Raw genomic sequence first — 113965 nt, forward strand, 5'->3', positions numbered from 1 at the left:
AGGGCAAGTTGTCCCTTGATGCGCAATCCCTTGGCGTCCTCGACGATCTCGGTCCAGACGCCAATCGGCTCGGTGGCGTCGTGCTGCCAGAGCATCGCTGGCAAGGTACCGGCAGCCTTATGCGCCTCCAGTGACGCCGCAAAAGCGCTGGCCACGATAATGTCGCCATAGTCGTCGCGCACACCGAATACGGAGCCATAGCCCTCGATGGAGCCATCGTCGCTGGTAGATTTGATCTGCAGCGCGAAGGCCCGGACCACGCGGCCGCCACTGGTGTGGCGCCGCTCAAGGCTTCGTCGTGTCATTGCCGCCTTCTTTCTTGTTTGTATTCATATTCATGGGGGTAAGCGGCTCGTCCAGGCCTGGCAGCGGATCCTTGCCATCCTCGTCCCGGATCTCATTGCGGGTGTATATGCCCGTCTCGGCCATGGTCCGCGCCCACTGCGAGCGATCTGCCATGGAGCCGGCGAGCAGGTAGCGCGTGTCAAACTCGGTGAACAGCGATCCATTGCCGTCGAGCAGGGTTTCGTCGAGACGCTGATTCCATGCCTCGTGCCATGGCGCCAGCGTGTGCTTCATGTGCGCTGAAAAGAACGCCTCGGAGCTGGCGAAAGTGGCCGCCTTGTCGGAATGGCCGACCATGATCGGAAACACACCATAGAACCGGCAAATTTCCTCGATCTGCAAGCGGCGCGTCTCCACGTGCTGCGCGTCGACACCGTTGATCGCCGTGCTCACCCACTTCGCAGCCCGATCCAACACCAGGGGCACGCCCGTATTCCGCACGCCCCCTTTGTCGCGCAGCCACTGCGTCAAGCGTTCGTGCTGCTCCTTGTTCAAATTTCCCTCGACGGAGTAGGCGCCGCTGGTGCGCAGCCCGTTCTCGTGCATGGCTGTCTGGCTCTGCTCGGTCGCCATGGCCAGGCCAATAGCAGAGCGCGCCAACTTCACCGCGTCCAGAGTGGTCACCCAGTCCCACTGCACTCCGTTAAGCAGAAACACGTCGTCCGGAGCGAATTCTCCGATCAAGCCGAACTCGTCCCAGCAGCGGTACACCAACTCGTAACGGGACGTCCTGGTGACGCTCCACTGGCCGGGTTGAACCGGGATCAATTCGCGCACGCGGCGGTCGTCGCCGCGCACCTTGATCGACAGCCCGGTGCCAGTGAGCGCCGCGTGAATGGTCATCTGGCGGCGCCACTCGAAGGAGGTTTGCCACTCGTTCGGCCGGCGTGCCAGCAACCGGTATTCCGGGATGCTGGTTGCCTTCTGGCGACGGCCAGCACTATCCTCGCGGTAGACGTGTAGATCCGGTGTGGCGCAGCCGTCGGCGATCACCTTCACGCACGCCAGCACCGTCGACACCTGCAGCGCGGTCTTGCTGTTGACCGGCAGCCCGGCCACGTGGCTGACGCTACCGCCATCGAGCAGGTCCGCGATCTGGTCGTAACTCAGCTCTTTGGCTTTCATGCCCAAGATTCGCTTGAAAAAATTCACTAGTTATCCCAAAAAGATGCGCCGTTGGGCAAAGGGTTGAGCGCCATCAGCGTCACCGCGTCGAACGCCGCCATCAGGGGATCGATCTTCCCGGTGCCGCTGGCCTGCTTCGTGATCGATATTGCGTTTCCGTTCGGGACCGTGCGGGCATTACCGACGCACCAAGCCATCAATGCTTGACCGCCATGCACAAGTTCACCACCGGCTACCTTGCGCTCGGTAGTCTTGATGGCGCCGTTCAACTTCCAGCCCTGCGAAATGGCCACGATGTCATCGGTCGTAAATTCGCGCACCACTAATTCGTCCACCACGTCGGTGATACCGGCGCCATCCACGCCGATGCCCTGTTTTTCTGGCAAGCGGCCTGCGTCCCTTACCCGGCAGACGATATCGGCCACTGCCGCAACGTCTTGTCCAGGGCGCTCCACCAGCGTGAGTTCGCCAGCGGCAGCGAAGTCTTGAAGCCGCGGCGCAATCTCTGGCCGGCGCTTCAGTACGATCTCGTGCGCCCATGCGTGCGTCCAAAGGAGCCAGCGCCGGGTTTCGCTTTCGCGCCCCAGTACTGCCAGGCCCAGCAAGTCATCTAGGCCGCCGCCGTCGATCCCCACCACCGCCACCTCACAGCGATCGAGAAGCGCGTCTAGCGACAAGCCAGGCTCGGCCGCGGCCTCCCAGAAGTCGGCGCCAGCCCAGCGGTCGGACCGCAGGTTGATACCGATCTCGACGTTCAGGTGTTTGGCAAGGAACTGCTGGAAAGAGCCGTCTGTTTTTGCCAGGTATTTCTTGAGGTTGTCCGCAAGCCACTCAGCGCTGACGGAGCGGCCGATATTCGGGTTGGTGATATAAAAGTATGCCGGGTCGAGATAACCCTTGGATGCCAAAATTGCATCGGGGAATTCGTAGATCACGCCCAAGGTTTTCAGGTCGGCAATTTTTCCATCCCGCACCTCGCGCCAGTAGTCCAGCTTTTCTTTGAAGATGCCGGCCGGCGGCTCATCGCTCTGAGTGGTCAGGTAAATTACCCATCCTTCATCACGCGACACTTGCCCCCCCAGCGCTTCCATGAACATCGCGATCGCTTTGGCTTGCTTGCCGAAGACCCACAATTCATCGACCATGACGCGGCCCGACTTTTTGCCGGATACCGTATCGGTGTCTGCAGCAACCACCTTGAGACTGTTACGGTTCACTCGGTTCGTTATCGTCCGGAGGTGATCCTGCACGTGGAAGAGCGCCTTCAGCTCATCATCCTCACGCACCATCGCGGCCGCCGGCTTAAAGCTGTTGTCCGCCACCTCCTTGGTCGGAGCCAAAATCAAGTGCTCCTCCTCTTCGCGCCAGCAAAGAATGAGCGCGGTCAGCATAATGCCGGCGGCAATCGTGGATTTCGTATTCTTTTTACTGATCAGCAGTCCATACTCGCGAATCAGCTGCTTGCCGTTTTCCGCATCGTAGCCGCCAAAGATCGCGGCAACGAAGTCAAATACCCACTGCTCGGTGCACTCGCCAAAGGTAGGCTTACCTGGTAAGTCCACCACCCGCAACTGCTTGAAAATCGCCAGCGCCTGCTCGGCCTGGTCGGGGAAGATAGGCGGAGGAATGATCGACTCACCTGCCAGCAACCGTTGCTCCCAATCCAGACACTTCGTTGTCCATTCCGGATAAGGCGTCATACTTTTTTACCTCCAGCGGCGGCCAGGCGAGGCGGCGGTGCAGCCTTGAATCGGCTGGCAACCTTTTCTGCCTCTTCTTGCTTCTGCTCCTTTTTACCGCCCTCACCTAATTTTTTGTGCATGAACGGCATTAATGCCTTCGCGGCTTCGACGCGTTGCTTTTCCGCCAACTCACCATCATTCATCGCGGCGATCAAAAATGCCTTGGGATCGGTGAACAGGATCGGATTCGCCGGATCGAACGGACGGGCACCAGGTGTTGGCCGCTGCCCCTCCGGAACCGCAGCGCGGCGCTCAGCGAGGTAAGCTGCCACGGCCGGATCTTTAACAAGTCTCGACCCGGCAGCTGATGCAGTTGATGCGCTGTATCCCGCCTTGATCGCCGCGTTCTTATTGGAGGAACCGGCCAACACGGCATCGGCGAACAGCCGTTTTTTGCCTGTTAAAGCCATTAACATTTCCTTCAAAAGGGAAAAAATCTGCGCGTGAGGAAGTAAGAGGTCTAGGTCTAAAAGGCCCCAGAGATTTACCCACCCCCTCCTATGGGGTCAACGGGCCTCGCGGATAAGGTCTGCGCCGTCGATCGTTTACCCTGCGGCCTCTTCGCGCTGCTTGTCGCGGCTGTGGTGTGTAGTGCAAAGGCTCTGCCAGTTGGTCGAGTCCCAGAACAGCTTCATGTCGCCTTTGTGCGGCACCTTGTGGTCGACCACGTTTGCCATCAGCAGGCCTATGCCCTTTGCCATGCATGCGGCGCCATCAGCTACCACATCATCCGTAAACTCAATCCCGGCATCACGCAGGCAATACACGCAGAACGGATGCTTCACCAGGTAGGCGGCGCGGGCTTGCTGCCACTTGTAGCCGTAGCCGCGCGCGGTGCTGCTTTCTTTGCCTGAGCGCCACGAGTTCGCGCTGACCGTGACCATCCGGCCCGGCAGCGTTTGCAGCTTGGATTTCAGCGTGGTGAGGCGCGGCGCCATCAGTCGCCTGTAACGCCATCGCCCGCAACATCCAGGCCTTCCAGCACCGCAAGGGTAGTGCCGCCATCAACGACCAGGATGCGAATGTCGGCGCCCAGATCGGTGCGAATGCGCTCCTTTATCTTGGTCGCCTGCTCGCGGCTCACCATGCCCGGCACCTTCAATACCAGCACGTCGCCACGAGCAATAGTCATTTTCACCACCGATGGGATTGACTCTGAACAAGCAGAGACTGCTGCTGGCGCGTCACCCAGGAACTCGTCCATTCGGGCGCTGACTGCCAGTGACGAAGACCGCCCAGGCATGAGATCTGCAATCGCAGCAAGGTCGTCAGCCGTAAGCGTGAGCTTCACCTTGACGCCGAATACTTCATTGGCACCAGTGACCATCTCCATGTCAACGTCGGTCGTATCGGGCAACTTGAAATGCTTGGCTACCGCGCGCGCAAACTCAATGCCAGTGTGGAAGTCGTTCTGGTTCATGGTCGTGCCTTTCAGGTGGTGGTGGCGCAAGGCACCAGTGCGGCCGCAGCACTGGCAGTACATGCCGGGCAATGGGTCAGCGCCTGCAGCAGCCGGCGTGCTTCTTCAGCTTGGGCCAGTTGCGCGGCCAGCTGGTCGATGCGGACGTTGTTGCCGGACTTGGTGGCGCGCATGATCTCGTCACGCCAGTGCAGTGCTTGCATATGCGGCCTCAGATAAAAAGGCCGCTAGCGCACGGTTGCGGTCAGCGGCTAAAGCCCAGGGAAAGGCGGATATCTGGAATGCAAAAAGCCCGCAACGTGGCGGGCTTTTCAGTGTGATAACCGCTTGGCGCAGTTATCACGTGTATATAAAATAGGACTATACCGGACACGTTTGTCCGGCGCAAGCCTCTTGCACTAAATCACCGCACATTCCAGCCAGCTGCGCATCAGCGGCGCGCTGGGCGCGACCATCCAATTCCTTGAGCGCTTTGTGGATACGCGCCTTCTGGTCGTATGCAGTGGCCTTCGCCACGTTCAATTCTTTCGCGGCGGCCGTGATCGATACTCCTCGCTCGAAGAACGACCGAATAATCGCGCCGCGCATATTCCTGATGGTCAGGCCTGTGCAAACGCTGAGCGCCCACTCGGCCAGCTCGGCGATTGCTTCCCGGTATTGCTCGGTCATCTTGTCTTTATTCAGGCAGCAAGGGCACTCTTCGTAGCGCGGCGCATAGCGCGCGGTAATGCAGGCCTGCTCCAGCGGCGTCATCTGTGCCAGCCGCATGAGGATAATGCCGGACTGGCCGGCGCCATCCAGCGAGACCAGACCCTTGCCCGATCCGCCCCCGCCGGCCTTCATCAGCTTCGACATGGGCGACAGTGCGTACTGTTGGGATGAATAGTTGTACGCGAACATCAGCGCGTCGTGTGTGTTTTTGAAGAGCTCTTCCATTTCAATCCCTGTGCTGTGTTGCAAATTAATCCGACGAGCAGCTGCTGCCGCTATCCGACGACCCTGACGACGAATCGCTGCCGCTGGAAGAGCAGCCTGATCCGCTCCAGTCGCCGGACGCGCCACCGCCGTCGAATGTACCGCCACCGGCAACCAGGTGCGACGATGTGCTGGCTGGCGCGCTGTCAAAGTAGTTGCGCATGGCCGCCGCCATTGGCGCATCGACCACCGCCTCACCTTGGCGCGACTCGGCCAAGTAGCCATCGAATGGCACGTTGGCCAAGCCGGTGCGGCGCGGTGGCTCGATGGCGCTGGCGCGCGCACGTTGCGCAGCAAGGCGCCGCCGTTCCTCAGCACGTTTTCCAGCATCGAAGATGGCGCTCCAGGCTGCAGCAGCAGCACGCGCTTTCTGTTCTGCTGCCTTGCGCGCTTCGCGGCGCTTGGTCCAGGGGAATGTGAAGTTGAACATTTTTCGTCCTTTCGTTGTTGGTGATGCTTCTAACCGATGATTCACAATAATCATGAAAGTGAGGAAATATGCGGCGTTTCGGGGTGGTCTTCGCCACTTTCCCGCCAACGTTTTTGCAGTTTCCTATGCTGGGTGGTGCATGATGTGCAGCTTCAACTGCGTGGCAATGTGGTGCTCCAGCGTGGCGCCGCGCGACGCCTCCCAGCCTGGCAGCAAGTGGATGCCATCGCACGTCACCAGTTCAGCGATATCGCGCCGCATGCAGATCTCCCAGGCAGCGGTCGTGTCGGGGTTCACCTCGGCCGGGTTGATCACGGTATGGCCCTGGGCCCGCAGCTGGGCGGTGGCCGCGTGAAATGCGGGGAAGTTGAGACCCGGCAAGCCTGTCATGGGGCCGGCGACGTAGATTTTCATGACACGAGATTCCCGCCCGAAAGCGGTGGACACCTTCGGCTTGCAAAGCTCAATCAATCGCTGCTCAGCATCAGCTTTGTCCATACGATGCCAGCGGCGATCCTCGATAATCGCCACCGCCTCACAAACCCCCAGCCCGCCGCGCCCCGCCAAGCGCTTAAGCGTCTGACCATGGTTCGCCATTGCCTGGCGCCCGTGCTCCTCGATTGCAGCCCAAGGAATACTGGTGATAGCTGCGCAACCCATAATCGGCATGCTGGTGCGGTCGGTCATTCTGCTTGCTCCAAAAAAGTGATTTCGCTGGGCTTGCGCGGTGTCGCGTCGCCCATCAGGTAAATAATTGTCGAGATCCCGCCGCCCTGCACCTGGGGATACATGCTGTGCAGGTGGTGCTGCCGGCCAGCGAACAGCACGGGCTGGCAGGTGTAGAGCGCACGCAGCAGTGCGCGATCGCGCTTGTAGGCTGCCTCGGCCGGTGTTTCCGCCGCCTGCGCCGGGGTACGGCCGCTCATGGTGACACCGTCTCGGGTGTCGAATCTGCCGGCGCTGGGAAGTTTGCACGGAAGGCCGACATGTCCTCGCCGTGCACGCGATAGCCGTCTTCGCCAAACACGAACCGCCCCGGCCAGCGGCCACCCGGAAAACTGAAATCGGCAAAGGCGCGCATGCCACCGGCGCCCTCGACCTCTTCCAAGCGCTCGCCGTAAACGTACACGTCGGTCACCCGGCAGCCTGGCAGCCGCGTTTCGACCAGCTCTTGCAGTGCAACTGCCGCTGCGGCATTTGCTCGCTGCTTGAAGAAGTGTCGCGCCATGCAGGCCTGACAGCAATACGCATCCCCGGCCTGGCTGAACACCTTCTCGTCTGTATCTGCGGTAACGGTCTGCCAGCAGCTGATGTTGCTGCATTCAAATCCCCAGCCGGCGGCGATCAGCACGGGCGCTGGCACAGGGCCTGGGGCGTACTGGTCATATTCTGGTTTGCGATGGCACGAATCGACGCCATCCCACTCACAGCCGATTTCACTACCGCCCTCGCGACGGGCGACCGCACTGCTGGCGGCATAGCGGATCACGGTCATGTCGTCGCCGTCACTGACCTGATAGGCCTTGAGGCGTTTCTCCGCACTTGGCGGCAGCAGCCCTGTTTTCTTCTTCAATTTGAACTCCCTTCTGCTGGGTGATCCGGCCCTTCACGCAGGCCGGTTTTGCCATCAACTGATGACTGATGATAATCATGAAGATGCGTATCCATGCGGCTTTGCGGGGTGGCTCCCGCCACTTTCTCGCCACGCCCAAAACCGATTTTCTCGGCGATATCGTTCTGTGCCTGCGCTGCCGTCTCCCGGTTTTTCTCCAGATAGGCCATGGTCGTCATCGGCGACTTGTGGCGCATCACCGCCTGGATGGTCTGGATCGGCACGCCCTGCTCCGACAGCATGGTGGCGAACGTACCCCGCAGCCGGTGCGGCGTGATGCCCTTGATCTTGCAGGCGAGGTTGGCGGACTTCATGGCCTTGCGCGCGAAACCGGGCGGGTGCTGCTGCGCGCCGCCGCGCTTGCCGGCGATCAGGCCTTCCACCTGGCGGTGCGGCGCCAGCTGCTCGATCAGCCAGGCAGGTACCGGCACCGGCTCGGCCTCGCGGCCCTTGGTGATGCCGGGCGTGTACGTGGCGCGCTGCCAGTCCAGCCATTCCCAGCGCGCGCCGGCCGCCTCGGATTCGCGCAGGCCCAGGCCGAACATCAGGCGGATGGCCGTAGCCACCGACGGGTCGGCGCGCGTCACCTGGTCGACCGCAGCGAACCACTCGGCCACCGCGGCGATCGGCAGGATTGAGCGTGGGCGCTTCTGCACCTTCAGCATGCGCACCTGCCAGGGGATCGAGCGGATGATCTCGCGCTTCACCGCCCAGTTGGCGATCAGTTTGAGCACGCGCAGCCAGTGGTTCGCGCTGGCCGGTTTGTGGTCGACCAGGTGCTGGTTGCGCGCCAGCTCTACATGGCTGGTGGTGATCAGGTTCAGCGGCAGGTCGCCCAGGTCGTAGAAGTGCAGCCGGGCGGTGGTCTCGATACTGCGCTGGTGCGCGGTGCTGCTGATCGGGCCGTTCACCTCCAGCCATTCCTGCGCCATGGCCGCCAGTGTCGGTACGACCTTGCCGCCGTTGGTCAGGGTCAAGGCCTCGTCGTACGCGCGCTGCGCCACCACGTTGGCCTTCGCCTTGCTGCTCTCGCGGGTGCTGCGCTGCACGCGCGCGCCGGCGATCTGGAAGCGGTAGTGGTAATTCTTGGCCTTGCCAGCCCGGAACAGGTGAAAGGTCATGCTGCTGCCCGTCCGCGATACGATTCCCAGTCGAACGGCACCCACTGGCCGCCCTCGCGCAGCCGGTCAAAGCTGCGATCGCCCAGGAACGTCTTCAAGCCGTTCCTGCCCTGATTGGTCAGCAGGATGGTCGGCATCAGCGCCCGGTACCGCTTGTCGATGATGTCGAACAGGTTCACCTGCTCGGCCTCGGTGCCGTACTGCACGCCCACCTCGTCGAGCACCAGCAGGTCCACGCCGGCCAGCATGTCGAGCACCTGCGTTTCGGTGCGCTCGGAATCGCGGCGCCAGGTATTGCGGATCATGCGCACGGCATCTATGGCGCTGGTGTAGAGCGCAGTGTGGCCGGCCATGACCGCCTGGGCGATGGCGATCGCCAGATGGCTCTTGCCCGTGCCGGGCACGCCCGAAAACACGATCACGGTACCGCTGCGGCGGTGCGTCTCGAAGTTGGCGGCAAACTCCATGGCCACACACAGCGCGCGCTCCTGTGCATCGTTTTCGACGACGAACGATTCGAATGTTTTACGGCGGTACCGCACAGGGATGCCGGCCTGATTCAGGCTGGACTCCAGCCGGCGCTGCGCCTCTGCCACGCCACGCGCAGCTACTGCCTGGTCCTTCTCAGCCTGGGCCTGCCTGGAGCAGGCCGGGCAGCCCATCCAGTGCGTCACGCGGCCGACAGCGAAGCCTTTGGCAGTGTAGGCACCATGCGTCTCGCACGATGCTTCGCGCTCGCTCTGGGCCACCGTCAGCGCGGCGATGCGGTTAGGTGATTCGGCCATTCTGGATCCCTTCGTGGTAGTTGATTTTTTCAAAATTGCTGTGGCGCGATGTCTGCTGTGGCCCGGTCCGCTGGCCGCTGCCTGCCGGCGGCAAGACCCATTCCGCCTTGAACCCCTGCCAGCCGCGCGTGCAGCACAGCGCCAGTGTCGAGTCCAGGCTCATGCCGGCCGCATCCGCCTCGCGTTTGATCGCGTCCAGGGCTGTCTTGCTCACCGGCGCCTTCTTGGTCTTACGCAGCGCTAGCCAGTCCGCTGCCGTTTGCTGAGTGACGCCCGATGCGACCAGATCCGCTTGTGCCGAATACTTCGGCGCAGCCGCAGCGGCCGGCACGGCCGTATGTTCTTTGTTCTTTTCTGTATCTGTATCTGTATCTGTATCTGTATCTAGGGCGTTACTTTTCTGTTGCGGTAACGTTACATGGCCGTTTCGGGCCGCTTCTTCGGCTGCTTTCTTGGCCGCCCGGTGCTTCGCCACCCTCTGTGCGCTCTTGTCTGAGCTGAACTGGCGCTTGTCCCAGTTCAGCAGCTCCCACGCCTCGTTGATGAAACCTTTCGCGACGAAAAGCGCCTTCGTTTCTTCAAGTTGCGCGGCGTCGATACGCAGATGAAACGCAATCTCGTCTTCCTGTAACGTTACAAGCGCGTTACTGCAACGCATGCACATCAACATGACGTAACGCCTCTGCATTACCTCGGGTAGCATCTGCACCTTCGGGTCGTGCGCGAACTCGGAATACATGCGAAACCAGGGGTTGGACATTATTGTCACTCACCCGATCCGGCATCGACGGCGCGTATCGCATGCGCCTGATCGTTGTTCAAAATCATGTCCAGCCTTCCATCCAGCCGTGAATGGGGTCGGGGCGTGACCGGCGGGCTGGAATCGCCTGGTCGCAGCTGCGCAGCCGCTGCCCCGTTTGAAACTTGTGCCAGCGGGTTGCTGGCGTTTACGCCTATGGCGGCTTGTCCGACTCCGCCATCACCACGTCGGCGGCGTGGCGCAGCCGCACCAGGTTCTCGTAACTGCGCTTACCCGCCGCGCGCCTGGCCGGGTCCTGCGGTGGGCCGCGCTGGCCCATCAGCGCCCGATCGCTCTGGCGCCACACGAGGGCCGCGCGGATCAGGTGCTCTTCTGGCGTCGGCTTCTTCACTTCGCCCATGTGCTGCCTCCTCGTTCGGTACCGGCACTGGCCGGCTTCTTGGTCTGATTTCGTACATATCTGCGTCGACTCCGTTAAACCCGCATGTGCATTTTGGGAACCACGCCAAAGCTCGGACGGCACGGCAGCAACTGGGACCGGCGCCTGTCGCCACTGGGCCCTTCACGGTGGCCGATCGGCGCGCGATGATGGTGCTGCTGCCGGGCCCAGTGCAAAAGCGTCTTACGGGCCTGGTCGCTGCGCGTAACACCAGCGCTGGCGCACGCTTGCAAGATGGTCGTTTCTTCCTCGGCATCGAGGTAGGTCTTCAACAACTTGGTGCGGGTGGTGCTCATGGTTTTTCCTTTTAAAAGTGAATCAGGCTTACGGGTGGTGCAAAAAATAAGGGTGAGGGTTGCCGATGCGCTACAGTGTCAGTCCCACAACATCAACGAGAAGCAAAGGAACCCTCATGGACTACACAAAACTTTTACTCGCCGCGCAGATGCGCAAAGAAATATTGGCGGAAATGGGCATCCCATCGATGAATCATCCCGACAAAAGATTAAAAGTCCAAGATGCAGGAACATACGAAGAGCGTATCTACACTTTGTTTGATGAGATCGTCGAAACAGCAAAGCTAATCGACAACTCAACTCATGCCGGGTAGCCGCGCGCCAAGCGGTAAAACTTTTTGATCGCATGGTTCAGGCGCGAATACTCCAACGACGCGACATCAAGCGCGGCTTGGGCCTGCTTGCGCTCAGCCATTCGCTGAATGCCGACGGCAGCCTTGGCGGCCTCTTTTGTGTCACCAAGGCGCAGGCGAATCTCCAGCAAAATCAGGATCATGGTGTCGGCATCACCAGCGCCTACGTCAGTTGGCAGCGGCGGAATAGCATCGGCCGCTGCGATCGCGTCAGCCTCTGCAACCTTAAGCTGAGCGCGCAGGGCGTCGATATCGATCGCCGCGCCGTGGGTGGCCGCTGACTCGGCGGCCATGCTTTCGGTGGTGCTCATGGTTTTTCCTTTGCATCGGTCGACGGCGAGATGATGTGAGGGAATTTGGCTTCGAAGAATTTCAGCCATGACTTTGGTATTTGGTCGTAAACAACCCACTGGGATATGCGCCCACGGGTGAGCCCTGTCATTTCAATGACGGCCTTACGGCCCCCTGCGGCATCAATTATTTGTTTAGCATTCATGCGGCAAGTATAGTCAGCTAATCAAATGATGTAAAGCCAAATATACGAACTATTTGTTAGAGTCCTATACATGAAAACGATGCAAGAACGAATAGCTCTGATAATTTCTGAAATGGAAGGGCCGGAGCGCGGCAAACAATCCCGTTTAGCTAGGCTGGCTGGATGCACCAGAGGGCTAGTTAACCAATGGCTCTCCGGCACGAACGAGACGACCGACTTTATTTACGCTAAAAATATTGAACAGGAACTTGGATACCGAGCGGAATGGGTCATGCGCGGCACCCCGCCCTTACGTCGAATCGATAGTGAAAGCAAAATAAAGTTGCCAATAAGCACAACTAGCTCGCTCGAAGGTGAGATAGTTATCAACCAGTTCGAAACGGGCGGATCGATGGGCTTGGGCGTGCTCCTTCGCGACCAGCCCGGAGCAATCCACGGCTGGACGGTTACTAAGGAATGGGTTCAAAAAAACGTAAGGAGTCACACTGGCGTGAGCAATTTGGCAATTGTTACTGGTTTTGGCGACTCGATGAGAGGTATGTTTAACCCGGGAGACCCTTTGCTCGTTGATCGCGGGGTAACATCTGTGGATGCGGACGCAGTATATTTTTTTCGTGTTGGCGAAGAGGGATTTATCAAACGCCTTCAACGAATACCTGGTGAGGGGATTCGAGTGAAGTCAGTCAATCCTGACTATGACACCTGGACCATCAAGCCTGAAATGGATTTTGAGGTATTTGCCAGGGTGGTAAAGGTCTGGTGCGGCACAGACTTCTGATTGCGGGCCATCCTGCGTAGATACCGACCGCTTCGGCGGTTTTTTTTCGTCTAATTAAACTCAACCAAAGGACATTAAAAGCTCTTTGTATATTTAACTGTACATTTTATGTATAGTTGAATATACTTAATCCATCGACGCACCACCTCAACCGATGGAGAGAAAATGTCACACGCCGCCAGCAGCACATCAGCGCCCAGCGCCACCGTCAAAATCCCCTTCCTCCTCTGCGCTGAATGCAGCGCAATCATCCAGGCCAATGCCAGCGATCGGCCAGGCGCAAAGCAAGCATCAGCCATCGACCTGATCGCCGACCGTCTGGTCGACGCCGAACTGTGGCCCGAGGACAGCGAGCTTGTCGCCGAGATCCGCGCCATGTTCATGCACAACTGGGGCATGGACCAAGCCCAGGCCGACGCACGTATGTCCCGCTTCAACTTCAAGGCCGCCCTAGCCGCTCTGGAAGGCGGTGCAGCATGAAATTCAAGTTCAACATCTACCTGCTGATCGCTGTGGCCATCATCGGCACCATCACCGGCAGCCTGGCCATGAGCCTGGGCGAAATCGAGCCAGCAGCCAGCGCCGCCATCATCCTCTTGTCCGTGTTGGTGCTGGGCTGGGGCGCCGGCACCATGTCCTCGCAAGCCGAGATCGACCGCCTGACCAGCATCGAGACAGGCCGCCGTATCCAGGCCAGCTGCCTGATCACCACCCGCAACCGGCTGGAGCGCGAGATTGAGCAACTGCTGGATGCGAAAGGCGGTGCTGCATGAACTGCACCTGCGTGAAAGACGTCGAGGGCCGTCTCGCCACCGCGCCATTCATCGTTGCCAAAGCTGGCAACAACATCCAGGTCGAATGCCAGGCGGTCGGATTTTCCGTGACGGAAGACGGCTTGATAAGCACGATCAACATTCCATTTCGCATTCGCGGTACCGGCAAAGGGTTCGCTAGCGCCAAAGGCAAGGAAATGCCTTGCGTAGCCAGCTTCTGCCCGTTTTGCGGCCGCACTACGAGGGACTATCGCGTTGGCGAAGATGCCGGCATCGTTGCAGCTTGGGCAGGTGCGTAATGAAGCGCGACCTCTTCTCCATGGCGCTCGACCTGGGCAATGAACTGATCATCGACAACTTCGCCGGCGGCGGCGGGACCAGCACCGGACTGGAGCAGGCGTTCGGCCGCCCGGTCGATATCGCCATCAACCACGACCCTGAAGCCCTGGCCATGCACGCGGCGAACCACCCGCACACCACGCACCTGTGCGAGAACGTGTGGGACGTCGACCCGATCAAGGTCACGAACAATCGCCCGGTCGGCCTGGTCTGGCTCAGCCCCGATTGCAAGCATTTCAGCAAGGCCAAAGGCGGCAAGCCCGTCGAGAAGCGCATCCGTGGCTTGGCCTGGGTGACGCTGCGCTGGGCAGCCAAGTGCAAGCCGCGCGTCATCATGCTGGAGAACGTCGAGGAATTCAAAACGTGGGGCCCGCTGCTGGTCGAGGCCGACGGCAGCGCCAAGCCGGACCCTGCCAAGAAGGGCAAGACCTTCGACAGCTTCATCCGCCAGCTGCGCGCGCACGGCTACACCGTCGACTACCGCGAAATGCGCGGCTGCGACCACGACACGCCGACAATCCGCAAGCGCTTCTTCCTGGTGGCGCGCCGCGACGGCATCGCCATCAAGTGGCCAGAGCCTACCCATGGCGCGCCCGACAGCATCGGCGTGCGCGCCGGCAAGCTGCTGCCATACCGTACGGCGGCCGAGTGCATCGACTTCAGCCTGCCGTGCCCGTCGATCTTCGAGCGCGACCGGCCGCTGGCGCCGGCCACGCTGCGCCGCATCGCCAAGGGCATCATGCGCTACGTGGTCGACGCGGCCGAGCCGTTCATCGTCGGCGCCGGCGGACCGGCCCGTGCCGGCGAGCCGCGCCCGACTGCGCGCCCGTTCGGCACGCTGCTGGCGCGCAACGACAGCTATTTCTGCGCGCCGACCATCGTCCCGGTCACGCACCAGGGCGGCGACCGGACCGAATCCATCGGTGAACCGTTCCGCACCATCACCGGCGCGCACCGCGGCGAGAAGGCGCTGGGCGTGGCCACTCTGGTGCAGGTGGGCTACGGGGAGCGCGAGGGCCAGGCGCCGCGGGCGCTGGATATCGAGAAGCCGCTGGGCACGGTGGTGGGCGCGGCTGCAAAGCATGCACTGGTCGAGGCTGAGCTTGCGCCATTCGTTATGACCAACACGACCGGCCATCCTGGCGCGGGCGCCGACATGCCGGTGCCGACCATCACTGCTGCCGGCAACCAGGCACTGGTTTCCGCTGTGCTGGTCGATGCCGCCCACGGCGAGGTGTCACCCGGCGGCGTCAAGCGCTGGGGCACTGGTGCGCACGACGTCGAGGCACCGCTGGGCACCGTAACGGCCAGCGGCAACAAGGCCGTGGCCACTGCATTCCTGGCCAAACATTACACGGGCGTCGTCGGCTCGAATCTGGCAGATCCGATCGGTACGGTCACCGCATGCGACCACCACAGCCTGGTGACGGCCTTCTTGACCGAGCACGCCAACGCGAGCAACCAGCGCGTGATGCCGGCGGACGAGCCACTGCGCACGATCTGCGCGCAGGTCAAAGGCGGCCACTTCAGCATGGTGTCAGCGCATATCCAGCGCGACATGGGCGCAAGCGTCGGCCACGCCGCCGATGCGCCGCTCGGCACGGTCACGGCCGGCGGTGGCGGCAAGTCGGCGCTGGTCACGAGCAACATGATCAAACTGCGCGGCACCAGCACGGCGGCCGGCACCGACGAGCCGTTGGGCACGGTCAGCGCTGGCGGCCAGCACCATGCCGAGGTGCGCGCTTTCCTGCTTAGCTATTACGGTACCGACCAGGCGCCGGAGATCGACGGGCCGCTCGCCACCGTCACGAGCCGCGACCGCTTCGGCCTGGTGACGATCCACGGCCAGGATTACCAGATCGTAGACATCGGCCTGCGCATGCTGCAGCCGCGTGAACTGTTTCGGGCCCAGGGCTTCCCCGACGACTACATCATCGGCGACGACCCGGCCCAAGGCCTGAAACTGACGAAGTCGGCCCAGGTGCGTATGTGCGGCAATTCGGTCTGCCCACCCATGGCCAAGGCGCTGATCCTCGCCAACTTCGCGCATGAGCGCGAGATTGCGAGGGTGGCATGACATTGCGAAATTTAGTCGCCCGTCTGGACCAACTCAAAATCACCGTCTGGACGGCCAACGTTCTTCAGCTTGTTTCGATACCCGCAGCGCGGGCAAAGGAAATAGCAGCCGAAGTGGTCGACAGCCGGCTCAACCTCGGAAAACTTCAGATCAACGGTGCATCGTTTGCAGGTCCACATGGTGCGCCTCCATGTAAAAAGGGAATCGTAGCATGATTGCCAACCCGGCTCAAATTACAAGGCAATACCTGGTCAACAAGAAGGGGCCGTTCTACACACTGACGCGTAAGCGCGGCGCCTGCGGCAAGGCCACCACGGCGCGCCAGCTACGCCAGTATGGCCGCTGCGTTACCTGTGTCCGGAGCGCGCCATGACGATCAAAATTCTTATCGGCGACGTGCGCGAGCAGCTGCGCACCTTGTCCGCTGACTCCGTCCATTGTTGCGTCACCAGCCCGCCGTACTGGGGTCTACGCGACTACGGTGTCGACGGCCAGATCGGCCTGGAAGAATCGCCCGCCAAGTTCATCGAGGTCATGGTCGACGTGTTCGAAGAGGTGCGCCGTGTGCTGCGCCCTGACGGCACCTGCTGGATCAATATGGGCGACAGCTACGCCAGCAAGCCAAACGGCCCAGCAGGCGCTGGCGGCCACAAGGGCAACAATCCGCACGTGGCTGTGCGCACGGCGCATGCACGCCGTTCCAGCAGCATTCCCCTGGGCTTCAAGAACAAGGATCTTTGCATGATGCCGCACCGGCTGGCTATCGCGCTGCAGGACGCCGGCTGGTGGGTACGTCAGGACATCGTCTGGAGCAAGCCGAACCCGATGCCCGAATCCGTGCGCGACCGTTGCACCAAGAGCCACGAATACATCTTCCTGCTTAGCAAGAGCGAAAAGTACTTCTACGATGCTGAGGCCATTAAGGAGCCGGCCGCCGGCGCCGCGGACCACCCGCGAAACAGCTTCGGCACCAAGGATTACGACGTGCCGGGCCAGAAACCGCAGAAGCGCACGGCACGCGGCGTCGGGTTTGGTCATGGCACCGATGCCGATGCGCGTCAACGTGGCCGCGTCATTGCGTGCAGCAAGGACGATGGGCGCGAAGAGCAGGGCTTGCGCACGGCCGCGCGCATGGGCGGCGGCGCCGGCTTCCGAGAGGATCCCGCCGCTCGCCCAGATATGCGCAACAAGCGCAGCGTCTGGACTATGGCGACGCATTCGTTCGCCGAAGCCCACTTTGCAACGTTCCCGCCTGAGCTGCCGGAAAACTGCATCCGCGCAGGCTGCCCACCAGGCGGTGTGGTACTGGATCCGTTCTTCGGCGCCGGCACCACCGGTCTTGTCGCCGATCGCCTGCAGCGCGACTGCATCGGCATCGAGCTGAACCCGGCCTACGCTGAGATCGCGCGCAAACGCATCCAGGCAGAGTCGACACTTTTTGCAGAGATTGAGGTGGCAGCATGACTAAATGCATCACAAGCGACAAATGGCGTGGCGAACGCGACGAACCGGTCAATCCGTCGACCGTGCGCTTCATAGCGCAGGAAGCGAACGCTCCCAGCTGCGAGGGCTGCCTGTTCGAGCGCTCCGTGGGCGTGTGCTCAAGCGCCGCGGCGCTGGCAGTGGCCAACGACCAGCCGGACTGCGACGACCACTCGCCGGCCGGCATGACCTACATCTACGTGCTGGATAAAAGCGATCCACGCCAGCTCGACCTGATCAAAGTACTGAAATCGCCAGCACCACACCCACAAGAACAAGGAGCGGAATAATGGATCAACTACTTTACAAAGTAACAACTGTGATGGCTAAGCTGGAAATCTGCCGGGCTACTGTCTACCGCATGGTTCATCGTGGTGACCTCGACCTGGTCAAAGTCGGCGTCGGCGCCACCAGGATCACGGCAGCCAGCGTGGAGCGCGTGGTGGCGGCGGTGAGGCCGGCTAAATAACGCGTGTATCATGCGGCTGAAATAGGGTTCATTGTGGCGCACCTCAAATTTGTAGCTAGATTTGTAGTCAGCCACAATATTTAATATTCACCACCCTTGAAACCAGCTTTAATACTAGATATAAGGTCAAAAATGAAATTAGCCACCTGGAACGTCAACTCGCTCAAAGTGCGCCTGCCGCAAGTATTGCAGTGGCTGGCAGACAACCCGGTCGACATACTCTGCCTGCAGGAGACCAAGCTGACGGACGACAAGTTCCCCGTCGCCGAGATCGAGGCGGCCGGCTACCAGGTGGTCTTCAGCGGCCAGAAGACCTACAACGGCGTGGCCATCCTGTCGAAGCTGCCGATCACCGACGTGGTGAAGAACAACCCGCGCTACGAAGATGCGCAGCAGCGCATCCTGGCCGCCACCATCGCCGGCGTGCGCGTCGTCTGCGCCTATGTGCCGAACGGCCAGAGCGTCGATTCGGACAAGTACGAATACAAGCTGGGCTGGCTGGCCGCCCTGCACGACTGGCTGGCCGAGGAAGCGCGGCAGCACCCGCAGCTGGCCGTCGTCGGCGACTACAACATCGCGCCCGACGACCGCGACGTGCATGACCCGGTCGCCTGGGAAGGCCAGGTACTCGTATCGGACAAGGAGCGCGCCGCCCTGCAGCGCCTGCTCGACATCGGCCTGACGGACGCCTTCCGCCTGTTCGAGCAGGCGGAAAAATCGTTCAGCTGGTGGGATTACCGCCAGCTGGGCTTCCGCCTGAACAAGGGCCTGCGCATCGACCACATCCTGCTCTCGCCCGCCCTGGCGGCCCGCTGCAGCGCCTGCATCATCGACCGCGTGCCCCGCAAGTGGGAACAGCCGTCCGATCATGCGCCCGTCGTGGCCACCATCGACTAGGCACGGCGCGCATCATCGACAGGAGAGCACTCGCCCCGCAGGTGCGGGCGCCCGCCCGGCCACCATCGATTAAGCGCCGCATCTCTCCAGCAAGACCTGCGCATTGATCGCCGGTACGGGCGCGGAAAACAGATAGCCCTGGGCATAGCGGCAGCCGCTCGCCTGCAGCAGGGCGAACTGCTCCTCCGTCTCCACGCCCTCGGCCACGGCCGACAATTGCAGGCTGTCGGCCAGCGCGATGATGGCCGCCACGATGGCGCGGTCTTCCCCGCTGTGTTCCAGGTCCTTGATGAAGGCGCGGTCGATCTTGACCTTCTTCACGGGGAAGCGCTTCAGGTAGGCCAGGCTGGAATAGCCCGTGCCGAAGTCGTCGATCGACAGGCGCAGTCCCATGCCATTGATCTGGCGCAAAATTTCCAGCGTATGCTCGCCATGCTGCATCAGTGCCGTCTCGGTGATCTCGAATTCGAGCAGCGCCGGATCGATGCCCGTCTCGCGCACCACGGCGGCTATGGTGTCCACCAGCCCCTTGTGCATGAACTGGCGCGGCGACAGGTTCACCGCCAGCGGCACCGGCCGCAGGCCCTGGCGCTGCCAGGCCATGCTTTGCTCGCATGCTTGGCGCATGACCCACTCGCCGACAGGCACGATCAGGCCGTTTTCCTCCATGATGGGGATGAAGCGATCCGGCAGCACCAGGCCGTGGCCGGGACGGCGCCAGCGCAGCAGCACTTCCATGCCGTGCAGGCGCCGCGTGGCAATGTCGATGACGGGCTGGTAGAACAGCTCGAACTGCCGCTGCGCCAGCGCCGTGCGCAAGCTGCTTTCCAGGTCGAAGTGCAGCGCCGCCGCGTGGTTCATCGTCTGCGTGAAGAACTGGTAGTTGTTGCGGCCATTGCCCTTGGCGTGATACATGGCCGCGTCGGCATGGCGCATCAGCGAGTCGACATCGCCGCCATCGTCCGGATAGACGCAGATGCCGATCGATGGCGTCACGTGCAGCACGTGGCCGTCGAGCGGAAAAGCGGGCGTCAGGGCCTCGATGATCTTCTCGGCCACGCGCGCCGCCTCGTCGGCGCCGCGGATGCCCGGCACCAGCACGACGAATTCATCGCCGCCCAGGCGCGCCACCGTGTCGCTGGCGCGCACGGCGCGGCACAGGCGCCCGGCCACTTCCTTGAGCAGCAGGTCGCCCGTCATATGGCCCAGCGAATCGTTGATGGTCTTGAAGCGGTCCAGGTCGATGAACATCACGGCCAGCTTGCGCCCGGAGCGCTGCGACGCCAGCATGGCCCGCTCCAGGCGGTCCGACAGCAGCGCGCGGTTCGGCAGGCCCGTCAGGTTGTCGTGATAAGCCATGTGGTGCACGCGCGCCTCGGCCTGGCGCCGCTCGACAATTTCGCCCTGCAGCAGCAGGTTGGCGCCGGCCAGTTCGGCCGTGCGTTCCTGCACCCGCAATTCCAGCTCGTCGCGCGCGCGGCGCACCGCTTCGGCCGCCTCGCGGCGCGCCGTCACGTCGTCGACCAGCCACACGGAGCGGCCATGCGCATGCGCCAGGTCGAACGGACGGCCCGACAGGCGCGCCCAGAAGCGGCTGCCATCCTTGCGCACCAGCTGGTATTCGGACATGTGCACCCTGCCCGCCTCGAAATCGCGCGCCGTCTCGCTGCGCGCCGCCTTCCAGGCCGCCACGTCCGGGTACAGCGCCTGCACCGACAGGCCGTTGATCTCGCCGGGCGCATAGCCGAACAGCTCCTCCATCTTGCTGTTGCTGCGCAAATTGTAGCCGCCCTCCACCACCGAGATGCCCAGCACGGCGCTGTCGAGGATGGCCTGGTTTTCCAGCAGCGCGTTGCGCAGGGATTCCTCGGCGCGCTTCGCTTCCGTGCGGTCCTCGATGATCCAGATGGTGCCGGCGGCGGGATCGTCGGGATTGACGACGTAGGCGATCAGTTGCGCCCACAAGGTGCTGCCGTCGCGGCGCATCATTTCCACTTCCGTCTGGAACGGCTTGGCCACGGAGAGGAAGGGGAAGGCGGCCGCGCCCAGCAGGTCGTAGGACTGCTGCGACACGTACAGCGCGCGCCCTGGCAGCCCCAGCGCCTCGTCGCCGCTGTAGCCGAACATGGCGGCAAAGCCCAGGTTATAGCGCGTGATCAGGCGGTTCTTGGTGTACAGGATGCTCACCGAGGCGTTCGTCATGATGGCCGCCACTTCCATCTGCGTCTGGCGGCTGGCCGTGACGTCTTCCAGGATCCAGATGGTGCCCTGCTCGCTGTGCGCCTGGTCGACGGCCTTGGCGCGGATGCGGCACCAGAACAGCGTGCCGTCGCGGCGGCGGAACAGCGACTCGTCCTGCTCGTACGGCAACCCCTGCCCCAGCAGCGGCGTGGCCTGCACGCCGAATTCCTCGTAGGCGGCGGGCGAGGGAAACAGCGCGGCGGCGGGCAGGCCCGTCATCTCGTCCTGCGCGTAGCCGAACATCTCGGCAAAGCGGGGATTGCAGCGCAGGACCAGGCGCGAACGGGAAAACAGGATGCCGACGGAAGCGTTGTCGAGGATGGCCTGCTGCTCCAGCATCAGCTGGCGCGTCGCCTCCTCGGCCGCCTTCTGCGCGCTGCGGTCGTCGAACAGCCAGATCGTGTCGTGCAGCGCGCGCCCGGGCTGCTGTTCCGGATTGAGCACGTAGCCATAGGCCAGCGCCCAGAAGGTCGAGCCGTCGCGGCGGCGCATCTCCATCTCGCCCTGGAAGGGCAGGCCGCGCCGCAGCAGGGGCGCAGCCTGCCGCACCACGCTTTCGTATGCGGCGCGCGACGGGTACAGGCCGGCCACCGGCAAGCCCACGCCGCTGTCGCCGTCAAAGCCGAAGCATTCGGCGAAGCGCCGGTTATAGCGCAGCACGCCCGTGTCGCGCTGGAAGCCGATGGCCAGCGGCGCGTTGTCCATCACGGCCTGCATTTCCAGCATGGCGCGCCGCAGTTGATCCTCGTCACGCCGATGGTCGCTGATATCCTCGATAATCCATACCGTGCCGTCATGCGTATTGAGCGGATCGACGGCGCGCCCGTGCAGCCGGCTCCAGAACAGCGAACCGTCCTGACGCCGCAATTCCACTTCCGTGCGATAGGGCTTGCCCGTGGAGAGCAGCGGCGCCGCTTCCAGCCCCAGCGCGCGGCAGTGCGCGGCGGAACGGTACAGCACCGCGCCCGGCAGCCCCGTCAGCTGGTGGCGCGCATAGCCGAGCATTTCGGCGGCGCGGCTGTTGCACTCCTCGATGAAGCCGCCCTTGGAAAACACTATGCCCACGGCCGCGCTTTCCAGGATGGCCTGCTGTTCCAGCAGGGTCTTGCGCAGCGCCTGCTGGTCGCGCTGCTGCACGCTGATGTCGGCAAACACGAGGGTCGCGCCGGGCAAGCCATCCTCCACGGGCAGCGGCCTGGCCCACACCTGCACGGCGACGGCGCTATCGGCGCCCTGCAGGCTGCTGTCCCAGTGCCGTTCGCGGCCCGCCGGCCCCAGCGCCGCGCGCAGCATGCTGCTGCTCGAGGCGCGGTAAGCCTGGCTGAAACAGCCGGCCAGCTGGCGGCCCGAGATGTCCATGCCCAGCAAGGCGCACAGCGCATCATTCACCGCCAGCACCGTGCCGCCGGCATCGCAGGCGCAGGCGGGCAAGGCGATCAGCTGCAAGGCATCGGCGATGAAATCGGGACTGGTCGGTACGCGGTTCATGGACACCATGGGTCGGTTGGTAACGGTCGAACATGCGCCTGAGCAATATATTCCATAGGCATCATGGTGCTGCTAGATCATAAACCAGTTTTCCACGCTTTTTTAATATTCCTTCTTGGCAATATCTGAAACACCACAGACCACTTGCAACGCGCCCGTTGCAGCGGCGTTGCAACGCAAAAAAGATGAAACAAATCGTTTAGAATAAAGCATGCGCCGCCCTTCCCATCCCCCGCTCGACCACCGCGACAAACCCGTCATCTGGACCGTCTCCGTCTCGCGCCTGTTCGACCTGTTCCGCGACATCACGCTCGAATACGACGACCTGGCGGCGATCGAACCGATCAACCTGGGCTTCGACGACGCCGTGCGCCACATCCGCGAGCGCATGGCCACCGAGCGCTGCGACGCCGTCATCGCGGCCGGCTCGAACGGCGCCTACCTGAAGGGGCGCCTGTCGGTACCCGTCATCATCGCCAAGGCCAGCGGCTACGACGTGATGCAGGCGCTGGCGCGCGCGCGGCGCATCTCGCCGCAGATCGGCGTCGTCACCTACCAGGACCCGATGCCGGAACTGGCCGAATTTGCCGCCACCTTCGGCTTCCAGATCTTTCAACGCACCTACGCTACGGAAGAAGACGCGCGCGCGCAGATCAATGAACTGAAGGCGGCGGGCGTGAAAGCCGTCGTCGGCGCCGGCCTCGTCACCGACCTGGCCGAGGAAGCGGGACTGGCCGCCGTCTTCGTGTATTCCGCCACGTCCATCCGGCGCGCCTTCGACGACGCGCTGGAACTGGCGCGCCTGACCCAGCTCGAATCGGGCCGCGGCCGGCGCGTCATCGTCGCCGACACCCTGCGCGCGCGGCACGGCCTGCACGACCTGCGCGGCGAATCCGAAGCGATGGAAGCGCTGCGCCAGTCGGTGGTGCTGTTTGCCAGATCGCCGGCGACGGTGCTGATCCAGGGCGAGACGGGCAGCGGCAAGGAACTGGTGGCGCAGGCCATCCACCGCGAAAGCCCGCGCAGCCTGGGCGCGAACCGGCCCTTCATCGCCATCAATTGCGGCGCCATCGCCGAGTCCCTGCTGGAGTCGGAGCTGTTCGGCCACGAGGACGGGGCCTTCACGGGCGCGCGCCGGGGCGGCCATGCGGGCCTGTTCGAGGCGGCCAACCACGGCACCCTGTTCCTCGACGAAATCGGCGAAATGCCGCTGGCCCTGCAAACGCGGCTGCTGCGCGTGCTGGAAGAGCGCGAAGTGGTGCGCGTGGGCGGCACGCGGCCCATCGCCATCAACGTGCGCATCATCAGCGCCACCCACTGCGACCTGGAACAGCGCATCCGCGAAGGCCGCTTCCGCGCCGACCTGTTCTACCGCCTGGCCGTGCTGCGCCTGCATTTGCCCGCCCTGCGCGAACGCGCCGGCGACATACCCGGCCTGGCCGAATGGTCGCTGAAAAACGCCCTGGCCGCGCTGGGCGCGCGCCCCCATCCGAACCTGCATGCGGAGGTGCAGGCCTGCGCGCCCCTGCTGCGCCGCTACGCCTGGCCCGGCAACGTGCGCGAACTGCGCAACCTGGCCGAGCGCCTGGCGCTGTTCCTGGCCGCCGAGCCGCTGCAGGCGCTGACGCCGGCCTTCGTGCTGGGCGTGGCGCCGGAACTGGCGCAGGACACTGTTCCAGCGGTGTCGCCGGCAGCACCGGCAGCCATCACGCCGCGCCCGCAGGACGAAAGCGCCAGCGCCGTGCTGGCCCGCTTCGGCGGACGCCGCGATGCCGCCGCCAGCTACCTGGGCATCAGCCGCACGACCCTGTGGCGCCGCCTGCGCAGCGGCTGACCTTTTTCCCACTTCACGCCCCCAACCATGGACGACTGGCCTCATTTGCACGACTTGTGGCAGCGCTGCACCCGGCCCGCCGGCACGCCCGGCGCGAACAGACTCGCGCGCGACCACCAGGACATCAAGGCGCTGTACGCGCGCGGCATCTCGATGGAAGATGCGCTGCAATTCCTGTACCTGCAGCGGCCCACCCTGGACGCTTTCAAGAGCTGGCTGGCTGACCGCACGCGCGCCCGGCCAGCCCACGCGGGCAGCGCGCACGAGGATGTGCTGTCGGCCGCCGAGGTGCGCCACTTCGAGGAGCACGGCTACCTGCTGCTGCGCGGCGTGGTGCCATCGGCGCAGTGCCAAGCCGCCCGGCAGGCCATCTGGGACTACCTGGGCGCCAGCGCCGGGGAGCCGGCATCGTGGTACCGGCCGCACCCGGGCAAGCGGGGGATGATGCTGCAGTTTTCCGACCATCCCGCCCTCGAGGACATCCGCCACAGCGCGTATCTCCGCCGCGCCTACCAGCAGCTGTATGGCAGCGCCGCCAGCATCTATCCCTCCATCGACAAGGTAAGCTTCAATCCACCGGAAACCCCGCAGGACCGCTTCCTCGGCAGCGCCCTGCACTGGGATGTCAGCCTGAAGCTGCCGATTCCGTTCAAGCTGCAAGGCATGCTGTACCTGAGCGACTGCCCGGCGCGGCACGGCGCCTTCCACTGCGTGCCCGGCTTCCAGCACCGCATCGCCGACTGGCTGCGGGAGCTGCCGCCGGGCGCCGCGCCGCGCGAATGGGCCGCCGCGAACCTGCAGCCCGTGGCCGTCGAAGGCAACGCCGGCGATTTCATCATCTGGCACCAGGCCCTGCCCCATTGCGCCACGCCCAACCGCGGCCCGTCGCCGCGCATGGTGCAGTACCTGACCTACCTGCCCGACCACCGGCCCGACCAGGACGAATGGATCTGAACCATTCATCCCGGCCTGCCGCCGCTCATCCCGCAGCGCTGGCGGCGCGCTGCCCGCGCCGCTAGCATCGTCGTCAAGGAGGAACACATCATGAAACGAACACTGCAAACATTGACCTTGCTCGGTACCCTGCTGCTGGCGGGCGCCAGCCATGCCGCCGCGCCGACGGCATTCAAGGTGGACGTCACGGGCCAGGGCCGGCCCGTCGTCCTGATTCCCGGCCTGGCATCGTCGGGCGATGTATGGCAAGGCACGGTGGCGCGCCTGTGCGGACCGCAGGCCGGGCGCCAGTGCCATGTGCTGACCCTGGCCGGCTTTGCCGGCGTGCCTCCCGTCGCTGGCGACGTGCTGGCGCAGGCGGAGCAGCAGCTGGCCGAGTACATCGTGGCGCAGAAACTGGGCCAGCCGACCATCATCGGCCATAGCCTGGGCGGCTTCCTCGCCCTGAAACTGGCGATCGACCATCCGCAGCAGGCGGGCAAGCTGGTGATCGTCGACTCGCTGCCGGCGCTGGGCGCGACGCAGATGCCGAGCGCCACGCCGCAACAGCTGCAAGCCATGTCCGCGCAGATGCAGGCGGCCATGCGGGCCCAGGACGCGGCGACGGCCAGCGCCAGCCAGCGCCGCAGCATCGCCGGCATGGCGACCGCCCCGGCCGATGTCGAGCGCATCATCGGCTGGGGCCAGCGTTCCGACCAGGATACCGTGATCAAGGCCATGGGCACCCTGCTGGCCAGCGACTTGCGGCAGGACGTGGCGAAAGTGCAGTCGCCCACCCTGGTGCTGGGCACCTGGATCGCCTACAAGGACTATGCGCCGCGCGCTACCATCGAACAGACCTTCCGCAGCCAGTTTGCGCAGCTGCCAGGCGCGCGCATCGAGATGGCCGACACGGCGCGCCACTTCATCATGTACGATGAACCGGACTGGATGTTCGGGCACATCGAACAGTTCCTGAACTAGGCCATGGCCGCGCCGCCCGACAGCCCGCCGCTGCTGGCCAGAGTCAACTGGTACTGGGTCTTCCAGCTGGCCGGCTGGAGCATCATGGCCCTGCTGACCTGGCTCGGCCTGCCCCGCAACGGCGACGGCTGGGCCGTCGTCGGCGTGTGCTGGTGGGGCGCCGCCAGCGGGCTGGGACTGTCGATCCTGTGGCGGCGCTGGCTGCGCCGCCGCGGCTGGGTGGCGCGCCATTTCGCGTGGCAGCGCATCCTGCCTGCCTGCGCAGCGCTGGCGCTCGCGCAGACGGCGCTGGTGGCAGGCGGCTACCTCGTCCTGCGCCCCTTCGGCGCCATCCGCAACCTGGACTGGCTGCCGTTCGCCCTCCTTTCCTGGTTCAGCACCTTCCTCGTGTGGACCATCCTGTACTCGATGATCGTCTCGCTGCGGCGCGGCAACCAGCTGGAAGCCGAGGCGCTGCGGCTGCAGCTGCATGCGCGCGAAGCCCAGCTGCGCGCCCTGCAGGCGCAGGTCAATCCGCATTTCTTCTTCAATAGCCTCAACAGCGTGCGCGCGCTGGTCTACGAAGACCGCGAGGCGGCCGCGCACATGATCGACCAGCTGGCCAATCTGATGCGCCATGCGCTGCAGTCGGGCCAGCACGCAACGGTGCCGCTGGCGGCCGAACTGGAGGCCGTGCGCGCCTACCTGGCCATCGAGCAGTGCCGCTTCGAGGAGCGCCTGCGCGTCGCCTTCGACATCGCGCCCGGCCTGGCGCACGTGCGCGTGCCGCCCATGGCCCTGCAAACGCTGGTGGAAAACGCCGTCAAGTATGGCGTCGAGGCGAGCGCCGGCGGCGGCGACATCCGCATCGCGGCGCGGCGGGCCGGCGACGCCGATGGCACGGCCATGCTGGCCATCGAAGTGGCCAACACGGGCCGCTTGTGCAGCGCGTCCGGCTCCACCTGCGTGGGCCTGCGCAATGCGCGCCAGCGCCTGGAACTGGCCTGCGGCGAGCACGCCAGCCTGGAATTGCGCGAACAGGCGGGCTGGGTGTACGCCACGATGCATCTGCCGGAGCAGCCGTGAGCGCGCGGCGGCTCTCCGTGCTGCTGGTGGACGACGAGCGCCTGGCGCGCGCCGAATTGCGCCGCCTGCTGGCGGCGCATCCGCTGGTGGACATCGTGGGCGAGGCGGCCAGCGCGGCCGAAGCCATCGCGCAGGTCGGCAAGCTGCGTCCCGACCTGCTGCTGCTCGACGTGCAGATGCCGGGCGCTTCCGGCTTTGACCTGCTGGCCGCGCTCGACGACGCGCCCGACGTGATCTTCTGCACCGCCTTCGACCAGTACGCGCTGCAGGCGTTCGAGGTGAGCGCCCTCGACTACCTGCAAAAGCCCGTCCAGGCGGCGCGCCTGGCGACGGCGCTGGCGCGCGTCGGCGCGCGCGTGCAGGCCGCGCCATCGCCGGCGCCGCGCAAGGTGTTCATCAAGGATGGGGACCGCTGCTGGTTCGTCGCGCTGGAAGAGATACGCCTGCTGGAATCGGAAGGCAATTACACGCGCGTGCATTTCGCGGCGCAGCGTCCGCTGATGCTGCGCTCGCTGAACCAGCTGGAGGAGCGTCTTGATCCAGCGCAATTTTTCCGCGCCAACCGGCGCCAGATCGTCAACCTGGCGCTGGTGCGGCACGTCGCGGCCAGTGCCGCCGATGGCCTCGACCTGCGCCTGATGGACGGCAGCACGGTCGAGGTATCGCGCCGCCGCGCGCAGCAGTTCAAGGCCGTCACCGGCCTGTAGGCTGACTACTTCAGCGCGGGGATCGGCTGCGCCTGGAAGGCGGGACGCGGCTGCTCGCGGAGCTTTTTCGCCAGCATGTCGAGCGCCACTTCCAGCTGGCGGTCGGCGCCATTGAAGGTGGCGTGCGGCGGATTTTCCACCTCCACGTCCGGCACCACGCCCACGCCTTCGATCAGCCACTGGCCATCGATGCCGAACTGGCCGTTTTCCGCCACGCGCGCCATGCCGTTGTCGGCCAGGCGCGTATTGTCGCTGAGCCAGACGCCGGCGCCGGCCGTGCGCTTGCCCACCAGCGGCGCCAGTTTCAATGCCTTGATGCCGGCGGCGAAGGTCTCGCCATCCGAATACGTCAGTTCATCGACCAGCACCACCAGGTGGCCGCGGAAGGTGTTCTGCATGTTCGACGACGGCTGCACGCCCGGCGGCGCCCAGTAGGCCCAGGCCTTGCGCAGCAGTTTTTCGATGATCCAGCTGTCGATATTGCCGCCGTTGTTGCGCCGCACGTCGATGATCAGGCCTTCGCGGTTGATGTTGGCGTAAAAGTCGCGCGCGAACGAGGCGATGTCGTTCGCGCCCATGGCGCGCAAATGCAGGTAGCCGATGCGGCCCTGCGAGGCGGCCGCCACCTGCTCGGCGCGGCTCAGTTCCCAGTCGCCGTAGCGCAGCGCCGTCTGTTTCGCCATGTTGACGGGCTTGACGATCATGGCGCGCGGCGCGGCATTGCCCCGCTTGACCTGCAACAAAACCTGCTTGTCGGCCTGGTTCAGCAGCAGGTCGCTGATGTCGCGAGCCTGCAGCACGTCCTTGCCGTTGACGGCCGTGATCACGTCGCCTTCGCGCACGTCGACCTCGGGGCGCGACAGGGGCGCGCGCGCCGATGGCAGTTCCGCTTCGCTGCGGTAGATATGCTCGACCTTGTAGCCGTCGCCGGTGCGCGCCAGCACGGCGCCCAGGCCGGCCGGCGTGCCTTCCTGCTCCGTGCGGCGCAATTCGCCGGGACGGATCTGCGAATGCAGGGCGCCCACTTCGGCCACCATCATGCCCAACACGTCATTGAGCTCGGCGCGGTCCGTCACGCGCTCAACCAGCGGCGCATACTTGTCGCGCGCCGCCTTCCAGTCCACGCCGCGCATCTTCGCGTCGTACAGGAAATCGCGGTGCAAGCGCCATGCATCGTTGAACATCTGCTTCCATTCCAGGCGCGGATTCGAGACAAACGTCCAGTCGTCGACCTTGACCTTGGCCTTCGTCAGGTCGGACGGCAGCTTGGCGCCCGCCTCGATCACCAGCATCTCGCCCGGGCCGTTTTCAGCCGCAGTGCGGTAGTACAGGTGCTTCTTGTCGCGCGCCAGGTCGAATTCGCGCACGTTCGCCACCAGCAGTTCCGGCTTGGAGCCGGCATTGCCGATCGCCAGGGTCTTCAGGCCGGACTTGCGCTCGCTGCCTTCGCGCTCGAGGAAATACAGGCGCTTGTCGTCGACGGCCAGCGCGGTGTAGTTCCCCGGTGCCAGCGGCACTTCATACAGGCGCTCGGCCAGTCCCTGGCCGACGATGGCCGGCAGGCTGGCCGGCGCCTTTTTCACGGCCGTCTTGCCGCCGGCCTTTTCCAGGGCCTTTTCCGCCGCCAGTTCGGCCGCCTTTTCATCGTCCGTCTCGGCCGGTTTCACTCCCGGACGGCTCAGCTCATCGTCGGGCTGGAAGGGGAAACGGTTGCCCGGCTGCAACGCCAACGCATACACGCCGATGCGCTTGTCGAACACGGGTCCCATGTTGCGGTCGCCCCACGGCGACCCGTTGGCCAGCTGGAAATTACGCGCCGACAGGAAGTACAACCACTTGCCGTCCGGCGAAAACGCGGGCGAGCCGGAGGTGTAGCGGTCGCTGGTGACGAACTGCAGCTGTTTCGAACCCAGGTTGTACAGGCCGATCTGCTCGCGCTGCTCGTTGCTGGCCACGCGCACGATGGCCAGGTTGCGGCTGTCGGGCGACCATTGCACTTCGTCGTGCTTGTCCACGCCCGCCTTGCCCGCATCGTCGATCAGCTGGTTGCCCCTGGTGGCCAGGTCCAGCAGCCAGAAGCGGCCTTTCTTGTCCGTGTGGGCCAGCCAGCGTCCGTCCGGCGACGGATACAGCTTCCAGCGGTGGCTGTTGCCCTGCGTCGTCAGTTGCTCACCCTGGCCCGAGCCGTCGGCGGCGAATTTCCAGATCTCGTTTTCGCCGCTCGTGTCGACGATGGCGAAGACGGATTTCTCGTCGCTGGAAAAGACGGCGTCGCGCGCCCGCGCCCCTTCCGGTATGGCGATGTCGACCCGGCGCTGGCTGCCCGTGCCGGCGATGCTGACGCGGCCCCGCGCAGTGAGGATGATGCGTTCATCCTTGCCGGACACTTCGACATTGCTCAAGGTATCGAGCGGCGAGCGGATCTGGCGCGCGCGCTGCTGGTCGAAATCGGACACGAGGCTGATGGCCAGCGGCTGCGAGACGGACGCCGCCGCGCCGGGCGCGCTCAGGTCCAGCACGTGCAAGTCCGCGCCCAGCTGGTAGACGATCTTGCCGTCGCCCAGGGCCGCGTTGCGCACGTCCCACTGCGTGTGGGCCGTCAATGCGCGGCGGTCGGAACCGTCGGGCAGCATGCTCCACAGATTGTCGCTGCCGCCTTCGTCGCTGATGTAATAGACACGGCCCTGCCACCACATGGGGCGCTTGTTGTTGCCCGCCAACACGGCAGGCTCCGTGTGCATGCGCACGGCCTCGCCCTTGCCGTCCAGCGCATAGCGCCACAGGGTCGCATGCGCGCCGCCGCGGTAATTGCGCACATTGTCGTTCGTCATGGCCAAGCCGAAACGCGTGAAGTACAGGGTCGTGCCGGCATCGTCGAGCACGGCATCGTTGGCGTCGGCCACGGGAAACACGCGGCGCGTCTGCTTCACGGGATCGATGGCGGCGACGATGCGGCGCGAGGCGGGACCATCCGTATTCTGCGTGCTGACCAGCACTTCCCCCTGCGCCGTCCAGCCCAGCACCAGCACGCCGCCATTGTCATACGAAATGCGGCGCGGCAAGCCGCCCGCCAGCGGCATCACGTACGCTTCCTGCGCGCCCTCGTACGAGGCGGAAAACGCCACCCACTGCCCGTCGCGCGAAATCGCCGCGTTCGTTTCATAGCCGGGATGCGTCGTCAAGCGCTGCGCGGCGCCGCCACGCACGCTGCTTTTCCACAGGTCGCCTTCGGCGGTGAAGACGACGGTATCGCCGCGCACGGCGGGAAAGCGGAAATAGCTGGCGGCGGCAGGCGCAACGGCGGCAGCGGCGCTGTCCAGCAGGCCGGCGGAGAGCAACAGGAGGGCAAGGGTACGGGATATTTTCATGTGAGCAGTCTTTAAGCAATCGAACAACGGTCATGGAAACGAAACGATGTGGAGCGGGGCCGACATCGGATCATGATTCTTGCATAGCTTGTGCAAAAGCAATACCTATTTTTAAACAAGGCTGTTTTCACAACAGTTTCCATCGCCCGCCTTCCGGCGAAAAAAAACCCGCGCCACTTGCGTGGGCGGGCTTCTATGCGCTGCAGCGAGGCTGCGCTTATTCCACTTCCACCGTTTCCGGTGCGGCCGTCGGCGCCGCGTCTGGCGGTTCCGGGAATTCCAGCAAGACCTGGTCCTTGTCGTCGAGGTCGACCGTGACCTTGCCGCCGGACACCAAGCGGCCGAACAGCAGTTCGTCGGCCAGCGCCTTGCGGATCATGTCCTGGATCAAACGGGCCATCGGACGCGCGCCCATCAGCGGATCGAAGCCTTTCTTGCCGAGGAAGGCGCGCAGCTTCTCCGTGAAGACGGCTTCGACCTTTTTCTCGTGCAACTGCTCTTCCAGCTGCATGAGGAACTTGTCCACCACGCGCAGGATGATTTCCTGGTCCAGCGCGCGGAAGCTGATGGTTGCATCGATGCGGTTGCGGAACTCCGGCGTGAACATGCGCTTGATGTCGGCCATCTCGTCGCCTGCCTGCTTCGAGTTGGTGAAGCCGATCGACGTCTTTTGCAGGCTTTCCGCGCCCGCATTCGTCGTCATGATGATGATCACGTTGCGGAAATCGGCCTTGCGGCCATTGTTGTCCGTCAAGGTGCCGTGATCCATCACCTGCAGCAGGATGTTGAAAATGTCCGGATGGGCTTTTTCAATTTCATCGAGTAGCAGGACCGCATGCGGCTTCTTGGTGATCGCTTCCGTCAGCAAGCCGCCCTGGTCGAAACCGACGTAGCCCGGCGGCGCGCCGATCAAACGGCTGACGGCGTGGCGTTCCATGTATTCCGACATGTCGAAACGAATCAGCTCGATGCCGAGGATGAAGGCCAGCTGTTTCGCCACCTCGGTCTTGCCCACGCCGGTCGGACCGGAGAACAGGAAGGAGCCGATCGGCTTGTCCGTCTTGCCCAGGCCGGCACGCGCCATCTTGATGGCCGAGGCCAGCGCGTCGATGGCCGGGTCTTGCCCGAACACCACGTTGCGCAAGTCGCGGTCGATCGTCTGCAGCTTGCTGCGGTCGTCCTGGTTGACCGTTTGCGGCGGAATGCGGGCGATCTTGGCGATGATGTCCTCGATCTCGGCCTTGCCGATGGTTTTCTTTTGCTTCGACTTCGGCAGGATGCGCTGCGCCGCGCCCGCTTCATCGATGACGTCGATCGCCTTGTCGGGCAGGTGGCGGTCGTTGATGAAACGCGCCGCCAGTTCCGCCGCCGTCGACAGGGCCGAGGCCGAGTATTTGACGCCATGGTGCTCTTCGAAGCGCGACTTGAGGCCGCGCAAGATCTGCACGGTTTGCTCGACGGTCGGCTCGTTGACATCCACTTTCTGGAAACGGCGCGAGAGCGCATGGTCTTTCTCGAACACGCCGCGGAATTCCGTGTACGTGGTCGCGCCGATGCATTTCAGCTGGCCGTTGGCCAGTGCCGGTTTCAGCAGGTTCGATGCGTCCAGCGTGCCGCCCGAGGCCGAGCCCGCACCGATGATGGTGTGGATCTCGTCGATGAACAGGATGCCGTTCGGATTGTCCTTCAGCTGTTTCAGCACTGCTTTGAGGCGCTGTTCGAAGTCGCCCCGGTATTTAGTGCCGGCCAGCAAGGCGCCCATGTCCAGCGAATACACGACGGCATTCTGCAGGATTTCCGGCACATCGCTTTGCGTGATGCGGTAGGCCAGGCCTTCGGCGATGGCCGTCTTGCCCACGCCCGCCTCGCCGACGAGCAGCGGATTGTTCTTGCGGCGGCGGCACAGGATCTGGATCACGCGGTCGACTTCATCCTCGCGGCCGATCAGCGGGTCGATCCGCCCTTCGGCGGCGGCCTTGTTCAGGTTTTGCGTGAACTGGTCGAGCGGGCTTTCCTTCGGCTGGCCATCGACGGGCGCTTCTTCCACGCCTTCGGAGGCTTTCGCGCTTTCCGTCGACTGGTCCTTGCGCACGCCGTGCGAGATGAAATTGACCACGTCCAGGCGCGTCACGCCCTGCTGGTGCAGGTAGTAGACGGCATGCGAGTCCTTTTCGCCGAAGATGGCCACCAGCACGTTGGCGCCCGTGACTTCCTTCTTGCCGTTCGAGGCGGACTGCACATGCATGATGGCGCGCTGGATCACGCGCTGGAAACCAAGCGTCGGCTGGGTGTCGACTTCGCCCGTGCCAGGCACGGTCGGCGTGTTATCGCCGATGAAATTGGTGAGGGTCTTGCGCAGGTCTTCAATATTGACCGCGCAGGCACGCAATACCTCAGCAGCGGAGGGATTATCCAGCAGTGCCAGCAGTAAATGCTCAACCGTGATGAATTCGTGCCGTGCCTGCCGAGCTTCGACAAACGCCATGTGCAAACTTACTTCTAATTCCTGCGCAATCATACTTCCTCCATCACGCACTGCAGGGGATGCCCCGCCTTGCGCGCATGCGTTAAAACGAACTCCACTTTGGTACACGCTATATCTTTAGAGAACACGCCGCACACTCCTTTGCCGTAGCGATGAACACTGAGCATGATTTGCGTCGCCGTTTCACGGTCCTTGTTGAAATACTCTTGAATGATGGCCACCACAAATTCCATCGGGGTGTAGTCGTCATTGAGCAAGGCCACCTGGTAGAGCGGTGGCGGCTTCAGCACTTGCCGCTCCAGCAGGGTTTCTGAGTCGTGCTTGGTTGCCATACGCTTATTCTAATGCTTTCACAGTGGTTGTCATGCGCAATATCTGCGCCTTTCCAATTGTTTTCAATCTTACGCGTTTTCTGAATACTGCGCAGATGGCGACCTTGCCGCCGAAATCAAGAGTTGCTTTTTTGGTCGTCGTGAAGAATTTGGCAATATCGATGGAAAAGCGCTTGACTTCATTATTTATTCCGCCAACAATGCTGTATCGACTGTTGCAGTAATGTACAGCTTGATAAGAAGTGAGACGTCGAGGAGGGGGCAAGAAGCTTCTTGCTTTTATGGCTCGTGTGATTTGTTTTAATTTTGAAAGTTCTTTTTATGGCAACAGGTACAGTTAAGTGGTTCAATGATTCCAAAGGTTTTGGCTTCATCACTCCAGATGATGGCGGCGAAGATTTGTTTGCTCATTTCTCCGCAATCAACATGAACGGTTTCAAGACCCTCAAAGAAGGTCAAAAAGTTCAATTCGAAGTCACGCAAGGCCCTAAAGGCAAGCAAGCTTCCAACATCCAAGCAGCCTAAGCATCGCCGGCCCTCAGATGTGAAAAACCCCGTCTCCTGACGGGGTTTTTTTTCGTCCGCAGGATGCGCGCAGCGCACCCTGCCCCCTGCTATTACATGTGCTCGATCATCACCTCGCCGAAGCCGGAGCACGACACTTGCGTCGCCCCTTCCATCAGACGGGCGAAATCGTAGGTGACGCGCTTCGAGGCGATCGACTTTTGCATCGAGGAAATCACCAGGTCGGCCGCTTCCAGCCAGCCCATGTGGCGCAGCATCATTTCCGCCGACAGGATCAGGGAACCGGGATTGACGTAATCCTTGCCCGCGTACTTCGGCGCCGTGCCGTGCGTCGCTTCGAACATGGCCACGGAATCGGACAGGTTGGCGCCCGGCGCGATGCCGATGCCGCCCACCTGGGCCGCCAGCGCATCGGAAATATAGTCGCCGTTCAGGTTCAGCGTGGCGATGACGCTGTATTCGGCCGGACGCAGCAGGATCTGTTGCAGGAACGCGTCAGCGATGGAATCCTTGATGATGATGTCGCGCCCCGTCTTCGGGTTCTTGAACTTGCACCAGGGGCCGCCATCGATGAGCTCGGCGCCGAATTCCTTTTGCGCCAGCGCATACGCCCAGTCGCGGAAGCCGCCTTCCGTGTACTTCATGATGTTGCCTTTGTGCACGATCGTCACGGACGGCTTGTCATTGTCGATGGCGTACTGGATGGCCTTGCGCACCAGGCGCTGCGTGCCTTCGATGGAGACGGGCTTGATGCCGATGCCCGACGTGGCCGGGAAGCGGATCTTCGTCACGCCCATTTCCTTGACGAGGAAGTCGATGAGCTTTTTCGCCCCCTCGGAGCCTTGCTGGTATTCGATGCCGGCATAGATGTCTTCCGAGTTTTCGCGGAAAATCACCATGTCCGTCTTTTCCGGCTCCTTCACGGGCGACGGCACGCCCGTGAAGTAGCGCACGGGGCGCAGGCAGACGTACAGGTCCAGTTGCTGGCGCAGGGCCACGTTGAGCGAGCGGATGCCGCCGCCCACGGGCGTCGTCAGCGGGCCCTTGATGGAGACGACGTACTCCTTCAGCACGTCCAGCGTTTCCTCGGGCAGCCACACGTCGGGACCGTACACATTCGTCGATTTTTCGCCCGCATAGATTTCCATCCAGCTGATCTTGCGCGCGCCGCCGTAGGCCTTGGCCACGGCCGCGTCGATCACTCTGATCATGACCGGGCTGATATCGATGCCCGTGCCATCGCCCTCGATGAAGGGGATGACAGGATTATCTGGTACATTCAGCGAAAAATCGGCGTTGACGGTGATTTTTTGGCCGTCAGCAGGTACAGTGATATGTTGATACATCGTGATCTCCGAAGTGGGACACACCGCAGGCAGGCGACACGGGCCGGCGATGCGCTCTGCGGTTGCAGAGTTTACAAAAAACAAGTCCGAACATGGCAGTAACAACGCACTTTAGCAGGGAAAGAACACCCGGGCCACCTGCATCGCAATGCCGGGCGCAGCACCGGGAAAGCCGACCGCCGCGCCGCCTAAGTCTTCTATAAGACATAAGACCAGAGTTTCATATTATGCACCAGTATCCTACAAGGCGCCACGCTTTTGCGGCGCCGCCCAGCCATCACCATCCTTGCAACACGAACAGTCCATCCGCATGCCACTCATCCTCTTCAACAAACCATTCCAGGTCCTGTGCCAATTTTCGCCGCAGGAAGGCCGCGCCACCCTGGCCGACCATCTCACCATCCCCGGCATCTATCCGGCCGGCCGGCTCGACGCCGACAGCGAAGGCTTGCTGCTGCTGACGGACGACGGCCGCCTGCAGCACGACATCAGCCATCCCGACCGCAAGGAGGCGAAAACCTACCTGGTGCAGGTCGACGGCGTACCCGACGCGGCCAGCCTGGCGCGCCTGCAGGCGCCGCTGGACCTGGGCGACTTCACCACGCTACCGTGCAAGGCCGTGCGCATTGCCGAGCCGGACTGGCTGTGGCCGCGCAATCCGCCCATCCGCGCGCGCGCCGACAAACCGACTTCATGGCTGGCGATCACTTTGAAGGAAGGAAAAAACCGGCAAGTGCGGCGCATGACGGCGGCCGTCGGCCTGCCCACGCTGCGCCTCGTGCGCAGTGCCATCGGCCCGTTTTCACTGGCCAGCCACCCCTTGCTGCCGGGCGAATGGTGCGAAGTACCGGCCGCGGCCATCGGCAAGGCGTGAGCCAGGCAGGCAGTAGCGCCTTCCTGTCCATTTTTTGCCAATAAGCACTATTTATTTTTAGATAATGCATTAAAATCATCTCACCTTAACCTGACGAAAGAGGAACGATGATGACGAAAGCAATCCTGGCCCTGGCGGCCACCCTGCTGGCCGGCTCCGCGCTGGCCCAATCGGGTGCGCAAGTCTACGCTTCGGCAGCCACCGATGCCAGCAAGCCGACGCCGCCGCCCGCATCGGCGACGAGCCAGGCATCGGCCGCGACCGATGCCAGCAAGCCGGCGCCCGCATCGGCATCGGTCAACGCATCGGCAGCGACGGATGCCGCGCGTTCGGGCGCGGCCACCAAGGCGTCGGCCGCGACCGACGCACCGCAGCGCCTGATCCCGCAGGCACGCAAGACCAGGCAGCCAGCCGCCGACCAGGCCAAGCCGGCGAAATAGGCGGAACGCGGGCTGCGGCAAGCGCCGTGTTGCTGCAGCCCCACGCTTTCGGCGCGGCCAGGCGCAATGCTTGACCTTGCAGGCGGGAGCATGGCTTAATCGCCGCATCTTCTGCTACCGCCCGCCTCCATGAAAAATCCCCTTGGCAATCCCCGCCTGTTCATCGCCTTGCTGGCTTGCGCCGGCCTGGGCCATGCGCCAGTCCAGGCGCAGCCGGGCAAGAGCATGCAATTGTCGGCTGGCATGCATCTGATCCAGGCGGAAGTGGCTGCCACGGAAGAGCAACGGGAACAGGGGCTGATGTACCGCGAAAAGATGCCGGCCAATGCGGGCATGCTGTTTGTCTTCGGCGCGCCGGCGACCCAGTGCATGTGGATGAAGAATACGCCCCTGCCCCTGTCGGTGGCCTTTATCGATGCGGGCGGCAAGATCGTCAATATCGAAGACATGCAGCCGCACACGCTCGACAGCCATTGCTCGACGAGGACCGTGCCCGTGCGCTATGCCCTGGAAATGAACCTGGGCTGGTTCCGGCAGCACAATATCAAGCCGGGCATGAGCATCGGCAACTTGCCGGCGCTGCGCTAGGGCTGCGCGCGGCCGCGGAAAACCGCGCAAAAAAAAAGGGGAAACGCGAAAAAACCCGCCAGAACGAATCTGCGGGTTTTTGCTTTTCAACCAGTGCCAGCGTACCGGCACAGGCAAGGCCGCCTTGGCGGCTTGCCTGCTGGCGAATATTAAGCGGACAGTGCTTTCAAAGCAGCTGCCAGACGGCTCTTATGGCGAGCTGCCTTGTTTTTGTGGATGATCTTCTTGTCAGCGATACGGTCGATGGTCGACACGGATGCTTGGAAGATTGCAGCAGCAGCTGCCTTGTCGCCACCTTGGATCGCTTTGCGAGCAGCTTTGATAGCCGTGCGCAAGGTCGAACGTTGGGACGAATTGTGTGCGTTTTGCTTAACTGCTTGACGAGCGCGTTTGCGCGCTTGTGCGGTATTTGCCATGGAATTTCCTAAAACAGGGTCAAAGTGCGTTTGCAAACATTAGTGTTTGCCAACCGGTGCGTTCTGTGCGTCTGCCGAACCATGTGTGCCAAACCAGTGCCTGTCAAACATTAGTGTCTGCGTAACAGAATTCTGTACAGCCTTCGATTATAGCGATATTTTCAAGCGGGGGCAAATCAAAAAACCGTGTGTCGTCCCCAAAACACCGAAAAATGGGGCCGGCAAGGGCGAAACAATACCGATTGTTACCATATTTTAAGCCTTTGCCGAGGCCGTGCGCGGCTATAATCTGCCCCCATGAACTTGCTTAAAACCCTCGCCGCCATTTCCAGCATGACCATGCTGTCCCGTGTAACCGGATTATTGCGCGAAAGCCTGTTCGCGCGCGCCTTTGGCGCCGGCGCCTACACGGACGCCTTCATCGTTGCCTTCCGCATCCCCAACCTGTTGCGCCGCCTGTTCGCCGAAGGGGCGTTCTCGCAAGCCTTCGTGCCGATCTTGTCGGAATACAAGAACCAGCACGGCCAGGAAGCCAGCAAGCAGCTGGCCGACCACGTGGCCACCACCCTCGTCTGGGCCACCCTGCTCGTGTCCGCCATCGGCATCGTCGGCGCGCCGTGGTTCGTGTATGCCATTGCCACGGGCCTGTCGAAGGACCCGGGCGCCTTCGACGCGGCCGTGTGGATGACGCGGCTGATGTTCCCTTATATTACTTGCATGTCGTTCGTCGCCCTGGCCGGCGGCATCCTGAATACCTGGCGCGAATTCAAGATTCCCGCGTTCACGCCCGTCTTGCTGAACCTGTCGTTCATCGCCGCCTCGCTGTTCCTCGCGCCCTACTTGAACCAGCCGATCTACGCCATGGCCATCGCCGTCTTCGCCGGCGGCCTGCTGCAGGTGGCCATCCAGATTCCCGCGCTGGTCAGGATCGGCATGCTGCCGCGCCTGTCGATCAATCCCGCCATCGGCCTGTCCGACGGCGGCGTGCGCCGCGTGCTGAAGAAGATGGGTCCGGCCGTGTTCGCCGTCTCCGCAGCCCAGATCAGCCTGATGATCAATACCAGCATCGCCTCGCGCCTGGCCGAAGGCAGCATTTCCTGGCTGTCGTATGCGGACCGCCTGATGGAATTTCCCACCGCCATGCTGGGCGTGGCCCTGGGCACCATCCTGCTGCCCAGCCTGTCGAAGGCCAACGTCGATGGCGACAAGACAGAATACTCGGCCCTGCTGGACTGGGGCCTGCGCCTGACCTTCCTGCTGGCCCTGCCCGCCGCCGTCGGCATGGCGACCCTGGCCACGCCATTGATCGCCACCCTGTTTCACTATGGTAAGTTTACGGCCGAATCCGTGACCATGTCGACGGAACCGCTGGTGGCCTACAGCCTGGGCCTGATCGGCATCATCCTCGTCAAGACCCTGGCGCCCGCCTTCTATGCGCGCCAGGATATCCGCACGCCCGTGAAGATCGCCCTTGGCGTGCTGATCGCCACCCAGCTGATGAACCTGCTGTTCGTGCCCTACATCGCCGTGGCCGGCCTGGCCCTGTCCATCGGCCTGGGCGCCTGCCTGAACGCCAGCTTCCTCTACTGGGGCTTGCGCAAGCGTGGCATCTACCAGCCGAAACCGGGCTGGGCCAAGTTCTTCCTGCGCCTGCTGCCGTCCCTCGTCGTCATGGGCGGCGTGGCGTATCTTGGCGCCATGCGCATCGACTGGATCGCCATGCAGGCGCACCCGCTGCTGCGCGCCGGCGCCCTGGCGCTGGTGGTGGCCCTGTGCGGCGTGGCGTACTTTGCCACGCTGTTCCTGGTTGGCTTCCGCTTCCGCGACTTCAAGCGCCACGCGTGACAAGCTGCGCAGGGCGTTGTTGCCTGCGTCTCGCCGTGCTGGCGTACTGTCTTCGACCTGGCGCCTGGCCTCTCGCAGCTTATCCATGGCGCCGGCGAGGACGCTTGCGCCTCGCCGTACTGGCGTACTGTCTTCCACCTGATGCCTGGCCCGGCGCAGCTTGTCCATGGCGCCGGCGAGGACGCTTGCGTCTCGCCGTGCTGGCATACTGTCTTCGACCTGGCGCCTGGCCTCTCGCAGCTTGCCTATGGCGCACTCACCAAAGACGAAAAAAAACCCGCCGAAGCGGGTTTTTTTTTCGTTACGGAGAAAGCTTAAGCAGCTTTCTTGGCGCGACGGCGTGCCACGGCGCCGACCAGCGCCAGGCCGCCGAGCAGCATGCCATAGGTTTCTGGCTCTGGCACTGGCAGGGCCGAGACGGAACCCAGGTAGGCGGCGTTTTTCAAGCCCGTCAGGCCCGTGACGTGCACGGTGTACGAACCGGCGGCCAGCTGGCCATCCCAGCTCAGGCTCTGGATGCCGGCAGCGGCGGAGTAGGTCAGGTTGCCGTAGCCCAGCAAGGTGGCGGAGAAGTCCTTGATGGCGCCTTCCACGACCGAGAACGTCTGCAGGGCGCCAAACGAGGTCGACGATGGCGTAACCAGCTTGAAGGTCCAGAAGTCGTCAACTGCGGTGTTGGCGGCAAACTTGGTGGTGATGGCGGACAAGGTATCGGAACCCGATGGATCCAGGATGCCGAGGTCGTACGTTGCTGCCGACGCGCTGAACGATGCTGCTGCCAGGATGCCTGCAGCGATAAATTTCAATTTCATAGTTTATCCCTCAAAAGTAATTTATGGCTGCACTGCGCAGGCCACCAATAGTTTTAGTACCGGAAGTACTGATGAGGATGGTAGCATAATTGCATCGAATTTCTTATAAATATTTTATCGAAGTTTCATCCGAGATAACTATTTTCAAACTGAAATATTTGCCTGCATCGGCCACTTTCCAGTAGAAAATAGTTACCGGCACTTCTATCTACTTGCGGCAACTTTTTATCGCGGCACGGCCGTTTCCGCCTCGACGGCGGGCACTTCCTCCCCTTCGGCGGGCGGTGGCGGCTCCTGGGGCGTCTGTTCTTGCGGTGGGGAAATAGGGCGGGAAAACAACGGTGGCGCCGGGGCGGCCGGGGGCGCAGCTGGCCCGCCCTCCGGCGCCGCAGCGCCAGGTCCGCCTGCCGCGCCCTGCCCTGCCTGCGGCAAGCCCGGCGCGTTGAGCATGAAATGCCATTCCGCCAGGCGGGCGCGGCCTTCGAAGCCGGCGAAGCGGGCCTCGAAGTTTCCCACCTTCAACGGCGCCGCTTGCGACAGGCTGTGCACGCCGATGATGCCGTTGCTGCCGGGCTGGTACAGCAAGCCCCATTCGGCGCGCCCCGTGACGGGATCGACAAACAGCTTGCGCAAGTGCCGGCGCACCTGCGGAAAGCGGGGATCGCGCAGCAGGGCCGCCAGATCCGGCGGCTGCTGGGGCTGGCCTGGCGGCGTGGCGGCCGCGTAACTGTAGAGGGCGTCGGAAAACTGCGCGCCGATGTCGAGCAATTCCTGCTCGGCCGCCTGGCGCTGCAGCAGCGAACCCACCTTCAGGCCCGCCGCTCCCACCAGGCCCAGGATGGCCACCAGGATGATCAGGCCAAGATAGGTAAAGCCGCGCTGGCGGCCCAGCCGGATGGGGTCGGGACGGCGCATCGCCGCTACCAGTCGGCGAACGGCGTGCCGCTGCGGTCCTTGCCGGGCGCGCCGCTCTTCACGTCATACACCTGCCCCGGCGTTTCGTCGGGCGGCGGCACGATGAGCCAGCTGGCATCGCTGTCCGTGATGGGGTCGATGGGCATGGCGCGCAGGTATTTCCTGTCCACCAGCTGCTCCAGGCTGTCGGGATAGCGGCCCGTATCGCCGTGGAACTGGTCGATGGTCGTGCGCAGGTTGCGCAGGTTATCGGCCAGCACGGTTTCCTTCGCCTTGTCGAGGCTGGGAAAGTAGCGCGGCACGGCCAGGGTCAGCAGCAACGCCACGATGCCCAGCACCACCAGCAGTTCGATCAGGGTAAAGCCGCGCACGCGCGCGACAGGATTATCGGCAGGCATGGTTCACCATTTGCGGTAAGGCACGTCATTCAGGCCCGTCTTGCTGGAAGTCGAGTACACATCGTACACATCGTCGCCCTCGCGCGGCTCGCTGGCCTCGCTGGCATAGCTGCGTTTGCCCCAGGTCTGCGCATCGCTCAGGCTGGCGTCCGCGTTGAACGGGTCGCGCGGCACGCGGCGCAGGAAGAATATCTTGCTGCGCTTCGGGCTGCGCTGGTCCGGCACGCCCTCGACCAGCGCTTCCAGGCTTTTCGGATAGCCGCTGGCGTCGGGCGCGCGCACGATGCGCCCCTCGTCGCCGGCGCGCTTGTACGCATCGAGCCCCTGGCGGATGTCGCGCAGCGCGCGCCGCAGCTCCTGCTCCTGGCGCCGCTGCAGGGTCACCTGCGTGACGGGCAGCACCAGCGTGCCCAGCACGCCCAGGATGGCCAGGGTCACCAGCAGCTCGATCAGGGTGAAACCACCCCGGGCGCGCGGCAGCATCATTTGGCGGGAGGCGGCGCCACGGGCACGGGCTGGCCGGACGACAGCGGCAAGGGCGCCGTCTGCAGCGGCACGGGCTGGCCGGACGAAATCGGCAAAGGCGAGGCCGCCGGCGCCTCGGGCGACGGCGTCACCTCGGGCGCAGGCACCGTCTGCGGCAGCGGCTGCGGCAGCTGGCCCGGCACCATCATCGGCTGCGGCGGCGCCGGCTGCATGCCGACGGCGGACGGGCCGGAACGCACGATCACCGTGCCCGGCATCTGCGTGGGCGCCCTGGCGGCCATGTCGGGACGGCGGCGGAAGCTGCCCTCCGTGCCGGCCGAAAATTCCGACTCCTTCGCTTCCGGACGCTGCACCGTGCGCACCAGGTGCGGCGTGATCGACAGCACGATCTCCGTCTTCTGGCTGTCATCCTTGCTGCTGCCGAACAGGCGCCCCAGCACGGGAATGTCGCCCAGGCCCGGCACCTTGTTGCCCGAGCTGCGCTCCTCGTTGTTGATCAGGCCCGCCAGCACCTGGTTTTCGCCATCCTTCAGCTGCAGCATGGTCGACGCCTGGCGCGTGCCGATCTGGTACAGGGTCGAGCCGCTCTTGGTGATGGTGGCCGCGCCCAGGTTGCTCACTTCGAGCGAGATGCGGATGCCCACCTCGTTGTTCAGGTAGATGGTCGGTTCGGCATTCACCGTCAGGCCCACGTCCAGGTAGCTGATCGACTCGGAAGCGAAGCCGCCCGTGCCCGGCGAGATGGTGGTGGTAATCACCGGGACCTTGTCGCCGATGACGAATTTCGCCTTCTCGCGGTTGCGCACGCGGATGCGCGGATTGGCCAGGATGTTCGCGTCGCCATCCGTCTTGTTGACGTTCGCCGTGACGGACAGGTCGCTCACGCCGATGCTGCGCTGGTTCAGGTTATTCAGGTCGCTGATGGTCAGCCCCGCGCCGCCCGAGGTGGAAAGCGGCGTCAGGGTCAGGCTCGATGGCCAGGCCACGCCCAGCGCCAGCAGGCGGCTGCGCTTGACTTCGAGGATTTCCAGCTCCAGCACCACTTCCGCTTCCGGCACGTCCTGCAGCGCGATCAGGCGCTCGGCCAGGCGGATCGCCTCGGGCGTGTCGCGCACGATGACGAGGTTGAGCTTTTCATCGGCCACCACGTCGCGCGTCTTGAGGATGGTCTTGAGCGTGTTGGCCACCTGCTTGGCGTCCGCGTTCGCCAGGAAGAAGGTTTTCACCAGCACCTCCTGGTATTCCTTCAGTTTCGCCGCCACGTTCGGATAGATCAAGATGGTGTTCGCATCCATCACCTGCTGCTCCAGCTGGTTCGTCACCAGCAGGAAGTACACGGCCGACTCCACCGTGCTGTTTTTCAGGAAGATGGACGTCTTCGCGTCCGCCTTGACGTCCTTGTCGAAGACGAAATTGAGGCCGGAGCGGCGCGCGATCAGCTCGAACACCTGCTTTAGCGGCGCGTCGCGAAATTCGATCGTGATCGGCTGCTTGTACGATTTGGCCAGGCCCGATTCCACCACGGGCGGCGCCGTCTTTTCGTCGACGTCGCGCAGCAGCGCGCGCGCGCCGGCGTGGCCTGGCTGCTCGGTAAGGATGGCAGTCAGGCGCTGGCGCGCGGGGTCGTAGCGCTTGGCCTCGATGTCGTTCCGCGCTTCGGCCAGCAGCTTGTCCTGGCGCTGTTCGCGCTCTAGCGCGCGCAGGCCGCTGTTGGCCCGTTCGTTCTGCGCGTCGATCTCCAGCACGCCGAGGAAACTCGCGCGGGCCAGCTCGCCCTGCCCCGCTTGCGCCTGGCGCTCGGCCTGCTGCAAGCGGCTGCTGGTGGCCCGCTCGCGCGCCTGCAGGTAGGCGCTGCGGTACTGCGCATTGCCGGGGTCCTGCTGCAGCGCTTCCTGCAGCTTTTGCAGGCCGGCCGGCACCTGGTCTTGCGCAATCAGTTCGCGCCCGTCGCGGTAGGCCATCTGCCCGGCGCAGCCGGCCAGCAGCACCAGCAGCAGCGGCGACGCCAGGCTGGCGCGCCGCAGGAACGGCGCCGTAAGGAAGGAACGAGGCATCAATCGAGTACTCCAATGTTGAGCTGCTGAACCTGGTTCAACGGCAGATAGGTGAGCGTCATGACGGGCGGCGCGATGACCACCACCTTGTAGGCGCCATCGATGACGGTATTCGTGCGCACGATGTAGGTCTTGTCGGCGCGCGACAGGAACACTTCCCAGGCGCCGTCGGCGGCCGCCTTGCCCAGGTAGACGAAGGGCAGCGGCGGCGCCATCGGCGGCGGTGGCGGCGGCGGGGCCGCGACGACCAGCTTCGGCGGCGGCGGGGTCCAGCTCTGGCTCTGGAACACCCCGTCGGCGCCGCCGAAGGTGTCGCCATCCTCGCCCGCCACCTCGCTGCGCGGCAGCAGCGCCAGGATGGCCGGCTGCGGCGCCTGCGGCCGGGCGGCATGGCGCGCAGGCGCCACGGCCCGCTCCACCGCCTCGGCCACGTCGGCCACGGGCTGGCGCTCGCCGAACAGCAGCAGCGCACCCGCCCCCAGCACCCCGGCCAGCAGCAGCTTGTGGCGCGGCGTCATGGCGCGCCTCCCGCGCCGCCGGACGGCGCGTCGGCCAGGTAGAACGTCAGGCGCAGCCGCGCTTCGAGCTGCGTGTCGGCGATCTGCTCGCGGCGAAAGCTCAGTTCATCGAGCGAGGCAAACGGCACGGCACGCAGGGCCTGCAGCGCGAACTGCCACACGGCCGCATAACTGCCCTTCAGCGGCAAGGTCACCTGGTAGGTGGCGACCCTGCTGGCCTTGTCGTAGCCGCTCTTGTACTCGCCCTGCGCCAGCAGCAGGCCATTCTTTGCCGCCAGGTCGAACAGCAGCTTGACCTGCTGCTCCGCATGGCGCTGCTGTCCCAGCACGGCGTAGAAACGGGCCAGGTTGTCGCTGGCCGTCGCCGGCGGCGCCACGATGGCTACGGCCAGCGATGGCTGCGGCAAGGGCCGCGCTTCCAGCTGCGCCGCCACTGCGCGCTGCTGCCAGGCCCAGGTCCAGGCGGCCGCGCCCAGCGCCAGCAAGGCCACGGCGAGGCAGGCGGGCAGGCCCGCCCGGCGCAGCAGCAGTTGCGCGCGCAGGCGCAGGACATGCAGGTCGATGGCCATCATGGCGCCCCCCAGCGCGCTTCGAGCTGGAAACGCAAGGGCCGGTTCGGGTCGAGCGCATTGATTTCATGGCGCAGCAGCTGCACCCGGCCGTCGAACAGCTCCCGCTGCTTGAGCTGCGCGACATACGCCACCATGGCATCGCTGCCGGTCGTCTCGGCCGTGATTTTCAGGATGCGCTTGCGTGCGTCCGGCTCCAGCGCCAGCAGCGCGACTGCGGGCGGCGTGGCGCTGGCCAGCGCATCCTGCACGTCGCGCCACGGCAGGTTCAATTGCAGGATGGCGGCATTCACGGCCGCCGCCTGCGCCGGCGCAATGGCCGCCTGCGCCACCGGCGCTGCTCCTTGCGTGGCTTGCGCGACACGCTGCTGGGCGCGCAGCCAGCGCGCCTCGCTCGCGTGCTGGCGCTGCAGCGCGGCGCTGCCGGCCCACACGGCCGTGACGGCCAGCGTCGCGCCCAGCACGCCGGTACACCACGCCCATGCGGGCACGCGGTGCAGGCTGCGGCGCCAGCCGGGCGGGGCGAAATCGATATCCAGGCGCGTCATGCCAGGCCTCCGCTGTGGGCCAGCCGGGCGGCCGGCGACAGGACCGCGTCGCCAGCGGTCGGCGCGAACGGCACGCAGGCAAAGCTGCCCGCCGCGCGCGGCGCCAGCCACGCCGCCGGCGCCGCGCCGCACAGCTGCAGCAGCGCCGGTTCGGACACGCCCTGCAGCAGCGCTTCGCGCGCCAGCGCCTGTTCCAGCCAGTCAGGGCCGGCGCCAGGCGGCACGGGCAGCGCGCGCACGGCGCGCAGGCGGCCATCGTGCCGCACGCCCAGGCGCAAGGTGTGTTCCTGCAGCTGGCCGAACCAGGCGCCCGGCTTGAGCGCGCCCTGCCAGCGGTTCCAGTGGCGCGCGAACTGCGGCGTGATGAACATCAGGGCCAGCTTGCGCTGCGCCGCCACGCGGGTCAGCTGCGCCAGCAGCGCGCGCGGCACGGCGCAGAAAAACGGCGCGCGCGCATCCCAGGCGCTGCTGCTGTGCCACAGGCCCGGAGCATCGCCATACAGCGACTGGAAGCGCAGCGCGGCGGCCGCCTCGATATCGGCCAGGCGCGTGGCGCCTTGCGGCAGGTCCACCTGCCACAGCCGCACGAGCGCATCGTCGAGCACCACGGACAGGGACCGGCCCGCGTATGCCCCCTCGGGCAGCAGCTGTTCCAGGACTCGTCCCAGGGCGGCGAAATCGCCATGCATGCCGTCCTGCGGCACATATTCCTGCTCGGCCAGCAAGGTCCAGGCGGGCGCCCGCCAGCGGCTGGTGCGCCACAGGCTCACGCTGCCCGAGGCCACGCCCAGGCGCAACCCCTGTCCCAAGCTGAACTTTTCCAAGCCTTTACGCATGCAGGGTGACCCTCTTGATTTCCGTGATGGTGGTGGCGCCCCGCTTCACCAGTTCCAGCGCCGCCAGGCGCAGGCTGCGCGTGCCGTTCGCATGCGCGGCCGCCTTGATCTGGCGGATAGGCTTCTTGTCGACGATGAGTTCGCGGATTTCATCCGTCAGCACGAGGATTTCCGCGATCGAGCGGCGCCCCTTATAGCCCGTGCCGCGGCAGTCGCCGCAGCCCTTGCCCTGCTTGAATGCATAGCCAGCCACGTCGGCGCGCGCCAGTCCCACGCTGGCCAGCTCCGTGTCGTCGGGCGTGTATTCGGTGGCGCAGTGGGGGCAGTTGGTGCGTATCAGCCGCTGCGCCCAGATGCCGTTCAGGGCCGAGACGAAGGCATACGGGTCGATGCCCATGTGGGTAAAACGGCCGAAGACGTCGAAGACATTGTTCGCATGCACGGTGGTGAGCACCAGGTGGCCCGTGAGGGCCGACTGCACGGCGATTTCCGCCGTCTCGCGGTCGCGGATCTCGCCCACCATGATTTTATCGGGGTCGTGGCGCAAAATCGAACGCAAGCCCTTGGCAAAGGTCAGCCCCTTCTTTTCATTCACGGGGATCTGCAAGATGCCGGGCAGCTGGTATTCGACGGGATCTTCGATGGTGATGATCTTTTCGCGCCCGTTGTGGATCTCCGTCAGCGCCGCGTACAGCGTGGTGGTCTTGCCCGAGCCGGTCGGCCCCGTCACCAGCAACATGCCGTAGGCTTCCTGCGCCAGCGCGCGCAGGGCTTCCAGCGACGGCGCGTCAAAGCCCAGCGCTTCGAGCGTCAGGGCGCCGTAGGCCTCGATCATGGCGCGCTTGTCGAGGATGCGGATGACGGCATCCTCGCCGTGGATGCTGGGCATGATGGAGACGCGCAAATCGATTTCGCGCCCGCCCGCCTCGACGCGGAAGCTGCCATCCTGCGGCACGCGGCGCTCGGCGATATCGAGTTCGGCAAGCACCTTCAGGCGCGAGATGATGTGTTCTGCCACCTCGATGCCGTTGACGGAGGTAGCGTGATCGAGCACGCCGTCGACGCGGTACTTGACGGCCAGGCCGCCGGCCGTGCTTTCCAGGTGGATGTCCGAGGCGCCCGCCTTCAGCGCGTCATACAGGGTCGAGTTGACCAGCTTGACGGCGGGGCTGGCCGCTTCCGACACGCTGGCGAACGACAGCACGGCCGCCGTCTTGCCGTCGCGCCGCGCGTCACTGGCGGCGCCGGGCAGCAGGCTGTCGACGGCGCGCGCCGATTCCTCCTGCTTCGACAGGTAGGCGCCGATGTCGGCCTGCAGCGCCAGGCGCACGCTCAAGGCGCCCTGGCCGGCGCGCGCACCCAGCCAGGTCTGCAGGTCCAGGTCGAAGGGGTCGGCGATGACGCCGAGCAGCTGGCCGTCGGCGGCGCGCAGCAGCACGCTGTGGCGCGCCAGCGCCTGCGACAGCGGCAGCAGGTCGAACGCGGGCGACAGCGCCAGCATGTCCGCCGTTTCCAGCACGTCCAGGCCGAACGGGCGCGCCAGCGCGCGCACGACGGCGCGCGCGTCGATGCCGCTCAATTGCTGCAGTTCCTCGACCAGGCTGCGCTTCGATTGCAGGCACAGGGCGCGGGCGCGCTGCAGCAGCGCGGGGTCGATGGCCACGGCGGCAGGGGCCGCCGGCACGGAAGTAGTCTGCATCATGAAATATCGCCGGCCAGGTCAAAGATGGGCATGTACAGCAGGATCACGATGGCGCCCACGACCAGGCCGATGGCGGCCATGAGCAGGGGTTCGAAGGTGCGCGTGAAACGGTCGATCCAGCGGCTGATTTCACCGTCATAGAAGGCCGCGGACTGGGTCAGCATGGGACCCATGTCGCCCGTGCGCTCGCCCACGCGCAGCATGCGCAGCGAGATCGGCGTCGTCAGCTGGTGCTGCTCAAACGCCGACGACAGCGGCTGGCCCGCCTCGATGGCCCCGCGCGCCTGCTGCAGGGACGCCTGCATGCGCGGCGAGACCATGGCTTGCACGGTGGCAATGGCTTGCACGATGGTGATGCCGCCCTCGGCCAGCATGCCCAGGGTCAGGTACAGGCGCGACAGTTCATAGATGCGCACGCGCTCGCCGATGCCGGGCAATTTGGCCAGCAGGCGCGCCACGCCGCCGTTGCGCAGCACGCGCCGCACGGCCGTCCACAGCACGCTGCCGGCGATGGCCACGCCGGCCAGCAGCAGCACGCCGTGTTCGGTGACGAACTGGCCCCAGCCGAGCATGACTTGCGACATCCACGGCAGGTTGCGCCCGGCGCCCTGGTACACCTCGGCGAAACGGGGCACCACGTAGCTGATCAGGAAGGCGCTGACGCCGCCGCCCACGGCCAGCAGGATGGCGGGATAGATGGCGGCGCTGACGATCTTCGCGCGCACCGTGTCGATGCGCTGCTGGTAATCGATGTAGCGCGACAGCGCGCGCGGCAGGTCGCTGGTGCCCTCGGCCGCCTTGACGATGCCGATGTAGAGCGGCGGAAACAGTTCGGACTGCTCTGCCAGCACGGCAGAGAAGCGCTTGCCTTCGCGCAAGCCTTCCAGCAGGCGCGTGAGCACGCTGCGCGTGGCCGGCGACGCTTCCTTTTCCAGCAGCGCTTCGAGCGCCTCGACGATGCCCAGCCCCGCATTGAGCAGGGCCAGCAATTCCTGGCTGAACAGCAGCAGGGGCAGCGCCCGCGCGCGCTGGCGCCCGGCGGCGCTGAACGGCGTGGCGCGCAGGGGGCGGATGGCGCTGACAAACAGGCCCCGCGCCTCGGCCTGGCGGCGCGCGTCCGCTTCGTCGCGGCCGTCGATCACGCAGGTCGACAGGGTGGCTACCGCCTCGTCCGTGGAGAGCGCGCGTACTTCAAACTGCATGATGGCGTATCCGTAGGAAAAAAAGTGGCGATGCGCTTATTGCGAGCTGATGTCGGCATTCTCGCCGCTGCCGCCCGGCTGGCCATCTTTGCCCATGGAAACGATATCGTATTCGCCCTTGCTGCCAGGGGCACGGTACTGATAGGCATGGCCCCACGGGTCGAGGGGCACGGCCTTTTTCAGGTAGGGGCCGTTCCAGCGCGTGCCGGCCGTGGGCGGCGCGACCAGCAAGGCGGCCAGGCCTTCTTCCGTGGTGGGATAGCGTCCCACGTCGAGACGGTAGGTATCGAGCGACTTCTCGAACGCCTCGATCTGCGCCTTGGCCACCGTCACTTCGGACTTGCCCAGCTGGGCGAAATACTTGGGCCCCACATAGGCCGCCAGCAAGCCGATGATGACGATAACGACCAGCAATTCGAGCAAGGTAAACCCGCGCGCACCGCGCGCCGCTGCCAAATTCTGCCTGTGTGCTGCATGCATCCGGTAACTCCTTCTTGCCTACCTTCAATACATTGCGCCGCTGTGCGCCGCTGATGGCCACGCACGGACGGCACGCGCTTGCCCGATGCTTATCAGCCTACCATGCCGCTTATGGTTACGACAACCTTTTATTTGCATGGTGAACAACAAATTCCCGCGGAAACCATCCAGTGTGCGCGAAACTGCCACGGCGGCGCGCACGCCAGCAGGCATGGTCAATTACCCAACTATTTTCATTGCGGAAACTATCTACTTCTGGTTACTATTTCATAGCAAAAGATGAATTTTATTCATTCATTATTTGTAACTTTCAAATTAAATTTGAAAGAATATTGAACAATGGAATTGCCTCTTTTGCTATAGTAAAAATCAATTTTCTGGGCACTGGTCTTATCCGTCCGCACAGGAAAGAGCACCCAAGACGCAAAACATATTGCATCCGACATAAATCACCAAGGGAAAATTCATGACTCGTATTGTGCATTCGAAGGCCGCTTTCGCAGCAAGCCCCTTCTCCGCCAAGCAACTGGCCGGTGCCGCCATCCTGGCCCTGTCTGCCGCCTGCGCCCCCTCCGCTATCGCGGAAGTGATCAACTTTGACAACCTGGACAGCCAGTTCGTCGGCCATGGCGACGCCCTGGAATTCGGCAATTTCGTGCTGACGGGCGCATCCAACGTGCCAGGCGCCAGCTATGGCGACCTGGTCGGCGCGGTATTCGACGGCACGGACCCGGCCGCCTGCGGCATGGCGTGCCCGACCAACAATACGAGCAATTACTATGCCTCCCTCAACGACGGCGTCGTCTACCTCGACCCGCTGCGCGCCGGCGGCAGCGTCAGCCTGCAGGGCTTCGACGCCAGCTTCATCGGCTACGCCCAGGGCGTCAGCTACCCGGCCGTCGCCGGCCTGCTGCGCGTGCAGGGCTTTTACGCCAACGGCTCGTCCATCTATGAAACCTACCAGCTGGGCGGCCCCATCGGCGGCAACTTCCAGTTCCAGCACTACAACACCAGCGCCAGCTTCGGCAGCCAGCAGTTCGCGTCGCTGGCCTTCTTCGGCTTCACTTGCAACACGGCGGGCAGCTGCAGCGCCTTCAGCACCAACAAGGGACAGTTTGCGCTCGACAATATCGTCGCCTCGGTACCGGAGCCATCGACCTACGCGATGATGCTGCTGGGCCTGGCAAGCATCGGTTTCGCGGCGCGCCGCCGCCGGCAAGCCTGATCTTCCCATTCCGTTCCCGTTACCGTTACCAGGAAATCCCACATGACATTCCGTCCCGCTTTGCGTCCCATTTCGCTTGCCGTGCTGAGCCTGTTTGCCAGCCTGAGCTTCCAGGCCCACGCCGACGACCTGCGCCGCCCCTACATCGTGCAGCTCACCGATAAACCGATCGCCTCGTACGCCGGCACGGTGGAAGGCCTGGGCGCCACCCAGCCTGCCGACGGCGGCCGCCTCGACCTGGCCAGCGCGGAAGTGCAGCTGTACGGCGACTACCTCGAGCAGAAACAGGCTCGGGTACAAGCCCTCGTCGCCTCCGCCCCCGTGCAATACCAGTACAAAATCGTCCTCAACGGCTTTGCCGCCCTGCTGACCGACGCCGAAGTGCGCCAGCTGCAGGCGAGCGGCGAAGTGGCCAGCATCGCCCCCGACGAGCCGCGCGCCCTGCAAACGAACTACACGCCCACCTTCCTGGGCCTGGACCAGCCGGGCGGCCTGTGGAGCCAGCTGGGCGGCAAGCAGCACGCGGGCGAAGACATCATCATCGGCATCGTCGACGGCGGCGTGTGGCCGGAAAACCTGTCGTATGCGGACAAGGTCGATGCCAACGGCACGCCCACCTTCGATCCGAACGCCACCCTGGCCTATGGCGCCCCGCCTGCCGCCTGGAAAGGCACCTGCCAGACGGGCGAAGGCTTTACGCAAGACCATTGCAACAATAAGCTGATCGGCGCGCAATACTTCAATGCCGTGCGCCTGACGGAAACGGACAAGATCCAGCACTGGAGCGAATTCACCTCGCCGCGCGACTCCGTTGGCGACCCCAGCGGCGAAGGCGGCCACGGCACGCACACCTCGTCCACCGCCGGCGGCAACGCGGGCGTGCCCGTCACCGTGGCGGGCACGCCGCTGGGCGCCATTGCCGGCATCGCGCCGCGCGCCCGCCTGTCCGTCTACAAGGTATGCTGGTCCTACAACCTGGCCACCCAGGCCACGGGCGCGAAGAACGGCTGCTACGGCGGTGACAGCGTGGCGGCCATCGAAAAAGCCGTCCAGGATGGCGTGCACGTCATCAACTACTCGATCAGCGGCGGCGGCGCCGTCAACGATCCCGTCGAGCAAGCCTTCCTGCACGCGTCGAATGCGGGCGTCTTCGTTGCCGCGTCCGCGGGCAATGCGGGCCCGGCCAATACCGTGGCGCACGTCAGCCCCTGGATCACCACGGTCGCCGCCTCGACGCACAACCGCGCCAACCAGGCCACCGTCACCCTCGGCAATGGCGCCAAGTACACGGGCGCTTCGCTCAACTACAACCCGCTGCCCGGCACGGCGCTGATCCGCGCCCAGGATGCGGGCTTGCCCGGCGCCGATGCGCAGAAACTGGCCCTGTGCTACCGCGCCGGCGACAACGGCGGCGTGGCCCTGCTGGACCCGGCCAAGGTGGCCGGCAAGGTCGTCAGCTGCCTGCGCGGCACCACGGCGCGCACCGACAAGGGCGTGGCCGTGCTGGAAGCGGGCGGCGCCGGCATGGTGCTGGTCGACACGGGCCTGGGCCTGGTAGCAGACCCGCACGTGCTGCCGGCCGTGCACGTGAGCGCCGCCGATGGCGCCCTGATCAACGCCCAGGCACAGACGGGCGCGGCCACGGCCGCCATCTCGCACTTCGTCACCAATGGCAACGGCCCCGCCGCGCCCGTGGTGGCCGACTTCTCGTCGCGCGGCCCGAACCTGTTTGACGCCAACCTGCTCAAGCCCGACCTCACGGCGCCTGGCGTGGACATCCTGGCCGGCGGCACGCCTGCCCTGTCCCGCGCGCAGCGCGACGCCGTGCAGAATGGCAGCCTGGTGCCGGCGCAAGCCTACATCTTCCTGCAAGGCACGTCGATGGCCAGCCCGCACGTGGCCGGCCTGGCCGCCCTGCTGCGCCAGCAGCATCCGGACTGGAGCCCGGCCGCCATCAAGTCGGCCCTGATGACCACCGGCAGCACCACCCTGCCCGACGCCCAGGCGGGCGACGCGCGCGGCATCCTGCCATGGGGCCAGGGCGCCGGCCACGTGACGCCGAACAAGGCCACCGATCCTGGCCTCGTGTATGACGCCAACCTGGCCGACTACAAGAAATACATGTGCGGCGTCGGCATGACGGCGGAATGCGCGGGCGGCACCCTCGCCGGCTACAACCTGAACTTGCCGTCGATCACCATCGCCAACGTGCTGGGCACGCAAACGGTGACGCGCCGCGTCACCAACGTGGGCAGCAGCAGCGCCACCTACACGGCCAGCGCCTCGGTCAGCGGCTACAGCGTCGTGGTGGCACCGTCCAGCCTGGTGCTGGCGCCCGGCGAAACCAAGTCCTTCAACGTGACCCTGACGCGCACGACGGCGCCGGACAACGCCTGGCAATATGGCGCCCTCGTGTGGAGCGACGGCGTGCACACGGTACGCAGCCCCGTCACGGCACGCTCGGGCCGCGCCGTGCAGTCGCCGGCCCTGCTGCAGGCGGACAAGGTCAGCGGCCTGCGTTCGCTGACCCTGGCCACCGGCTTTGCCGGCAAGGTCGGCGCCGCCACGGGCGGCCTGAAGGAAGTCGTGCGCAGCGAGCAGACCGTGAACCAGGCCGCGCCTGGCAGCATGGAAACCGTGGCGCAGATGACGGCCGCGTGCAAGGCGGGCAGCAGCGGCGTGCGCGCCGTCAACGTCACCATTCCCGCCAACACGGTCGTGGCGCGCTTCGAAACCTTTGATCGCGACACCACCGCTGGCGCGGGCAATGACCTTGACCTGATGCTGCTCAACGGCGCCGGTACGGCCGTCGCCCTGTCGGCCACGGCCGGCTCGAACGAGACGATCACCGTGACCACCCCGGCAGCGGGCAACTACAAGGTGTGCGTGATCGGCTACGAGCTGGCCAATGGCGTGTCGACGGGCTTCGGCCTGTCGTCGGCCGTCGTCACGACCGCCGACAAGGGCGGCAACCTGAAGGCCACCCTGCCCAGCAAGGTGTATGTGGGCGGCAGCGCCACGGCCGGCGTCAGCTGGTCGGGGCTGGAAACGGGCAAGCGCTACGTGGGTGGCGTGGTCTTCCTTGATGGCAACAACGCGGCGGCCTCCACCACCGTGCTGTCGGTGGAAACCAACAACCCGCTGCCGCTGGCCGTCCCCAGCCAGCGCAGCGTGAAGACGGACATCAAGCTGTAAGGTTATCCGTCCTGGCAGCAACACGGCGCGCCCTGCGGGGCGCGTTTTTTTTTGCGCCGCCGATTCCAGGCGTAGAATCGGCATGGCAGGCGCAGCCCCACGCGCCCGGAAAGCATGCCATGCCATCACGACACTGGATACTCGCGGCCGTCGCCGGCGCAAGCGGCCTGGCCGGCGCCGTGCAGGCGCAGCCGCCCGCAGCGCAGGCGCGGCGTGCCTGCATCGTGCAACTGACGGATGCGCCGCTGGCGTCCTACCTGGGCGGCGTGCCCGGCCTGGCGCCCACCAGCGTCCCCGGCCAGCGCCTGGACACGGGCAGCGAAGCGGCGCGGCGCTACACGGCCTACCTGGAAGACAGGCAGCGCGCCGTGCTGGCACTGGTGGCGGAAGCGCCCGTGCAATACCGCTACACGGTCGCCCTGAATGGCTTTGCCGCCATGCTGACGCCGGACGAGGTGGCACGCCTGCGGGCCAGTCCGGACGTGGCGCAGGTGTCGTTCAGTACGCTCGAACACACGGACGGGGGCGGCGGCGAGCGGCAGGCGGCACCGCCGCCGCAGCGCTAGCGGCGGATCAACTGCAGCGCCATGCCGCGCGTGACGGCTTGGGTGCGGTTGCTCACGCCCAGCAATTTGTAAATGCGCTGCAGATGGCTTTTCACCGTCCAGCCGCTGATGCCGAGGATTTGCCCCACTTCCTCGTTACTTTTTCCCATGCTGACCCAGCGCAGCACTTCCAGCTCGCGCGGACTGGCCGCGCGCGCCGCGCCGGCCAGCGCCGGATGCCGGCTTTCCGGCAGCGCCAGCCAGTGCAGCTGCAGATACGGCAGCAGCAATTCCAGCAGGTAAGCCTGGCCCGCCGCGTCCGCCGCCGGCATGGCCAGCAGCGCGAACAGGCTGCCGCCGCCCGCCGTCATGTTGCCATGCACCAGGACCTGGTCCACGGCCAGCGCCCGCTGGCCGGCCGCGCGCCAGGCCCGCGCCAGGCGCGCCACCGTGCCATGGCAGGGGTCATTGATTTCCATCAACTCAGCATGCCCGAGCACGGCGCTATGCCACGCTTCGCTGCGCAGCACGGCGCCGTCGCTGCCCAGCTGCGCGCAGACGAGGATGGCGTGCGGCAGCAACGCCTGCAACGGCCCCTGGCTCCACAGGAAGAAGTCGCTGCGCGCGGCGATGCCATGCGCGCCGACGATGGCGTGCAGCAAATACTCCTGCTCCCGCGCCGTCAGCAGCATCAGGCGCAGGCGGCGCCGGGCGCCAGGTAACGGTAGCCGCTGCCGCGCACGGTTTCGATGTGGTGGCCGCAGCCGCCCGGCTGCAAGGCGTGGCGCAGGCGTCCCACGTGGGCGTCGACCGTGCGCTCGTCCAGGTAGGCGGCATGGCCCCATACCTGGTCGAGCAATTGCGCGCGGCTGTGCACGCGGCCGGGATGGTCCATCAGGAAATGCAGCAGCTTGAATTCCACCCGGCCCAGGTTCACGGGCACGTTGCCGGCCGTCACGCGCAAGGTGTGCGGATCGAGCCGCAGCGCCGCCTGGCCCGCCCCGCCCCGCTGCGGCGCGCGCCGGCGCAGCAGCGCGTGCACGCGGGCCAGCATTTCGCGGGGACCGAAGGGCTTGCACAGGTAATCGTCGGCGCCGCTTTCCAGCGCCAGCACCTTGTCCTGCTCGCTGTCGCGCGCGCTGGCCATGATGATGGGCAATTCGCCCAGCGCGCCATCCTGGCGCAGCTGGCGCAGCAACGCCAGGCCGCAGGCATCGGGCAAGGCCCACTCCAGCAGCAGCAAGTCGGGCGTGCGCGCCGCCAGCAGGGCCAGCGCGCCCCGTGCATCGACAGCGCAGCGGACACGGTAGCCGGCCCCTTCCAGGTTATGCAGCAGCAAGGCTTGCATGGCCGGCGCCGGGTCCAGCAGCAGAATATGAGCAGGCATCGATGCATCCTCCCGAAAAAGTTGGCGGTAGTCCGTCAAAAAACTAGACGGCTCGACAAGTTTTTTACTATGCATCAAGCGTAAAACGCTGACTAATACAATTTAGTTTCCAGATTTATAGGTATTGCGAATAAATAGGCAAAAAAAAGGCTATGTCACCATCAAGTGTGGGAACGCTCCCAACGTTGCCTTCAATAAGGTTTCTGGCGAGCGGATGCGTCCGGCATCGAGTATCCAGCGCCATCCCAGGTAGTTCGGCAGGTAGCGCGTGGCCACGCCGTGAAAAGGCCGCAGCCATTCCCGCAGGCGGCTGTGATAGGCGTTGACGTTCTGCACGTGGACGGCGCCCCGCACGCGGATGCCGGCGCGCAAGTTGACGGCCTGGTGGCTGATGCCCGCAGCGCGCGCGAAGGCCCGGTAGGCGGCATGGCCGTCCGTCACCAGCAAGACATCCTTGTCGATGACGGGAGACAAACAGTCATGCAACTGCGCCGTGGTCAGCGCGCCTTGTCCTGTGACGAACGCCAGGGTCTGTCCCGTGCGGTCGCGCGCCACGAGGATGCAGACTTGCTCACTAGAAATGCCGCGCTGGCGGGCATGGCCGCCCCGGCGGCGCGCCGGACGCGTCAGATGCCGCGCGCCCTTTTGCGATTCCAGTACATACAGTTCGTCGGCCTCGGCGATGCCATGCAGGCAATGCGGCCGGTCCGTTCTTGCCAGGGCTAAAAACCGGTGGCGCCAGCGGAAGGTGGTGTTGCGGTGCACGCCCAGCTGGCGCGCTGCCTGGCGCACGGAATCGGATGCCAGCAGGCAATCGGCATACGCCAGCCAGCGTTCCTTGTGGCGCAAGCGGGCCAGCGGCGTGCCGGTGAGCGCATTGAAGGTGCGCCCGCACGGTACGCAGCGGTAGCGCTGCAGCCCGTGGGCGTAGCCATGGCGGTGACAGTGTGACGCTTGGCAGGCGGGACAGCGCAAACGCTGCCGGGCCACGCTTTCGACCAGTGCCACGGCGGCATCCGGCGATGCGGCGCCGTGCAGCAAGGCGATACCCGCCAGGCGCTGGCGTTGGCTCAGATTGGCAAACTGGGCAATAAAACGTTTCCATTCTGCGGCTTGCATGAGGTGCTCCCATCTGGCTGGTCCACTCGGTTAGACCTCAGCCATACTGTGAGTTCCCCTACTTGTCGAGGACAGAGCCAAAAAAAACACAGCGGACCTGCGTCCGCTGTGTTCAAGCTGGAAAACGGCTCTTACGCCGGCGTGACGGGCTGGCGGCGGCGCAGGGCCAGGCCGATCAGCGCCAGGCCGCCCGTCAGCATCATCCATTCCGATGCTTCGGGCACGGCCGAGATCGAGGCGATGCTGGCGTAGGTGCTGCCGGCGATGCTGGCGGGCACGCCGCCATTGAGCGGCGTCAATTCGAACTGCAGCACGTTGCCATTCACATTGCCCAGGTAAGCCGTGCCCGTGGCGTCGAGCAAGCCCACGCCAAAGGTCGTGCCCGCATTGCCGGCCGTCGTCAGGAAATCGCCGCCAAAGACGATGTTGAAAGCAAACTTGCCGCCCAGGGTCACGTTGTGGAACCAGTCGTTGTAGGCACCGCTATTGCCGAAGGTCAAGGTGCCGGGCAGGCTGCCGCTGACGCTGCCCTCCTGCGATTCCAGCGCGCCGAACGCGCCCGAGAAGTTGCTCAGGGTGGCGCTGGCGCCCGGCGCGGGGCTGTTGCCGGCGATAAAGGCGAAATCGAGGAAGCCGGCGCCGGAAAACGTGCTCGTGTCGATTTCCACGTGATAGCTGAGCGGGTCCGCCAGCGCCACGCTGCCGCTGCCGGCGAGCAAGGCGGCCAGCACGGCGCGGCGCAGGGTGAGATTGAGTTTCGTAGTCAACATGATGAGGTCCTTAGAAGTTGCCGGCAAAGATGCTGGCCGAGTAGTTGATCGTCACTTTCGACGGATTGGTGAAACTGACGGCGAACGAGGCCGTCGCGCCTGGCGCCAGGCTGGCCGCGTTCACCGTGACATACGCAGCGCCCGCATGCGTGCCGCTGGCATTGGCCAGGGTGACGCCGGCCGGCAGGCCGCCGAAAACCACCTGGAACGGGCCGTTCAGGGCGCTGCTGCCCGTGTTGGTAAAGGCAAACGTGCCCGTGTACTTCTGCGTCGTGCGGTTGAACGTCAGGCCCGAGCTGGCGACCGAGACGGCGGCCGTGATGTCGCGGTAGGCGGGTTGCAGGTCCAGGCTGATGACGACGGGATCGTGGTCCGAGGCGCGGTACGGCGAGGCTGTGTACAGGTCCTGCGGCTTGGCCGGGTCGATGTTGTAGTCGATCACTTCCGGCTCGTCCGCATTCACATGCCACTCGGCCACGCCGGCCACTTGCGGGCTCAGCGAGGCGCTGGCCAGCGCATGGTCGAGGTAGCCGCTCAGGCCGCCGAACACGTAGGAGTACGGCATGCCGGACGGCCGCACGAAGCGCTCCAGTTCATTGACGAAGCCGGCGCCCGTGATGACCTGGATCGGGTCTTCCGCGCCATACGAATTGAGGTCGCCGATGACCAGCACGTCCGCATCCCCGGCCGCCGCGGCCACCTGCGGCACGAAGCTGCCCACCAGGCGCTGCGCCTGCTGCACGCGGGTGGCGTTCCAGCAGCTCTGGCTGTCGTTGTTGTCCGCGTCGGCGCCTGCGCCGGACGGGCAGCTGCCCTTCGACTTCATGTGGTTGACGATCAGCGAGAATTTCTCGCCGTTCGCCGCCTTGAAGGTTTGCGCCATCGGCGGACGGTTGTTGATGGCATTCGCGTCCGACAGGGCGCCGCCCACGAGGCCCAGGCGGGCCGGCTTGTAGATCATGGCCACGCGGATGGCGTCCGTGCCCGTGGCGGCCGGTTTCGGCACCACGGCGTAGGTGACGCCGCCGATGGCCGCGTTGAGCTGCTCGACCAGGTAGGTGACGGCCGTTTCGCCATTGTTCTGGATTTCCATCAGGCCCACCACGTCCGCATCGATGGCTTTCAGTTCGGCCACGATCTTGTCGCGCTGGCGCACGAACTCGGCCAGGTTGTCGGCGCCGCGGCAATTGCTCTTACTGGTCGACGAGCCCACGGTGCAGCCCTGTCCCGTCTGGCCAAAGACGTTGTTGCCATTCGTAAAGGTCGTGAAGAAATTGAGCACGTTGGCGCTGGCCACTTTCACGTTACCCGCAGGCAGTTCCGGCCGGTCCGTGCGCGGATTGTCGCGCGAGAACTGCGGCGCCTGCGTCGGCTGCAGCTTGTAGGTGGCACCGCCGCCGCCGATGGCGCCGAAGTCCACCACGCCCGTCAGGTCGGAGACGGTGTCGCCGCTGCGCACGGTGCCATCCTGGCCCAGATACGGGATCGTTGTCGGCGTGACGAAGATGCCATCATCGAGCACGATCAGGTTGTTCGCATTGGCCGCGATCAAGGCCTGCGCCTCGGCGGAGCCGGCCGGATGACGGTTGGTCGGCACTTCGCGCCGTCCCGCCGACAGGGTCAGTTCGCCGCGCGCGCCCAGGTAGGCGTTCTGCGACACGGTCAGGGGCTGCGTGAAGCGCACCAGCATGCCTTCCACGGCGCCCAGGTTATCGTTCGGCAAGGTCACGTTCGTCGGCACGACGCTATGGCCCGCGCTTTGCGTGAGGATGGCCGTCACGTCCTTCAATTCCGTGTAGGAATTTTTCGCGCCCGTGGGCGTGTACTCGAATACCGTGCCCGTCACGCGCACCAGTTCGCCCGGCTGCACCGTGGTGGCCGTGCTGCCCGTGTAGACGAAGATGCCGTCCGACGTCGACGGGTCGCCATCGCCCGCCGCATCCTGGATGAAGAAGCCGGTGCCCACTTTCAGGGTCACCACTCCCTCCGTCGTCTGCACGGAATTGGCGTAGGGACTGGCGGCGCCGCTGCCCTGGATTTGCGGGATCGTGTGGCTGACGGCGGCCAGGCCCTGCACGGCGACATCGATCTTGCAGCTGGCGCTCTGCTGCTGGTCGTTGCTGAAATTCACGGTGACGGGGTAGTTTCCAGCAGGCACGCCAGCGGCCACGAGCAGGCTGACCGTCGCGCTCTCGCCGGCCACGCCGGCGGCGCTGAAATTGGCCAGGCTGATGCCGGCCACGGCAGGCGAAGCCAGGCTGGCGGCATTCACTACGCCATCGACGTCGGAGGCGCGCAGCACGGCGCTGCCGCCATTGCCGGCCGCCAGGGCCAGGCTGGCGGGGCAGCTGGTGACGATCTGGTGCACGACGGGGCCGCCGCACACATGGCGCTCGGAAGCCGTATTGCGCGGCGTCACGCTGCCGGCGGCGAAGTCGGCGCCGTTGTCGTCCGTGTCGCTGCAGCCGCCATTGGCGCGCAGGATGGAGAGGGTATTCGATGGCGCGGGCGCCACACTGCCTTCAAAGCCATTGGCCGTGCCGAAGCCCACCAGGTCGATGACGGACGCGCCTGTGGGGCTGGCGCCCGTCTGCGCCGTCTTGCTATTGCTCAACAACACCTTGCCTGCCGTGCCCGACATGGCCAGACTGCCGCTGGCGTCCGGCGTCGGCAGAGCTGCCGTGCCGCCCGTGCCCTTCGCTTGCTGGACCAGCAAATACTGGCCAGGTTGCAGATCGATAGCCGGCAAGGCCGTCACGGCCCAGGTGGTACCTGCGGCGGACGCGTATTGCACGCTCCAGTTGCCCACGTTCACGGGACTGGCGCCGCGGTTGAACAGTTCGATGAAGTCGTTGGTGTACAGGGCGCCCGTATTGCCGCCACCGCCATAGACCTGGCTGATGACGATGTCGGAAGCGGCCAGTGCCGGCACGGACAGGCTGGCCAGCAAGGTGGCCATGACGGTCAGGCGCAGGGGCGTGCGCAGGGGAGAAAGCGAGGTGTGCATGAGTATCCCGGTCGGTAAATGAATGGCGCCGGCCTGTCATGCCGGCCGGCGCGCCACAATTAACAAAAGTATTTCAAACTTGTTATTTGCATATTAAAGCCCCTGGATGACGACTTGATGACATTTGATTAAGCCGAATGGAGTAAGGGGCGTGCCGGCGCCGCTTTTTCGACATCTGTAAAGCGTATTTTTTTGGCAACAGAGCGCTTGGGGCTACGCGCGAAAAAGACGCCAACAGGAAAAATGTGATATATTTCAGGCAAATAAGTTTTGTTCCTGATAACAACAATCAGCGTACCGCAACGATACCGTCACAATGAGAGCAGGCCCCAGCCTCGCGTGCCTCGTGGAATGCCCATCCGGCCATGCAGCAGAAATTGCATTATCGGTAGCAAACATTAACCGCATCGCGAACGGACAGCGCAACAGCGCGGCGTTCCGCTACATTTTGAAGAGATAAACCATGTTAAAACCACGCACCCCCTACTCTGTTCTCGGCACAGCCCTGGCGGCAGCCCTCTTCCTGACGGCAGGCATGGCGCAGGCACAGGCGACCGCGGCGCAGGCCGACAACAACAGCAAGCGCTGCGAGGCGGCGAATGCGGATGGCAGGGGCAAGGCGGGCGAATTCAATCCGGACAGTTCCAGCAGCGCCTGCAGCCTGGCGAATGGCTTCGTCAACTTTGGCGCGCGCAGCAACGACGGCGTCGGCGCGACGCCGGAATTCGGCACGGGCGAATCGGACCAGGTACTGCGCGCACCGGCCTTCTCGGGCAATAACCACCGCCTGGCCAACGCCCTGGGCCAGTCCGCCGATGCGGGCTACGGCGCCGGCCCTACCCTGCTGGCCAGCACCGGCGAACACCATTTCGGCAGCCGCGACTTTGTCTACGCACAGGAAGAGCCCCCGATCGAAGGCCGCGGCTACCAGGCTGGCCGCGCCCTGGCCAGCAATGACGTCTATGCGCCGCTGCTGACCTCATCGGGTGGCGACGTCCTGCCGCCCGCTGGCGGCGGCGGTGTAGGCGGCGGCGGGGCCGGCGGCGGCTTCGACAGCAGTGGCGGCGGATCGATCAATCCAGGCGGCAATGGCGGCGTGGTCCCCCCGATCCCTGCCGTGCCGGAACCGGAGACCTATGCCATGCTGCTGGCAGGCTTGGGACTGCTGAGCTGGATCGGACGCCGCCGGCGTACCGGCCAGGCATAAAAAAATGGCTCTTGCGAGCCATTTTTTTCGTCCTCCTTGGCGGGATCAGCGCCGGAAAGCCGCATATGGCGCGGCCAGCGGGTCGCCAATAAAAAGGCCTTGCGCCGGCCAGGAGACGCTGCCCCAGTACGCTTCGAGCGCCGTCATGCCGCTCAGGTAGCGGCGCAGCAGCACCGTGGGATTGGGAAATTTCTGCCAATAATTGCACGGCTCGCTGACCGTGCCGTAACTGGCGGTCGCGCCCGCTTCGAGCCAGCGCTGGCTGCTCATCTGCGACGTCCCCTGCAAGTCGCCGCCGAACGAGGTCAGGTGGTCGGCCAGGGCGCCCGGCAGGAAGTGCAAGGTGTCGAGCTTGTCCACCTTCGCCATGCCCGTCTGGTACACCATGACGTCCTGCGCGCCTTCCAGCACATCGGCCTTCATGTTCTTGATCGTCAGCTTGCGCTGGCGCACCACGCCGGTCGGCGGGAAGAATGGCGCGCGGCTGTTGCGCGCCCCTTCGCTGGTGCTCAGGTAATAGGCGCTGGCGGCAGGCACGGCAAAGCCGCTGGCCGTGCCGCGGTCGACGACCGCCTTGGCCTCCTCGACATAGTCGATGGGCAGCAGCATAGACAAGCGCATGCCCAGCTGGCTGAACGGCTGGCCGGTATTGCTGTTGAAATAGGTGCTGGCCTTGCCCGGATTACACGTCTTCGCGCATTGCCCGGCGTCGTAGCCCAGGGTGTAGGCGGAGGTGATCGAATTGCATTCGACGGCATACGGCGCGCTCCACACCATGAGCACGGCCTGGATGCCGGGCTTGAGCTGGCCGTCGATGCGCTCCTTCAGCTGCGCGAACTGATCCATGCTCAGCTTGCGCGGCCGGTTCGGAATGTGCACGTGCACGACGTTGGCGGCAGGGATGGCATGGGCCTGGCGGTAATACTCGCCCACCTCGATGCTGTTCGGCTCAGCGTCGTTGATGACGATGGCCAGTTGTGCCGGCTGCAAGCCGGGCGGGACGGCGGATTCGGCGCCATGGGCGAGCGTGGCCAGCAGTGCCAGCGGCAGACAGAGTGAAATACGCAATGGGATACCGTGGCAGGAGACAGTTGCGATTGATCAAAATGGCCGCCAGGCGGCCACCCGTATTGGCAACAATTATAGCCGCGAAAGCTGCACAAAAAAAAACGGAGGCCGCGGCCTCCGTGATGTGTGCGCCAGCGGCGGGCGTCAGGCCTGGAACTTGCGGCGGCGCGCCACGAAGCCCAGCAGGCCGAAACCTGCCAGCAGCATGGCATAGGTTTCCGGCTCGGGCACGGGGTTGACGGCCACGTTGCCGCTGTAGCTGCCGCCGGCGGCGGATGCCACGTAACCGTTCACTTCCAGGAAGTAGTTGCCGGCAGCCAGGGGCGCCGCATTCGACGACAGGGTCCATGCCTGGTCGGCCGCCGTGAAGTTCAGCAAGTCCAGCGTGCCCTGCAGGACGACGCCGCCCGCGTTTTTCAGGCTGAATCCCGTCAAGGTCAAGCCCGAGTTCTGGCTCGGCTTCAAGGACGTGGCCAGGCCGCTGAAATCATTGCTGCCCGTCAAGGTGAAGAGGAACTTGTCGCTGAAGAAATTATGCTCCACGCCGGCCAGCTGGCCCGGCGCCAGCGTAAACGAACCGAACAGATTGCTGCCCGAATAATCGAGCAAGTCCTGCGTCAGGTCGACGGGGGCGTGGCTGATGTCCACGGGGGCGGCGTGCGCGGCCAGGCTGCTGCCGGCCAGCATGACTGCCAGGAACAGGGATTTCAGAATGTTGTTCATACGTTTCACCAAAAAGACAGCAGCCGGCGCGAGCTGGCCGCAGGATAAGAATGCGGAAAGGGAAAACTGTCGCAAGGCTCAGGCAGCGGACTGGCGGCGGCGCGCCAGCAAGCCCAGCAGGCCCAGGCCGCCCAGCAGCATGCCGTAGCTGGCCGGCTCGGGCACGGCCGACACGAGGCTGCCGTTGCCGCTGAAGGTCGCGCCCGCGCCCGACACGAGGTTGCCGCTGACCTTGACGTAATAGGAACCGGCCGCCAGATTGGCAAACGACAAGGTCCACTTGTCATCCTTGCCCGTCAATACTTGCGTACCCTGCAGCAAGCTGTGATTGCTGCTGTCGTACAGGCCCAGGCCCGTCAGGTTGAGGCCATTTGCCGCGCTCGTGCTGGTCGACGTGACCACCAGGCTCAGGCTGCTCGGCTGCGTCACGTTGAACGTGAAGTGATCGTTGAAAAAATTGCCTTTGTTGCTCGCTTTAAACTTGTCGCCAAAGGTCAGCGATCCGCCACTGGCCAGCGTCACGGCGCTGGGCAGGGAGCTGATGTCGACGACGGCAGCGGCCGCAGCCTGGGAAAACAGGGCGGCGCCAGCCAGCGCCAGGGCGGCCACTAGCGAACGGGTATTTTTTTTCATGCGACTCCACCAGACGTAATGGCAGGCAAGACCTAGCCTGCGCGTTGAATTATTTAACCGACAGCAATGATAGCATAAAGCAATTTATTTTCTTATTTTTTATTTAATAAATAGTTTCTTTATGGCATCATGTTTCCTGCCCTGTCATTACCGTGGCAGCGGCAAACATAGTAAAGATATAATATCTCCCAACGACAACGAGACTGGACGACGTGGAGAGTGGGGACCGCATGACAATCTGGGCAGCATTGAAGGCTGACACTTACCGGCTGGCCGGCCGCAGCAGCTGGGGCCTGACATTCAAGGAAATCCTGCGCAGCAGGGCCTTCCGCGTCGTCGCGACGGCCCGCCTGTGCCAGGCGGTATCGCAGGCGGGCCGCGCCTGGCGCGTGTTCATGCCCGTTTGCAAGCTGCTGCACCGCCATGCGGCAAACCGGGCCGGCGTGGACTTTCCCTGGTCCGCCCGGATCGGCGCCGGCTTTGCCCTCACCCATGGCTGGGGCATGGTCATGAGCCCGGGCGCCATCATCGGCCGCAATGTCACGCTGTTCCATGGCGTGACGCTGGGCCGGCGCGACCGCATCGCCAAGGATGGGCAACGCGTCATCGGCTACCCGACCCTGGAGGACGAGGTGTGGGTAGGGCCGCACGCCATCATCACGGGCGGCATCACCATCGGGCGCGGCAGCCGCATCGGCGGCGGCGCCGTCGTCACGGAAGACATCCCGCCGTACTCCATCGTGGTGGGCAATCCGGGCAAGGTGGTCAAGAGCGGCTGCACCCCCGACGTCATGCATCCCGTGCCCTGACGCTCACGCCCGCTGATAGGCATCGGCATAGCGCACGATGTCGTCCTCCCCCAGGTAGCTGCCCGTCTGCACTTCGATCAGGTGCAGGGGCAGCTTGCCAGGATTTTCCAGGCGATGCGTCATGCCGATGGGAATATAGGTCGATTCGTTTTCCGTCAGTAAGCTGACGCTCTCGCCGCAGGTCACGCGGGCCGTGCCGCGCACGACCACCCAGTGCTCGGCGCGGTGATGGTGCATCTGCAGCGACAGCTGTCCCCCGGGATTGACGACGATGCGCTTGACCTGGAAGCGCTCGCCCGCGTCGATGCCTTCGTAACTGCCCCAGGGACGGTACACGAGGCGGTGCTGCAGGTGCTCCGTGCGTTCGTGGCGCGCCAGGTAGTCCACCACCTGCTTCACCCGCTGCACCTGGTCGCGATGCGCCACCAGCACGGCATCGTCCGTCTCGACGATCACCAGGTCGTCCACGCCCAGGACAGCCAGCATGCGGCTGCCGGCCCGCACCAGGCAATTGCGCGCGCCGTCGAGATACACGTCGCCGCGCACGACATTGCCCTGCTCGTCCTGGGGCAGGACTTCCCACAGGGCCGACCAGGAGCCGATGTCGCTCCAGCCGATGGCGGCGGGCACGACGACGGCGCTGTGCGTGTGCTCCATCACAGCATGGTCGAGCGAGACGCTGCGGCAGCGGGCAAAGGCGGCCGGCTCCAGGCGGAAAAAGTCCAGGTCGCGGCTGCCGTGCGCGACGGCCTGCTCGCACGCTGCCAGCAGGTCCGGTTCCAGCGCCCGCAGTTCGCGCAGGCAGGCGGCGGCGCGGAACAGGAACATGCCGCTGTTCCACAGGTAGCGCTCGTCGGCCAGAAAGGCGCGGGCCGTCGGCAGGTCCGGCTTTTCCACGAAGCGCTCCACCTGCCGCCCGTGCGCCGATCCGGGCAGGGGTGCGCCGGCAAGGATATAGCCGTAGCCCGTTTCGGCGGCCGTCGGCAGGATGCCAAACGTGGCCAGCGCTCCCGCCGCGGCCAGCGGGGCCGCCTGCGCAATCGCCTGGTGAAACGCGGCCACATCGCCCACCTGATGGTCGGCCGGCAAGACCAGCATGAGTGCCTCGGCATCGTGCGCCAGCAGATACTGCGCGGCCGCCGCCACGGCCGCCGCCGTGTTGCGCCCCTGTGGTTCGAGCACGATGCCCAGCGGCGCCACGCCCGCCTGGCGCAGCTGCTCCGCCACCATGAAGCGGTGCTCGCTGCCGCAGACGAGCAGCGGCGGCATGGCGTGCAGCGCGACATCGTCCAGGTCGCGCACGCGCTGCACGGTATCCTGCAGCAGCGTCTGCCGCGATACCAGCGGCAGCAGCTGTTTCGGCAGCGCCTGGCGCGACAAGGGCCACAGGCGGCTGCCGGAGCCCCCCGACAAGATCACTGGATAGATGTTCATGTCGGGGCTCCTGGTTATTTAACGACGCGCAATTCCATGGGGGCATCGGCGCGCCGGCGGTTGCGCCGGTCGCGGGCATTCGCCCAGGCGTCGGGGTCGTACTGCGACGCATGCCGCATCTCGCCGGCCCGGTCGACGCTGTAATCCTTGAAGACGATCATTTCATCGAGCACCACGCCCGGCAGCACGCGCGTGTACTCGAACAGCACGCTGCGCACCACTTCAGCGCCCGCGCAGACGTGGCTGCCGTGGCCGATCCAGGTCGGGCCGACAATCGTCGCACCCGCCTCGATGCGGCTGCCCGAACCGATGTACACGGGGCCCTCGATGCGCGTGCCGCCGCTCCAGTCGATGCTGGTATTCAAGCCCACCCACAGGCCGTCGTCGATCTGGATACCGGGCACGTCCAGCTGGGCCACTTCGCCCATCAGCACGCTTTGCAGCACTTCCCAGTAATCCTTGACGCTGCCGATATCGATCCAGTTGTAGTTGCGCTTTTGCGCATAGAAAGGCAAGCCCTTCTCGACCAGCAGGGGAAACAGTTCCGAGCCGATGTCGAACGGCCGGTCACTGGGGATCAGGTCCAGCACTTCCGGCTCGAAAATATAGATGCCCGTGCTGACGCAATTGGACAGCGCCTCGCCCCGTGCCGGCTTTTCCTGGAAGGCGCGGATGCGGCCGTCGTCGTCGCTGACGACCACGCCATAGCTCGACACCTTGTCCCACGGCACTTCCAGCGTGACGACGGATGCCAGCGCCCCCTTGCGGCGGTGCTCGAACAGGGCCGACTTGATGTCGAGGTCGATCAAGGCATCGCCGCACAGCACGATCGTCGTCTCGTCAAAAAAGTGCCCGAACTCCTGGATCTTCTTCATGCCGCCTGCCGATCCCAGCGGCTCGGGCACGACTTCGCCCGCGTCATTCGTGTAGCCTTCGAAGGAGTAGCCGATCTGCACGCCGAACTGATGCCCTTCGCCGAAATACTCCTCGATTTTTTCATGCAGGTAACTGACATTGACCATGATTTCGGTAATGCCGTAGCGGGACAGATGCTCGACCAGGTAAGCCATCACGGGCTTGCCCAGGATGGGTATCATCGGTTTCGGTAAATCATAGGTCAGGGGGCGCACGCGGGTGCCCTTGCCTGCAGCCAGTATCATCGCTTTCATCGTCGGTCGCTTTCCATCGTTGTTGGGGTGGATGCGGCGTCCGGCGGGGAGTTCGCCAGCCGTCGGCCGTCTTGCCGGCGCATGGGCGGCGCTGTCTCTGTCCGCCCTGTGCGCCGGTCCAGTCCTCTTTCAGCCTGTCCCTTGCATGCCTTGCCTGCTCTTACGCCAATTCCTTGTCCAGCTGCGCCACGATGCGCTGCGCGGCCTGGCCATCCCACAGATCCGGACGGCGGCCCAGCTTGCCTTCGCCGCGCAGTACCTTGCGCGCCTCGGCCACGATGCGCAGCGGGTCCGTGCCGGCCAGGACATTGCTGCCCTCGTCGACGGTGACGGGACGCTCCGTGTTTTCGCGGATGGTAATGCATGGCACGCCCAGCGCCGTGGTTTCTTCCTGCAGGCCGCCGCTGTCGGTCAGCACCAGCGCCGCATCCTTCCACAGGTCGAGGAAGGCCATGTAGCCTTGCGGGCCCACCAGCGTGACGTTCGGCCCCAGGTCGATGCCGAACTTGTCCAGGTTGGCGCGCGTGCGCGGATGCACGGGAAAGATCAGGGGCAGGTCGGCGGCGATCTCGACCAGCGCGCCGGCCACCTTGCGCATGTCTTGCGCGCTGTCGACATTGCTGGGACGGTGCAGGGTCACCACGCCATAGCGGGTGCCGGCACCGCTGTGCGCCGCCTTGAAGGCCGACGTTTCAAATTGCTGCGGCGACTCGCGGCCCAGTTTTTCAGCCTGGTACAGCACGTTGTCGACCATCACATGGCCCACGTAATGGATGGCGGCATCGGCCTTGCCTTCGCGCCGCAGATGCTCGACGGCGCTCGGTTCCGTGACGAAGAACCAGTCCGAAATGCTGTCCGTCACGAGACGGTTGATTTCTTCCGGCATGCCCATGTCGCCGCTGCGCAGGCCCGCTTCCACGTGCGCCACGGGAATACCCAGTTTTTTGGCCGCGATGGAACAGGCCAGCGTGGAATTGACGTCGCCCACCACCAGCACGGCGGCCGGGCGCTCGGCCTGGCACAGCTGCTCGAAGGCCAGCATGATCTTGCCCGTCTGTTCCGCGTGCGTGCCGCCGCCGGCCGCCATGAAGACGTCCGGTTCGGGAATGCCCAGCTCTTCAAAGAACACGTCGTTCATCTCGCGGTCGTAGTGCTGGCCCGTATGGATGATCTTGAACGCCAGGCGCGGGTGGCCCTGCAGCGCGCGCACGATGGGCGCGATCTTCATGAAATTGGGCCGCGCGCCGGCCACCAGGTAGATGGTCTTCATGATGCCTGCTCCTGTCCGGTGCGCCAGTAGCGGTCCACCAGCTCGCGCGTGTTGCGGATATTGCCGCGGCTGGAAGCGCCAAAGACGATCGATTCGATGTTCGGCTGCTGGCACACCCACTCGATCGCTTCTTCCGGCGCAATGGCGCCCGAGGCGAAGACAGACATGGCGATGGCGCGGAACTTGCGGTCGCGCAAGGCGCTCTGGTAGGCATCGAAGCCGCCGGACATGCGGAAGCCCACCTTGTTGATGTTCGAGCAGACGATGGGGTTGTCGATGCCCAGTTCCTCCAGCACGTCGAGCAGCTTGGGCAGGTTCATGGTGATGAAGCCGGGCTCGGCGTTGTAGCGCTTGCGCACGTGATTGGCGAAAATCAAAAAGGCATCCTTGAAGCCCAGGCCCAGCAGCAGGTCGACCACCACGTTCTGCAGGAAGATCACGGGCGTGTTCAGGCCGGCGAACATCTTCATTTCCGCATCCACCAGCAAGGTGATGATGCCTTCGATATCCTTGGTCGCCAAGGCCTTACCGCCACGAAATGCGGCGTTCAGGAAGCCTTCGTCGGGCGTGAAACGCCTGAGCGCACCCATGATGCCGTCTTCCGTGACGGCATTGGCATATTTGTGGGCATACGGCATGCAAGGCATGAATTTGAAATCCTTGTAGCGCACCGGGTCGGCACGCATGTGATCGCACACCTGCGCGATACGGTCATGGGTCGTGCACATGAAGGATTTCACTCCTTCATCGTAGGCATTATCGAGCACGCCGATAACGGCCTTGATATCCTGAAAACGCATGGCCTGGGCCCGTGCTTTTTCCTCCGACATATGATTTACACCGAAGAACTGATTATCACCAAATAACAAACGATCGAGTTGATCCATTTCCTGCTCCATTCATATTTCGTATCGAAATCCAGCTGCGCGGCCTGTCAGCGGCCGAAAAAGAAGCCTTTTTTCTTCTTTGGCTGTTCCGGCAAGGCATCGCCGGACAGTACGCCAGGTCCTTTTTCCGCATCGGCGATCAGCATCGAGATGACGCGGTCGGTGGCCAGCGCGGAAGCGAAGGAGTTCACGTTGTCGTCCGCGCGCTTGTCAACGATGCAACGGACGAAATAGTCGAGCTGCGCGGAATACTCTTCGCCGCGCAGGTAAAAGTCGACCGGTTCCGTCAATTCCGTCGTGTTGCGCACGGTCCAGCCTTCGCGGTAGCCTTCCGGCGCGCCGCTGGCGTCGCGCAGGTAGACCTGGATTTCCTGGCGGTCGGCGGCGATGCGCCCGTTCTTGCCCCACACGCTGACCTTCGTCGTCATCTTGCGGTAGGACTCGTCGCTCCAGTTGACGGACAGCTGGGCGCTCTTGCCATCGGCGTAATACAGGGTGGAAAACACTTCGTCGTCCGTATCGGCCGAGAATATCTTGTTGAGGACGGAGCCGCCCACGCCGCGCGGCGCGCCGAAATACCAGTTCAGCAGGTTCAGCGGATGGGCCGCGTAGTCGTACAGGCAGCCGCCGCCTTCCGAACGCTGGGTACGCCATGTGGAGCCCTTCGGCTTCAGCACCACCGGGCCATAGGCTTCGGCCAGCATGTGCGTCACCTCGCCGATCACGCCCAGGTCGAGCAGGCGCTTGACTTCCTGGAAGGCGCCGACGAAACGGTAGTGGTAGCCAACCTGGTTGACGAGGCCCTTCTCCGCAGCCAGGCGCGTGGCCTGCTCGCCTTCCTCCGTGTCGAGGCAGAACGGCTTTTCGCAAAATACGTGCAGATTCTTGTTCAGCGCGGCCAGCACCATCTTGCCGTGCATGCTGGACGGCGTGGCGATGATGACGGCATCGAGTTCCAGCTCGTCGAGCATGACGTCGAAGTCCGTATAGGTCTTCACGCCCGTATATTTGCCCAGGATGTCGAGCATGTAGCCGGTGGCATCGCAAACGGCCGCCAGCTTGACGCCGGGGTGTGCATTGATCATGGAGTGGTGGGACAAGCCCATCTTGCCCAGGCCTACTACTGCGAGGCGTATCATATTATCTTGTCCTTTAGCGCTGCCGGGACGACGGGGCCTGTGCCGCCATCGCCCGGATATTGTTAATCAAATATTATCCACCCACGAGCTGCCGCTTCACCAGGTCATACGCGGCGCGGCCCTTTTCCAGCAGGCTGCGGTTCGGCGGCTGCTGCGTGGCGCTGTCCAGGTAGGCCAGCGCCTGCGCCGCCGTCAGGTCCGGCCAGTGCTCGAAGGCACCCGCCTCCAGCAGGTGGCGGTCGACGTCGAGCAAGGCATCCTGGTAGACGGAAATGGTGGGGATGCCCAGCACTGCCATCTCGCGCGTCATGGTGCCGCCGGCGCCGATGAACAGGTCGCAATCGGGCGCGATGTCGGCGATGTCCAGCGCCGTCGTCACCACGCGCACGCCGGCAAACCTGGGGTCCTGGTAATGCACGCCCTGCTCTTTTCCACGTGGCAACAAGACGATGTCGACGCGGTCTTTCATGCCCAACAGCAACTCATCGAGGAAATTGCGGCTGCCCTTGTAATACTGGGCCGTCCACGGTTCCGGGCGGATATACACGACGGGCCGCGCCCGTCCCGCGCGCGGGTTTGCCGCCCCGGCGCCCAGGCGCTGGTCCAGTTCCCACAGATAAATTCCTTCCTTGACGCCCGGATAATGCAGGACCTTGCGCGGATTGGCCCATTGCTTCTTCAGCTTTTCCATGCCGAGGAATTCCGGCACCATGATGCTGTCGGCAAACAGGAACGCGGGAATATTTCCCACGGCATGCTCGTTGTCATTCATGTAGATGGAGCGGATGCCCATCAGCCGGGCCACCACGGGCAGATGGAAGGAACTCTGGCCGATCGCCACGTCGACCTTCTTGCCCCGAAGAAAACGCCACAGCTGGTAGACACGCACGGGAAAGCCGAACAGCTTGGCCGACAGCTTGCCGCCGTAGTGCTTGCCCACCACCGTATATTGGAAGCCGTGCAGGTTCAGCAGCTCGACCGTGTTGGCCAGCGGCCGGCACGTGATGAGCACTTCGTGTTCGCGTTCCAGTTCGCGGATCATGGCCGCGAACATATTGATGTGCGGCGAGTTGGTCAGTTCAAACCAGATACGCATGAATTACCCTTGCAACGATAAAAAAAGATGCCGCGCGACAGCGCGGCGCCGGCCCTTACAGGCGCCAGACCTTGATGCCGGCCTCTTCCAGCGCCGGCTGGTCGAAGCAGGCCTTGACGTCGATGAAGCAGCCGCCCTTGATCAGCTTGCGCTGCAGTTCTTCCACCGGCAAGTCGAGCAGTTGCTGGTGCGAAACGGCCGCCACGATGGCGTCGGCGCGCGGCAGCTCTTCCCAGCTGAACAGGCGCACGCCATATTCATGCATCGCCTCTTCCTGCTCGGCGTAAGGGTCGTGCACGAACACTTCCACGCCGTAGGTCTTCAGTTCACGGATGACGTCGCCCACCTTCGAATTGCGCAAGTCCGCGCAGTTTTCCTTGAACGTCAGGCCCAGGACGTTGACGCGGGCGCCCTTGATGTAGCTGCCCGAGGCAATCATGTTCTTGATGGTCTGCTCGGCGATGTACTTGCCCATGCCGTCGTTGATGCGGCGCCCGGCCAGGATCACCTGCGGGTGGTAGCCCAGCATTTCCGCCTTGTGCGTCAGATAATAGGGATCGACGCCGATGCAGTGGCCGCCCACCAGCCCGGGCGAGAATTTCAGGAAGTTCCACTTGGTGCAGGCCGCCTTCAGCACTTCCGACGTATCGATGCCGATCTTGTCGAAAATGATGGCCAGCTCGTTCATCAGCGCGATATTCAGGTCGCGCTGGGTGTTTTCGATCACCTTGCACGCTTCCGCCGCCTTGATGCTGGAGCAGCGGTGCACGCCCGGCTCGACGATGGTTTCATACATGGCGGCCACGCGCTCGAGCGTCTGCGGCGTGTCGCCCGAAACGACCTTGATGACATTCGTCAGCATGTGCTTGCGGTCGCCCGGGTTGATACGCTCGGGGGAATAGCCGACATAGAAATCCTGCTGCCACTTCAGGCCGGAAACCTGTTCCAGCACGGGAATGCACACTTCCTCGGTGGCGCCCGGATACACGGTCGACTCGTAGACGACGGTCGCGCCCTTCTTCAGATATTGCCCGACCGTGCGGCTGGCGCCGATCAGGGGCGAAAAATCGGGATTGTGCGCCTGGTCGACGGGCGTCGGCACGGCAACGATGATGATATCGGCCTCGGCCAGTATCGGCGGCTCGGACGAATACTCGGCATGCACGGCCGCGGCCATCTGCTGGTCGCTCAATTCGCGCGAGGGATCCGTGCCGCGCTGGCAAGCTTGAACTTTCTCGACGGAAATATCAAAGCCGATAGTACGCCCCAGCTTGCCAAATTCCACGACCAGGGGCAGGCCGACGTAGCCCAGGCCAATCACTGCGATAGTTATCATAACAAAACCTTCGAAAAAAATTCAATCTTGGCCAGGCAAGCACACGGCTTTCCCGACAGCACGACTACCGTGCTGCGAACGGCCCCGTCATTACCAGGTTCACGGCAGTGCCGGCCCTTCCAGTTCGCGGTAGAGGCCGGCCAGTTGCTCCATCACCACCTCGGTACTGAAACGCGCAGCGACAGTGGCGCGCGCGCGCTCCCCGATGCGCCGGCGCAGCGCGACATCCGACAACAGAGTGCGCAATGCCGCTGCCAGCGCGGCAGCATCGCCAGGCGCGACGAGCAAGCCATTGACCTGGTCCTCGACGGCCTCGGGAATGCCCCCCACGGGCGTCACCACCACCGCCTTGGCCGCAGCCATCGCCTCGAGCATCGACATGGGCAAGCCTTCGTCATGCGACGGCAGGGTAAAGATCGCCGCGCGGGCCAGTTGCTCGTCGCGCTCGGCCGCGCCTATCCAGCCCATAATGCTGACGTGCGCGCCGAGCTGCAGCCGCTCCACCGCGCGCGCGACGGCGTCGAGATTACCGTCGCCGCCGACCACCAGCATGACCTCAGGAAACTCCTGCCTCAGCAAAGCAATTGCCTCCAGCAAGACGAAGATGCCCTTGCGCTTTTCTGCCCGGCCCAGAAACAGGATGCGGCCCGCCTCTTCGCGCAGCGGCTGCGGCAGTACCGGCAAGGACACCGAATTGAACACCACGCGCAAGCGCGCCGTCGGCGACAAGGCGTGCAAAAATCCGCTCCAGCTTTCCGACAGCGCCACCACGACGGAACTGCCGGCCAGCGTGCGCCGTATCCACCAGCGGCCAAGCGGCCCCGATTTGTCGTAGGCAAACTGACGGAATTCGGCACCATGCAAATGAAAAATAGTCTTTCGGCCAAACAATCTTGCCATGAGCAAGATCAATGATTTCCGGTAAAAGCTGGTGCCCGATGCCGAATGCACGTGCACGATGGCAGGACGCTGGACAAGGCAAATCCAGCCCACCGTCACCATGGCGCCCATGGCCGTGGCCAGCTTGCGCAGCGCACCCACCTGGGCATGCGTGGCAATATAGCGCACTTGATTGCGCTCAAAAAAACCCTGCTGTTGCAACACAGCCACGACGGTCGCAATCCCCCCCTTGCCATCCGGATGGGTGCCCATCATCAATACCTTGCATGCAGCCTTCATCCAGCCCTCACTTTTCTATCCAGCACCATGTCAGGCCACGGCACTACAGGTGGCAGTGCATGCCGCAGGATGCGGACATCGCTTTGCCCAGCCTGCCCGGCATATCGTCGCACTTAAAACCATTGCATTTTTCTTATTTTTGCACATTCTTCGCGGATATACCCAATACATTTTGCAACACCGCAAAATTGTTATTCTTGTGCTCATAAAGAGTAACTATTGTACAACGAAAATACTTCTTTAAAATTAACTTTTTCAATTGGACCACACCTCGCTTCACAGTTGACCGGAAGGGGCAGAATGAATACGGCGATCCGAAAAATATTGTATTATGAATAATCACCCCTTTGCATCCGGCGTGCCTGCAAGCAAACTTGCGCGGCGGCACGCCGGCGAGCTGTCCACGATGGCATTCCATTCTGTCCAGCGCGAGAATAGAGAGTACACAGAATGACCTTAGCGTTGCGCTACAAATTAATTGACATGGCCCGCGGCACCGATTCGGTCGGCCTGCTCAAATCACTACGCCGCTGGCAATACGAGGACCCGGCGAGCATGCAGGCAAGACAGCGCCGCCAGCTCGATGACTATTTTGATGCGATGCGCCATGCATTGCCCCTGTTTCGCGACGTCAGCCATTTCGATGCGCTGCCGGTGCTGGACAAGCGTTTCATCAACACCCACCGTGAGCAGCTGATCAATCCCCTCTACAAGGGGAAGGTCATGCGCAAGAAGACGGGCGGCTCCACGGGAGAGCCGCTGGTTTACTACACTGGCAATGAAGCGCAATCGTATCTGTGGGCCGGCATTTTCCTCGCCTGGGAAGCGGCCGGCTACCGGCTGGGCGACAAAGTGGCGTTTCTGGCAGGGTCTTCCCTGTTTGGCACCGGCTACCAGCAGCGCATCTATTACCGGCTGCTCAATGTCAGCGTCCTGTCCGCCTTCGACATGTCGCCGCAGCGCATGGATGAGTATGACGCAGTCCTGGGACAGGGCGGCTTCCGCCTGCTGTACGGCTATGCCTCCGCCGTCCACCGACTGGCCCGCCACCGGCTGGCGTCCGGCACGCGCCGGCCCCACGCGCTGCGCGGGATCGTGTGCACGGCGGAAGTGCTGACGCCGGCGATGCGGGCCGACATCGAGGCGGCCTTCGGCATACCCTGCTTCAGCCAGTATGGCTGCAACGAGGCCGGCGTTTCCGCCTTCGAGTGCGAACACCGCAATGGCTTTCACCTGATTTCATCGCGCAGCCATGCGGAAGTGTTGCCTGACGGAAGGCTGGTCTCAACCGACATGGCGAACCGCGCAATGTTCTTGCCCCGCTGCGACACGGGCGACCTGGTGCGCATGTCGGGCAGGCTATGCGCCTGCGGCCGCAGCCTGCCGCTGATCGACGAGGTGGGCGGGCGGCAAAATGACATGGTGGTCGACCCGCACGGCGCGGCCGTCCATTCCGAGTTTTTCACCCACCTGTTCCGCGAAGACCGGCGCATCCACGCCTTCCAGGTGGTGTTCGACGAGCAGCGCCTGGAAATCAACCTGCACGGCACGCACGATGCAAGCCAGATGCCGGACGAGGAATACCGCCGCCGCATCTGCGCCTCGCTGGCATTCGAGCGGCTGGACTTTGTCTACAACGTCCCGTTCGTGGCGCAAGCGAACGGCAAGCACCGCTTCGTGATACGCCGGCCCGCGGCCTGAGGCGCTAGCGCTGCAGCAGGCGGCGGTACTGTGCCGCGACAGCGGCCGCGATGACCCGGTAGCTGCGCCCGGCCTCGATATAGGCAGGTCCGCCTGCCGCCCGGGCGCGCGCCGCCGGCGGGTCGGCCAGCACGCCCAGCAATCCCTCGGCCATGGCCTGCGTCGAGCTGCCGACCAGCCAGCCCGCACCGCTCTCTTCCAGCACGCGCACCTGGTCCGGATTGTCATTGGCTACCACGGGCATGCCCAGCGCCAGATATTCCAATAATTTGGTGGGCGAACAAGTGTCATGGATCATGCCACGGGGAAAATAGGACACCGCCACGTCGGCGCTTGCCAGCAAGGCCCAGGCTTGCCGCGAAGGCAGCCAGCCCGTGATGCGCACGGCGGCATCCAGGCCGGATGCGCCCACGTGCGCCTGCAGCGCCTGCGTCTCGGCCGGCGAACCGGCGCTGCCGATCAGCAGCAGGCGCGCATCCGGATGGCTGCCGCGCACGATGGCCAGCGCCTCGACCATGCGTTCGATCTGGCGGCTGGGATCGAGCGTGCCCAGGTAGGCGATCAACGGCCCGTCCTGCCAGCCCTGCGGGCGTTCCGCCTGCACCGGCGCGGCCGCCAGCGCCTGCGTATCGACGCCCATGGGCACGGCGCTCAGGCGCGCCCTGGGAATGCCTTTCTCCAGCATCATCTGCAGCATCGCCTCGCTCTGCACGAAGACATGCTGCGCGCCCGGCAGCACGACATGGTACAGCAGGCGCTCTTCCAGCAATCCCTTGAGCAGGATCAAGCGGTTGCGCAAGCCGCCGCGCGCAGCCAGCTGCGCCCGCGCACGCGCGATGCGCGCCTCGCACATCAGGAACGATACCCAGAAGACAAAGGGAATGCCTTTCAAACGGGCAATGACGAGCGCAAGCAGGCCGATCGACACCATATCGCGCACCTGGACGACGTCGCAGTCGGCGCGCTGCGCCGCGCACAAGGCCTGGAGACAGGTACGCAAAAAAGCCGCCTCGCGCCGCAGCCGTCCGCCCTGCCCGCTGCTGGTGCGCACGCGCGCGAAGCCGGCGCCATCGCCGCGGTCCGGCAAGGCGCCTGCCACCGGCTTGCCGACCAGGTCGCATACGATGCCGTGGCGTGGCAGATAATCGCCGAACAGCGTCGTGACGTCGACGCGGAACGTGGGCAAGGCCTCGGGCACCAATTGCAAAAGACGCAACGTCGGACCGTGGTCCTGTGCTGCAGCGTCCGGTGTACTCATCAAATTAACCTCGCCGTAATATCATGTATTTATTGCAATAATACCATGCAAATCTCACTTTCCCGTCTGCACGCTCAAGCGCAAGGGCATAAAAAAAAGCCGCTTGCCTGGCTGGCAAACGGCCTGTCCGAAATACGGCTCCGCTTAATTGGCGATCGTGATTTTTTGCGTGCCGACCGTCAATTGCCTGCCCGTCGCCGTCGGCGTGATGCTCACCGGCAGGTTTTTGCACCCCACGTCGAGCAGCACCAGGAATTCGGCGCTGGCCGCCTTGGCCGTGCGCACCAGGGCGCCGTGGTCTTCGTAGCTGCCCGCCTTCGGTGGCGGCCCCGTCCGGCGCTCAAAGCGCACGCCCGGATCGGCAACCGGCGTGATGCACACGGAGCGGCCCTGGTTGACGATGGAAATATTCCCGCTGCCATCGACGAGGATGGGCGCCGCCGCATGGAAGTTCCATTCAAAGGTGCGCAGGATAGGCGCGGCGAGCTTGTCGCGCACGACAATGGCATCGCTGTCGCGCAAATACCACAATTGCCGCACTGCCGAGTTCAGGGCGCCGCCATAGGCCGCCGTCGCATTGCCCTCCACATAGTCCACCGACGGTGTCGTGGAAAAGGCGGTAATGGCGCCGTTGCGCACCAGCGTCTCGCGGTAACCGTCCACCATCTGGCCGACGCCGCCATCCACCGTGATCGTGTTGGCCGACTTGGATTGGCGGTACCAGGTCGTGTGCATGGGTGAACCGAACCAGTCATACCAGCCCGTTTCGATCAGCAACGGCACGTTGGCGCTCGTCACCACGAAGGAATTCTGGTTGCCATGGCTATGCGAAAACGAGCCATACGGCGTCGACTTGAAATACACGGACGTGCGCTTCAGATCGGCAAGGTTGCTGTGCATCGCGCTCCAGCCGATACTCGGGAACAGCACGCCATTGGCGGGCGGGCGCGGCGTTTCCGTCACGGTCGAGACGGGCATGGGGTACGGCGCCTGGAGCAGGGTCAGCATGTCCTCGTTCGAGCTGATATTCTTGACGTACCAGGCCGCTTCCGGCGTGGCAAACCGCGAGACATAAGCCTTCAGCAAGCGATATACGGGTTCGATCTCCTGGGCATCGCCGAACATATGCGTTTTCGCGCCGGGGGGAACAAATTCCATGAAGAAACGCGCCAGCCCTGCCGACCACGGCTTGGCAAACAGGTCGATGCCGCTGGCCTGCAGCAGGGGCTGCCATATCTGCAAGGCATTGTCCGCGGCAAACTCCGCGTACGCCGTGCCTTCTGAGAAGCCACCTTCAGGACCGCTCCAGACCATCAGCGAACCGGAGAAGAAGCGCACGGAAAAGTCGAACCACGTGGTCGCTTCCGGAATCTCCCCCAGGCTCAAGGCCGAAATGGCGGCGAGAAAGCCGATATTCGTGGCCGTAAAGGCATCGTAGGGCTTTTGCTCGATACCGCCATTACTGGTGAGCAATTCCTGATAAATCACGGCCGTGCGCGTCTTGACCATCGCCATCCAGGCAGCGCGCCGGGTCGCGTCGAGGTTGGCCCCGAGGCTGTCCAGTGCCTTGCTCAGTGCCAGGGAAATGGAGCGGCTGCCTTGCGCCTGGTTCACATAGCTCGTCGGGCCGTTCGGATCGAGCGCCGTCAGCGCATCTCCGCGCCGCAATGCCTCGGTCAGGAAGCGCTGCTCGCCCGTCAGGCGGAACATCAGGGCCGCGGCCTCCAGTTGCCGGCTGTTCAGCACGATCGACGTGCGGATCGACGTCATCTGCGCCGCAAAGGCAGCCGTCATGACGCTGCTGGCAACCAGGGGCCAGTTGGCATCGGACGGCAATGCTACATTGGTCGTCTGCAAGACCACTTCATTGCTCATGCCCTGCAGGGCGGCGCCCCGCTCCGCCTTCATGGCCGCGCTCCAGGCGCTCGCCGCCGGCAGGCTGGCTGGCAGGCCGCGTGGACGGGGGCGCTTCAGGATATTGGCGCGCAGGATTTCATTTTGCGGCAGCACGAATTGCTTGGAGCTGTCCGCGATATCGAAGGCACGGTCATCGGACCAGGCCGCGCTGCTGGTCGGGCGGACGCGCCACGTATAGCTGCCTACAGGCAAGGCCTCGCTGGGCAAATACCAGTTGCGCGTGCTGGTGTAGGTGCGGATCACGGTAGTGCCGCTGCGTATTTCGAGGGTGTAGGAGGCGGTGGTGGCCGAATATGGCGCCCAGGTGAAGGTCGGCGGATTCTGCACCTGCAGCTGGCGGTTCGTCGGCATCGCCCTCACCACCAGCGCATCCGTCGATTGGGCCCAGTCGGCGTGGGCATAGTGACTATAAGGGAACAGCAACCAAGCGGCACTGCACAGCAAAGTACGTTTAGCGGCTTTCATGCTTGTAGCCTCCATGAGAATAGGGTGACATCTTTTCCGGGAGGCAGTTTCATTGTTTGCATAATCGCCTTCCCTTGAGACGGAGCGGCGCGCGTGGAGGGACAAGGTCTCGCAGACGGCAATTCCATGTGACAACACCGGCGCAGGATTCATTATACCGAAAGTACTTTCGGTTACTAGGAATTTAGTTGTCCCTCTTCAATTCACGCCACATTTCCCACCGTTTGAGCAAGGAAGCGTTGCCAACCGTACACATGACCAAGGTCACCAGCCAGCGCATCGACATGCCGCCACGCAATGCCCTGCGCAGCTCCGCCAGCGCGTCGCCGCGGCGCCCATCCTGCAAGGCATAGCGCGCCACCTTGATGCGCGCATCGGCCACAATGCTCAGGGCGGGATGGCGCGACGGATCGGCGGCAGGCAGCCTGGCGGCACGCTGCTCCAGCCGGGAAAACACCTGCGGCAAGGTGCGCAGGTTATACACGGTACACAGGCTGCCAGCCACGTCCGAGCGATACGCCACCAGACGCGCGGGCGTAAACACCAGCTGCAGGCGCTCGGCAAGCCGGAACCACAGATCCTGATCCTCGCCGAACTGGTCTCCCTCGGGAAAACAAAACGGCATGGCCATCAGGTAGCGGCGCGGCACAGCGATCGAGTTGGTGCAGTAAAACACCCCATGTGCCGCCCGGTAGGCATAAAAGTTGGCGATCGGCGCAAAATCCGCATCGGCGGCCGCGTCGAGATGCCCGTCCGACGGGTCGTTCATGCACAGGAAAGAACTAGAAAAAAAGCTATCTTCCGGATACTTTTGGTAGATGGAAACCATTGCTTTAAGAAAATCCTTGCCATACCAGTCATCGGCGTCGAGGAAACAAACCAGCTCCCCGCGCGCCGCGGCGATCCCCGCATTGCGCGCGCGCGATACGCCGCCATTGGCTTGCCGCAGCAGGCGGATGCGCGGATCGGACATGGCTTCCACCAGGGCGGCACCGCCGTCGCGCGAGCCATCGTCGACGACGACGATTTCGAAGTCCTGGTGGCTTTGCGCCATCACCGAGGCGATGGCCGCGGCGATATACTGCTCCTTGTTGTAGAGCGGAATAATGACAGAGCACAACATCAAGACAGGTTTCCTTCCAACATATGGCGGCGCGCCAGCGCCTTCTCCGCGCGTTGCTGCGCCACCGGCACGTAATAGCGGGCCAGCACGGCCAGCTGCAGCATATGGATCGGCAGGTCAGGACTCATGCTGGCCAGCGACAGCGGCACTTCGCTGATCGATTTGCAGATGAGCAAGATAAACAGCGCCAGGGACAGGCCCTGGCTGGCCCTGACGGTCTTGCCGACGAAATAAGCCAGCACCAGGGAGTAGAAAATCAGGCCAAACGCCCCCACGCTGCCGGCGCTCGACAGGCTCTGAAAAAACTGGCTGTGCGCATGCGTGGCGAACGGCATGCCGATACTGTTGCGGAAAGCCTCGTCAAAGATATTCAGGCCATAGCCGAACACGGGATGCTTGCGCCACTCTTCCACGGCGATCTGCCAGATCTGGTCACGCCCCATGAAGGTCATCAGCTCGGCGCCGTCGCGGGTCGTGAAAAAGCGCGCGATCTTGTCGCTGCCGCTGCCAAACATGAAAAGCAGACATAGCATGGCACCGCCAAACATCAGCATCAGCACCAGCAGCACGGGCAGGTGGGGTCGCCGGAAATCCTGAATGCGGGCATTGATTTCATCACGCCGGCTGTACCAGGCCAGCACCAGCACCGACAGGAGGAAGGCGATCCAGCTGGTCTTCGACTGGGTCAGCACCAGGCTGACACCCCCCAGTACCCAGCCGAGCCGCACCAGCCAGCGATTCTGGAAAGGCCGATACCACAGGCACAGCATGAATAGCACGCACAACGGCCCCAGGCTGTTGGCGTGGCTGGTCAGCCCCGCATAGCGCAGTTTCAGGCCGGGCACCAGCCCATGGTAGTTGGTGCTCAGCACCAGGCCATGCTTCCAGGCGATGCAGGCGGCACTGGCAACGAGCAGCGCCAGCAGCGAGTTGCGCAGCACGACCGTCATGGCATCCACGTCCGCCTTGCTGTTGGCCATCAGGGCGGCCTGGCACGCCAGCAGCGCATACAGGAATTCATGGGAGAAATACGCATACTGGCCGAACAGGGCCGGAATCAGGGTATTGCTCACGTAAAACACCCAGAAGGCAAACAGCAGCATGCCGGGCATGCGCTTGTGCTCGCTGCCAGCATTGAGCACGTAGCGCAAGATGCGCTCGCCGCACGAAAAAATGAGAAACACCGAGCTCAGGCGGCCCAGCCAGGAGACGAGCGTACTCTTGCTGACGACGATGGCCAGCACGTCGTCGGGAAAAGCCAGGTCGCGGCCCGACAGGAGGATCGTCAGCGCATACGTCAGGAAAATGGGATAGGAAATATACTGCATCAATCCCAGTTCGCGCTTGTGCCCCCAGTGAGCACTCAGCGCCATGCCCGCCACGACCACGATTGCGGCGATCAACACCACCAAGCCGACGATAAATTCAATCATATCAATCTCATCATACTGAACATTTACTACGAAGATAAACACCGACCCGTGCCGGCACCGGCGGACTGAAACGTCCCAGCAGGTCGACGATACGCCGTCCCAGCAGTTGTGGTTGAAGCAGGCCCGCCAGCAGGGGCAGGCCGCCACCGCCAAGCGAGCCGAGCAGCAAGGCCGGAAGCGGCCCCTGTCCGGCCGCGTGGCCCAGCAGCGAACCGCCATGGGCGCCCGCCACCGCCAGCAGCAGCATCACGGCGGCACGCCACGCGCTGGGCCACAGGTCCCCCGGCCCCAACTGCAGGCGCCGGCAGGCCGCCACGCCGATCACCAGGGCGCGCGCCAGCAGGGTGCCGGAGGCGATGGCAGCCACCGCCACCACGCCCAGGCTGGAAAATTGCCAAAGTGCAATGCACGCCAGCACGATCAGCGGCATCTGCAGCAGCGCTTCCAGGTGCTTGCCGCCCGTATTCCACAGGATGGGCGTCGACATGCCCCACGTCACGTAGGCGGGCATGCCCAGCGCCAGCACGGCCAGCACGCGGCTCGATTCGTGCCAGACATCGCCATACAAGGTGGCGATCAGGTCGCCGGCCAGCACGGCCAGCACCACGAAGACGGGACCGATGACGATCCAGGTGGCGGCGATGACGGACAGGTAGGCCTGCCGCAGGCCCGCCATGTCGTCCTGCAGGCGCGCGCCGGCGGCCAGGAAGGCGGGCTGCAGGGCGCTGAGGAACAGCGAGTTGGGCGTGTTGGCCAGGTTATAGCCGACCGCATACACGCCGACGGCGTGGGCGTTGAGGATGCGTCCCAGGAACACCCGGTCCAGGTTATTCAGGAACCAGTTGCTCAGATTGGTGATGAAGACGGTGCCGCCCGTGTTCGTCGAGCGCCGCGCGCCCGGGTACCAGAGCAGCGGACGCAGGGAATGGGGATGGCGGCAATACGTCAGTACCAGCAGGCTCAGGGCCTGTACCAGCCAGGCGCTAACGAGGGTCCAGACGCCCGCGCCGAGCAGGGCCAGCGGCACGCCCACGCACAGGTAGCCGAGCACGTAGCTGAGGATCTGCGCGATATTGAGCCAGCGGAAATTGAGCTGGCGGCGCAGCAGGTTGCTGCTGGGCGCCGTCATCGCGCTCAACAGGCACGTCAGGCTCAGCCAGCTGACGATCGATACCAGGCGCGGCTCCTTGAAGTAGGCGGCGATCCACGGCGCCAGCAGGTACAGGCCCAGCATGGCGGCCGCGCCGGACAGGCACTGCCACGTGAAGGCAAAGCGGATGTCGTCGTCGTGCAGCTGCTGGTTTTGCACAAGGCCCCAGGCGAAACCGAAATCGGCAAGAAAGGTGCTCAGTGTCATGACCAGCAAGCCCATGGCGAACAGGCCGTAGATTTCCGGCCCCAGCAGGCGCGCCAGCACGATCTGCACGCCCATCTGCAACACGAAACGCGTCACCGTGCCCAGCGCAGCCCATTTGACGGCGCTGACGGCGCGCGTCTTGACGTCAGCGCTGGCGGACATGGCGCGACACGGGGCGGGTGAAGGCGCACTGGCGCCGCAACAGAGAGTTAATGGTCATTCCTATCGACAAAATATCATGCCCCCACACCATCCGGCAGCGCCCGGGAGCGCGGCGCTCAGCCAGGGAAGTTGCCGATGATGCGCGCGCGGTCCTTCGGCTTCATGCCCGCCAGCATGGCGCGCACAAAATCTTCCTGCACTGCGTAGGCGGCACCGGTATCGCTGTCGATGGTCGACACGCGCACCAGCATGGCGTCGGGAATCGCCCCGCTCAAGCCATAGCGCAGCTCCTGCATGCGCTGGTCCAGGCCCGGCGTGAGCGCCTTGTCGCCGACGGTAATCCAGTAGGTGATCGGCTCCTGGCGCGGACCGTTGATGGCATACAGGTGTTTCACCGGCAAGGAACCGTAATCGGTGCGGATCTCGCCGCGGCCCGATTTCTGCACCTCGAAGCCTTGCGCGCCGTAGCACACTTCCGGCAGGTGGACGGCCATGTTGCTGCTCTGGTCGCCACCGTAGGCGATCGACAGCATGACGCGGTTTCCCTGCGGGTCGATATACGTGCGCGACAGCGTCTGGTTGTAGATCTTGTCCAGGCGCGCCTGCGTTTCCGGATCGACCTGCAGGGGAATGATGCTCGTGTCGATGGTCCAGCCGCCAAACGCCACGGGAATGATTTCCGCAAGCTGAAACTGGCTCTTGCTGTCGGCGATCTTCACGCTGGGCGTCAAGTGCTTGGCCAGACCGGCCGACGCCACCATGAGGATGCCGGCCAGCACGCTGACCTTGACGGAATGGGTCATCGATTTCATGCCAGGCTCCCGGATGCTTTGCGCGCGCGCAGTTTAACGATCCATTGCAACAGGCTGTCGGCGGACAGGATCAGGATCAATGCCGTAATGAACAGCACCATGCCGGCAAAGCCGTGCAGGAAGCCCTGCCCCGCCGCATCGCCGAAATAATAGGTAATCAGGGTCAGCACGATGACGCGCACGACGTTGGCCGAGAACGAGATGGGAATGATGAGGATGGCCAGGGCGATATTGCGCAAGGCCGAGGTATGGCGCACGACATTCAGGTAGAACAGGCCCAGCGCCTCGAGCGACAGCAGGGTCTGCAGGCCGGCGCACGCATCGGCCACCATCAGCTGGTACTGGCCGATCTGCAGGATCACGCCCGTGCGGGCGATGGGGTAGCCGGCAAAGAACAGCAGGTGCTCGACCACCCACGACACGGCCATCTTCATCGGCATCGTCAGCATGATCACGAGCTGGGCCGGCAACGGCACCATGAACAGCATGAAGAAAAAGGGGAACCACAGCACCTTCAGGGCGCGCAAGCCCCGTTTCAGCAGCAGCACCGCGGCCAGCATCCAGATGAAGGAACCGATTTCAAAGGCCAGGAGATGCTGCGAACGGCCCAGCACGTACAGCACCAGGGCGATGGCCAGCACCACCCAGCCGAGCGCACTGGGTTCGCTGCCGCGGGTTTTTTCCAGCATGTCCGGCCAGTTGCGCCAGATCAGCCACAGCGACAGGAACAGGATGATGGGGCCATGCGCCTGCTCTTCCGTCGCCCAGATGCCGCCAAACAGGCCGGCGAACGACGGAATGTACAGGGCCAGCAGGCCCAGGGCCAGCGGCAGCCATTCCGGCAAATATTCCTTGCATTGCTGCAAGTTCAGGCCCGACCAGCGTTTGGCTTGCGTCGTCATTTTAGAAATCTACCATCACGGAACCGACCACCTTGGCGCCGCTCTGCACGATCTGCTCGGCCATGGCGTTGATGTCGCTCAACAGGGACTGGTTCTTGCGGGCCACGATCAGCACGCCGCCGGCGCGCGCCGCGATGGCCATGGCATCGGAACCGAGCGCATACGCGGCCACGTCATAGATGACGATATCGAACAGCGTCTCGAGTTCCGTGTTCAGGTTGGCAAAGGAGCTACGGCTGAGCAGTTCCTGCGGATTCGGCGGCAAGGTGCCGGCCCCCAGCACGGACAGGTCGACGAAGGACTCGACCTTGGTGATGGCGTCGAGCTGGGCCCGTCCGGCCAGTACATCGGACAGGCCCTGGCGCGTCTGCACGTCGAAGATTTCATGCTGGCGCGGATTGCGCAGGTTGGCGTCGACCAGCAGGGTCCGCTCGCCCAGCTGCGAAAACACGACGGCCAGGTTGGCGGCAAACAGGCTGGCGCCCTCGCCAGACGCGCCGCCCAGCACCACCAGCGCCTTGTGCCCGCGGGCAAACCAGCGCAGCATGAGCTGGCTGCGGATCGCGCGCAGCGTTTCCACTTGCGGGCTGAACGGCTCGTAGGCGGCCACCAGCAGTGCCGAATACTTGCCCTCGCCCTTTTGCAGGTAAGGGTAGTCGAACTGGCGCGCCAGCACTTGCTGGATGTCCGCTTCCGTGATCAGGCCCAGGCGCAGGGCCGCCTCGCCGAAGCGGATGCCGAGTTCTTTTTGCATGCGCAGCACGCGCTCGGCGTTTTCGGGCGTGATCTTGCCCGACTCGAGCAGCAGACCGCCAATGCTGGAGTCGCCGGTACGTGGCACGGAGTTCATCGAAATGGGGAGCGCGGCTTGGTTCATCATCTTATCCATGTTTAACGTAAGCGCAGGCGGCGCGGCAGGATGCCGTTCAACCCACCTTTTTTGCGCGGCGACTTGCTGGCGTTCCAGTCGATGGCGCCGAAGACGGGAATCTGCAGCGTTTCTTGCAGGTCAGATTCCGAACGCACGCGGCGGTACAGCATCTCGATCACGATGGCCAGGCCCACGCCCAGCAAGGTGCCGAGGAAAATCGACAGCAGGGTGTTGAGCAGCACGCGGGGACCGGATGGCTCGATCGGCGGGACGGCCGGATTGAGCACGGAAATGTCCGACTGCTCGGCCTGGCCCTCGATGCGCGTCTGCGACAGGCGCTGCGACGTCACGTCGAAGGCGCGCTGGGCGCTTTCGACATCCTTCATCAGCACGCCCATCTCGTCGCGGGTACGGTTCAGTTCCAGCACCTTGGCCTTTTGCGCCTGCAGGGCGGCGCGCACTGCCGCTTCGCGCTGCTGCATGATCTGCGCATTGTTGCCGACGCTGCTGGACGTATTGGCCAGCTGTTCACGCAGGTCGGCGCGCAGCTTGTCCACTTCCGCCTTGGCGCTCTCGTACTGGGGATGGTTGCGGCCCAGGCGCTGGGCGATTTCCGCCAGCTTGCCTTCGGCATTGCCCAGGCCTATCTTCAGGTTCTGGATCAGCGGATTGGACGACACGTCCGGCGACGCCAGGCCATCGCTGCCCTGCGCCATGCGCTGGCGCGACGACGCTTCCATCGACTGTCCCTGGGCCATGACCAGCTGTGCCGACAAATCGTTCAGGCGGTTCGACTCGACGTCGAGGCGGTTGTCGACGCTGACGATGCCATTGTCCTGCTGATACTTGGACAGCTTGCTTTGCGCCACTTCCAGGTTATCGCGCAGCAACTTGGTCTGTTCGCTGAAATACGTCGACACGCGGCGCATCGGATCGACCTTCAGCTGGATGCTGGTTTTTTGATATTCGTCAGCAAAGGCATTCGCCACGGCCGCCACGAATTGCGGGTCGCTGCCCTTGAAGCTGATGTCGACCACGCTGCTTTCTCGCGACGGGACGATCTCCACCTTTTTCAGCAGCAGCTCGGCCAGCCAGTCGCGCACGGTGCCGCCCTTGCCTTCCGTCGCCTCGTTGAATTGCGCGATGACGGCCGGGCTTTCGGCCAGCTTCAGATGGTCGACGACGCGCAGGGCAACATTCTTGCTGCTGATGATGTCGATCTGCGTCGCCATGAAGCCGGGCAACAGCTGGCCAGGCATGGCCAGGCCCGTCAGGGGATCGACGCCTTTATAGTTCAAGAGCAACGAACTTGTCGCCTTGTATGTTTTAGGCAATAGCAAACTGATCGACAGCGTGCCGAGGACAGTAACCAGCAGTGTGATCAAGATCAATTTCTTGTGCGCACGCAGGATCAGTAGGAGCTGTGACAAATTCATGGGGAAACCTCAACACAGAATGAAAAACATCCGGCTTGCGCCGGAAAGATACGGACACTGGATTAAAACAGGCTTTCCTGCACGTACACCATATCGTCGACTTGCAGCAGATCGTCATGCTTGGCGTTGATGACCTGCAGCTTGCCGGCCTCGTCGCGACGCTTGATGCGGATGCCGCGTTCCGTGCCGCGCGGCGTCAGGCCGCCACCGACGGACAGCGCCTGCAGCACCGTCATGGAACGCTCGAGGCGGAAAGCCCCCGGGCGCTGCACTTCGCCGTAGATATAAAAGCGCGGCGCGCGTTCGACAAAGATCACGTCGTTGCCGGCCACGTCCAGGTCGCGGTTCAGGTCGGCCGAGCGCACCATGTCGATGATGTCGATGATTTCACGCGTCGTCTTGCCGTTGCGCTTGCGGATCAGGCTGACCGTGTCGCCGCCATCCGGGCTGACGCCGCCGGCCATCGCCAGCATGTCCATCAGGCTGCGCTTGCCTTCGATGGGATAGCGTCCCGGACGGTTGACCTGGCCCAGCACGGATACCTGCTGGCTTTGCAGCTGGGTCACGATGATGTTGACCTGTGCCTTGCGCAGGAAACCGCCGCTCTCCAGCAGGCCGCCCAGTTTTTTCTCCGCCGCCGACACGGACAGGCCGCCCAGGGCCACGTTGCCCACCAGGGGGAAGGTGATCTCGCCCGCTTCGCTGACGCGCGTCTCGAGCGCCAGGTCGGGATTGCCATAGACGGAAATTTTCAGCACGTCGCCGGCGCCCAGCTGGACATCGGCAGCACCGGCGATACCGGCGCTCAGCAGCAACAGGGTGGCCATGCACCACATCAGAAGTCGTTTCATGATTCGCTTATTCCATTGAAGAATTACTTACTTAAAATGCTGCGACTTACTTCAAGCCAGCAACGCCACGATCATTTGCTTCCGACGAACTCTTTGCAGCCGCGGGCGGAGCGGCCGGCGCCGCGCCACTGGCCGCTGCCGACGCGACAGCCGGGGCGGCATCCTTGCCCAGGTATTCGATCTTGGCGGCAGCGCGCAGGCGCTTCAGCTCGGCGTCGGCGGCATCCTTGTTTTTCTTGTTGAACAGGAACTGTTCAATCTGCGGCGCGGCCTGCGCCAGGGTCACGGGATTGTCGCGGATGTCGGCCAGGGAAATGAGCAGGGTACGGTCACCCTCGCGGATGATGAACAGCTGCCCCTTCGGCATGGACAGCAGCTTCGCGCTCAGCTCGGGCGCCAGGTCGGCGCTGGTGCGCGACAGCTGGGTGCGGGCATACTTGACCTTGTGCGTGTCGAGCCAGGCCGCCACGTCGTCGAGCGTCTTGGCGCCGTCCATGGCCGCCTTCAGCTGGTCGTTCATGTCGGCGCTGGCGATCACCAGTTCGCGCATGTCAAACTGCTTGCGCTCGCTGAAAAACTGCGGATTCTTGTGGAAATACTCTTCCACTTCCTGCTTGGTGGGACGGGCAATGGTGCCGATACGCTTCTGCATGTAGGCTTGCGCGACGATCAGCGCCTTGGCCCGTTCGATCGCCTGCACCACCTTGGGATCGCGGTCCGTCTTGTCCTTGGCGGCCTCGTTCTGCAGCAGTTGGCGGTCGATCAGCGATTCCAGCAACTGCTTGCTGGCAGCTTCCTGCTGCGGCGCCTGCACGTTGGCGCGCTGCATTTCCTCATTCAGTTGCAGAACGGTAATTTCTTCCCCATTCACGCTCGCCAGCGCCTGGCCGGGCTTCTTTTCTTTATTGCCGCAGGCAGACAATCCTGCAGCGGCCAGCAAGACCAGGCCAGCGCACAGCAGGCGCGCATTCAGGGCTGGCTTGCTCGAGGACAAACGGGCGATTTGCGGTTGGTTCAAAATAACTCCTTCGATTCATGTAAGGAAATCTGCCGATATTTTTGTGATCTTGATGATAACGCAATTAACAACAAGATATTGTCAAAAAACACAGATTTCGATTGAAATTATGGGCTGCGGGCCACATCATTGTCAATATTATAAATATGATACACATTGTACTAGCTTGCTAGGAAACTATTTGCTTAAAAAACTATTAAGAGGTCTTAAAAACAACTGTTTCAACAGAAACACTGATGCTGCAAGGGCACTTCAAAAAATAGTTTTTAAGTTGCAACATTTTAAGTGAAGGCGCGTCCTGCCTTCACACTGCACAACATTCAGGGCGCACAGCATTCCGGCAGAGCGGCGGGGATGGGGCCGGACCTCTGGTGTCATCATGTCCAGCAAGGCGCTCGCCTGCCCTGCCAGCCGGGCCATGTCCCGGCACGGGCAAGCATCGCGCCAGCCGCCGGGCGGGCAGGAAAGTCGCGCATGCCATGCCGCAGGGGGTAGCTCATCTGGTTTCAGGGCTCGTCGCATCATTGTTCAGCCGGCACCGGAAGCCGGACCGTTGATACCTTGCATGATGCGTCATTTTAACGCTTATTAATTCACTGCAAAAAATATTCAAGCCCGGTGTTGCCGGCGCAGCCGCGACGCCCGCGGTCAATGCGCATTGTCGCGCTTGAGCACCACCTTGACGGTGCGCAAGATGATCCACAAGTCCAGCCACAGCGACCAGTTGCGCAGGTAATCGAGGTCGAAATGGATGCGCGCCTCCATCTTGTCGAGCGTTTCCGTCTCGCCGCGCAAGCCGTTCACCTGGGCCCAGCCCGTAATGCCCGGCTTGACCTTGTGGCGCAGCATGTAGCCCTTGATCAGCTTGCGGTACTGCTCGTTGTGCGCCACGGCGTGGGGGCGCGGTCCCACGATGCTCATGCGCCCCTGCAGCACATTGATGAACTGCGGCAACTCGTCGAGCGAACTGCGGCGCAGGAAGCCGCCGATGCGCGTCACGCGCTGGTCATCCTTGGTGGCCTGCACCACCTTGTCGCCATCTTCGCTGACCGTCATGGAACGGAATTTGTACACGATGATTTCCTCGCCATACAGGCCGTAGCGGCGCTGGCGGAAAATCACGGGTCCCTTCGAGGTCATCTTGACGGCGATGGCGATCACCAGCATGACGGGCAACAGCATGATCTGGATCAGCAGGCCCAGCACGATATCGCTGCCGCGCTTGACCATGCTGTTAAAGCCCGTGAACGGCGATTCGCGGATGGCGATGACGGGCATGCCGCCCACATTGTCGAAACGCGCCTGCATCAGGTCGAAGATGTAAATATCCGGCAGGAAGTACACGGACGCCGTCGTATCCTGCAATTCATCGAGCATCTTGCGGATGCGCGGCTGGGCAGAAATGGGCTGGCTGATGAATATCATCTTGATATTGTGTTCGCGCACATAGGCCGCGATGTCGGCCATCTTGCCCAGCATGGGCTCGCGCATCTTTTCCGGCCAGCGGTCGTCGGTGCGGTCGTCGAAGAAGCCGCGCACACTCATGAACAGATTCGGGTTGCGTTCCACGGTGGCGGCAAATTTCAGGCTGGCATCATTGGCACCGATGATGACGACGGAGCGCACTTCGCTGTCCCGGCCAGGGTCGGCCACCATGCGTCGCGCGGCAAGATGGCTGAGCAGCAGGATGAAGGGCGTCAGCAGGAACCAGGCCAGCACCAGCTCGCGGTCAAAATGAAACGCCAGCCCAGTCGCCGAGCCCAGGAAGACGAGGATCAGCGCCGTGATGCCCCAGCTGACGAAGACATCGCGGGCGTAGGCCAGCATCCGGCCGCTGCGCCAGGTGCGGTAGGGGTCCACATACTGGAACACGGACGAGGATATGAAAAACGCCAGGATCATCAGCACCAGCGAATATCCCGTAAACGGCGCGCCCGACAGCACGGAGAGCAGATACAGCGTCCCCATGATGATCAAGGGATCGAGGATGCGCTGGAAAAACGAAATCAGGGGTATATCATTGACCGTCATAATGCTCTTCAGAACTGAACGCTGGCGCTAAAGGACACGCCCTTGGCGCGGTAGCTGCCTGTATTGATAATGGGGGCACCCCTGCGCGTGTCGCGGAAGGCATTCAAGCCCAGCTGGATATTGGGCTGCGGCGCATAGGTCAGGCCCAGGGAATCGGTGCGCGTCGTATCGCTGACATCGACTGGAAAGACGAGGCCGCTGGCCGCCGAGAAGTCGCGCTTCTCGCGCCGTACCTGGGCATCCATGCGCACCTTGGAGGTGATATCCCAGGCGGCGGCGACACTGGCGCCATTGTTCAGGCTGCTCGATACGAGCGCATTTTCCACGACGCCATATTCATGCCATAAGGAACCGGTAAACCGCACCTTGCCCAGCGGCGCCCAGTTCACCACGATGCGGCCGTTGGCGCCGCTCGAATCGCGTCCCGTATAAAAGGCATGGCTGCGCCGCACCCATCCGCCCAGCAGTTGCACCTGGGTAATCGCGCTGTAGACCCAGTAGATATTCGCCTTCACCTCATCCTGGGTATACCCGTCATCGACGCCGAACTGGCCGCTGTTGACGCGGTTCGGATAACTGCCCTGGACATGCCGCAACTGGATACCGATGCGGCTATTACTTGCAGGCAAGTAGTCGAGCCCCAGTTCCGTCGCGTTTTCCTGCCGGTCGGCATAGCGCTGCGACAGCAGGTCATACGAATAGCGTTCCCGGCTGTAAGCGCCGCGCACGCGCCAGCTGGGGTGGAAGCGCCAGCCGCCATCCACGTATTCGCGCTGGCGCGTGCGCAAGTTGCGTTCCGTGCTCTGGAAATCGCTGAACGGCGTCAGGGTTTGCGAATACAGGGCACCCGCATGGCCATCAAGATGGTTGCCGAGATGCCACTCCAAGTCGGCCAGGAAATCCTTGCCGCTGTAGTTGAACTGGTCAAAGTGCTGGAACGACACGCGCGACCACTTCGCTTGCCCGGTCAGGATCTGCCGCCCGAACGGCCGGTTGACGAGGAAACCCGCCTGTATCTGGCGCGACGTGTCGGAACGGGGCCCGTTATAGCCGGGCACGTTGTCGTCAAGGCGCAACAGATTGTCGTCATACGAATACGACGTCGCCAGAAACGGGAAAATGGTGTCGCTCAGCGCTGCCATGGCCGGCGCGCAGGCCAGGCTGCCGGCCATGAGCACGCAGGCGGCGCGCAGCGCGGACAGGGGCGCCATCCTGCAGGGCGGATGCGGGTGGCCAGGCTGACTTTTTGGCGGGGATTTCAACATGGGATATCGTCTTTTGAGAGAGCAACAGTTGATTGGCAATATTACCAGTAAGTCCAGTGTCCGCCGGAAACAATCCAGAGGCCCAGCACGCCATTTGTGACGCCATGCGCCAGGATGGGCGACCACAGCGACTGGCTGCGCATGTACAGCAGGCTGTAGGCGGCACCGGCAACGATGCCGGCCAGCCACAAGTTGTGCTCAAAACCAAACAGCACGACGCTGGTGAGCAGCGCCTTGGCGCTGGCCAGGCGTGGCTGGAAAGCGAGGAAATCCGGCGCATCGATCCAGCGCAGCAGGAAGGAACGCCAGAACAGTTCCTCCATCACGGGCACCACGAGGGCCGCGCCGGCGATGCGCAGCAGCACCAGGCTCCACTCGATGCGGCCATCGTTGCGCGGGTCGAAGCCGTCGGCGCTGCCGATCGTCATCCAGTCGGCGCCGAGATTAATCCACAGCAGAAAAACAACAATCCCCGTCGCCAGCGCCACGGCGATGGCGATGGCGCGCGCGCCCAGCGGCGTCCAGGCCAGTTCCGTGTAGCTGCGGCGCCAGTACAGCAGCATGCCCAGCACGACGCCGATCTTCACGGCGTACAGCCAGCGCAGGTCCTGCGTGGCAAAGCCGAGCCGGCCGAGCATGTCGGCGATAAGGATGAAGGAGAGGTAGGCCAGGAATGGCGCTACCCGGGGCAAGGCGGCGCGGTCAAACATCGTGCCGCGCGCCCGGGCCAGGCCGGCGCGCCGGACGCCTTGGCCCGGAGCGCGTGTTTTTGATAACAAACATGCATCCCCCGATGTAAAAAATATAATTATATAATTATATCAAGCTGAACCGTTGCCGTGGCAAGTAATCCTAACTTAAATTACAACAGGGAATGCGAGAAACTAATCAGGCGTTGTTGCGCGCCTCGATCTGTTCCCATTTTTCCAGCGCTTCGAGCAGTTCGTTTTCAATTTCCGCCACGCGGGCGTTCAGGCGCTTGCCTTCGGCCGGCGTCTTCTTGTAGAAGTCCGGGTGCGACAGTTCGGCGGCCAGCACGGACTGCTCATCTTCCAGCTTGGCGATCAGCTTCGGCAGCTCTTCCAGCTCGCGCTGTTCCTTGTAGCTGAGCTTTTTCTGCTTGGCAACAGGTGCGGCAGCCTCGACCTTCACGGCCGGCTTGCTGGCCGGCGCCGTGGCGATCGGCAAGGTGCGCACGCGCTCCCAGTCCGTGTAGCCGCCGACGAATTCGCGCCACTTGCCCGCGCCTTCGGCGACGATCACCTGCGTGACGACGTTGTCGAGGAAGGTGCGGTCATGGCTGACGAGGAAGACGGTGCCCGTGTATTCTTCCAGCAACTCTTCCAGCAGTTCCAGGGTATCGATATCGAGGTCATTGGTCGGCTCATCGAGCACCAGCACGTTGGCCGGCTTGGCGAAGAGGCGCGCCAGCAGCAGACGGTTGCGTTCGCCACCGGACAGCGACTTGACGGGCGAACGGGCGCGTTCCGGCGCGAACAGGAAATCGTTCAGGTAGGTCATCACGTGGCGGCGCTGGCCATTGATCTCGACCCAGTCGCTGCCCGGCGCGATGGTTTCCATCAGGTTCGCCTCTTCGTTCAGCTGCGTGCGCATCTGGTCGAAATACGCCACTTGCAGCTTGGTCCCCAGGCGGATGGTGCCCGTGTCCGACTGCTCTTCGCCGAGGATCATCTTCAGCAGGGTGGTCTTGCCGGCGCCGTTGGCACCGATCAGGCCAACCTTGTCGCCGCGCAAGATGGTGGCACTGAAATCCTTGACGATGACCTTGTCGCCATAAATCTTCGAGACGTTTTCCAGGTCCGCGACGATCTTGCCCGAGCGTTCGCCGGCCGACACGTCCAGCTTGACCTGTCCCTGCTGTTCGCGGCGCGCATTGCGCGTCAGGCGCAGCGCTTCCAGGCGGCGCACGCGGCCTTCATCGCGCACGCGGCGGGCCTTGACGCCCTTGCGTATCCACACTTCTTCCTGCGCCAGGAACTTGTCGAACTTGGCGTTTTCCACTTCCTCGATTTCCAGCTGCTCGGCCTTGCGCACTTGATACGCCGTGAAGTTGCCCGGATACGACAGCAAGCGGCCGCGGTCCAGTTCGATGATGCGCGTGGCAACGTTGTCGAGGAAGGAGCGGTCATGGGTAATGAACAGCACGCTGCCTTTGAAGTCGCGCAGCAAGCCTTCCAGCCACAGGATGGAGCTGAAGTCCAGGTGGTTGGTCGGTTCGTCGAGCAGCAGCACGTCCGGCGCCGAGACGAGCGCGCGCGCCAGCGCCACGCGCTTCTGCATGCCGCCCGACAGGGTTTTCATGGCCATGTCGCCCGTCAGGTTCAAACGGTCGAGTACGGTTTCCACCTTGTTCGGCAAGCTCCACGCATCGGCCGCGTCCAGCTTGACCTGGATGTCGTGCATGCGTTCCATCAGTTCGTCGTCATTGCCCTGGCCAAACTGGCCCGTCAGCGCGTCATATTCCTTCAGCCACGCCTGCGATTCGCCCATGCCGGAAGCGACGGCGTCGAACACGGACATGTCCGGGTCGAATTGCGGTTCCTGCTCCACGTAGGCGATCTTGATGCCCTGTTGCATGACCAGCAAGCCGTCGTCGAGCTTGAACTTGCCGGAAATGACCTTCAGCAAGGAGGATTTGCCCGTGCCGTTGCGGCCGATCAAACCGACCCGTTCCGACGTTTCGAGTGAAAATTCCGCGTGATCGAGCAGCGCGACGTGACCGAACGCAAGTTGCGCCGATGAAAGAGAAATGACAGCCATAATGAGTAAGAGTGCTCGGGCGCCGTCCCCTGCACACCGCTGGGTATGCAAAACAGCCGCCGATTGGATGAATGAAGCACGCATTGTACCGATAACTCGGACTTCAATCGCCATCGACCGGTAATACCGCCTGGATGATCACAGGCTGCCGACGCGCGTTGCGTGGAATGTGGTGTCGCCAGCAGGAATCGAACCTGCATTTAAGTCTTAGGAGGACCTTGTACTATCCATTGTACGATGGCGACACGCGCAGCGGCATTATACAGGCTGGCGCCCGTCATTGACATAGTGTCAGCCAGCAAGACGAAATCCCGCGCGGCATCGGGGCCGGCGCGCCATGGCGCGCCCCTCCCCCGCTATGGCTGCCGGGCCGGCTGCAGCACGGGCAGCACCTGCTGCGCGGCCAGGCCGTGCGCCACCTTGTTCCAGTGGCCATCCATCGGCAGGAAATCCAGCCGCTCGGCGCGCTGCCGCCAGTGGGCCGCGAACACCGGCTGCATGTCCACCACCACGTGGCCATGTTGCCTCGCCTGCGCGATGAAGGCCTGGCGGTCGTCGCCGTGCCAGGTGGGCTTGCCCTTCCTGGGCTCGTACAGCATGTTGCGGTCGCCGTCGACGACAAAGATCAGTTGCGTGCCTACAACGTCCTGCGCCGCCCGCAGTTGTGCAAAATAATAATCCAGCACCTGGTCGCGCGCGGCCGGTGCCGCGCCACCAACACCTGCCGCCCCGCCGCTACGCCGCAGGGAAGAGAGCCAGTCCGGCAACTTCAGGTTGTAATAGGTATACCGCACGAGGGCTGAGCGCGCCATCCAGCGCTTGAGCCTCGATTCCGCATAGTCCACGTGCACCGTGCGCACGCCATCCGGGCCGGCCACGAACTGGTTGTGGCTGCGCGGCGCCGGCAGCAGCAGATTGTTCAGGTTGCCCGAATCGATAAGCACGACCACGTTGCGCGGATGCAGGCGCGGCCCGTAGTAGCGCAGCATTTCCAGCGTATCGGCCAGGCCATTGCCGGAACTGGCGGCGGCGTACACCCGGCCGCCCACCATGCGGTCCAGCTGGCCTTGCAGCGTGTCCTCATAATCGAGCATCAGGCTTTCGACAAAGCTGTCGCCCAGCACCAGCACGGCCGCATCGGGCTTGAAATCCACGGAATTGGCAAAGCCCTGCGCATTGGTGGCGCCCCGGCGCGCATTCGACAGCGCCCAGCCGTAGGAATACACGTAGGCCTGCCCGGGCAGGTAGCGGCTGAGCGGCATGGCCGCGCTGCTGTGTTCCAGGCGCAGGCCCGACGATACGGGCAGGCACTGCAGCACGATCTCGAGCACCAGCGCCATCAGCAGCACACCGATTCCTGTCGTAATGGATGAACGCATGATGATTTAAAAGTTAAAGTACAGAAATTCGGAGACGCCGCGGGTTTCGCTGATCGACAGCAAGAACAGACACAGCAAGAGCAAGGCACCCAGCAGCATATTGCCGCGCCGGCCGGCCAGGCGGTTTTCCGCCTCCAGGCGCAGGCCACGGCCCAGCAGGTCATAGGCATTCGGCAACAAGAAGACGATCGCGGCACAGGCCGCCAGCCACCACAGGCAGGAACCCAGCTCCATGATGCGGTTCATGCCCAGCACCGTCTCGCGCATGGACGGCGTCAGCGTCCCGCCCCCCATGGCTTGCAGCACGTCCAGCGCCACGCCGACGGAAGCGGCGCGGAAAAAGACCCAGGCCACCACCACGGCCAGGAACGTGGCGCCTGCGCCCGCCATGCGCAGGGGCAGGTTGCTGCGTCCGCCCAGCACGTGCCGCAAGGCATGGTTAATGATCAGGTAAACACCGTGCAGCATGCCCCACAGCAAGAATGTCCAGTTGGCGCCGTGCCACAGGCCGCCCAGCAACATCGTCAGCAACAGGTTGCGGTAGCGCTGGAAGGCGCTCTTGCGGTTGCCGCCCAGGGGGATGTACAGGTAGTCGCGCAGGAAATTGGACAGCGTGATATGCCAGCGGCGCCAGAAATCGATGATGGACGCGGCCTTGTACGGGGAATTGAAATTGATGGGCAATATGATGCCGAACATATACGACAAGCCGTAGGCCATGTCGGAATAGGCGGAGAAGTCGAAATACAGCTGGAACGTGTAGGCCAGCGCGCCGGCCCACGCCTCGAGCATGCTCAGGTGCTGGTGGTGCAGGTCGAAAACCGGCCCCACGAAGCGGGCCACGCCGTCGGCCAGGATGACTTTCTTGAACAGGCCGATGGTGAAGAAGCTCAGGCCCACCAGCAGCCTGCCGCGGTGGAAGACATGCAGGGCCGGCTGCGAGAACTGCGGCATCATGTCCTTGTGATGCAGGATGGGTCCGGCAATCAGGTGGGGAAAGTAGGTGACGAACAGGCCGTAGCTCTCGGGCTGATACTCCTTGACCTTGCCGGCGTGGCAGTCGACAAGATAGGCGATCTGGGTAAAGGTGAAGAAGGAGATGCCGATGGGCAGGGTGATGCCGATGGGTTCGATCGCCATGCCCGTGACGGCGGCAATATTACTCAGCAGAAAGTCAAAATACTTGAAAAAGACCAGCAGGGACAAATTGAAGACGAGTCCGCCGATCAGCCAGCGCTTGGCCGTGCGCAAGCGGCCCTGCCCATGCTGCAGCGAAATATTGCGTCCAATGGCAAAGTTGGTACAGATGGACAAGGCCAGCAGGGGCAGGAAGGCGACATCCCAATAGCAATAAAACGCCACCGAGGCGAGCAACAGAAAAATGATGGACAGGCGCAGGGAATACTTTGACAGGACAAAATAACCAAGCAGCGCCAGCGGCAAAAAAACGAGAAAAAATGCAAAGGTATTAAATAACACGACAGGGTCCCAAGCGTGGGTGGTTGCTCATACGACAGTATCAAGCCCAGGGCCGCTGCCATGCGATTAGTTGATGACCATCAATCATTTCCGGTAAGCCAGGCTTGCCCCCCCCGGGCACGGCGCGCGCCATGCGAGGGACTGGCGCCGCCGCAGCGTGCCGCTTCAGGCGCGGGCGCCGCCCCTGGCCCGCGGCTGGCGCAGGTGCATGCCGGCCAGCAAGATCAGCCCCCCCAGCAGCAAGCCCCAGGTAGCCGGCTCCGGCACCGCGCTGATGGTAAACACCTGTATCGCGCCATACGTGATGTTCGGCCCCGTGAAGGTGGAACCGTCGATCAGGCTCACGCCGCTGGCCGGCTGCCCCCGGTAATTGTAGGAGTACAGCGAGGAATAGCCCCCATGCGTCAAGTCCTGGGGAACGTACAGATCATGGCCGATACCGAAGGTGGGACCATAGCTCAGGTCGTTATACGTCTGTGCGCTGCCGATGCCGTCGCCGCTGAAATACTGCTTCAGCTGCGGCAGCATGACGCCCGCCGTCAGGTTGAAGATGAAGGCGGTGCGCTGGCTGTCTTCCATGGTGACATGCATGCCATCCGTGGAACTCCAGCTTTGCGGATTATAGCCGCCCACCAGCCAGGTCTGTCCGGCGCTGTTGCTCGCTTCCATGACGGAAAAGGTGCGCCCCTTGCCATCCGTCGCCTTGTGAAAATCGAGCGAGGTATCGCCCGCCGCCTTGCTGTAAATGGCCGTCAGCGCCAGGCGGCCCTCGCCCAGCCACGTTTCCAGCTGGGCCTGATAGCCGGGCGAGAGGAGCGAGGTACCGGAATTGGCCTGCGCCCCCAGGCAAAAGGCCATGCCGGCCACCGCCAGCGCCGCGCTGCTTGCTGTTCTGAACTTGTTATGCATCCTCTACCTCGACTGTCAGTATTTAAAACCGGCGTATTTTCCGGTTGCCAAATATAACATGATAGATAATGTTTTTATATTTATTATTTAGATGCCAATATGCAATCTTTCATAGCAGAAATTCAGCCCGGCAGTACGGCCGTCACCTCGATCTCGACTCTCGCCCTGTCCTCGATGAGGCCTGCCACCTGCACAGCCGTCATGGCAGGAAAATGCTTGCCGATAATTTCCCGATAGGCAACACCAATCTGTGGATATGCCGCCACATATTCCTTCTTGTCCAGCACGTACCAGTTCATGCGCACGATATGCTCGGGCAAGGCGCCCGCCTCGGCCAGCACGGCGACGATGTTCTGCAGGGCCTGGCGCACCTGGCCCGCGAAATCGTCCGTGTGGAATTGCCCCTGCGCGTCCCAGCCTATCATGCCGCTGACGTACACCGTGCGCCCGCTGGCGGCGATGCCGTTCGCATAGCCGCGCGGCCTGGCCCAGGCGGGCGGTTGTAAAACTTGCATTTGATTTTCCTCGTTGTTCATGCGCTTCATGCCGTTCATGCGCTGGCCGCCTCGCGCAGCAGTTCGCGCGCGATGATCAATTGCTGCACCTCGCTGGCGCCCTCGTAGATGCGCAGGGCGCGGATTTCGCGGTACAGGCGCTCGACCGGGTGCTCGCTGACGACGCCCATGCCGCCGAACAGCTGCACGGCCGCGTCGATCACCTGCTGCGCCGTTTCCGTCGCCGTCAGCTTGGCCATGGCCGCCTCCTTCGTTACCTTGCGGCCCTGGTCGCGCTGCCAGGCGGCGCGGTAGGTGAGCAGCGCGGCCGCGTCGATGCCGGTGGCCATCTGCGCTAATTTTGCCTGCGTCAGCTGGAAGTCCGCCAGGGTCTGGCCGAACATCTGGCGCGCCATGGCGTGGCGCAGCGCCTCGTCGAAGGCGCGCCGCGCAAAGCCCAGGGCGGCGGCCGCCACCGACGTGCGGAAGATGTCCAGGGTCGCCATCGCCACCTTGAAGCCCTGCCCCGCCGCGCCCAGGCGCTGCGACACTGGCACGCGGCACTGATTGAAACGCAGGCGCGCCAGCGGATGCGGCGCGATGACGGCGATGCGCTCGGCGATTTCCAGCCCGGGGTTGTCCGCCTCGACGATGAAGGCGCTGATGCCGCGCGCGCCGGGCGCCTCGCCCGTGCGCGCAAACACCACGTAAAAATCGGCGATGCCGCCATTCGAGATCCACGTCTTTTCGCCATCGAGCACGTAGTCGTCGCCCTCGAGGCGCGCCGCGCAGGCCATGGCCGCCACGTCCGATCCCGCCTGCGGCTCGGACAGGGCAAAGGCGGCGATGCGCTTGCCGCTGGCGACGTCGGGCAGGTAGCGCGCCTTGTGGTCCGCGCTGCCGAACAGGCCGATGGCGCCCGAGCCCAGCCCCTGCATGGCAAAGGCGAAATCGGCCAGGCCGTCGTGGCGCGCCAGCGTTTCGCGGATCAGGCAAATGGCGCGCGTGTCGACCTGGCCATCGGCGCTCGTGGCGTGCGCCAGCCAGCCGCCCTGCCCCAGTTGCGCCACCAGCGCGCGGCAGGCCGCATCCACGTCGCTGCCGTGCGCCTCGCCCACATGCTGCGTGGCCCAGGCGTCGAGTTCGCGCTCCAGCTGCGCGTGGCGCGCCTCGAAAAACGGCCAGTCCAGATAGCTGGTATCGCGCATGTCAATCGCCCTCGAACTGTGGTTGGCCCTTCGCCACGAAGGCGTGATAGGCACGGTGGAAATCGTTGGTGGCCATGCAGATGGCCTGCGCCTGCGCTTCCGCCTCGATGGCTTCGTCGACGCCCATGTTCCACTCCTGCTGCAGCATTTTCTTCGTCATGCCGTGCGCGAACGTGGGACCGCCGGCCAGGCCGGCGGCGAACGCACCAGCCGCTTCGAGCAGCGCTTCCGGCTCGACGAGGCGGTTGAGCCAGCCCCAGCGCTCGGCCTCGGCTCCTGCCAGGGAGCGTCCCGTGTACAGCAGTTCGGCGGCGCGGCCCTGGCCGATCACGCGCGGCAGCAGGGCGCAGGCGCCCATGTCGCAGCCGGCCAGTCCCACGCGGGTAAACAGGAAGGCCGTCTTGCTGCGCGCCGTGCCGATGCGGATGTCGGAGGCCAGCGCCAGCATGGCGCCGGCGCCCGCGCAAATGCCGTCGATGGCGGCGATGACGGGTTGCGGGCAGGCGCGCATGGCTTTCACCACGTCGCCCGTCATGCGGGTAAACGCCAGCAGGCCGGGCATGTCGAGCTGCGTCAACGGGCCGATGATGTCGTGCACGTCGCCGCCGGAGCAGAAATTGCCGCCGCTGCCGGTGATCACCACCGCCTTGACGTCGTCCGCATGCGCCAGCGCGCGGAACAGCTCGCGCAATTCCGCATACGAGTCAAAGGTGAGCGGGTTCTTGCGCTCGGGCCTGTGCAAGGTCAAGGTGGCGACGCCGTCCTTGACGGAGAATAAAAAATGCCGCGCCGCGTAATGGCCCAAGCTGGCGCGGTTGCCAGGCAGGTCCTGCGGCTGGCCGGGGAGGTAGCGCATGGTCAGTCCTTTAGGGGGTGTTGTTCAACTGCTGCTTCATCTGCGACAGCAGCTCGATCAGTTGCGTCTTGTCGTCCGGCGTCACGCCCTGCAGCAGTTCGGCGATCCAGCCTTCATGCACCTTGGCCATCTCGTCGAAGGCGCGCCGGCCGGCCGGCGTCAGCTTGACGCTGTACGAACGGCGGTCCTTCGGGTCGACCACGCGCGCCACCAGCTTTTCCTGCTCCAACTGGTCGGTGATGCCCGTGATATTGCCGCCCGTGACCATCATGCGCTTGGACAGTTCGCCCATGCGCAGGCCGTCGGGAAAGCGCTCGAGCTGCGCCATCAGGTCGAAGCGGGGCAAGGTGATGCCGAAGGTGGCGCGCAGGCGCGTGCGCACCTTGTTCTCGATCTTCACCGTGCACGACAGCATGCGCAGCCACAGCTTGAGCGACTGGTGGTGGTCCTGCGTCAGGCGGCTGGACAGGTCCAGCACGGGTTCATCCTGCAGATTATCGGTTTCTTTATCCATGCTCTTCATTCGGTTACATGACTTCGCCGCCGGCGACGGCGACCGATTGTCCATTCATGGCCGACGAGGCGGGCAGGCATAGCCACGCCACCGCACCGGCCACCTCTTGCGGCTGCACCAGGCGCCGCTGCGGGTTGGCGGCGGCCAGCTCCGCGCGCGCCTCCTCCTCGCCGCGGCCCGTCTTGCGGGCGATATTCTGCACGGCCTGCGCCACCATGTCCGTCTCCGTGTAGCCGGGGCAGACGGCGTTGACGGTCACGCCGCGCGGTGCTACTTCCAGCGCCAGCGCGCGCGTCAAGCCGATCACGCCATGCTTGGCGGCGACGTAGGCGCTGACGTAGCGGTAGCCTTTCAGGCCCGCCGTCGACGCCACGTTGACGATGCGCCCCCAGCCCGCGTCCAGCATGCCCGGCATGGCCGCCTGGCAGCAGTGGAACACGCCCGTCAGGTTCACCGCCAGCATCTGCTGCCAGAGGGCCGTATCCGTCTTGCCGAACGGCGCAGCATGCGCCTGGCCCGCATTATTGACCAGGATATCGATGCGGCCGAAATGCGCGGCGGCCTGCGCAAACCCCGCCTGCACGGATGCTTCCACGGCCACGTCGAGCACGCACAGGGCCACCCTGCCCGCGCTGCCCTCCTCTTCCAGCTGCAGGCGCGCGCGCGCCAGCCGCGCGCCATCGCGCCCGGCCAGGGTGACCCTGGCGCCCGCGCCCAGCAAGGCGCGCGCGCAGGCGAGGCCAATGCCGCTGCCGGCGCCCGTCACCAGCGCATGTTTTCCGGATAATGCGTCCATCGATGCTTCCTTGTTCATGTCATCCCTCCAGCAGCCGCGCGGCCACTTGCTGCGGGGTCAAGCCCGAGCTAGCGGCGGCCAGCTGGCGTTCGCGCGCCAGATTGCGCTCCAGCTGCAGCTGCGCCGGACGGTACTGCCTTGGCCACGTGGCCCCGGCGCCGCTGTAGCCGATGCGCGCCGTTTCCGTCAACGTCCATGCCGGATTGGCCAGGTGCGGCCGGCCCACGGCGCACAGGTCGGCGCGCCCGGCGGCGATGATGCTGTTGGCGTGGTCGGCCTCGAAAATCGAGCCGACGGCCATGCTGGCGATGCCCGCCTCGTTGCGCACGCGGTCGGCGAACGGCGCCTGGAACATGCGCCCGTACAGGGGCTGTTCCAGCTTGCTGACCTGGCCCGAGGAACAGTCGATCAGGTCCGCGCCCGCCTGCTTGAACAGGCGCGCGATGACAACCGCATCGTCGGGCGTGATGCCGCCGTCGACCCAGTCGTGGGCAGAGATGCGCACGCTCATGGGCTTGTCCTGCGGCCAGGCGGCGCGCATGGCGCGGAACACGCGCAGCGGATAGCGGCAGCGGTTTTCCAGGCTGCCGCCATACTCGTCCGTGCGGCGGTTGGTCAGCGGCGAGATAAAACTCGACAGCAGGTAGCCGTGCGCGCAATGCAGCTCCAGCCAGTCGAAGCCGGCGACGGCCGCGGCCAGGGTGGCGCGCACGAAGTCCTGCTCGATGCGCGCCAGGTCATTCTCCGTCGCCGCGCGCGCCACCTGCGACACGCCCGGCAGGTACTGCTGTTCCGAGGCGGACAGCAGCGGCCAGTTGCCCTCCCTGAGCGGCAGGTCGATGCCGTCCCACATGGGCCGCGTCGAGCCTTTCGCGCCCGCATGGCCCAGCTGCAGGGCGATCTTCGCGTCGCTGTTCGCGTGCACGAAATCGACGATGCGCCGCCACGCCTGCGTATGCGCTTCGCTGTACATGCCGGGACAGGCGGGCGTGATGCGCGCGTCGGCCGACACGCACGTCATCTCGGCAAACACGAGGCCCGCGCCGCCCATGGCGCGCGCGCCCAGGTGCATCAGGTGGTAGTCGCCCGCCACGCCGTCGACGGCGCTGTACTGCGCCATGGGCGAGACGGCGATGCGGTTCTTCAGCAGCACGCCGCGCAGCCGGAATGGCGTGAGCATGGGCGGCAGCGGGCCGTCCGGGGCCTCCACGCCCGCCTGTCCGGCGGCGCGCCGCGCCAGCCACTGCTCGTAACCAGCCACGTAGGCGGGGTCGCGCAGGCGCAGGTTTTCATGCGAGATGCGCTGGCTGCGCGTGAGCATGGAATAGGCGAACTGCGGCGCCTCCATCGCGCTGTAGCGCTCGACGTTTTCAAACCACTCCATGGAATTGCGCGCCGCGCTCTGGATTTTCAGCACCTCGACGGCGCGCAGCTGCTGGTAGGCGGCCAGGGCGGCGGTGCTATCGCCGTGCTGGCCAAAGCAGCGCGCCAGCTCGATGGCGTCTTCCAGCGCCAGCTTGGTGCCCGAGCCGATCGAGTAATGCGCCGTGTGGGCCGCGTCGCCCATCAGCACCACGGGCACGCCGTCCTGCACATGCACCCACTGGCGGCAGACGATGCGGGGGAAGGTGATCCACTGGGCCGAGCCGCGCAGGTGGGGCGAATTGCTCAACAGACCGTGGCCGTCGAGTTCCCCGGCAAACAGCGCCTCGCAAAAGGCGATGCCCTCTTCCTGGCGCATGGCGTCCAGCCCCGCCGCGCGCCAGACGCTTTCCGGCGTCTCGACGATGAAGGTCGAGGTCTCGCCATCGTATTGATAGATATGCGCCTGGAACCAGCCGAATTCCGTCTGGCGGAAGGCAAACGTGAATGCCTCGAATTTCTTGCGCGTGCCCAGCCAGATGAAGCGGCAGTGGCGCTGCTCGATGGCGGGCTGGTAGCTGGCCGCATAGCGCGTGCGGATGCGGCTGTTCAAGCCGTCGCTGGCGATCACCAGGTCGGCGCCGTACTGGCGCGCGATGGCCTGGTCATCCTGCACTTCCGTCTCGAAGACGAGGTCCACGCCGAGTTCCTCGCAGCGCTGCTGCAGGATGTTGAGCAGGCGCTTGCGGCCGATGCCGCAAAAGCCATGGCCGCCCGAGCGCACGGTCTGGCCCTTGAAATGGATCTCGATATCGTCCCAGTGGTTGAACGCCTGCAGGATGGCGCGCGCCGTCGGCTCGTCGGCATTGGCCAGGTTGCCCAGGGTCTGGTCGGAAAACACGACGCCCCAGCCAAACGTGTCGTATGGCCGGTTGCGCTCGATGACCGTAATGCGGTGATCCGGGTTCTGCTTTTTCATGAGCAAGCTGAAATACAGGCCGGCGGGGCCGCCGCCGATGCAGACGATATTCATGGCATGTCCGTGCGAAGTTTGAAGCGCTGCAGCTTGCCCGTTTCCGTGCGCGGCAGCGCGGGCAGGAAGCGGATGGCGCGCGGATATTTGTAGGGGGCGATCTGCTGGCGCACGAACTCCTGCAGCTCGGCCGCCAGCGCGGCGCCGGCCTGGTAGCCGCCTTTCAGCACCACGTGCGCCTCGACGATCTGGCCCCGTTCTTCATCGGCGCGCCCCACCACGCCGCATTCGGCCACGGCCGGGTGGCGCAGCAGCGCCTCTTCCACTTCCGGCCCGGCGATGTTGTAGCCGGCCGAGACGATCATGTCGTCGCTGCGCGCCCGGTAATAGAAATAGCCGTCGCCATCCATCTCGAAGGTGTCGCCCGTCAGGTTCCAGCCGTTCTGCACGTACTCGCCCTGGCGCGCATCGGCCAGGTAGCGGCAGCCGGTGGGGCCCTTCACGGCCAGGCGGCCCGTCACGCCGGGCGGCTGCGGCACGCCCGCCTCGTCGACGATACAGGCCTGGTAGCCGGGGATGGCCTTGCCGATGGCGCCGCGGCGGATGCCCTCGCCCGTGGCGGAAATGAAGATGTGCAGCATCTCGGTGGCGCCGATGCCGTCCGTCATGGCCAGGCCCGTGGCCGCCTGCCAGGCGTCGCGCGTGGCCAGCGGCAGCGCTTCGCCGGCCGACACGGACAGGCGCAGGCTGCGCAAGTCGTGCTGCGCGGCCAGCGGCGCCATCTGGCGGTAAAAGGTGGGCGCCGTGAAGCAGATCGTGGCCGCGTACGTCGCGATGGCCCGCAGCAGGCCCTCCGGCGTGAGCTTTTCCAGCAATACGGCGGCTGCGCCGAAGCGCAGGGGAAACAGCAGCAGGCCGCCCAGGCCGAAGGTGAACGCCAGCGGCGGCGTGCCGATGAAGATGTCGTCGGCGCGCGCCTGCAGCATGGAGCGGGGAAAGCAGTCGCAGATGGCCAGCAGGTCGCGGTGCATGTGCATGGTGCCCTTGGGCACGCCCGTCGTGCCCGACGTAAAGCTGATCAGGCAGACGTCGTCGGCCGCCGTGTCGTGCGCGGCAAACGGGCTGGCGTGCGCCGCCATGCGCTGCTCCAGCGCCGCGCCATCGGCGCCAAAGCACAGCACCGGCGGGCAGTCCGGCACGCCATCGAGTTCGCCGCGCAAGCCTTGCGCGCACAGCACGGCATTGACTTCGGCCTTGGCCACGATGGTGGCCAGTTCGCGCGCGCGCAGCAGCGGCATGGTGGGCACGGCGATGCAGCCGGCCTTCAGCACGGCCAGCAGGCAGGCTGCCATCATCGGCGTGTTGGCGCCGCGCAGCAGCACGCGGTTGCCGGGAATCAGGCGCAGGTCGGTGCGCAGCACGTGCGCGATGCGGTCGACCTGCTGCTGCAGGTGGGCATAGCTCCAGCGCTGGCCTTCGGCGAGAATGGCCGTGCGGCCGCTGCCAGCGGCGACGGCCGCATCGAGCAGCGCGGCGACGCAGTTCAGGCGTGTCGGATATTGCAGCTCGGGCAAGGCCAGGCACAGCTCTGGCCAGAGTGCGCGCGGCGGCAGGTGCGCGCGCGCAAAGTCATCCCGGGGAGGTACGGTGGTAGGCGATGGGTCGCTGCTCATGCTCGTCCTGGCTGGTGGCGGGCGCGCGTGCTTGGCCCGGAAGCAGATACTTTAAACCTAAAGTATTTTCCCGGCAAGGGGAAAACAGCGGATTCAGTCGGCGCCGTCCTGCTGGCCAAGCAGATGCGCCTGCTGCGCCGCGCTGCGCGTCAGGGCGGCCAGCGCAGCCTGCATCTGGCCGCCATCGAGCACGGCCCCCTGCAGCAGGGCCAGCATGGCAGCTTCCGCGCCATGCAGTCCCAGGGTGCGGCAACCCAGGTGCAGGCGTTCCAGCAGCTGGCGCGCCTGCACCGGTTCGCCGCGCGCCAGCAGGGTTTCCACCTGTTCGCCGGCGGCGCCGATCTGGCCCTGGAAGCCCGTCAGGTACGCCAGCAGGCGTTCGTGATCGATGCCCAGGCGCTGCGCCGTCGCCAGCGGCGCCTCGGCAGGCAATGGCGCCACGTCGAAGCAGGCGTCGATATGCAGGCGCACCTGTTCCGGCTAGAAGGGCTTGACGATGTAGCCCGCCGCGCCAGCCTGCACGGCGTCGCGCACCGTGTCCTGGTCATTGGCCGACGAGACGAGCACCAGCGGCATGGCGTCGAGCGCGCTGTCGGAGCGGATCTTCTGCAGCAGCTCCATGCCCGACAGGCGCGGCATGCGCAGGTCGCAGAAGCACAGCGCCGGCCGCAAGCCGCCCTCGAGCTGCTCCCACGCGGCCGCGCCATCCTCGGCCTCCACGATATCGTGCACGCCACAGCTGTCGATCAGGTGCATCAGCACCATGCGCGAAACGACATCATCGTCAACCACCAGTACTTTCATCAGTCTCTCCATTGCCGGCAGCGTCAGGGCGCCTGGCGGTATTCTACCCAGTTTCGCCGCGCTTCCCCCATCCGGCATTGCATATTTTACATTTTCTTGCCCGAAACGGCGATTTGCGCCAGCAGTGCGCGCAGGCGCGGCAAGTGCAGAGCCACCTGTGTCCAGCGCCCGCCATCGGCCGCTTCCTCCATTTCCGTGCACAGCATGTGCAGCTCCGTTTCGTCGAGATACGCGGCGCTGCCCTTCAAGCCGTGCAGCAGGCGTCCGGCGCCATCCTGGTCCTGCGCGGCCAGGGCCGCGTCGAGTTCACGCAGCCGCCCTTCCAGGTCGGCGAGGAAGGCGACGCGGATGCGCCGCCGCAGCTCGCCGCTGCGGCTGGCCGGCGCCGCCGGCGCCGGCACGCTGCCTGCCTTGGGCGCGACGCCGAACAGGGCGTCGAGTTCGGCCTGGCCCCGCGCCGCGTTGCGCGGCGCGCTGGACGGCATGCGCGGCAGCATGAAGCCGCGCTGCAGCTGGCGCTCGATGGCGCGCGCCAGCAAGCCATGCAGGGCCGCCTCGTCCACCGGCTTGCTGAGGAAATCGTCCATGCCCACGCCCAGGTAGCGGCTGCGGTCCTCTTCGCTGGCGTTCGCCGTCAGGGCCACGATCATCAGCTCCTGGTCGCGCACGGGCTGGTCCGGCCAGCCGCCCACGCGGATCAGTCGCGTGGCCGTGGCGCCGTCCATTTCCGGCATGCGCCCGTCCATCAGGATCAGGTCATAGCGCGTGTGCACGCAGGCCGCCACGGCCAGCATGCCATTGGCGACGACGTCGACCCGGTGCCCCAGCTCCTCGAGCATGACGCGGATGATGATCTGGTTGGTCGGGAAGTCTTCCGCGCACAGCACGCGCAGCTGGTGGCTGTGCGGCGCCAGCGCCACCTGCGGCACCAGCGGCGGCGCCACGCCGTCGGCCAGCGGCAGGGTGAAGGTGAACGTGCTGCCCTGCCCCGGCATGCTGGCCACCTCGATCTCGCCATCCATCAGCTCGACCAGTTGGCGGCAGATGGCCAGGCCCAGGCCCGTGCCGCCATAGCGCCGCGTGGTGCTCGCATCGGCCTGCTCGAACTTCTGGAACAGGCGCGCCATCGCATCGGCATCGATGCCGATGCCGCTGTCGCTGACGGTGAAGCGGATCAAACTGACCTGGCGCCCGCCGGCGCCCGGCGCCACGCCCGCGCGCTCGACGCAGACGCTCACGCCGCCGCGCTGGGTGAACTTGAAGGCGTTGCCGACCAGGTTGACCAGCACCTGGCGCAAGCGCGTCGGGTCGCCCACCACGAAGGGCGGCAGGTCGGGCGCGAAGTCGATGGCGAAGCCGATGCTGCGCGCGGCCGCCTGCTCCTCGAACAGGCTGACCACGTTCTCGATCGCCGCGCCAAGGGCGAAGTCGATGTTTTCGATACTCAGCTTGCCCGCCTCGATCTTGGAAAAATCGAGCAGGTCGTTGATGATCACCAGCAGCGACTGGGCGTTGGCCTGGCCGCGCAGGATCTGCTCGCGCGTGGCGTCGTGCAGCTGCTCGTCGCGCAGGGCAAAGCCCAGCATGCCGATCACGCCGGCCAGCGGCGTGCGCATCTCGTGGCTCATGTTGGCCAGGAATTCCGACTTCTGGCGCGTCGCATCCTCGGCCTTGCGCTTGGCCTGGCGCAAGCTTTCCTCGTTTTTCTTCAAGCTGCTGTTGACCTGCGCCAGCTTGTCCGACTGCGCCAGCACCTCGATTTCCTTGCTCTGCAACTCGGCGTTCTTCTGGTACACCTCGGCCGTGCGTTCGTTGACCAGCTTTTCCAGTTCGTTCTGCTGGTGCCGCACGGCGCGCATGCGCTGCCGGTAGACGGCATAGCCGGCGCCCAGCAGCAGCGCCGCCACCAGGGTGCGGAACCACCACGTCTTCCAGAACGGCGGCAGGATGGTGATGGCCAGGGTGGCGCCGCTCTCGTTCCACACGCCATCCTTGTTGGCCGCCTTCACGCGGAACACGTAGTTGCCGGGATCGAGATTCGTATAGGTGGCAAAGCGCCGGCCCGCATCCGTCATGACCCAGTCCTGGTCGAAGCCTTCGAGCCGGTAGGCGAAGACGTTGCGCTGCGGCGCGGCGAAATGCAGGGCCGCGAACTCCAGCGAAAAGACACTTTCGCGGCTCGTCAGGGTCAGGGTGCGCGTATGGTCGATCGCCGTGCGCAGCACCTGCGCGAATTCGCCGCGGCCGATGCCCACCGGCTTGTTGAATATTTGCAGTTCGGTGATGGCCACCAGCGGCGGCACGCGGTTGTCGTGGATATCCTGCGGCAGGAACGCCGTCATGCCGTTGAAGCCGCCGAAATACATGGTGCCGTCCGCCGCGCGCAGGGCCGCGCCGTCGAAGTACGAGCCTTCCACGGTGCCGTCGGCGCTGTCGTAATTGCGGAACAGGCCACTGCGCATGTCCAGGCGCGTGATGCCGCTGTTGGTGCTCAGCCACAGTTGCTCGTTGTCGTCGCCGAGGATGCTGGCGACGGCATCGTCGGCCATGCCGTCCTTGCGCAGGAAGCGGCGGAAGCGGATGTCCCCCTTCGCATCGACGTCCATGCGGTTCAGGCCATTGGCCGTGCCCACCCACAGCACGCCGCGCTTGTCCTCGTGCAGGAAGTGCACCTCGTCGTGGCTGAGGCTATGGGGGTTTTGCGGGTCGTGGCGGTAATGGCGGAAGCGGCCGCTGGCGCGGTCCAGCAAATCGAGGCCATGGAAGGAGCCTATCCACAACTGCCCCTTGCGGTCTTCCAGCACGGGACGCACCATGTTGTCCGACAGGCTGTTCGGGTCGGCCGGATCGTGGCGGTAGGTGGTAAATCGCTTGCTGGCCGGGTCGAAGCGATGCACGCCGCCGCGCGTCGAGACCCACAGCATGCCGCTGCGGTCGCTCACGATATTGCGGATGGTGTCGCTGTTCGGGTCGCCGGCGGCGAAGCGCATGGTAAAGAAGCGTCCCAGGGCCGGATCGAAGCGGTGCAGGCCCGTGGAGCCGCCCACCCACAGGGTGCCGTCGGGCGCCTTGTACAGGGTGGTGACCTGCTCGTCGCGCGACATGCCCGGCGCGCTGCGCAGGTCGAACAGCTGCGAACTGCCGTCGCGCGTGTCGTACAGTTTCAGGCCGCCCTTGGTGGCCAGCCACAGCCGGCCATTGCCCGCATCGGCCACGGCACGCACCTTCTTGTCGGCCAGCGCGCCCACGTCGCCGGGGGCGCGCGCCATGCGCGAAAAGCCGCCGCTGCCCAGGTCCACCCTGCTCACGCCGTTGTACCAGGAACCGACCCAGAAGGTGCCCGCGCGGTCGCGGAACAGCGAGGACAGCTGGTTGTCGGCCACGCTGAACTTGTCGCCCGTCTGGTGGCGGTACTGCAGGAAGGTGTCGCTCTCGGGCTGCCAGCGGAACAGGCCATCGGCATTGCTGCCCAGCCAGACGGTGGCGTCCACGTCCTGGTACAGGCTGGCCACGCGGATGGCGGAAAAACCGTGTTTCTCCCCGAAGCGCACGCGCGCCTGCGGCGCCTGGCCGACGCCCCCCAGGCGCCAGCGCTCGGCGCCGGCCATGGTGCCGATCCACAGGTTCTGCTGGCGGTCGATCAGCAGCGACTGGATCACGTTGTACTTCGAGCCGGGCGTCGTGTCGACGGCGAAATGCTCGAAGCGCTCGCTGCCCGGCGCCAGCATGTCCAGGCCCGTCACGGTGCCGACCCACAGGCGCTTTTGCGCGTCGAGCGCCAGCGCCTTGATCTCGTTGTCGCCCAGGCTGTGCGGATTGTCCTCTTCATGGTGCCAGGTGCGGAAAACGCCCGTGGCGGGATCGAAATGCTGCAAGCCGTCCGAGGTGGCGATCCAGAAGCCGCCCGCGCCATCGTCGAGGATGGCGTGGATATGCCGGTTGCCGTTGCCGCGCTTGCTCTTCTCCTGCGGCACATAGTGCGTGAAGGTCTGGCTGGCCGCGTCGAAACGGTCCAGTCCATTGTCCGTGCCCACCCACAGCCGGCCCTGGCTATCGACATGCAGCTCGCCGACCCAGTTATCGGCCAGGCTGGTCTTGTCGCCCTCGATATTCTTGTAGACGACCATGCGGTAGCCGTCGTAGCGGCTCAGGCCCGACTGGCTGCCGAACCACATGTAGCCCTGCCGGTCCTGGGCGATGGCCAGCACGGATTCCTGCGCCAGCCCCTGCTC

The 113965-nt window shown here is 64.3% G+C and carries 106 protein-coding genes and 1 tRNA gene (1 of these 107 cut by a window edge); 26 read left to right on the plus strand and 81 right to left on the minus strand.

Features of this window, described 5'->3' with window-relative positions:
* The 17 genes from AC07VL_RS18030 to AC07VL_RS18110 all read right to left on the minus strand — a co-directional run.
* On the minus strand, positions 1 to 305 hold a 305-nt coding region (locus tag AC07VL_RS18030; protein ID WP_494807052.1), incomplete at its 3' end, for an HK97 family phage prohead protease.
* A complete protein-coding gene (locus tag AC07VL_RS18035; protein WP_494807053.1) occupies positions 286 to 1470 on the minus strand; it encodes a phage portal protein in 1185 nt (394 codons plus the stop codon). The genes AC07VL_RS18030 and AC07VL_RS18035, both read right to left, overlap by 20 nt.
* A gap of 26 nt (positions 1471 to 1496) precedes the next feature.
* Positions 1497 to 3170, minus strand: a complete 1674-nt coding sequence (locus AC07VL_RS18040) for a terminase large subunit (protein WP_494807054.1) — start codon at positions 3168 to 3170, stop codon at positions 1497 to 1499.
* A complete protein-coding gene (locus AC07VL_RS18045) occupies positions 3167 to 3622 on the minus strand; it encodes a terminase small subunit (protein ID WP_494807055.1) in 456 nt (151 codons plus the stop codon). The genes AC07VL_RS18040 and AC07VL_RS18045 overlap by 4 nt, the downstream gene beginning before the upstream one ends.
* 135 nt (positions 3623 to 3757) lie before the next feature.
* Positions 3758 to 4150 carry an HNH endonuclease signature motif containing protein gene (locus AC07VL_RS18050; protein ID WP_494807056.1) on the minus strand — a complete coding sequence of 131 codons (393 nt, stop codon included), beginning with the start codon at positions 4148 to 4150 and terminating at the stop codon, positions 3758 to 3760.
* Entirely contained in the window at positions 4150 to 4632 is a 483-nt protein-coding gene (locus AC07VL_RS18055) for a hypothetical protein (protein WP_494807057.1), read from the minus strand. The genes AC07VL_RS18050 and AC07VL_RS18055 overlap by 1 nt, the downstream gene beginning before the upstream one ends.
* Positions 4633 to 4643: 11 nt before the next feature.
* Complete coding sequence (locus tag AC07VL_RS18060) at positions 4644 to 4835, minus strand: hypothetical protein (protein ID WP_494807058.1); 192 nt, start codon at positions 4833 to 4835, stop codon at positions 4644 to 4646.
* Between the two features lie 157 nt (positions 4836 to 4992).
* Positions 4993 to 5568, minus strand: coding sequence for a hypothetical protein (locus tag AC07VL_RS18065; RefSeq protein ID WP_494807059.1), 576 nt, complete (start codon positions 5566 to 5568; stop codon positions 4993 to 4995).
* A gap of 25 nt (positions 5569 to 5593) precedes the next feature.
* Positions 5594 to 6037, minus strand: coding sequence for a hypothetical protein (locus tag AC07VL_RS18070; RefSeq protein WP_494807060.1), 444 nt, complete (start codon positions 6035 to 6037; stop codon positions 5594 to 5596).
* A gap of 123 nt (positions 6038 to 6160) precedes the next feature.
* The gene (locus AC07VL_RS18075; RefSeq protein ID WP_494807061.1) at positions 6161 to 6724 is read right to left on the minus strand and encodes a DUF4406 domain-containing protein; all 564 of its coding nucleotides are present in this window, start codon (positions 6722 to 6724) and stop codon (positions 6161 to 6163) included.
* A complete protein-coding gene (locus tag AC07VL_RS18080) occupies positions 6721 to 6963 on the minus strand; it encodes a hypothetical protein (protein WP_494807062.1) in 243 nt (80 codons plus the stop codon). Before AC07VL_RS18080 ends, AC07VL_RS18075 begins: the two co-directional genes overlap by 4 nt.
* Complete coding sequence (locus AC07VL_RS18085; RefSeq protein ID WP_494807063.1) at positions 6960 to 7610, minus strand: hypothetical protein; 651 nt, start codon at positions 7608 to 7610, stop codon at positions 6960 to 6962. Before AC07VL_RS18085 ends, AC07VL_RS18080 begins: the two co-directional genes overlap by 4 nt.
* Positions 7607 to 8770, minus strand: a complete 1164-nt coding sequence (locus AC07VL_RS18090; protein ID WP_494807064.1) for a tyrosine-type recombinase/integrase — start codon at positions 8768 to 8770, stop codon at positions 7607 to 7609. Before AC07VL_RS18090 ends, AC07VL_RS18085 begins: the two co-directional genes overlap by 4 nt.
* On the minus strand, positions 8767 to 9555 hold the full coding sequence (locus AC07VL_RS18095; protein ID WP_494807065.1) for an ATP-binding protein: 789 nt from the start codon (positions 9553 to 9555) through the stop codon (positions 8767 to 8769). Before AC07VL_RS18095 ends, AC07VL_RS18090 begins: the two co-directional genes overlap by 4 nt.
* Positions 9539 to 10315 carry a phage replication initiator YdaU family protein gene (locus AC07VL_RS18100; protein ID WP_494807066.1) on the minus strand — a complete coding sequence of 259 codons (777 nt, stop codon included), beginning with the start codon at positions 10313 to 10315 and terminating at the stop codon, positions 9539 to 9541. Before AC07VL_RS18100 ends, AC07VL_RS18095 begins: the two co-directional genes overlap by 17 nt.
* Positions 10316 to 10508: 193 nt before the next feature.
* Positions 10509 to 10715: a hypothetical protein gene (locus AC07VL_RS18105; protein ID WP_494807067.1), complete on the minus strand. Its 207-nt coding sequence runs from the start codon at positions 10713 to 10715 to the stop codon at positions 10509 to 10511.
* Positions 10716 to 10789: 74 nt separating this feature from the next.
* The gene (locus AC07VL_RS18110) at positions 10790 to 11050 is read right to left on the minus strand and encodes a hypothetical protein (protein WP_494807068.1); all 261 of its coding nucleotides are present in this window, start codon (positions 11048 to 11050) and stop codon (positions 10790 to 10792) included.
* 116 nt (positions 11051 to 11166) lie between these two features.
* Between AC07VL_RS18110 and AC07VL_RS18115 the strand changes: the two genes are divergently transcribed.
* A complete protein-coding gene (locus AC07VL_RS18115; RefSeq protein WP_494807069.1) occupies positions 11167 to 11364 on the plus strand; it encodes a hypothetical protein in 198 nt (65 codons plus the stop codon).
* Here the strand turns inward: AC07VL_RS18115 and AC07VL_RS18120 are convergent.
* Positions 11352 to 11714: a hypothetical protein gene (locus tag AC07VL_RS18120; RefSeq protein ID WP_494807070.1), complete on the minus strand. Its 363-nt coding sequence runs from the start codon at positions 11712 to 11714 to the stop codon at positions 11352 to 11354. The two genes, AC07VL_RS18115 and AC07VL_RS18120, sit on opposite strands and share 13 nt — an antisense overlap.
* Positions 11715 to 11969: 255 nt before the next feature.
* Here AC07VL_RS18120 and AC07VL_RS18125 point away from each other — a divergent pair, with 255 nt between their 5' ends.
* The 9 genes from AC07VL_RS18125 (at position 11970) to xth (ending at position 18714) form a co-directional block, all read left to right on the plus strand.
* Positions 11970 to 12677 (plus strand): LexA family transcriptional regulator, encoded by a 708-nt coding sequence (locus AC07VL_RS18125; RefSeq protein ID WP_494807071.1) that lies wholly within the window; start codon positions 11970 to 11972, stop codon positions 12675 to 12677.
* Positions 12678 to 12842: 165 nt separating this feature from the next.
* On the plus strand, positions 12843 to 13157 hold the full coding sequence (locus AC07VL_RS18130) for a hypothetical protein (protein WP_494807072.1): 315 nt from the start codon (positions 12843 to 12845) through the stop codon (positions 13155 to 13157).
* Positions 13154 to 13450, plus strand: coding sequence for a hypothetical protein (locus AC07VL_RS18135; protein WP_494807073.1), 297 nt, complete (start codon positions 13154 to 13156; stop codon positions 13448 to 13450). The genes AC07VL_RS18130 and AC07VL_RS18135 overlap by 4 nt, the downstream gene beginning before the upstream one ends.
* The gene (locus AC07VL_RS18140) at positions 13447 to 13749 is read left to right on the plus strand and encodes a hypothetical protein (protein ID WP_494807074.1); all 303 of its coding nucleotides are present in this window, start codon (positions 13447 to 13449) and stop codon (positions 13747 to 13749) included. The genes AC07VL_RS18135 and AC07VL_RS18140 overlap by 4 nt, the downstream gene beginning before the upstream one ends.
* On the plus strand, positions 13749 to 15866 hold the full coding sequence (locus tag AC07VL_RS18145) for a DNA cytosine methyltransferase (protein WP_494807075.1): 2118 nt from the start codon (positions 13749 to 13751) through the stop codon (positions 15864 to 15866). Before AC07VL_RS18140 ends, AC07VL_RS18145 begins: the two co-directional genes overlap by 1 nt.
* Before the next feature lie 369 nt (positions 15867 to 16235).
* Positions 16236 to 17330 carry a DNA-methyltransferase gene (locus AC07VL_RS18150; protein WP_494807076.1) on the plus strand — a complete coding sequence of 365 codons (1095 nt, stop codon included), beginning with the start codon at positions 16236 to 16238 and terminating at the stop codon, positions 17328 to 17330.
* Positions 17327 to 17638, plus strand: a complete 312-nt coding sequence (locus tag AC07VL_RS18155; RefSeq protein WP_494807077.1) for a hypothetical protein — start codon at positions 17327 to 17329, stop codon at positions 17636 to 17638. Before AC07VL_RS18150 ends, AC07VL_RS18155 begins: the two co-directional genes overlap by 4 nt.
* Complete coding sequence (locus tag AC07VL_RS18160; protein WP_426076488.1) at positions 17638 to 17817, plus strand: helix-turn-helix transcriptional regulator; 180 nt, start codon at positions 17638 to 17640, stop codon at positions 17815 to 17817. The genes AC07VL_RS18155 and AC07VL_RS18160 overlap by 1 nt, the downstream gene beginning before the upstream one ends.
* Positions 17818 to 17949: 132 nt before the next feature.
* Positions 17950 to 18714, plus strand: a complete 765-nt coding sequence (xth, locus tag AC07VL_RS18165; RefSeq protein ID WP_494807078.1) for an exodeoxyribonuclease III — start codon at positions 17950 to 17952, stop codon at positions 18712 to 18714.
* Between the two features lie 69 nt (positions 18715 to 18783).
* Here xth and AC07VL_RS18170 read toward each other — a convergent pair whose 3' ends face one another.
* A complete protein-coding gene (locus AC07VL_RS18170) occupies positions 18784 to 22443 on the minus strand; it encodes a sensor domain-containing protein (protein WP_494807079.1) in 3660 nt (1219 codons plus the stop codon).
* Between the two features lie 211 nt (positions 22444 to 22654).
* On the opposite strand from AC07VL_RS18170, the gene prpR reads away from it, so the two are divergent.
* The 5 genes from prpR (at position 22655) to AC07VL_RS18195 (ending at position 27966) form a co-directional block, all read left to right on the plus strand.
* Positions 22655 to 24277, plus strand: coding sequence for a propionate catabolism operon regulatory protein PrpR (gene prpR, locus AC07VL_RS18175; protein WP_494807080.1), 1623 nt, complete (start codon positions 22655 to 22657; stop codon positions 24275 to 24277).
* A gap of 27 nt (positions 24278 to 24304) precedes the next feature.
* Complete coding sequence (locus tag AC07VL_RS18180) at positions 24305 to 25231, plus strand: phytanoyl-CoA dioxygenase family protein (protein WP_494807081.1); 927 nt, start codon at positions 24305 to 24307, stop codon at positions 25229 to 25231.
* Between the two features lie 90 nt (positions 25232 to 25321).
* A complete protein-coding gene (locus tag AC07VL_RS18185) occupies positions 25322 to 26194 on the plus strand; it encodes an alpha/beta fold hydrolase (protein WP_494807082.1) in 873 nt (290 codons plus the stop codon).
* A 3-nt stretch (positions 26195 to 26197) separates the two neighbouring features.
* Positions 26198 to 27259: a sensor histidine kinase gene (locus tag AC07VL_RS18190; RefSeq protein WP_494807083.1), complete on the plus strand. Its 1062-nt coding sequence runs from the start codon at positions 26198 to 26200 to the stop codon at positions 27257 to 27259.
* Entirely contained in the window at positions 27256 to 27966 is a 711-nt protein-coding gene (locus AC07VL_RS18195; RefSeq protein ID WP_494807084.1) for a LytR/AlgR family response regulator transcription factor, read from the plus strand. The genes AC07VL_RS18190 and AC07VL_RS18195 overlap by 4 nt, the downstream gene beginning before the upstream one ends.
* Before the next feature lie 5 nt (positions 27967 to 27971).
* Here the strand turns inward: AC07VL_RS18195 and AC07VL_RS18200 are convergent, their stop codons facing one another.
* From AC07VL_RS18200 to clpS, 3 genes are all read right to left on the minus strand, one after another.
* Positions 27972 to 31334: a S41 family peptidase gene (locus AC07VL_RS18200; RefSeq protein ID WP_494807085.1), complete on the minus strand. Its 3363-nt coding sequence runs from the start codon at positions 31332 to 31334 to the stop codon at positions 27972 to 27974.
* Positions 31335 to 31551: 217 nt separating this feature from the next.
* Positions 31552 to 33852: an ATP-dependent Clp protease ATP-binding subunit ClpA gene (gene clpA / locus AC07VL_RS18205; protein WP_494807086.1), complete on the minus strand. Its 2301-nt coding sequence runs from the start codon at positions 33850 to 33852 to the stop codon at positions 31552 to 31554.
* Entirely contained in the window at positions 33849 to 34151 is a 303-nt protein-coding gene (gene clpS / locus AC07VL_RS18210) for an ATP-dependent Clp protease adapter ClpS (protein WP_070221390.1), read from the minus strand. Before clpS ends, clpA begins: the two co-directional genes overlap by 4 nt.
* A gap of 321 nt (positions 34152 to 34472) precedes the next feature.
* Between clpS and cspE the strand changes: the two genes are divergently transcribed.
* Positions 34473 to 34676: a transcription antiterminator/RNA stability regulator CspE gene (gene cspE / locus AC07VL_RS18215; RefSeq protein WP_010395943.1), complete on the plus strand. Its 204-nt coding sequence runs from the start codon at positions 34473 to 34475 to the stop codon at positions 34674 to 34676.
* Positions 34677 to 34768: 92 nt separating this feature from the next.
* Here the strand turns inward: cspE and icd are convergent, their stop codons facing one another.
* Positions 34769 to 36022 carry an NADP-dependent isocitrate dehydrogenase gene (gene icd, locus AC07VL_RS18220; RefSeq protein ID WP_494807087.1) on the minus strand — a complete coding sequence of 418 codons (1254 nt, stop codon included), beginning with the start codon at positions 36020 to 36022 and terminating at the stop codon, positions 34769 to 34771.
* 310 nt (positions 36023 to 36332) lie between these two features.
* On the opposite strand from icd, the gene AC07VL_RS18225 reads away from it, so the two are divergent.
* The 3 genes from AC07VL_RS18225 to AC07VL_RS18235 all read left to right on the plus strand — a co-directional run bounded on the left by AC07VL_RS18225 (position 36333) and on the right by AC07VL_RS18235 (position 37924).
* Positions 36333 to 36896 (plus strand): pseudouridine synthase, encoded by a 564-nt coding sequence (locus tag AC07VL_RS18225; RefSeq protein WP_494807088.1) that lies wholly within the window; start codon positions 36333 to 36335, stop codon positions 36894 to 36896.
* Between the two features lie 107 nt (positions 36897 to 37003).
* Entirely contained in the window at positions 37004 to 37336 is a 333-nt protein-coding gene (locus AC07VL_RS18230; protein WP_494807089.1) for a hypothetical protein, read from the plus strand.
* Between the two features lie 129 nt (positions 37337 to 37465).
* Positions 37466 to 37924, plus strand: coding sequence for a DUF192 domain-containing protein (locus AC07VL_RS18235; protein ID WP_494807090.1), 459 nt, complete (start codon positions 37466 to 37468; stop codon positions 37922 to 37924).
* 149 nt (positions 37925 to 38073) lie between these two features.
* Here the strand turns inward: AC07VL_RS18235 and rpsT are convergent, their stop codons facing one another.
* Positions 38074 to 38340, minus strand: coding sequence for a 30S ribosomal protein S20 (gene rpsT, locus AC07VL_RS18240; protein WP_010395935.1), 267 nt, complete (start codon positions 38338 to 38340; stop codon positions 38074 to 38076).
* 297 nt (positions 38341 to 38637) lie between these two features.
* On the opposite strand from rpsT, the gene murJ reads away from it, so the two are divergent.
* Positions 38638 to 40185, plus strand: a complete 1548-nt coding sequence (gene murJ, locus AC07VL_RS18245) for a murein biosynthesis integral membrane protein MurJ (protein WP_494807091.1) — start codon at positions 38638 to 38640, stop codon at positions 40183 to 40185.
* A 314-nt stretch (positions 40186 to 40499) separates the two neighbouring features.
* On the opposite strand, the gene AC07VL_RS18250 is transcribed toward murJ, so the two are convergent.
* From AC07VL_RS18250 to gspG, 12 genes are all read right to left on the minus strand, one after another.
* Positions 40500 to 40997, minus strand: coding sequence for an FxDxF family PEP-CTERM protein (locus tag AC07VL_RS18250; RefSeq protein ID WP_494807092.1), 498 nt, complete (start codon positions 40995 to 40997; stop codon positions 40500 to 40502).
* A gap of 225 nt (positions 40998 to 41222) precedes the next feature.
* Positions 41223 to 41912, minus strand: coding sequence for a type II secretion system protein (locus AC07VL_RS18255; protein WP_494807093.1), 690 nt, complete (start codon positions 41910 to 41912; stop codon positions 41223 to 41225).
* Between the two features lie 5 nt (positions 41913 to 41917).
* On the minus strand, positions 41918 to 42310 hold the full coding sequence (locus AC07VL_RS18260) for a type II secretion system protein (RefSeq protein ID WP_494807094.1): 393 nt from the start codon (positions 42308 to 42310) through the stop codon (positions 41918 to 41920).
* Positions 42311 to 42313: 3 nt separating this feature from the next.
* On the minus strand, positions 42314 to 42796 hold the full coding sequence (locus tag AC07VL_RS18265) for a type II secretion system protein (RefSeq protein ID WP_494807095.1): 483 nt from the start codon (positions 42794 to 42796) through the stop codon (positions 42314 to 42316).
* Positions 42793 to 44850, minus strand: a complete 2058-nt coding sequence (locus AC07VL_RS18270; RefSeq protein WP_494807253.1) for a secretin GspD/PilQ domain-containing protein — start codon at positions 44848 to 44850, stop codon at positions 42793 to 42795. The genes AC07VL_RS18265 and AC07VL_RS18270 overlap by 4 nt, the downstream gene beginning before the upstream one ends.
* Complete coding sequence (locus tag AC07VL_RS18275) at positions 44850 to 45368, minus strand: hypothetical protein (RefSeq protein WP_494807096.1); 519 nt, start codon at positions 45366 to 45368, stop codon at positions 44850 to 44852. Before AC07VL_RS18275 ends, AC07VL_RS18270 begins: the two co-directional genes overlap by 1 nt.
* Entirely contained in the window at positions 45365 to 45940 is a 576-nt protein-coding gene (locus tag AC07VL_RS18280; RefSeq protein WP_494807097.1) for a hypothetical protein, read from the minus strand. Before AC07VL_RS18280 ends, AC07VL_RS18275 begins: the two co-directional genes overlap by 4 nt.
* Positions 45937 to 46485, minus strand: coding sequence for a hypothetical protein (locus AC07VL_RS18285; RefSeq protein WP_494807098.1), 549 nt, complete (start codon positions 46483 to 46485; stop codon positions 45937 to 45939). Before AC07VL_RS18285 ends, AC07VL_RS18280 begins: the two co-directional genes overlap by 4 nt.
* Entirely contained in the window at positions 46482 to 47321 is an 840-nt protein-coding gene (locus AC07VL_RS18290) for a hypothetical protein (protein ID WP_494807099.1), read from the minus strand. Before AC07VL_RS18290 ends, AC07VL_RS18285 begins: the two co-directional genes overlap by 4 nt.
* A complete protein-coding gene (locus tag AC07VL_RS18295; RefSeq protein ID WP_494807100.1) occupies positions 47314 to 49023 on the minus strand; it encodes a GspE/PulE family protein in 1710 nt (569 codons plus the stop codon). Before AC07VL_RS18295 ends, AC07VL_RS18290 begins: the two co-directional genes overlap by 8 nt.
* Positions 49020 to 50225: a type II secretion system F family protein gene (locus AC07VL_RS18300; RefSeq protein ID WP_494807101.1), complete on the minus strand. Its 1206-nt coding sequence runs from the start codon at positions 50223 to 50225 to the stop codon at positions 49020 to 49022. Before AC07VL_RS18300 ends, AC07VL_RS18295 begins: the two co-directional genes overlap by 4 nt.
* Before the next feature lie 36 nt (positions 50226 to 50261).
* Entirely contained in the window at positions 50262 to 50705 is a 444-nt protein-coding gene (gene gspG, locus AC07VL_RS18305; RefSeq protein WP_290604703.1) for a type II secretion system major pseudopilin GspG, read from the minus strand.
* A gap of 466 nt (positions 50706 to 51171) precedes the next feature.
* On the opposite strand from gspG, the gene AC07VL_RS18310 reads away from it, so the two are divergent.
* The 3 genes from AC07VL_RS18310 to AC07VL_RS18320 all read left to right on the plus strand — a co-directional run bounded on the left by AC07VL_RS18310 (position 51172) and on the right by AC07VL_RS18320 (position 55691).
* Positions 51172 to 51930, plus strand: coding sequence for an NF038120 family PEP-CTERM protein (locus AC07VL_RS18310; RefSeq protein ID WP_494807102.1), 759 nt, complete (start codon positions 51172 to 51174; stop codon positions 51928 to 51930).
* A gap of 42 nt (positions 51931 to 51972) precedes the next feature.
* Entirely contained in the window at positions 51973 to 55125 is a 3153-nt protein-coding gene (locus tag AC07VL_RS18315; RefSeq protein ID WP_494807103.1) for a S8 family serine peptidase, read from the plus strand.
* A gap of 119 nt (positions 55126 to 55244) precedes the next feature.
* Positions 55245 to 55691 (plus strand): protease inhibitor I9 family protein, encoded by a 447-nt coding sequence (locus AC07VL_RS18320; protein ID WP_494807104.1) that lies wholly within the window; start codon positions 55245 to 55247, stop codon positions 55689 to 55691.
* Here the strand turns inward: AC07VL_RS18320 and AC07VL_RS18325 are convergent.
* The 5 genes from AC07VL_RS18325 to AC07VL_RS18345 all read right to left on the minus strand — a co-directional run bounded on the left by AC07VL_RS18325 (position 55688) and on the right by AC07VL_RS18345 (position 61953).
* On the minus strand, positions 55688 to 56362 hold the full coding sequence (locus AC07VL_RS18325) for a LuxR C-terminal-related transcriptional regulator (RefSeq protein ID WP_494807105.1): 675 nt from the start codon (positions 56360 to 56362) through the stop codon (positions 55688 to 55690). The two genes, AC07VL_RS18320 and AC07VL_RS18325, sit on opposite strands and share 4 nt — an antisense overlap.
* Positions 56362 to 57057: a winged helix-turn-helix domain-containing protein gene (locus AC07VL_RS18330; protein ID WP_494807106.1), complete on the minus strand. Its 696-nt coding sequence runs from the start codon at positions 57055 to 57057 to the stop codon at positions 56362 to 56364. The genes AC07VL_RS18325 and AC07VL_RS18330 overlap by 1 nt, the downstream gene beginning before the upstream one ends.
* Positions 57058 to 57207: 150 nt before the next feature.
* A complete protein-coding gene (locus AC07VL_RS18335) occupies positions 57208 to 58176 on the minus strand; it encodes an IS1595 family transposase (RefSeq protein WP_494807107.1) in 969 nt (322 codons plus the stop codon).
* 131 nt (positions 58177 to 58307) lie between these two features.
* Positions 58308 to 58946: an NF038129 family PEP-CTERM protein gene (locus AC07VL_RS18340; protein ID WP_494807108.1), complete on the minus strand. Its 639-nt coding sequence runs from the start codon at positions 58944 to 58946 to the stop codon at positions 58308 to 58310.
* Positions 58947 to 58956: 10 nt separating this feature from the next.
* Entirely contained in the window at positions 58957 to 61953 is a 2997-nt protein-coding gene (locus tag AC07VL_RS18345; protein ID WP_494807109.1) for an ExeM/NucH family extracellular endonuclease, read from the minus strand.
* 463 nt (positions 61954 to 62416) lie between these two features.
* Here AC07VL_RS18345 and AC07VL_RS18350 point away from each other — a divergent pair, with 463 nt between their 5' ends.
* A complete protein-coding gene (locus tag AC07VL_RS18350) occupies positions 62417 to 63160 on the plus strand; it encodes a PEP-CTERM sorting domain-containing protein (RefSeq protein WP_494807110.1) in 744 nt (247 codons plus the stop codon).
* 45 nt (positions 63161 to 63205) lie between these two features.
* Here AC07VL_RS18350 and AC07VL_RS18355 read toward each other — a convergent pair whose 3' ends face one another.
* The 3 genes from AC07VL_RS18355 to AC07VL_RS18365 all read right to left on the minus strand — a co-directional run bounded on the left by AC07VL_RS18355 (position 63206) and on the right by AC07VL_RS18365 (position 65584).
* Positions 63206 to 64228 carry a TIGR03790 family protein gene (locus AC07VL_RS18355; RefSeq protein WP_494807111.1) on the minus strand — a complete coding sequence of 341 codons (1023 nt, stop codon included), beginning with the start codon at positions 64226 to 64228 and terminating at the stop codon, positions 63206 to 63208.
* 144 nt (positions 64229 to 64372) lie between these two features.
* Positions 64373 to 64951: an FxDxF family PEP-CTERM protein gene (locus tag AC07VL_RS18360; RefSeq protein ID WP_494807112.1), complete on the minus strand. Its 579-nt coding sequence runs from the start codon at positions 64949 to 64951 to the stop codon at positions 64373 to 64375.
* A gap of 78 nt (positions 64952 to 65029) precedes the next feature.
* Positions 65030 to 65584: an FxDxF family PEP-CTERM protein gene (locus tag AC07VL_RS18365; protein WP_494807113.1), complete on the minus strand. Its 555-nt coding sequence runs from the start codon at positions 65582 to 65584 to the stop codon at positions 65030 to 65032.
* A gap of 230 nt (positions 65585 to 65814) precedes the next feature.
* Here AC07VL_RS18365 and AC07VL_RS18370 point away from each other — a divergent pair, with 230 nt between their 5' ends.
* Positions 65815 to 66393 carry an LbetaH domain-containing protein gene (locus AC07VL_RS18370; RefSeq protein WP_494807114.1) on the plus strand — a complete coding sequence of 193 codons (579 nt, stop codon included), beginning with the start codon at positions 65815 to 65817 and terminating at the stop codon, positions 66391 to 66393.
* A gap of 3 nt (positions 66394 to 66396) precedes the next feature.
* Here AC07VL_RS18370 and AC07VL_RS18375 read toward each other — a convergent pair whose 3' ends face one another.
* From AC07VL_RS18375 to AC07VL_RS18410, 8 genes are all read right to left on the minus strand, one after another.
* On the minus strand, positions 66397 to 67827 hold the full coding sequence (locus AC07VL_RS18375; protein WP_494807115.1) for a mannose-1-phosphate guanylyltransferase/mannose-6-phosphate isomerase: 1431 nt from the start codon (positions 67825 to 67827) through the stop codon (positions 66397 to 66399).
* 14 nt (positions 67828 to 67841) lie between these two features.
* The gene (locus AC07VL_RS18380; RefSeq protein WP_494807116.1) at positions 67842 to 68996 is read right to left on the minus strand and encodes a nucleotidyltransferase family protein; all 1155 of its coding nucleotides are present in this window, start codon (positions 68994 to 68996) and stop codon (positions 67842 to 67844) included.
* A gap of 160 nt (positions 68997 to 69156) precedes the next feature.
* Positions 69157 to 70266, minus strand: a complete 1110-nt coding sequence (gene wecB / locus AC07VL_RS18385; RefSeq protein ID WP_494807117.1) for a non-hydrolyzing UDP-N-acetylglucosamine 2-epimerase — start codon at positions 70264 to 70266, stop codon at positions 69157 to 69159.
* On the minus strand, positions 70263 to 71066 hold the full coding sequence (locus AC07VL_RS18390; protein WP_290606055.1) for a hypothetical protein: 804 nt from the start codon (positions 71064 to 71066) through the stop codon (positions 70263 to 70265). Before AC07VL_RS18390 ends, wecB begins: the two co-directional genes overlap by 4 nt.
* A gap of 134 nt (positions 71067 to 71200) precedes the next feature.
* On the minus strand, positions 71201 to 72292 hold the full coding sequence (locus AC07VL_RS18395) for a Gfo/Idh/MocA family protein (RefSeq protein WP_494807118.1): 1092 nt from the start codon (positions 72290 to 72292) through the stop codon (positions 71201 to 71203).
* 73 nt (positions 72293 to 72365) lie between these two features.
* Complete coding sequence (locus tag AC07VL_RS18400) at positions 72366 to 73388, minus strand: DUF354 domain-containing protein (protein WP_494807119.1); 1023 nt, start codon at positions 73386 to 73388, stop codon at positions 72366 to 72368.
* A 55-nt stretch (positions 73389 to 73443) separates the two neighbouring features.
* Complete coding sequence (locus AC07VL_RS18405) at positions 73444 to 74724, minus strand: nucleotide sugar dehydrogenase (RefSeq protein WP_494807120.1); 1281 nt, start codon at positions 74722 to 74724, stop codon at positions 73444 to 73446.
* 99 nt (positions 74725 to 74823) lie between these two features.
* Positions 74824 to 75879, minus strand: coding sequence for a glycosyltransferase family 4 protein (locus tag AC07VL_RS18410; RefSeq protein WP_494807121.1), 1056 nt, complete (start codon positions 75877 to 75879; stop codon positions 74824 to 74826).
* A 474-nt stretch (positions 75880 to 76353) separates the two neighbouring features.
* On the opposite strand from AC07VL_RS18410, the gene AC07VL_RS18415 reads away from it, so the two are divergent.
* Positions 76354 to 77604, plus strand: a complete 1251-nt coding sequence (locus AC07VL_RS18415; protein ID WP_494807122.1) for a phenylacetate--CoA ligase family protein — start codon at positions 76354 to 76356, stop codon at positions 77602 to 77604.
* Between the two features lie 4 nt (positions 77605 to 77608).
* Here AC07VL_RS18415 and AC07VL_RS18420 read toward each other — a convergent pair whose 3' ends face one another.
* The 29 genes from AC07VL_RS18420 to AC07VL_RS18560 all read right to left on the minus strand — a co-directional run.
* Positions 77609 to 78862 (minus strand): glycosyltransferase, encoded by a 1254-nt coding sequence (locus AC07VL_RS18420; protein ID WP_494807123.1) that lies wholly within the window; start codon positions 78860 to 78862, stop codon positions 77609 to 77611.
* A 144-nt stretch (positions 78863 to 79006) separates the two neighbouring features.
* Entirely contained in the window at positions 79007 to 81244 is a 2238-nt protein-coding gene (locus AC07VL_RS18425) for a heparinase II/III domain-containing protein (protein WP_494807124.1), read from the minus strand.
* Between the two features lie 184 nt (positions 81245 to 81428).
* Entirely contained in the window at positions 81429 to 82367 is a 939-nt protein-coding gene (locus AC07VL_RS18430) for a glycosyltransferase family 2 protein (protein WP_494807254.1), read from the minus strand.
* A complete protein-coding gene (locus tag AC07VL_RS18435; protein ID WP_494807125.1) occupies positions 82367 to 83800 on the minus strand; it encodes an O-antigen ligase family protein in 1434 nt (477 codons plus the stop codon). The genes AC07VL_RS18430 and AC07VL_RS18435 overlap by 1 nt, the downstream gene beginning before the upstream one ends.
* Before the next feature lie 10 nt (positions 83801 to 83810).
* On the minus strand, positions 83811 to 85319 hold the full coding sequence (locus tag AC07VL_RS18440; protein ID WP_494807126.1) for a lipopolysaccharide biosynthesis protein: 1509 nt from the start codon (positions 85317 to 85319) through the stop codon (positions 83811 to 83813).
* Between the two features lie 116 nt (positions 85320 to 85435).
* Positions 85436 to 86131, minus strand: coding sequence for an exosortase-associated protein EpsI, B-type (gene epsI / locus AC07VL_RS18445; RefSeq protein WP_494807127.1), 696 nt, complete (start codon positions 86129 to 86131; stop codon positions 85436 to 85438).
* Positions 86128 to 87033 carry an exosortase B gene (gene xrtB / locus AC07VL_RS18450; protein ID WP_494807128.1) on the minus strand — a complete coding sequence of 302 codons (906 nt, stop codon included), beginning with the start codon at positions 87031 to 87033 and terminating at the stop codon, positions 86128 to 86130. Before xrtB ends, epsI begins: the two co-directional genes overlap by 4 nt.
* A 1-nt stretch (position 87034) precedes the next feature.
* The gene (gene epsG, locus AC07VL_RS18455) at positions 87035 to 87910 is read right to left on the minus strand and encodes a chain length determinant protein tyrosine kinase EpsG (RefSeq protein WP_494807255.1); all 876 of its coding nucleotides are present in this window, start codon (positions 87908 to 87910) and stop codon (positions 87035 to 87037) included.
* 14 nt (positions 87911 to 87924) lie between these two features.
* The gene (gene epsF, locus AC07VL_RS18460) at positions 87925 to 89340 is read right to left on the minus strand and encodes a chain length determinant protein EpsF (RefSeq protein ID WP_494807129.1); all 1416 of its coding nucleotides are present in this window, start codon (positions 89338 to 89340) and stop codon (positions 87925 to 87927) included.
* Between the two features lie 62 nt (positions 89341 to 89402).
* The gene (gene epsE / locus AC07VL_RS18465) at positions 89403 to 90191 is read right to left on the minus strand and encodes a polysaccharide export protein EpsE (RefSeq protein ID WP_290606030.1); all 789 of its coding nucleotides are present in this window, start codon (positions 90189 to 90191) and stop codon (positions 89403 to 89405) included.
* A 46-nt stretch (positions 90192 to 90237) separates the two neighbouring features.
* Positions 90238 to 91209: an EpsD family peptidyl-prolyl cis-trans isomerase gene (locus AC07VL_RS18470; protein WP_494807130.1), complete on the minus strand. Its 972-nt coding sequence runs from the start codon at positions 91207 to 91209 to the stop codon at positions 90238 to 90240.
* Positions 91210 to 91857: 648 nt separating this feature from the next.
* Complete coding sequence (locus AC07VL_RS18475) at positions 91858 to 93240, minus strand: undecaprenyl-phosphate glucose phosphotransferase (protein WP_494807131.1); 1383 nt, start codon at positions 93238 to 93240, stop codon at positions 91858 to 91860.
* Positions 93241 to 93248: 8 nt separating this feature from the next.
* Positions 93249 to 94505: an XrtB/PEP-CTERM-associated polysaccharide biosynthesis outer membrane protein EpsL gene (gene epsL, locus AC07VL_RS18480; protein WP_494807132.1), complete on the minus strand. Its 1257-nt coding sequence runs from the start codon at positions 94503 to 94505 to the stop codon at positions 93249 to 93251.
* Positions 94506 to 94546: 41 nt separating this feature from the next.
* Entirely contained in the window at positions 94547 to 95215 is a 669-nt protein-coding gene (locus AC07VL_RS18485) for a CAAX prenyl protease-related protein (protein WP_494807133.1), read from the minus strand.
* Between the two features lie 178 nt (positions 95216 to 95393).
* The gene (locus AC07VL_RS18490; RefSeq protein WP_494807134.1) at positions 95394 to 97286 is read right to left on the minus strand and encodes an ATP-binding cassette domain-containing protein; all 1893 of its coding nucleotides are present in this window, start codon (positions 97284 to 97286) and stop codon (positions 95394 to 95396) included.
* Positions 97287 to 97456: 170 nt separating this feature from the next.
* A tRNA-Arg gene (locus AC07VL_RS18495) sits at positions 97457 to 97531 on the minus strand.
* Between the two features lie 111 nt (positions 97532 to 97642).
* Positions 97643 to 98665 carry an alginate O-acetyltransferase AlgX-related protein gene (locus AC07VL_RS18500; RefSeq protein WP_494807135.1) on the minus strand — a complete coding sequence of 341 codons (1023 nt, stop codon included), beginning with the start codon at positions 98663 to 98665 and terminating at the stop codon, positions 97643 to 97645.
* Between the two features lie 6 nt (positions 98666 to 98671).
* A complete protein-coding gene (locus AC07VL_RS18505; protein ID WP_494807136.1) occupies positions 98672 to 100144 on the minus strand; it encodes an MBOAT family O-acyltransferase in 1473 nt (490 codons plus the stop codon).
* Positions 100145 to 100309: 165 nt separating this feature from the next.
* Positions 100310 to 101053 (minus strand): PEP_CTERM-anchored TLD domain-containing protein, encoded by a 744-nt coding sequence (locus tag AC07VL_RS18510; protein ID WP_494807137.1) that lies wholly within the window; start codon positions 101051 to 101053, stop codon positions 100310 to 100312.
* A 122-nt stretch (positions 101054 to 101175) separates the two neighbouring features.
* Positions 101176 to 101568, minus strand: coding sequence for a RidA family protein (locus AC07VL_RS18515; RefSeq protein ID WP_290606012.1), 393 nt, complete (start codon positions 101566 to 101568; stop codon positions 101176 to 101178).
* A 35-nt stretch (positions 101569 to 101603) separates the two neighbouring features.
* Complete coding sequence (locus AC07VL_RS18520; RefSeq protein ID WP_494807138.1) at positions 101604 to 102755, minus strand: acyl-CoA dehydrogenase family protein; 1152 nt, start codon at positions 102753 to 102755, stop codon at positions 101604 to 101606.
* A gap of 1 nt (position 102756) precedes the next feature.
* Positions 102757 to 103611 (minus strand): enoyl-CoA hydratase family protein, encoded by an 855-nt coding sequence (locus tag AC07VL_RS18525; protein WP_494807139.1) that lies wholly within the window; start codon positions 103609 to 103611, stop codon positions 102757 to 102759.
* 10 nt (positions 103612 to 103621) lie between these two features.
* Complete coding sequence (locus AC07VL_RS18530; protein ID WP_494807140.1) at positions 103622 to 104125, minus strand: MarR family winged helix-turn-helix transcriptional regulator; 504 nt, start codon at positions 104123 to 104125, stop codon at positions 103622 to 103624.
* Positions 104126 to 104138: 13 nt separating this feature from the next.
* Complete coding sequence (locus AC07VL_RS18535; protein ID WP_494807141.1) at positions 104139 to 104921, minus strand: SDR family NAD(P)-dependent oxidoreductase; 783 nt, start codon at positions 104919 to 104921, stop codon at positions 104139 to 104141.
* 19 nt (positions 104922 to 104940) lie between these two features.
* Positions 104941 to 107316: a bifunctional salicylyl-CoA 5-hydroxylase/oxidoreductase gene (locus tag AC07VL_RS18540; RefSeq protein WP_494807142.1), complete on the minus strand. Its 2376-nt coding sequence runs from the start codon at positions 107314 to 107316 to the stop codon at positions 104941 to 104943.
* Positions 107313 to 108929, minus strand: coding sequence for an AMP-binding protein (locus tag AC07VL_RS18545; protein WP_494807143.1), 1617 nt, complete (start codon positions 108927 to 108929; stop codon positions 107313 to 107315). The genes AC07VL_RS18540 and AC07VL_RS18545 overlap by 4 nt, the downstream gene beginning before the upstream one ends.
* Positions 108930 to 109022: 93 nt before the next feature.
* Positions 109023 to 109400 (minus strand): hypothetical protein, encoded by a 378-nt coding sequence (locus tag AC07VL_RS18550; protein ID WP_494807144.1) that lies wholly within the window; start codon positions 109398 to 109400, stop codon positions 109023 to 109025.
* Between the two features lie 9 nt (positions 109401 to 109409).
* Entirely contained in the window at positions 109410 to 109733 is a 324-nt protein-coding gene (locus AC07VL_RS18555) for a response regulator (RefSeq protein WP_494807145.1), read from the minus strand.
* A gap of 86 nt (positions 109734 to 109819) precedes the next feature.
* A protein-coding gene (locus AC07VL_RS18560; RefSeq protein WP_494807146.1) for a hybrid sensor histidine kinase/response regulator crosses the window boundary here: on the minus strand, positions 109820 to 113965 show its 3' portion. Its footprint extends 111 nt past the window's final position; 4146 of the gene's 4257 nt are visible here — the last part of the coding sequence; its start codon lies beyond the right edge, outside the window; it ends in the stop codon at positions 109820 to 109822.

This window comes from Janthinobacterium sp. GW821-FHT03C08 (assembly GCF_059420905.1).

Coding starts and splice junctions, on each gene's coding strand:
- AC07VL_RS18120 (WP_494807070.1), bottom strand. CDS start 11,714: ATGAGCACCACCGAAAGCATGGCCGCCGAGTCAGCGGCCACCCACGGC.
- AC07VL_RS18075 (WP_494807061.1), bottom strand. CDS start 6,724: ATGACCGACCGCACCAGCATGCCGATTATGGGTTGCGCAGCTATCACC.
- AC07VL_RS18065 (WP_494807059.1), bottom strand. CDS start 5,568: ATGGAAGAGCTCTTCAAAAACACACACGACGCGCTGATGTTCGCGTAC.
- AC07VL_RS18545 (WP_494807143.1), bottom strand. CDS start 108,929: ATGAGCAGCGACCCATCGCCTACCACCGTACCTCCCCGGGATGACTTT.
- AC07VL_RS18435 (WP_494807125.1), bottom strand. CDS start 83,800: ATGATTGAATTTATCGTCGGCTTGGTGGTGTTGATCGCCGCAATCGTG.
- AC07VL_RS18150 (WP_494807076.1), top strand. CDS start 16,236: ATGACGATCAAAATTCTTATCGGCGACGTGCGCGAGCAGCTGCGCACC.
- cspE (WP_010395943.1), top strand. CDS start 34,473: ATGGCAACAGGTACAGTTAAGTGGTTCAATGATTCCAAAGGTTTTGGC.
- AC07VL_RS18345 (WP_494807109.1), bottom strand. CDS start 61,953: ATGCACACCTCGCTTTCTCCCCTGCGCACGCCCCTGCGCCTGACCGTC.
- AC07VL_RS18475 (WP_494807131.1), bottom strand. CDS start 93,240: ATGACGGTCAATGATATACCCCTGATTTCGTTTTTCCAGCGCATCCTC.
- epsF (WP_494807129.1), bottom strand. CDS start 89,340: ATGAATTTGTCACAGCTCCTACTGATCCTGCGTGCGCACAAGAAATTG.
- prpR (WP_494807080.1), top strand. CDS start 22,655: ATGCGCCGCCCTTCCCATCCCCCGCTCGACCACCGCGACAAACCCGTC.
- AC07VL_RS18430 (WP_494807254.1), bottom strand. CDS start 82,367: ATGTTGTGCTCTGTCATTATTCCGCTCTACAACAAGGAGCAGTATATC.
- AC07VL_RS18540 (WP_494807142.1), bottom strand. CDS start 107,316: ATGAATATCGTCTGCATCGGCGGCGGCCCCGCCGGCCTGTATTTCAGC.
- AC07VL_RS18145 (WP_494807075.1), top strand. CDS start 13,749: ATGAAGCGCGACCTCTTCTCCATGGCGCTCGACCTGGGCAATGAACTG.
- AC07VL_RS18125 (WP_494807071.1), top strand. CDS start 11,970: ATGAAAACGATGCAAGAACGAATAGCTCTGATAATTTCTGAAATGGAA.
- epsG (WP_494807255.1), bottom strand. CDS start 87,910: ATGAACCAAGCCGCGCTCCCCATTTCGATGAACTCCGTGCCACGTACC.
- AC07VL_RS18390 (WP_290606055.1), bottom strand. CDS start 71,066: ATGCGTTTTCAGGATATCAAGGCCGTTATCGGCGTGCTCGATAATGCC.
- AC07VL_RS18275 (WP_494807096.1), bottom strand. CDS start 45,368: ATGACGCCGCGCCACAAGCTGCTGCTGGCCGGGGTGCTGGGGGCGGGT.
- AC07VL_RS18425 (WP_494807124.1), bottom strand. CDS start 81,244: ATGAAAGCCGCTAAACGTACTTTGCTGTGCAGTGCCGCTTGGTTGCTG.
- AC07VL_RS18330 (WP_494807106.1), bottom strand. CDS start 57,057: ATGCCTGCTCATATTCTGCTGCTGGACCCGGCGCCGGCCATGCAAGCC.
- AC07VL_RS18190 (WP_494807083.1), top strand. CDS start 26,198: ATGGCCGCGCCGCCCGACAGCCCGCCGCTGCTGGCCAGAGTCAACTGG.
- AC07VL_RS18090 (WP_494807064.1), bottom strand. CDS start 8,770: ATGACCTTTCACCTGTTCCGGGCTGGCAAGGCCAAGAATTACCACTAC.
- AC07VL_RS18115 (WP_494807069.1), top strand. CDS start 11,167: ATGGACTACACAAAACTTTTACTCGCCGCGCAGATGCGCAAAGAAATA.
- AC07VL_RS18185 (WP_494807082.1), top strand. CDS start 25,322: ATGAAACGAACACTGCAAACATTGACCTTGCTCGGTACCCTGCTGCTG.
- AC07VL_RS18520 (WP_494807138.1), bottom strand. CDS start 102,755: ATGCGCGATACCAGCTATCTGGACTGGCCGTTTTTCGAGGCGCGCCAC.
- AC07VL_RS18050 (WP_494807056.1), bottom strand. CDS start 4,150: ATGGCGCCGCGCCTCACCACGCTGAAATCCAAGCTGCAAACGCTGCCG.
- AC07VL_RS18380 (WP_494807116.1), bottom strand. CDS start 68,996: ATGAAAGCGATGATACTGGCTGCAGGCAAGGGCACCCGCGTGCGCCCC.
- AC07VL_RS18340 (WP_494807108.1), bottom strand. CDS start 58,946: ATGTTGACTACGAAACTCAATCTCACCCTGCGCCGCGCCGTGCTGGCC.
- AC07VL_RS18200 (WP_494807085.1), bottom strand. CDS start 31,334: ATGAAAATATCCCGTACCCTTGCCCTCCTGTTGCTCTCCGCCGGCCTG.
- AC07VL_RS18035 (WP_494807053.1), bottom strand. CDS start 1,470: ATGAAAGCCAAAGAGCTGAGTTACGACCAGATCGCGGACCTGCTCGAT.
- AC07VL_RS18300 (WP_494807101.1), bottom strand. CDS start 50,225: ATGCAGTTTGAAGTACGCGCGCTCTCCACGGACGAGGCGGTAGCCACC.
- AC07VL_RS18110 (WP_494807068.1), bottom strand. CDS start 11,050: ATGAGCACCACCCGCACCAAGTTGTTGAAGACCTACCTCGATGCCGAG.
- AC07VL_RS18375 (WP_494807115.1), bottom strand. CDS start 67,827: ATGAACATCTATCCAGTGATCTTGTCGGGGGGCTCCGGCAGCCGCCTG.
- icd (WP_494807087.1), bottom strand. CDS start 36,022: ATGTATCAACATATCACTGTACCTGCTGACGGCCAAAAAATCACCGTC.
- epsE (WP_290606030.1), bottom strand. CDS start 90,191: ATGAAACGACTTCTGATGTGGTGCATGGCCACCCTGTTGCTGCTGAGC.
- gspG (WP_290604703.1), bottom strand. CDS start 50,705: ATGCATGCAGCACACAGGCAGAATTTGGCAGCGGCGCGCGGTGCGCGC.
- AC07VL_RS18080 (WP_494807062.1), bottom strand. CDS start 6,963: ATGAGCGGCCGTACCCCGGCGCAGGCGGCGGAAACACCGGCCGAGGCA.
- AC07VL_RS18135 (WP_494807073.1), top strand. CDS start 13,154: ATGAAATTCAAGTTCAACATCTACCTGCTGATCGCTGTGGCCATCATC.
- AC07VL_RS18500 (WP_494807135.1), bottom strand. CDS start 98,665: ATGCGTTCATCCATTACGACAGGAATCGGTGTGCTGCTGATGGCGCTG.
- AC07VL_RS18530 (WP_494807140.1), bottom strand. CDS start 104,125: ATGGATAAAGAAACCGATAATCTGCAGGATGAACCCGTGCTGGACCTG.
- AC07VL_RS18525 (WP_494807139.1), bottom strand. CDS start 103,611: ATGCGCTACCTCCCCGGCCAGCCGCAGGACCTGCCTGGCAACCGCGCC.
- clpA (WP_494807086.1), bottom strand. CDS start 33,852: ATGATTGCGCAGGAATTAGAAGTAAGTTTGCACATGGCGTTTGTCGAA.
- AC07VL_RS18420 (WP_494807123.1), bottom strand. CDS start 78,862: ATGAGTACACCGGACGCTGCAGCACAGGACCACGGTCCGACGTTGCGT.
- AC07VL_RS18405 (WP_494807120.1), bottom strand. CDS start 74,724: ATGATAACTATCGCAGTGATTGGCCTGGGCTACGTCGGCCTGCCCCTG.
- AC07VL_RS18225 (WP_494807088.1), top strand. CDS start 36,333: ATGCCACTCATCCTCTTCAACAAACCATTCCAGGTCCTGTGCCAATTT.
- xth (WP_494807078.1), top strand. CDS start 17,950: ATGAAATTAGCCACCTGGAACGTCAACTCGCTCAAAGTGCGCCTGCCG.
- AC07VL_RS18335 (WP_494807107.1), bottom strand. CDS start 58,176: ATGCAAGCCGCAGAATGGAAACGTTTTATTGCCCAGTTTGCCAATCTG.
- AC07VL_RS18095 (WP_494807065.1), bottom strand. CDS start 9,555: ATGGCCGAATCACCTAACCGCATCGCCGCGCTGACGGTGGCCCAGAGC.
- AC07VL_RS18290 (WP_494807099.1), bottom strand. CDS start 47,321: ATGCGTAAAGGCTTGGAAAAGTTCAGCTTGGGACAGGGGTTGCGCCTG.
- AC07VL_RS18490 (WP_494807134.1), bottom strand. CDS start 97,286: ATGGCTGTCATTTCTCTTTCATCGGCGCAACTTGCGTTCGGTCACGTC.
- AC07VL_RS18440 (WP_494807126.1), bottom strand. CDS start 85,319: ATGTCCGCCAGCGCTGACGTCAAGACGCGCGCCGTCAGCGCCGTCAAA.
- AC07VL_RS18105 (WP_494807067.1), bottom strand. CDS start 10,715: ATGGGCGAAGTGAAGAAGCCGACGCCAGAAGAGCACCTGATCCGCGCG.
- wecB (WP_494807117.1), bottom strand. CDS start 70,266: ATGAAGACCATCTACCTGGTGGCCGGCGCGCGGCCCAATTTCATGAAG.
- AC07VL_RS18040 (WP_494807054.1), bottom strand. CDS start 3,170: ATGACGCCTTATCCGGAATGGACAACGAAGTGTCTGGATTGGGAGCAA.
- AC07VL_RS18360 (WP_494807112.1), bottom strand. CDS start 64,951: ATGAACAACATTCTGAAATCCCTGTTCCTGGCAGTCATGCTGGCCGGC.
- AC07VL_RS18320 (WP_494807104.1), top strand. CDS start 55,245: ATGCCATCACGACACTGGATACTCGCGGCCGTCGCCGGCGCAAGCGGC.
- AC07VL_RS18250 (WP_494807092.1), bottom strand. CDS start 40,997: ATGAAATTGAAATTTATCGCTGCAGGCATCCTGGCAGCAGCATCGTTC.
- AC07VL_RS18285 (WP_494807098.1), bottom strand. CDS start 46,485: ATGACGCGCCTGGATATCGATTTCGCCCCGCCCGGCTGGCGCCGCAGC.
- AC07VL_RS18280 (WP_494807097.1), bottom strand. CDS start 45,940: ATGATGGCCATCGACCTGCATGTCCTGCGCCTGCGCGCGCAACTGCTG.
- rpsT (WP_010395935.1), bottom strand. CDS start 38,340: ATGGCAAATACCGCACAAGCGCGCAAACGCGCTCGTCAAGCAGTTAAG.
- AC07VL_RS18265 (WP_494807095.1), bottom strand. CDS start 42,796: ATGATGCTGCCGCGCGCCCGGGGTGGTTTCACCCTGATCGAGCTGCTG.
- AC07VL_RS18170 (WP_494807079.1), bottom strand. CDS start 22,443: ATGAACCGCGTACCGACCAGTCCCGATTTCATCGCCGATGCCTTGCAG.
- epsI (WP_494807127.1), bottom strand. CDS start 86,131: ATGAAATCGATGACCCATTCCGTCAAGGTCAGCGTGCTGGCCGGCATC.
- AC07VL_RS18510 (WP_494807137.1), bottom strand. CDS start 101,053: ATGCATAACAAGTTCAGAACAGCAAGCAGCGCGGCGCTGGCGGTGGCC.
- murJ (WP_494807091.1), top strand. CDS start 38,638: ATGAACTTGCTTAAAACCCTCGCCGCCATTTCCAGCATGACCATGCTG.
- AC07VL_RS18045 (WP_494807055.1), bottom strand. CDS start 3,622: ATGGCTTTAACAGGCAAAAAACGGCTGTTCGCCGATGCCGTGTTGGCC.
- AC07VL_RS18350 (WP_494807110.1), top strand. CDS start 62,417: ATGTTAAAACCACGCACCCCCTACTCTGTTCTCGGCACAGCCCTGGCG.
- AC07VL_RS18130 (WP_494807072.1), top strand. CDS start 12,843: ATGTCACACGCCGCCAGCAGCACATCAGCGCCCAGCGCCACCGTCAAA.
- AC07VL_RS18070 (WP_494807060.1), bottom strand. CDS start 6,037: ATGTTCAACTTCACATTCCCCTGGACCAAGCGCCGCGAAGCGCGCAAG.
- AC07VL_RS18415 (WP_494807122.1), top strand. CDS start 76,354: ATGACCTTAGCGTTGCGCTACAAATTAATTGACATGGCCCGCGGCACC.
- AC07VL_RS18255 (WP_494807093.1), bottom strand. CDS start 41,912: ATGCGCCGTCCCGACCCCATCCGGCTGGGCCGCCAGCGCGGCTTTACC.
- AC07VL_RS18180 (WP_494807081.1), top strand. CDS start 24,305: ATGGACGACTGGCCTCATTTGCACGACTTGTGGCAGCGCTGCACCCGG.
- AC07VL_RS18155 (WP_494807077.1), top strand. CDS start 17,327: ATGACTAAATGCATCACAAGCGACAAATGGCGTGGCGAACGCGACGAA.
- AC07VL_RS18325 (WP_494807105.1), bottom strand. CDS start 56,362: ATGCTGCTGACGGCGCGGGAGCAGGAGTATTTGCTGCACGCCATCGTC.
- AC07VL_RS18060 (WP_494807058.1), bottom strand. CDS start 4,835: ATGCAAGCACTGCACTGGCGTGACGAGATCATGCGCGCCACCAAGTCC.
- AC07VL_RS18315 (WP_494807103.1), top strand. CDS start 51,973: ATGACATTCCGTCCCGCTTTGCGTCCCATTTCGCTTGCCGTGCTGAGC.
- AC07VL_RS18400 (WP_494807119.1), bottom strand. CDS start 73,388: ATGCGTATCTGGTTTGAACTGACCAACTCGCCGCACATCAATATGTTC.
- AC07VL_RS18365 (WP_494807113.1), bottom strand. CDS start 65,584: ATGAAAAAAAATACCCGTTCGCTAGTGGCCGCCCTGGCGCTGGCTGGC.
- AC07VL_RS18235 (WP_494807090.1), top strand. CDS start 37,466: ATGAAAAATCCCCTTGGCAATCCCCGCCTGTTCATCGCCTTGCTGGCT.
- xrtB (WP_494807128.1), bottom strand. CDS start 87,033: ATGACGACGCAAGCCAAACGCTGGTCGGGCCTGAACTTGCAGCAATGC.
- AC07VL_RS18100 (WP_494807066.1), bottom strand. CDS start 10,315: ATGTCCAACCCCTGGTTTCGCATGTATTCCGAGTTCGCGCACGACCCG.
- AC07VL_RS18055 (WP_494807057.1), bottom strand. CDS start 4,632: ATGAACCAGAACGACTTCCACACTGGCATTGAGTTTGCGCGCGCGGTA.
- AC07VL_RS18535 (WP_494807141.1), bottom strand. CDS start 104,921: ATGGACGCATTATCCGGAAAACATGCGCTGGTGACGGGCGCCGGCAGC.
- AC07VL_RS18370 (WP_494807114.1), top strand. CDS start 65,815: ATGACAATCTGGGCAGCATTGAAGGCTGACACTTACCGGCTGGCCGGC.
- AC07VL_RS18515 (WP_290606012.1), bottom strand. CDS start 101,568: ATGCAAGTTTTACAACCGCCCGCCTGGGCCAGGCCGCGCGGCTATGCG.
- AC07VL_RS18310 (WP_494807102.1), top strand. CDS start 51,172: ATGACTCGTATTGTGCATTCGAAGGCCGCTTTCGCAGCAAGCCCCTTC.
- AC07VL_RS18295 (WP_494807100.1), bottom strand. CDS start 49,023: ATGATGCAGACTACTTCCGTGCCGGCGGCCCCTGCCGCCGTGGCCATC.
- AC07VL_RS18410 (WP_494807121.1), bottom strand. CDS start 75,879: ATGATGGGCACCCATCCGGATGGCAAGGGGGGGATTGCGACCGTCGTG.
- epsL (WP_494807132.1), bottom strand. CDS start 94,505: ATGTTGAAATCCCCGCCAAAAAGTCAGCCTGGCCACCCGCATCCGCCC.
- AC07VL_RS18555 (WP_494807145.1), bottom strand. CDS start 109,733: ATGAAAGTACTGGTGGTTGACGATGATGTCGTTTCGCGCATGGTGCTG.
- AC07VL_RS18485 (WP_494807133.1), bottom strand. CDS start 95,215: ATGTTTGACCGCGCCGCCTTGCCCCGGGTAGCGCCATTCCTGGCCTAC.
- AC07VL_RS18140 (WP_494807074.1), top strand. CDS start 13,447: ATGAACTGCACCTGCGTGAAAGACGTCGAGGGCCGTCTCGCCACCGCG.
- AC07VL_RS18395 (WP_494807118.1), bottom strand. CDS start 72,292: ATGATACGCCTCGCAGTAGTAGGCCTGGGCAAGATGGGCTTGTCCCAC.
- AC07VL_RS18260 (WP_494807094.1), bottom strand. CDS start 42,310: ATGCCTGCCGATAATCCTGTCGCGCGCGTGCGCGGCTTTACCCTGATC.
- AC07VL_RS18160 (WP_426076488.1), top strand. CDS start 17,638: ATGGATCAACTACTTTACAAAGTAACAACTGTGATGGCTAAGCTGGAA.
- AC07VL_RS18230 (WP_494807089.1), top strand. CDS start 37,004: ATGATGACGAAAGCAATCCTGGCCCTGGCGGCCACCCTGCTGGCCGGC.
- clpS (WP_070221390.1), bottom strand. CDS start 34,151: ATGGCAACCAAGCACGACTCAGAAACCCTGCTGGAGCGGCAAGTGCTG.
- AC07VL_RS18270 (WP_494807253.1), bottom strand. CDS start 44,850: ATGCCTCGTTCCTTCCTTACGGCGCCGTTCCTGCGGCGCGCCAGCCTG.